The sequence below is a fragment of the Aeromonas sp. 600479 genome (genome assembly GCF_049175515.1).
In the GTDB taxonomy this organism is placed as follows: Bacteria; Pseudomonadota; Gammaproteobacteria; order Enterobacterales; family Aeromonadaceae; genus Aeromonas; species Aeromonas veronii_A.
In genome coordinates, this window is the sequence record NZ_JAAKVF010000014.1 from 1 (window position 1) to 113323 (window position 113323).

The 113323-nt window shown below is 58.5% G+C and carries 113 protein-coding genes and 1 tRNA gene (1 of these 114 cut by a window edge); 80 read left to right on the plus strand and 34 right to left on the minus strand.

What is annotated here, in order from left to right; translation table 11 throughout:
- Positions 1–399: 399 nt before the first annotated feature.
- Together G5149_RS14610 and arfB are read right to left on the minus strand one after the other, a co-directional pair.
- Positions 400–891 (minus strand): methylated-DNA--[protein]-cysteine S-methyltransferase, encoded by a 492-nt coding sequence (locus tag G5149_RS14610; protein ID WP_319919514.1) that lies wholly within the window; start codon positions 889–891, stop codon positions 400–402.
- A 25-nt stretch (positions 892–916) separates the two neighbouring features.
- Positions 917–1333, minus strand: coding sequence for an alternative ribosome rescue aminoacyl-tRNA hydrolase ArfB (gene arfB, locus G5149_RS14615; protein WP_139430011.1), 417 nt, complete (start codon positions 1331–1333; stop codon positions 917–919).
- A 201-nt stretch (positions 1334–1534) separates the two neighbouring features.
- Here arfB and glnK point away from each other — a divergent pair, with 201 nt between their 5' ends.
- From glnK to G5149_RS14640, 5 genes are all read left to right on the plus strand, one after another.
- The gene (gene glnK, locus G5149_RS14620; protein WP_005341406.1) at positions 1535–1873 is read left to right on the plus strand and encodes a P-II family nitrogen regulator; all 339 of its coding nucleotides are present in this window, start codon (positions 1535–1537) and stop codon (positions 1871–1873) included.
- A gap of 258 nt (positions 1874–2131) precedes the next feature.
- The gene (locus G5149_RS14625) at positions 2132–3139 is read left to right on the plus strand and encodes a Fe(3+) ABC transporter substrate-binding protein (RefSeq protein WP_021230948.1); all 1008 of its coding nucleotides are present in this window, start codon (positions 2132–2134) and stop codon (positions 3137–3139) included.
- Positions 3140–3178: 39 nt separating this feature from the next.
- Positions 3179–4804, plus strand: a complete 1626-nt coding sequence (locus G5149_RS14630; RefSeq protein WP_236376005.1) for an ABC transporter permease — start codon at positions 3179–3181, stop codon at positions 4802–4804.
- A 79-nt stretch (positions 4805–4883) separates the two neighbouring features.
- Positions 4884–5918 (plus strand): ABC transporter ATP-binding protein, encoded by a 1035-nt coding sequence (locus G5149_RS14635; RefSeq protein ID WP_421212779.1) that lies wholly within the window; start codon positions 4884–4886, stop codon positions 5916–5918.
- Between the two features lie 103 nt (positions 5919–6021).
- On the plus strand, positions 6022–6927 hold the full coding sequence (locus tag G5149_RS14640) for a Dyp-type peroxidase (protein ID WP_421212781.1): 906 nt from the start codon (positions 6022–6024) through the stop codon (positions 6925–6927).
- A gap of 90 nt (positions 6928–7017) precedes the next feature.
- Here G5149_RS14640 and argR read toward each other — a convergent pair whose 3' ends face one another.
- Positions 7018–7488 carry a transcriptional regulator ArgR gene (argR, locus tag G5149_RS14645; RefSeq protein WP_005340378.1) on the minus strand — a complete coding sequence of 157 codons (471 nt, stop codon included), beginning with the start codon at positions 7486–7488 and terminating at the stop codon, positions 7018–7020.
- A gap of 201 nt (positions 7489–7689) precedes the next feature.
- Here argR and G5149_RS14650 point away from each other — a divergent pair, with 201 nt between their 5' ends.
- From G5149_RS14650 to G5149_RS14675, 6 genes are all read left to right on the plus strand, one after another.
- A complete protein-coding gene (locus G5149_RS14650; RefSeq protein WP_005357971.1) occupies positions 7690–8430 on the plus strand; it encodes an ATP-binding cassette domain-containing protein in 741 nt (246 codons plus the stop codon).
- A 24-nt stretch (positions 8431–8454) separates the two neighbouring features.
- Positions 8455–9192, plus strand: a complete 738-nt coding sequence (locus G5149_RS14655; protein WP_421212783.1) for a transporter substrate-binding domain-containing protein — start codon at positions 8455–8457, stop codon at positions 9190–9192.
- 3 nt (positions 9193–9195) lie between these two features.
- Positions 9196–9846: an arginine ABC transporter permease ArtQ gene (gene artQ, locus G5149_RS14660; protein WP_033114055.1), complete on the plus strand. Its 651-nt coding sequence runs from the start codon at positions 9196–9198 to the stop codon at positions 9844–9846.
- Positions 9847–9849: 3 nt separating this feature from the next.
- On the plus strand, positions 9850–10512 hold the full coding sequence (artM, locus tag G5149_RS14665) for an arginine ABC transporter permease ArtM (protein ID WP_421212785.1): 663 nt from the start codon (positions 9850–9852) through the stop codon (positions 10510–10512).
- Positions 10513–10733: 221 nt separating this feature from the next.
- Positions 10734–11669, plus strand: coding sequence for a malate dehydrogenase (gene mdh / locus G5149_RS14670; RefSeq protein ID WP_005340384.1), 936 nt, complete (start codon positions 10734–10736; stop codon positions 11667–11669).
- A gap of 395 nt (positions 11670–12064) precedes the next feature.
- The gene (locus tag G5149_RS14675; protein ID WP_421212839.1) at positions 12065–12649 is read left to right on the plus strand and encodes a tetratricopeptide repeat protein; all 585 of its coding nucleotides are present in this window, start codon (positions 12065–12067) and stop codon (positions 12647–12649) included.
- Positions 12650–12748: 99 nt separating this feature from the next.
- On the opposite strand, the gene hmpA is transcribed toward G5149_RS14675, so the two are convergent.
- Complete coding sequence (gene hmpA / locus G5149_RS14680) at positions 12749–13942, minus strand: NO-inducible flavohemoprotein (RefSeq protein ID WP_421212787.1); 1194 nt, start codon at positions 13940–13942, stop codon at positions 12749–12751.
- Positions 13943–14053: 111 nt separating this feature from the next.
- On the opposite strand from hmpA, the gene G5149_RS14685 reads away from it, so the two are divergent.
- Positions 14054–14524, plus strand: coding sequence for an Rrf2 family transcriptional regulator (locus G5149_RS14685; RefSeq protein ID WP_005340388.1), 471 nt, complete (start codon positions 14054–14056; stop codon positions 14522–14524).
- 40 nt (positions 14525–14564) lie between these two features.
- On the opposite strand, the gene G5149_RS14690 is transcribed toward G5149_RS14685, so the two are convergent.
- Positions 14565–15845 carry an HlyC/CorC family transporter gene (locus G5149_RS14690; protein WP_005348906.1) on the minus strand — a complete coding sequence of 427 codons (1281 nt, stop codon included), beginning with the start codon at positions 15843–15845 and terminating at the stop codon, positions 14565–14567.
- Positions 15846–15887: 42 nt separating this feature from the next.
- Positions 15888–16679 (minus strand): cytochrome C assembly family protein, encoded by a 792-nt coding sequence (locus G5149_RS14695; RefSeq protein ID WP_041233962.1) that lies wholly within the window; start codon positions 16677–16679, stop codon positions 15888–15890.
- A 205-nt stretch (positions 16680–16884) separates the two neighbouring features.
- Between G5149_RS14695 and ffh the strand changes: the two genes are divergently transcribed.
- From ffh to rplS, 5 genes are all read left to right on the plus strand, one after another.
- On the plus strand, positions 16885–18261 hold the full coding sequence (gene ffh, locus G5149_RS14700) for a signal recognition particle protein (RefSeq protein ID WP_216980077.1): 1377 nt from the start codon (positions 16885–16887) through the stop codon (positions 18259–18261).
- 182 nt (positions 18262–18443) lie between these two features.
- The gene (rpsP, locus tag G5149_RS14705) at positions 18444–18692 is read left to right on the plus strand and encodes a 30S ribosomal protein S16 (RefSeq protein WP_005308695.1); all 249 of its coding nucleotides are present in this window, start codon (positions 18444–18446) and stop codon (positions 18690–18692) included.
- A 24-nt stretch (positions 18693–18716) separates the two neighbouring features.
- A complete protein-coding gene (gene rimM, locus G5149_RS14710) occupies positions 18717–19238 on the plus strand; it encodes a ribosome maturation factor RimM (RefSeq protein WP_005308697.1) in 522 nt (173 codons plus the stop codon).
- 34 nt (positions 19239–19272) lie between these two features.
- Complete coding sequence (trmD, locus tag G5149_RS14715; RefSeq protein ID WP_005308699.1) at positions 19273–20022, plus strand: tRNA (guanosine(37)-N1)-methyltransferase TrmD; 750 nt, start codon at positions 19273–19275, stop codon at positions 20020–20022.
- Positions 20023–20054: 32 nt separating this feature from the next.
- A complete protein-coding gene (rplS, locus tag G5149_RS14720) occupies positions 20055–20402 on the plus strand; it encodes a 50S ribosomal protein L19 (protein WP_005308701.1) in 348 nt (115 codons plus the stop codon).
- A 103-nt stretch (positions 20403–20505) separates the two neighbouring features.
- Here the strand turns inward: rplS and G5149_RS14725 are convergent, their stop codons facing one another.
- Positions 20506–20835 (minus strand): isoamylase early set domain-containing protein, encoded by a 330-nt coding sequence (locus G5149_RS14725; RefSeq protein ID WP_005308703.1) that lies wholly within the window; start codon positions 20833–20835, stop codon positions 20506–20508.
- A gap of 81 nt (positions 20836–20916) precedes the next feature.
- The gene (gene mutH / locus G5149_RS14730; RefSeq protein WP_201892539.1) at positions 20917–21591 is read right to left on the minus strand and encodes a DNA mismatch repair endonuclease MutH; all 675 of its coding nucleotides are present in this window, start codon (positions 21589–21591) and stop codon (positions 20917–20919) included.
- 733 nt (positions 21592–22324) lie between these two features.
- On the opposite strand from mutH, the gene rppH reads away from it, so the two are divergent.
- The 8 genes from rppH (at position 22325) to G5149_RS14770 (ending at position 29923) form a co-directional block, all read left to right on the plus strand.
- Entirely contained in the window at positions 22325–22852 is a 528-nt protein-coding gene (gene rppH / locus G5149_RS14735; protein ID WP_005341374.1) for an RNA pyrophosphohydrolase, read from the plus strand.
- A 14-nt stretch (positions 22853–22866) separates the two neighbouring features.
- Positions 22867–25146: a phosphoenolpyruvate--protein phosphotransferase gene (ptsP, locus tag G5149_RS14740; RefSeq protein ID WP_337073209.1), complete on the plus strand. Its 2280-nt coding sequence runs from the start codon at positions 22867–22869 to the stop codon at positions 25144–25146.
- A 67-nt stretch (positions 25147–25213) separates the two neighbouring features.
- A complete protein-coding gene (lgt, locus tag G5149_RS14745) occupies positions 25214–26038 on the plus strand; it encodes a prolipoprotein diacylglyceryl transferase (protein WP_069529608.1) in 825 nt (274 codons plus the stop codon).
- Positions 26038–26832, plus strand: coding sequence for a thymidylate synthase (gene thyA, locus G5149_RS14750; RefSeq protein WP_005340427.1), 795 nt, complete (start codon positions 26038–26040; stop codon positions 26830–26832). Before lgt ends, thyA begins: the two co-directional genes overlap by 1 nt.
- Positions 26833–27055: 223 nt before the next feature.
- On the plus strand, positions 27056–28246 hold the full coding sequence (nhaA, locus tag G5149_RS14755) for a Na+/H+ antiporter NhaA (RefSeq protein WP_157161451.1): 1191 nt from the start codon (positions 27056–27058) through the stop codon (positions 28244–28246).
- The gene (locus tag G5149_RS14760; protein ID WP_005348920.1) at positions 28243–28650 is read left to right on the plus strand and encodes a hypothetical protein; all 408 of its coding nucleotides are present in this window, start codon (positions 28243–28245) and stop codon (positions 28648–28650) included. Before nhaA ends, G5149_RS14760 begins: the two co-directional genes overlap by 4 nt.
- The gene (nhaR, locus tag G5149_RS14765; RefSeq protein ID WP_421212791.1) at positions 28637–29569 is read left to right on the plus strand and encodes a transcriptional activator NhaR; all 933 of its coding nucleotides are present in this window, start codon (positions 28637–28639) and stop codon (positions 29567–29569) included. The genes G5149_RS14760 and nhaR overlap by 14 nt, the downstream gene beginning before the upstream one ends.
- A gap of 51 nt (positions 29570–29620) precedes the next feature.
- Entirely contained in the window at positions 29621–29923 is a 303-nt protein-coding gene (locus tag G5149_RS14770) for an ArsR/SmtB family transcription factor (RefSeq protein ID WP_163128873.1), read from the plus strand.
- Positions 29924–29972: 49 nt separating this feature from the next.
- On the opposite strand, the gene rpsT is transcribed toward G5149_RS14770, so the two are convergent.
- Positions 29973–30236, minus strand: coding sequence for a 30S ribosomal protein S20 (gene rpsT, locus G5149_RS14775; RefSeq protein WP_005308808.1), 264 nt, complete (start codon positions 30234–30236; stop codon positions 29973–29975).
- 191 nt (positions 30237–30427) lie between these two features.
- Between rpsT and murJ the strand changes: the two genes are divergently transcribed.
- The 12 genes from murJ (at position 30428) to tppA (ending at position 44384) form a co-directional block, all read left to right on the plus strand.
- On the plus strand, positions 30428–31990 hold the full coding sequence (gene murJ, locus G5149_RS14780; protein ID WP_219594741.1) for a murein biosynthesis integral membrane protein MurJ: 1563 nt from the start codon (positions 30428–30430) through the stop codon (positions 31988–31990).
- A gap of 154 nt (positions 31991–32144) precedes the next feature.
- On the plus strand, positions 32145–33119 hold the full coding sequence (gene ribF, locus G5149_RS14785; protein ID WP_111901026.1) for a bifunctional riboflavin kinase/FAD synthetase: 975 nt from the start codon (positions 32145–32147) through the stop codon (positions 33117–33119).
- Positions 33119–35980 (plus strand): isoleucine--tRNA ligase, encoded by a 2862-nt coding sequence (gene ileS, locus G5149_RS14790; protein WP_421212793.1) that lies wholly within the window; start codon positions 33119–33121, stop codon positions 35978–35980. The genes ribF and ileS overlap by 1 nt, the downstream gene beginning before the upstream one ends.
- Positions 35980–36477, plus strand: a complete 498-nt coding sequence (gene lspA / locus G5149_RS14795) for a signal peptidase II (protein WP_005340447.1) — start codon at positions 35980–35982, stop codon at positions 36475–36477. The genes ileS and lspA overlap by 1 nt, the downstream gene beginning before the upstream one ends.
- The gene (fkpB, locus tag G5149_RS14800) at positions 36474–36926 is read left to right on the plus strand and encodes an FKBP-type peptidyl-prolyl cis-trans isomerase (RefSeq protein WP_421212795.1); all 453 of its coding nucleotides are present in this window, start codon (positions 36474–36476) and stop codon (positions 36924–36926) included. The genes lspA and fkpB overlap by 4 nt, the downstream gene beginning before the upstream one ends.
- The gene (ispH, locus tag G5149_RS14805) at positions 36926–37861 is read left to right on the plus strand and encodes a 4-hydroxy-3-methylbut-2-enyl diphosphate reductase (RefSeq protein WP_216980083.1); all 936 of its coding nucleotides are present in this window, start codon (positions 36926–36928) and stop codon (positions 37859–37861) included. Before fkpB ends, ispH begins: the two co-directional genes overlap by 1 nt.
- 250 nt (positions 37862–38111) lie before the next feature.
- Entirely contained in the window at positions 38112–38615 is a 504-nt protein-coding gene (tppE, locus tag G5149_RS14810) for a type IVa pilus pseudopilin TppE (protein ID WP_216980084.1), read from the plus strand.
- Positions 38612–39025 carry a type IV pilus modification protein PilV gene (pilV, locus tag G5149_RS14815; RefSeq protein WP_216980085.1) on the plus strand — a complete coding sequence of 138 codons (414 nt, stop codon included), beginning with the start codon at positions 38612–38614 and terminating at the stop codon, positions 39023–39025. The genes tppE and pilV overlap by 4 nt, the downstream gene beginning before the upstream one ends.
- Entirely contained in the window at positions 39022–40122 is a 1101-nt protein-coding gene (locus G5149_RS14820; protein WP_216980086.1) for a PilW family protein, read from the plus strand. Before pilV ends, G5149_RS14820 begins: the two co-directional genes overlap by 4 nt.
- A gap of 11 nt (positions 40123–40133) precedes the next feature.
- Positions 40134–40610 (plus strand): pilus assembly PilX family protein, encoded by a 477-nt coding sequence (locus G5149_RS14825; RefSeq protein ID WP_123173790.1) that lies wholly within the window; start codon positions 40134–40136, stop codon positions 40608–40610.
- Positions 40611–40620: 10 nt separating this feature from the next.
- The gene (locus G5149_RS14830) at positions 40621–43974 is read left to right on the plus strand and encodes a pilus assembly protein (protein WP_216980087.1); all 3354 of its coding nucleotides are present in this window, start codon (positions 40621–40623) and stop codon (positions 43972–43974) included.
- Positions 43975–43982: 8 nt separating this feature from the next.
- Positions 43983–44384: a type IVa pilus pseudopilin TppA gene (gene tppA / locus G5149_RS14835; protein WP_216980088.1), complete on the plus strand. Its 402-nt coding sequence runs from the start codon at positions 43983–43985 to the stop codon at positions 44382–44384.
- A gap of 3 nt (positions 44385–44387) precedes the next feature.
- Here tppA and G5149_RS14840 read toward each other — a convergent pair whose 3' ends face one another.
- Complete coding sequence (locus G5149_RS14840) at positions 44388–44777, minus strand: type IV pilin protein (protein ID WP_216980089.1); 390 nt, start codon at positions 44775–44777, stop codon at positions 44388–44390.
- A gap of 95 nt (positions 44778–44872) precedes the next feature.
- On the opposite strand from G5149_RS14840, the gene G5149_RS14845 reads away from it, so the two are divergent.
- The 8 genes from G5149_RS14845 (at position 44873) to luxS (ending at position 52488) form a co-directional block, all read left to right on the plus strand.
- Positions 44873–45424, plus strand: coding sequence for a GspH/FimT family pseudopilin (locus tag G5149_RS14845; RefSeq protein WP_216980090.1), 552 nt, complete (start codon positions 44873–44875; stop codon positions 45422–45424).
- Positions 45425–45444: 20 nt separating this feature from the next.
- On the plus strand, positions 45445–46032 hold the full coding sequence (locus G5149_RS14850) for a PilW family protein (RefSeq protein ID WP_216980263.1): 588 nt from the start codon (positions 45445–45447) through the stop codon (positions 46030–46032).
- Positions 46033–46036: 4 nt separating this feature from the next.
- Positions 46037–47143 (plus strand): PilX N-terminal domain-containing pilus assembly protein, encoded by a 1107-nt coding sequence (locus G5149_RS14855; protein ID WP_337073215.1) that lies wholly within the window; start codon positions 46037–46039, stop codon positions 47141–47143.
- A gap of 8 nt (positions 47144–47151) precedes the next feature.
- On the plus strand, positions 47152–49263 hold the full coding sequence (locus G5149_RS14860) for a type IV pilus modification PilV family protein (protein WP_337073216.1): 2112 nt from the start codon (positions 47152–47154) through the stop codon (positions 49261–49263).
- Between the two features lie 73 nt (positions 49264–49336).
- On the plus strand, positions 49337–50959 hold the full coding sequence (locus tag G5149_RS14865) for an NAD+ synthase (RefSeq protein WP_421212799.1): 1623 nt from the start codon (positions 49337–49339) through the stop codon (positions 50957–50959).
- Positions 50960–50968: 9 nt separating this feature from the next.
- Positions 50969–51307: a nitrogen regulatory protein P-II gene (glnB, locus tag G5149_RS14870; protein ID WP_005308848.1), complete on the plus strand. Its 339-nt coding sequence runs from the start codon at positions 50969–50971 to the stop codon at positions 51305–51307.
- Positions 51308–51357: 50 nt separating this feature from the next.
- On the plus strand, positions 51358–51960 hold the full coding sequence (locus G5149_RS14875; protein WP_421212800.1) for a transglycosylase SLT domain-containing protein: 603 nt from the start codon (positions 51358–51360) through the stop codon (positions 51958–51960).
- A gap of 18 nt (positions 51961–51978) precedes the next feature.
- Positions 51979–52488 (plus strand): S-ribosylhomocysteine lyase, encoded by a 510-nt coding sequence (gene luxS / locus G5149_RS14880; RefSeq protein ID WP_421212801.1) that lies wholly within the window; start codon positions 51979–51981, stop codon positions 52486–52488.
- A gap of 326 nt (positions 52489–52814) precedes the next feature.
- Here luxS and G5149_RS14885 read toward each other — a convergent pair whose 3' ends face one another.
- Positions 52815–53456 carry a type II secretion system protein gene (locus G5149_RS14885; protein ID WP_337073220.1) on the minus strand — a complete coding sequence of 214 codons (642 nt, stop codon included), beginning with the start codon at positions 53454–53456 and terminating at the stop codon, positions 52815–52817.
- A 41-nt stretch (positions 53457–53497) separates the two neighbouring features.
- On the opposite strand from G5149_RS14885, the gene G5149_RS14890 reads away from it, so the two are divergent.
- The 7 genes from G5149_RS14890 (at position 53498) to deoD (ending at position 60719) form a co-directional block, all read left to right on the plus strand.
- Entirely contained in the window at positions 53498–54277 is a 780-nt protein-coding gene (locus G5149_RS14890; RefSeq protein WP_216980097.1) for a TatD family hydrolase, read from the plus strand.
- Between the two features lie 216 nt (positions 54278–54493).
- A complete protein-coding gene (locus tag G5149_RS14895) occupies positions 54494–55768 on the plus strand; it encodes a NupC/NupG family nucleoside CNT transporter (RefSeq protein ID WP_005341329.1) in 1275 nt (424 codons plus the stop codon).
- A gap of 125 nt (positions 55769–55893) precedes the next feature.
- Complete coding sequence (locus G5149_RS14900) at positions 55894–56064, plus strand: XapX domain-containing protein (protein ID WP_005340467.1); 171 nt, start codon at positions 55894–55896, stop codon at positions 56062–56064.
- Positions 56065–56489: 425 nt separating this feature from the next.
- Positions 56490–57263 carry a deoxyribose-phosphate aldolase gene (gene deoC, locus G5149_RS14905; protein WP_216980098.1) on the plus strand — a complete coding sequence of 258 codons (774 nt, stop codon included), beginning with the start codon at positions 56490–56492 and terminating at the stop codon, positions 57261–57263.
- 108 nt (positions 57264–57371) lie between these two features.
- A complete protein-coding gene (gene deoA, locus G5149_RS14910) occupies positions 57372–58703 on the plus strand; it encodes a thymidine phosphorylase (protein ID WP_421212804.1) in 1332 nt (443 codons plus the stop codon).
- Between the two features lie 14 nt (positions 58704–58717).
- Positions 58718–59926, plus strand: coding sequence for a phosphopentomutase (locus G5149_RS14915; protein ID WP_337073222.1), 1209 nt, complete (start codon positions 58718–58720; stop codon positions 59924–59926).
- A gap of 76 nt (positions 59927–60002) precedes the next feature.
- Positions 60003–60719 (plus strand): purine-nucleoside phosphorylase, encoded by a 717-nt coding sequence (deoD, locus tag G5149_RS14920; protein ID WP_005340471.1) that lies wholly within the window; start codon positions 60003–60005, stop codon positions 60717–60719.
- A 67-nt stretch (positions 60720–60786) separates the two neighbouring features.
- Here the strand turns inward: deoD and G5149_RS14925 are convergent, their stop codons facing one another.
- Positions 60787–61407, minus strand: coding sequence for a YtjB family periplasmic protein (locus G5149_RS14925; RefSeq protein ID WP_005348965.1), 621 nt, complete (start codon positions 61405–61407; stop codon positions 60787–60789).
- A gap of 120 nt (positions 61408–61527) precedes the next feature.
- Between G5149_RS14925 and serB the strand changes: the two genes are divergently transcribed.
- Together serB and G5149_RS14935 are read left to right on the plus strand one after the other, a co-directional pair.
- Complete coding sequence (gene serB / locus G5149_RS14930; protein WP_421212805.1) at positions 61528–62538, plus strand: phosphoserine phosphatase SerB; 1011 nt, start codon at positions 61528–61530, stop codon at positions 62536–62538.
- Between the two features lie 28 nt (positions 62539–62566).
- The gene (locus G5149_RS14935) at positions 62567–63472 is read left to right on the plus strand and encodes an alpha/beta fold hydrolase (RefSeq protein WP_279465296.1); all 906 of its coding nucleotides are present in this window, start codon (positions 62567–62569) and stop codon (positions 63470–63472) included.
- Positions 63473–63526: 54 nt separating this feature from the next.
- Here G5149_RS14935 and G5149_RS14940 read toward each other — a convergent pair whose 3' ends face one another.
- Positions 63527–65908 (minus strand): PilZ domain-containing protein, encoded by a 2382-nt coding sequence (locus G5149_RS14940; protein WP_337073224.1) that lies wholly within the window; start codon positions 65906–65908, stop codon positions 63527–63529.
- A gap of 100 nt (positions 65909–66008) precedes the next feature.
- Here G5149_RS14940 and radA point away from each other — a divergent pair, with 100 nt between their 5' ends.
- Positions 66009–67376 (plus strand): DNA repair protein RadA, encoded by a 1368-nt coding sequence (gene radA / locus G5149_RS14945; RefSeq protein WP_005341318.1) that lies wholly within the window; start codon positions 66009–66011, stop codon positions 67374–67376.
- Positions 67377–67457: 81 nt separating this feature from the next.
- On the opposite strand, the gene G5149_RS14950 is transcribed toward radA, so the two are convergent.
- Both G5149_RS14950 and rsd read right to left on the minus strand, forming a co-directional pair.
- On the minus strand, positions 67458–67838 hold the full coding sequence (locus G5149_RS14950) for a PilZ domain-containing protein (RefSeq protein WP_216980102.1): 381 nt from the start codon (positions 67836–67838) through the stop codon (positions 67458–67460).
- A 101-nt stretch (positions 67839–67939) separates the two neighbouring features.
- On the minus strand, positions 67940–68422 hold the full coding sequence (gene rsd, locus G5149_RS14955; protein WP_216980103.1) for a sigma D regulator: 483 nt from the start codon (positions 68420–68422) through the stop codon (positions 67940–67942).
- A gap of 330 nt (positions 68423–68752) precedes the next feature.
- Here rsd and hupA point away from each other — a divergent pair, with 330 nt between their 5' ends.
- Positions 68753–69025, plus strand: a complete 273-nt coding sequence (gene hupA, locus G5149_RS14960) for a nucleoid-associated protein HU-alpha (RefSeq protein ID WP_216980104.1) — start codon at positions 68753–68755, stop codon at positions 69023–69025.
- Between the two features lie 141 nt (positions 69026–69166).
- Here the strand turns inward: hupA and G5149_RS14965 are convergent, their stop codons facing one another.
- From G5149_RS14965 to G5149_RS14975, 3 genes are all read right to left on the minus strand, one after another.
- The gene (locus G5149_RS14965) at positions 69167–69610 is read right to left on the minus strand and encodes a PACE efflux transporter (RefSeq protein WP_337073225.1); all 444 of its coding nucleotides are present in this window, start codon (positions 69608–69610) and stop codon (positions 69167–69169) included.
- 164 nt (positions 69611–69774) lie between these two features.
- On the minus strand, positions 69775–70632 hold the full coding sequence (locus tag G5149_RS14970) for a hypothetical protein (RefSeq protein ID WP_337073226.1): 858 nt from the start codon (positions 70630–70632) through the stop codon (positions 69775–69777).
- A 108-nt stretch (positions 70633–70740) separates the two neighbouring features.
- Positions 70741–71964 carry an Nramp family divalent metal transporter gene (locus G5149_RS14975; protein WP_337073227.1) on the minus strand — a complete coding sequence of 408 codons (1224 nt, stop codon included), beginning with the start codon at positions 71962–71964 and terminating at the stop codon, positions 70741–70743.
- A 237-nt stretch (positions 71965–72201) separates the two neighbouring features.
- Between G5149_RS14975 and rpsF the strand changes: the two genes are divergently transcribed.
- From rpsF to G5149_RS14995, 4 genes are all read left to right on the plus strand, one after another.
- Complete coding sequence (gene rpsF / locus G5149_RS14980; RefSeq protein WP_005308887.1) at positions 72202–72588, plus strand: 30S ribosomal protein S6; 387 nt, start codon at positions 72202–72204, stop codon at positions 72586–72588.
- Positions 72589–72618: 30 nt separating this feature from the next.
- A complete protein-coding gene (rpsR, locus tag G5149_RS14985; protein ID WP_005308890.1) occupies positions 72619–72849 on the plus strand; it encodes a 30S ribosomal protein S18 in 231 nt (76 codons plus the stop codon).
- A gap of 52 nt (positions 72850–72901) precedes the next feature.
- Entirely contained in the window at positions 72902–73348 is a 447-nt protein-coding gene (gene rplI / locus G5149_RS14990) for a 50S ribosomal protein L9 (RefSeq protein WP_005340490.1), read from the plus strand.
- A gap of 101 nt (positions 73349–73449) precedes the next feature.
- Complete coding sequence (locus G5149_RS14995; RefSeq protein WP_421212809.1) at positions 73450–74190, plus strand: ferredoxin--NADP reductase; 741 nt, start codon at positions 73450–73452, stop codon at positions 74188–74190.
- 51 nt (positions 74191–74241) lie between these two features.
- Here the strand turns inward: G5149_RS14995 and G5149_RS15000 are convergent, their stop codons facing one another.
- Positions 74242–74592, minus strand: a complete 351-nt coding sequence (locus G5149_RS15000; RefSeq protein WP_042053367.1) for a hypothetical protein — start codon at positions 74590–74592, stop codon at positions 74242–74244.
- 19 nt (positions 74593–74611) lie between these two features.
- Positions 74612–74908, minus strand: a complete 297-nt coding sequence (locus G5149_RS15005) for a hypothetical protein (RefSeq protein WP_216980107.1) — start codon at positions 74906–74908, stop codon at positions 74612–74614.
- Between the two features lie 255 nt (positions 74909–75163).
- Between G5149_RS15005 and G5149_RS15010 the strand changes: the two genes are divergently transcribed.
- Positions 75164–76174 (plus strand): Preprotein translocase subunit SecY, encoded by a 1011-nt coding sequence (locus G5149_RS15010; protein ID WP_139408451.1) that lies wholly within the window; start codon positions 75164–75166, stop codon positions 76172–76174.
- 54 nt (positions 76175–76228) lie between these two features.
- On the opposite strand, the gene G5149_RS15015 is transcribed toward G5149_RS15010, so the two are convergent.
- Positions 76229–76396 carry a hypothetical protein gene (locus tag G5149_RS15015; RefSeq protein WP_005308905.1) on the minus strand — a complete coding sequence of 56 codons (168 nt, stop codon included), beginning with the start codon at positions 76394–76396 and terminating at the stop codon, positions 76229–76231.
- 56 nt (positions 76397–76452) lie between these two features.
- Between G5149_RS15015 and G5149_RS15020 the strand changes: the two genes are divergently transcribed.
- The 4 genes from G5149_RS15020 (at position 76453) to gshA (ending at position 82450) form a co-directional block, all read left to right on the plus strand.
- Complete coding sequence (locus G5149_RS15020) at positions 76453–77430, plus strand: NADP-dependent oxidoreductase (protein WP_421212811.1); 978 nt, start codon at positions 76453–76455, stop codon at positions 77428–77430.
- Between the two features lie 81 nt (positions 77431–77511).
- Positions 77512–77949, plus strand: a complete 438-nt coding sequence (locus G5149_RS15025) for a YqaA family protein (protein ID WP_101531118.1) — start codon at positions 77512–77514, stop codon at positions 77947–77949.
- 27 nt (positions 77950–77976) lie between these two features.
- Positions 77977–80790 carry a M16 family metallopeptidase gene (locus G5149_RS15030; RefSeq protein ID WP_421212813.1) on the plus strand — a complete coding sequence of 938 codons (2814 nt, stop codon included), beginning with the start codon at positions 77977–77979 and terminating at the stop codon, positions 80788–80790.
- A 61-nt stretch (positions 80791–80851) separates the two neighbouring features.
- Positions 80852–82450, plus strand: coding sequence for a glutamate--cysteine ligase (gene gshA, locus G5149_RS15035; protein ID WP_337073230.1), 1599 nt, complete (start codon positions 80852–80854; stop codon positions 82448–82450).
- An 81-nt stretch (positions 82451–82531) separates the two neighbouring features.
- On the opposite strand, the gene G5149_RS15040 is transcribed toward gshA, so the two are convergent.
- Positions 82532–84322 carry a long-chain fatty acid--CoA ligase gene (locus G5149_RS15040; RefSeq protein WP_337073231.1) on the minus strand — a complete coding sequence of 597 codons (1791 nt, stop codon included), beginning with the start codon at positions 84320–84322 and terminating at the stop codon, positions 82532–82534.
- Between the two features lie 227 nt (positions 84323–84549).
- On the opposite strand from G5149_RS15040, the gene G5149_RS15045 reads away from it, so the two are divergent.
- Complete coding sequence (locus tag G5149_RS15045) at positions 84550–85053, plus strand: hypothetical protein (protein WP_371155262.1); 504 nt, start codon at positions 84550–84552, stop codon at positions 85051–85053.
- Positions 85054–85091: 38 nt separating this feature from the next.
- On the opposite strand, the gene rimI is transcribed toward G5149_RS15045, so the two are convergent.
- Positions 85092–85541, minus strand: coding sequence for a ribosomal protein S18-alanine N-acetyltransferase (rimI, locus tag G5149_RS15050; protein ID WP_337073233.1), 450 nt, complete (start codon positions 85539–85541; stop codon positions 85092–85094).
- Positions 85542–85652: 111 nt separating this feature from the next.
- On the minus strand, positions 85653–86078 hold the full coding sequence (locus G5149_RS15055; RefSeq protein WP_216980114.1) for a DNA polymerase III subunit psi: 426 nt from the start codon (positions 86076–86078) through the stop codon (positions 85653–85655).
- A gap of 313 nt (positions 86079–86391) precedes the next feature.
- On the opposite strand from G5149_RS15055, the gene G5149_RS15060 reads away from it, so the two are divergent.
- The 5 genes from G5149_RS15060 to G5149_RS15080 all read left to right on the plus strand — a co-directional run bounded on the left by G5149_RS15060 (position 86392) and on the right by G5149_RS15080 (position 93860).
- Complete coding sequence (locus tag G5149_RS15060) at positions 86392–88005, plus strand: ATPase RavA domain-containing protein (protein WP_236347561.1); 1614 nt, start codon at positions 86392–86394, stop codon at positions 88003–88005.
- A 9-nt stretch (positions 88006–88014) separates the two neighbouring features.
- The gene (viaA, locus tag G5149_RS15065; protein ID WP_421212817.1) at positions 88015–89469 is read left to right on the plus strand and encodes an ATPase RavA stimulator ViaA; all 1455 of its coding nucleotides are present in this window, start codon (positions 88015–88017) and stop codon (positions 89467–89469) included.
- Between the two features lie 204 nt (positions 89470–89673).
- Positions 89674–91521: a diguanylate cyclase gene (locus tag G5149_RS15070; protein ID WP_421212819.1), complete on the plus strand. Its 1848-nt coding sequence runs from the start codon at positions 89674–89676 to the stop codon at positions 91519–91521.
- 219 nt (positions 91522–91740) lie between these two features.
- Complete coding sequence (gene prfC, locus G5149_RS15075; RefSeq protein WP_005341267.1) at positions 91741–93327, plus strand: peptide chain release factor 3; 1587 nt, start codon at positions 91741–91743, stop codon at positions 93325–93327.
- Between the two features lie 56 nt (positions 93328–93383).
- Complete coding sequence (locus tag G5149_RS15080; protein ID WP_421212821.1) at positions 93384–93860, plus strand: ASCH domain-containing protein; 477 nt, start codon at positions 93384–93386, stop codon at positions 93858–93860.
- Between the two features lie 43 nt (positions 93861–93903).
- Here the strand turns inward: G5149_RS15080 and G5149_RS15085 are convergent, their stop codons facing one another.
- Together G5149_RS15085 and mdtH are read right to left on the minus strand one after the other, a co-directional pair.
- On the minus strand, positions 93904–94818 hold the full coding sequence (locus G5149_RS15085) for a bifunctional helix-turn-helix transcriptional regulator/GNAT family N-acetyltransferase (RefSeq protein ID WP_421212823.1): 915 nt from the start codon (positions 94816–94818) through the stop codon (positions 93904–93906).
- 135 nt (positions 94819–94953) lie between these two features.
- On the minus strand, positions 94954–96150 hold the full coding sequence (gene mdtH, locus G5149_RS15090; RefSeq protein ID WP_421212825.1) for a multidrug efflux MFS transporter MdtH: 1197 nt from the start codon (positions 96148–96150) through the stop codon (positions 94954–94956).
- Between the two features lie 92 nt (positions 96151–96242).
- On the opposite strand from mdtH, the gene G5149_RS15095 reads away from it, so the two are divergent.
- Positions 96243–97136, plus strand: coding sequence for a LysR family transcriptional regulator (locus G5149_RS15095; RefSeq protein WP_005340524.1), 894 nt, complete (start codon positions 96243–96245; stop codon positions 97134–97136).
- A 32-nt stretch (positions 97137–97168) separates the two neighbouring features.
- Here G5149_RS15095 and G5149_RS15100 read toward each other — a convergent pair whose 3' ends face one another.
- Positions 97169–98944 carry a M4 family metallopeptidase gene (locus tag G5149_RS15100; protein WP_421212826.1) on the minus strand — a complete coding sequence of 592 codons (1776 nt, stop codon included), beginning with the start codon at positions 98942–98944 and terminating at the stop codon, positions 97169–97171.
- 346 nt (positions 98945–99290) lie between these two features.
- On the opposite strand from G5149_RS15100, the gene G5149_RS15105 reads away from it, so the two are divergent.
- Positions 99291–99845, plus strand: coding sequence for a GNAT family N-acetyltransferase (locus G5149_RS15105; RefSeq protein WP_005340529.1), 555 nt, complete (start codon positions 99291–99293; stop codon positions 99843–99845).
- Positions 99845–100396, plus strand: a complete 552-nt coding sequence (rimJ, locus tag G5149_RS15110; protein ID WP_421212828.1) for a ribosomal protein S5-alanine N-acetyltransferase — start codon at positions 99845–99847, stop codon at positions 100394–100396. Before G5149_RS15105 ends, rimJ begins: the two co-directional genes overlap by 1 nt.
- Before the next feature lie 62 nt (positions 100397–100458).
- Here rimJ and G5149_RS15115 read toward each other — a convergent pair whose 3' ends face one another.
- The 3 genes from G5149_RS15115 to G5149_RS15125 form a co-directional block, all read right to left on the minus strand.
- The gene (locus G5149_RS15115) at positions 100459–100704 is read right to left on the minus strand and encodes a hypothetical protein (RefSeq protein ID WP_193860654.1); all 246 of its coding nucleotides are present in this window, start codon (positions 100702–100704) and stop codon (positions 100459–100461) included.
- 309 nt (positions 100705–101013) lie between these two features.
- Positions 101014–102063 carry an oxidoreductase gene (locus G5149_RS15120; RefSeq protein ID WP_421212830.1) on the minus strand — a complete coding sequence of 350 codons (1050 nt, stop codon included), beginning with the start codon at positions 102061–102063 and terminating at the stop codon, positions 101014–101016.
- A 135-nt stretch (positions 102064–102198) separates the two neighbouring features.
- Positions 102199–103362 (minus strand): multidrug effflux MFS transporter, encoded by a 1164-nt coding sequence (locus tag G5149_RS15125; RefSeq protein ID WP_005340537.1) that lies wholly within the window; start codon positions 103360–103362, stop codon positions 102199–102201.
- A 238-nt stretch (positions 103363–103600) separates the two neighbouring features.
- On the opposite strand from G5149_RS15125, the gene rdgB reads away from it, so the two are divergent.
- Together rdgB and hemW are read left to right on the plus strand one after the other, a co-directional pair.
- The gene (gene rdgB / locus G5149_RS15130; protein WP_005340539.1) at positions 103601–104197 is read left to right on the plus strand and encodes an RdgB/HAM1 family non-canonical purine NTP pyrophosphatase; all 597 of its coding nucleotides are present in this window, start codon (positions 103601–103603) and stop codon (positions 104195–104197) included.
- 90 nt (positions 104198–104287) lie between these two features.
- On the plus strand, positions 104288–105433 hold the full coding sequence (gene hemW, locus G5149_RS15135; protein WP_421212832.1) for a radical SAM family heme chaperone HemW: 1146 nt from the start codon (positions 104288–104290) through the stop codon (positions 105431–105433).
- 215 nt (positions 105434–105648) lie between these two features.
- Here the strand turns inward: hemW and G5149_RS15140 are convergent, their stop codons facing one another.
- Both G5149_RS15140 and zntR read right to left on the minus strand, forming a co-directional pair.
- Positions 105649–105888 carry an alternative ribosome-rescue factor A gene (locus tag G5149_RS15140; RefSeq protein ID WP_279465279.1) on the minus strand — a complete coding sequence of 80 codons (240 nt, stop codon included), beginning with the start codon at positions 105886–105888 and terminating at the stop codon, positions 105649–105651.
- A gap of 214 nt (positions 105889–106102) precedes the next feature.
- Positions 106103–106558 (minus strand): Zn(2+)-responsive transcriptional regulator, encoded by a 456-nt coding sequence (gene zntR / locus G5149_RS15145; RefSeq protein ID WP_005341244.1) that lies wholly within the window; start codon positions 106556–106558, stop codon positions 106103–106105.
- Positions 106559–106973: 415 nt separating this feature from the next.
- Here zntR and purH point away from each other — a divergent pair, with 415 nt between their 5' ends.
- From purH to G5149_RS15165, 4 genes are all read left to right on the plus strand, one after another.
- On the plus strand, positions 106974–108566 hold the full coding sequence (purH, locus tag G5149_RS15150; protein WP_216980124.1) for a bifunctional phosphoribosylaminoimidazolecarboxamide formyltransferase/IMP cyclohydrolase: 1593 nt from the start codon (positions 106974–106976) through the stop codon (positions 108564–108566).
- A gap of 109 nt (positions 108567–108675) precedes the next feature.
- Positions 108676–109968: a phosphoribosylamine--glycine ligase gene (gene purD, locus G5149_RS15155; RefSeq protein WP_216980125.1), complete on the plus strand. Its 1293-nt coding sequence runs from the start codon at positions 108676–108678 to the stop codon at positions 109966–109968.
- Positions 109969–110215: 247 nt separating this feature from the next.
- Positions 110216–110590 (plus strand): cytochrome b562, encoded by a 375-nt coding sequence (locus G5149_RS15160; protein ID WP_216980126.1) that lies wholly within the window; start codon positions 110216–110218, stop codon positions 110588–110590.
- Positions 110571–111128: a cytochrome b/b6 domain-containing protein gene (locus G5149_RS15165; RefSeq protein WP_216980127.1), complete on the plus strand. Its 558-nt coding sequence runs from the start codon at positions 110571–110573 to the stop codon at positions 111126–111128. The genes G5149_RS15160 and G5149_RS15165 overlap by 20 nt, the downstream gene beginning before the upstream one ends.
- Before the next feature lie 164 nt (positions 111129–111292).
- On the opposite strand, the gene G5149_RS15170 is transcribed toward G5149_RS15165, so the two are convergent.
- A tRNA-Ile gene (locus G5149_RS15170) sits at positions 111293–111369 on the minus strand.
- Between the two features lie 187 nt (positions 111370–111556).
- On the minus strand, positions 111557–113323 hold the 3' portion of the coding sequence (gene rpoD, locus G5149_RS15175; protein ID WP_288728916.1) for an RNA polymerase sigma factor RpoD. It continues 129 nt past the right edge of the window; 1767 of the gene's 1896 nt are visible here — the last part of the coding sequence; the start codon falls outside the window, past its right edge; it ends in the stop codon at positions 111557–111559.

Sequence of the window (113323 nt, forward strand, 5' to 3'; positions counted from 1 at the left end):
GTAGGTGAGCTCGCCTTTTTCAATCTGCTCGACCAGCGCCAGTTTAAAAGTCAGCGAGTAATCGCGCTGTGTCCGTTGCACACCTTGTCCCATCCGGTTCTCCATTTATTGGGAGGAAAGGTGTAAACCATATTCAGGACGGGACAGTCGGCACAAAAAAAGCGCCTCAGAGGAGGCGCGGGGAAAAGACAGATTGGAAGCGTCACATGGGTGCTACTTGAATCAGCGAATGAGCCGTGCCATTCAAGTATGGACCCATCATGCCAAGCTCAATCTGAAGTAGTTCTGAGGCGATTCTTCATTTTCTGTTCATCTTGTCAGCAAAGCGAGGCTACTGGCTGAAAGCCTTTTCATTTTGGCCACGATATTGTCCCGTTCCTCTCCGGGGCGGTCATCGTCTCATGGGGCCAACTCGAATGCTGTGCCTGCCTGTTCCAGTGCCAGCAACCAGCGCTTGATGGGAATGCCGCCAGCATAGCCGGTCAGCTCCCCGCTGCGACCGATCACCCGATGGCAGGGCACTATGATGCTCAGCGGATTGCGCCCATTGGCAGCGCCCACAGCCCGCACCGCCTTGGGATTGCCTATCGCCTGGGCAATCTCGAGATAGCTCACGGTCTCGCCATAGGGGATATCGCACAAAGCGTTCCATACCGTTTGCTGAAACGGGGTGCCCTTCGCTGCCATGGGCAGATCGAACTGCTGCAACTTTCCGGTGAAATAGGCGGTGAACTGGGCAAGATAGGGCGCCAGCGCCTTGTCATCCCGTTGCCAGTCAGCTTGCGGCATGACTGGTCGCTCCCCGTGCATGAACTCCACGTGGCGCAGACCATCCTGATCGATGGCGACCAGCAGGGGGCCGCGGGCGCTGTCGCAAAAACTGTATCTCATCGGCTGACATCCTTTGGGGGCTGGCTCAGTCCAGAACCGGTTTGCCGCGGGCGGATTTGATATCCCCCTTGCGCTTTTTGGCATCGACCCGTTTGCGCTGGGAGCTGCGGGTCGGCTTGGTGGCATGGCGAGCCTTGGGGCGCCAGGCTGCTTTCTTCAGCAACTCCACCAGACGGTTCATCGCCTCCTTGCGGTTCATGTCCTGGCTGCGATGGCTCTCGACCCGGATCAGGATAAAGCCATCGTGTACCCGGCTGTCGCTCAGCTTGTCGAGACCCTCCTTGTAGAGGGGCGTCAGGCTGGGAGAGTTGCGGTAATCGAAGCGCAGCCAGACGGCGGAGTCGGTCTTGTTGACGTGCTGTCCACCGTTGCCCTGTGCCCGCATGGTCTGAAATTGCAGCTCATGCCAGGGAATCGTGACGCTGTTGGAGATAACTAACATGCTGTTTTGCTCTTGTTTGGTGCATACCCGCTGACCGCTGCAGCATGGTGCCTCATTATGGGGCGTGCTGGCCGGTTATGGGGATGAGCCTGACGAATGGCGCCGGCATTAAACTCTATCTACATGAAATATAACAATAAAAATACTTGGCATAAGAATTGAAACCCGATTCATGACACACCATGGATTGGGAGCAACCAGATGAAGCTGATTAGTGCGATTATCAAACCGTTCAAGTTGGACGATGTCCGCGAGGCTATTGCCAACCTGGGGGTGGAAGGGCTGACCGTGTCCGAGGTCAAGGGATTTGGCCGCCAAAAGGGACACACCGAATTATACCGGGGAGCCGAGTATCAGGTCGACTTCCTGCCCAAGGTGAAGCTGGAGATTGCTACCGCCGATGATAACGTGGAAGGGGTGATCGAGGCGATCTGCAAGGCGGCCTATACCGGCAAGATCGGCGACGGCAAGATTTTTGTCTACGACTTGCTGCAAGCGGTGCGCATCCGCACCGGCGAGAGTGACGACGAGGCGCTGTGATGAACCGCATCCGTGACGTACAGATCTGTTGACCTCCCGACCTCGGGGCATCCCGATGGCGTGAGCGCTTATTGAAGCCTGATCAACATAACGTTTTGCTCAGGAGAGGCCGAATGGGATTCCATCCGGCCCTTTTCATTTATGGGCGATTAAATATGTGATGTGGCGACGGCGAGCTTTCTTGATCCGCTTATAAGATGTATGCAGAATGCAAACGGAAATCGTTATCACTATGTATAGCTAATCAAGGAATGGATGATGAAAATGAAGATGTTGGCACTGGCTTTCTCTGCGTTGGCAGCTCAGTCGGCATTGGCGGCCGGGGAAGTGAATGTCTACTCCAACCGGCAGGATGAGCTGATCAAGCCCATCATCCAGCAGTTCGAGAAGGAATCTGGCATCAAGGTGAACGTGGTGTTCGCCAAAGAGGGATTGAATGAGCGTCTGGAGCGGGAAGGCAAGCTCTCTCCGGCCGACCTGATGCTGACCGTCGATATCAGCCGTCTGACCGATCTGGTGGACAAGGGGCTGGTGCAGCCGGTAGACAGCAAGATCCTGCAGGAGAACATCCCCGCCATCTATCGTGATCCGGAGAATCGCTGGTTCGCCCTGACCACCCGGGTTCGCGCCATCTACTCCAGCAAGGATCGCCTCGGCAAGCTCGAGACCATCAGCTACGAAGACTTGGCCAAGCCTGAATTCAAAGGAAAAATCTGCACCCGCAGCGGCAAGCATGAGTACAATGTGGCGCTGGTCTCCTCCATGATTGCCCATCACGGCATGGCCGAGACCAAAACCTGGCTGGAAGGGGTCAAGGCCAACCTGGCGCGCAAGCCGCAGGGCAACGACCGGGATCAGGTCAAGGCGATCAAGGATGGTATCTGTGACGTGTCACTCGGCAACAGCTACTATCTGGGCGCCATGTTGAAAGATCCGGCGCAGAAGTCCTGGGCGGATGCGGTCTATATCAACTTCCCGAACCAGGCTGACCGCGGTGCCCACGTCAACGTGAGCGGCGTGGCCATGACCAAGTATGCCAAGAACAAGGCCGAGGCCCAGAAGCTGATGGAGTTTCTGGCTGGCGACACCGCCCAGCACATGTATGCGGACGTGAACGCCGAATATCCGGTCAAGGCCGGAGTCGAGCCTTCCGCCATGGTCAAGTCCTGGGGCAGTTTCAAGTCTGACGCACTACCGGTCAGCGATTACGCCAAGCACCGCAAGGACGCCTTGCAGTTGCTGGATGAAGTGAAGTTCGACTTGTAATCAGATGGGGCCAACGGCCCCATCAACATCTGTGGTCTCATGAAAAATTTTGGATGGATGACCGGCAGCTGGGCCATCGCCCTGCTGCTGGGTTTACCGGTTATAGCCCTGCTTTTCTCTGCCTTCTCGGCTGAGGGAGAGCTGTTTCGCCACCTCGCCGATACCGTGCTGCTCGATTATCTGGGCAATACCCTGGGGCTGGTGGTCGGCGTAGTATTGCTAAGCCTGCTATTTGGCGTGCCCACCGCCTGGCTGGTGGCCATGTGTCAGGTGCCGGGGCGCCGTGCCCTGCAATGGGCCTTGATGCTGCCGATGGCGATGCCCTCCTATATCGTCGCCTACGTCTATACCGACTTGCTCGACTACTCGGGCCCGCTACAGGCCGGGTTGCGAGCACTCTTTGGCTGGAACAGTCCTGCCGATTACTGGTTTCCGGCCATTCGCTCCCTTGGCGGCGCCGCCTGGGTGCTGGCGCTGGTGCTGTTCCCCTATGTCTATTTGCTGACCCGCGCCTCTTTTCTCGAGCAGTCAGTCAGCCTGATCCACTCCAGCCGCCTGCTCGGCTGTACCCCGTGGCAGAGCTTTCGCCGCCTCAGTCTGCCGCTGGCGCGCCCCGCCATCATGGTGGCGGTATCGCTGGTGGCGATGGAGACCTTGGCCGACTTTGCCACCGTCCACTTTTTTGCCATCAACACCCTGACCACGGCGGTCTACGACACCTGGCTTGGCTATGGCAGTCTGGCCACCGCGGCCAAACTCTCCTGCCTGATGCTGCTGGCTGTGGTGCTGCTGATCGCGCTGGAGCGCCGCTCGCGCAGTCGGCAGCAGGTGTTCCAGAAGTCCATGGGCCATGAGCAGCCGCTGCGCTATCCGCTCAAGGGGATTGGCCGTTGGTTGGCCTGTCTCTGGTGCTGGGGGCTGGTGCTGGCCGGTTTTGGTCTGCCATTCGTCATCCTGCTCGATTACGGCGTGCGTTACTTCGAGTTGTCGTGGACGCCGGAGTTCGTCCGCTTCGCCGGCAACAGCTTGGCTATCTCGGCGCTGACAGCTCTGCTGGCGATGGGGATTGCCCTGTTGCTAGGCTTCTTCCGCCGCCTCGATGGCGGGATAAAGAGTCTGTTGCCCCTGCGCATCGCCGCCATGGGCTACGCCATGCCGGGTACTGTGCTGGCCATCGGGGTGCTGGTGCCGCTCACCGCCCTCGATTTTGCCATCAACGATCTCGCCGAGTGGTTGGGGCGTCAGGGGCCGGGGCTACTGCTGACCGGCACCATCACCGCTATCGTGTTCGGCTATCTGGTGCGCTTCGTGGCCATCGCCATCGGCTCGGTGGAGAGCAGCATGGGCAAGATCTCCCCCAGTCTCGACATGGCTGCCCGCTCCCTGGGACAGGGGGATGGCGGCATGCTGCGCCGGGTCCATCTGCCGCTGGTGCGCCGTGGTCTGTTTGCCGGTGCCATGCTGGTATTCATCGAATCCATGAAGGAGCTGCCCGCCGCTTTGCTGCTGCGGCCGTTCAACTTCGATACTCTGGCGACCCACGTCTACCAGTTCGTCTCGGATGAGATGCTGGAGCGCGGCGCGCTGGGGGCCATCGTTATCGTGCTGGTGGGACTGTTGCCGCTGATCTGGGTCAACCGCAGTCTGGACAGTCCGGGTCACTGAGTCGCCGCGTCGGCCAATGAAATTGCATGCGGTGCGCTGAAAAAGGCCGCGCACCGCCAGAAACGAGAGGAAGTCAGCCTTGTCCTGTTTGCAGGTTGAAAATGTCAGCTGCCGTTACAACGGCCGCAATGTGCTGGAACAGCTCTCCCTGACGGTGGCAGACAACGAGATCGTCTGCCTGCTGGGAGCCAGTGGCTGCGGCAAAACCACGTTGCTCAAGGCTATCGCCGGCTTGCTGCCGTTGGCAGAGGGCTCGATTCGCCTCGGTGATACCCTGCTCGACGGGCCGAGTGCCAGCATGCCGCCCGAGGCGCGTAACATCGGCATGATCTTTCAGGATTACGCCCTCTTTCCCCACCTGACGGTGGCCGACAATGTCGGCTTTGGCCTGACCAAACTCGATCGCCGCGCCCGCCAACAGCAGGTGGACGAGGCGCTGGCGCTGGTCAATCTGCAGGGACTGGGGGATCGCTATCCGCACCAGCTCTCCGGTGGTCAGCAGCAGCGGGTAGCCATCGCCCGGGCGCTGGTGTGCAAGCCGCGGCTGATGCTGCTGGATGAGCCCTTCTCCAACATCGACACCCAGGTGCGGATGAAGCTGATCCTCGAGATCCGCGCCCTGCTCAAGCAGCAAGGGATTGGCGCCATCTTCGTCAGCCACAGCAAGGAGGAGGCGTTTGCCTTCGCCGATCGGCTTGCGCTGTTTCGCGCCGGTCATATCGAGCAGGTAGGCCAGCCGGAGCAGCTCTATCGCCGCCCGCAAAACCGCTTCGTGGCGGAGTTTCTCGGCGGGGTCAACTATCTGGCTGCCGAGGTGGTGGACAGCCACTGCGTGCAGACGGCACTCGGGGTCATTTGTGGCAGCGAGCCTCATGGCCGCGCGGTGGGTGAGCAGTTGCAGCTGATGCTCCGCCCCCAGCAACTGCTGCTGGAGAGCGCCGCAGATGGGGAGCTCAAGGTGGTGGAGCAGCAGTTCCTCGGCCACCACTGCCGGGTGCTGTTCGAGTGTGGCGATCTGCAGCTTGAGGCGAGCATTGGCGAGCCTCTTGATGGGATGCGGGCACGAATCAAGGTTGCCCCCCATGGGCTGGTGTTGTTTGACCCTTTGCCCTGAACGCGTGATATCGTCGTGAAATCAAAGAACTGGATCCACTCTGGTTTATAATCGCGCAACGCAAATAGCCCGTAACGCTAACGCCTACTCAGGGGAGAGATATATGAAAGCCCAAGCCGGGATCTGCGCAGAGCCGAATCTGCACGCCCTCTATCTGATGTTCAATCGTACCGGTGATGCCGCCGAACTGGTCGGCCGTCTGGCCAAACTGCCCGCCCTGTGGCAGGCGGTCGCCGCCGATTTCCCCGATGCCGGTTTCAGCGGTCTGGTTGCCGTTGGCGCCGATGCCTGGGATGGTCTCTACCCTGCCGCCCGTCCGCCCCAGTTCCGCAGCTTTATGGCGCAATCCGCCAACCGTCAGGAAGCCCCCAACACCCCGTTTGATCTCTTTATTCAGCTGCGCGCCGATCGGGTGGATGTGCTGCACCACGCCGGTCACCGTGTGATGGCACTGCTGGCCGGACTGGTCGAGCTGGCCGAAGAGGTGCGCGGTTTCCGCAACCTGGATTGCCGTGACCTGACCGGTTTCGTTGATGGCACCGAGAACCCGCAGGATGAACACCGTGCCGAAGTGGCGCTGGTGGCCGATGGCGAGTTTGCCGGTGGCTCCTACATTCACGTCCAGCGCTGGGTACACGCCATGAGCGACTGGGAGAAGCTGGCGCAGAAAGAACAGGAAGACATTATCGGTCGCACCAAGCCCGACAACATCGAGTATGAGTCTGCTGCCAAGCCGCTGACCGCCCACATCAAGCGGGTCAACCTCAAGACGCCGAAAGGGGAGTCCATGGAGATCCTGCGCCAGAGCATGCCCTGGGGCACCATGACCGAGCAGGGGCTCTACTTCATCTCCTGCTGCCGCACTCCGCAGCACTTCAACGCCATGCTGGCCAGCATGTACAAGGGGGAGGGCAGCCACTTCGACCATCTGCTGCGCTTCACCAAGGCAGTGACCGGCGCGGCTTTCTTCGCCCCATCGGAAGGTTTTCTGATGGCGCAGGGCAAATAAGCCCGCCTGACGAAGACTCAGAAAACAAAAATCCCGGCCTTGGCCGGGATTTTTCGTTCTGGCGTGACCGCTATGATGCGGTAGCGGCCATTACGGCGTCTGTTCAAACAATTCGAGGGCGGAGAGGTAGAGCTCTTCGATATCGGTGTCGCTGGTCGGGGTGATGAAGATAGTGTCATCACCGGCGATGGTGCCGAGGATCCCCTCTGCCTTGCCGAGGGAGTCGAGCAGGCGGGCGATCAGCTGGGCTGCGCCCGGGCTGGTGTGGATCACCACCAGTGCGCCGTTGTGATCGACGTCCAGCACCAGATTCTTGAGCGGGCTGGAGGTGGTGGGCACGCCCAGTTCCACTGGCAGGCAGTAGACCATCTCCATCTTGGCATTGCGAGTGCGAACGGCGCCGAAGCGGCTCAGCATGCGCGATACCTTGGACTGGTTGATGTTCTCGAAGCCCAGCTCTTGCAGGGCGGTGACGATTTCTGCCTGGGAGCCAAAGCGCTCTTCTTTCAGCAAGGCTTTAAAGGCCTTGGCCAGTTTTTCTTGCTTGTCGTTGTGTTTCATCTTGGTCTCACGAATGAGGAGGTGTGGCGGCCTGTGCGATACAGGCGGCAGATACGAACAGCGGGGCCATTTTGCATTCATATGCCGTTTTTTGCAAGGAAGCGGCGCTTGTTCTGCATATTGATTCAAAAATGGCTTGCATCAACCTTTATTAGGGATAGAATCGGGATGAAATTTTGAAAACTTATTCAATTGGGCTGTATGGGTATTGAATTAATAGGTATCGAGAAGTCCTGGCACAAGGTGCCGGTTCTGCAACAGGTCAGCTTTCGGACATCTCCCGGTGAAACCTTGGTGTTGCTGGGCCCGAGCGGTGCTGGCAAGAGTTCTCTGCTACGGATGATGAACCTGCTGGATACCCCGGATGCGGGTGTTCTGCGGATTGGTGAAAGTGAATTTTCTTTCCCGAACTCCCTCTCTGCTGCCGAATTCAACCGCCAGTCCCAACTGCTGCGTCGCAAGGTGGGGATGGTGTTCCAGCAGTACAATCTCTGGCCACATCTCACTGTGATGGAGAATCTGATTGAAGCGCCGGTCAAGGTGCTCGGCATGAGCAAGGAGGCCGCCATCGAGAAGGGGGCCTATCTGCTGGCCCAGTTGCAGCTGGCCGACAAGCGCGATGCCTGGCCTGCCCGTCTCTCCGGCGGTCAGCAGCAGCGGGTGGCCATTGCCCGTACCCTGATGATGGACCCGGAAGTGCTGCTGTTTGACGAGCCGACCGCCGCGCTGGATCCCGAGATCACCAAAGAGGTGGCCGAGATCATCCGCAACCTGAGCCAGACCGGCATTACCCAGGTGGTGGTGACCCACGAGGTCGACTTTGCCCGCAAGGTGGCCAGCCAGGTGATTTATCTGGAGAAGGGGCGGATCATCGAATCCGGCACCGCCGCCATTTTCCAATCCCCGCAAACCAGCCGGTTTGCCGAATTCTTGATGCATTGATATTGAATCGATAAGGAAGCTGTCATGAAAAAGAGTCTGTTGTTGGTTGCTGCCATGGGCCTATTGAGTACCTCCGTCATGGCCAAAGAGATCAAGTTCGTCACCGAGGCCACCTACGCACCGTTCGAATACCTGGATGACAAGAACGAGTTTCAGGGTTTTGACATCGATCTGGCGCGCGCCATCTGCGAGCAGGCCAAGCTGGAGTGCAGCTTCCACAACCAGGCCTTTGACAGCCTGATCCCCAGCCTCAAATTCCGTCGCTACGATGCCGCCATCGCCGCCATGGACGTGACCCCTGAGCGGGCCGCTCAGGTCGATTTCTCTGACATCTACTACGAGAACTCGGCCGTATTCGTCGCCAAGAAAGGGGCCTTCAAGGGGCCGGAAGAGATGGTCGACAAGACAGTCGGCGTGCAGAACGGTACCTCTCACCAGTCCTATCTGGTTGATAACTGGGTGAGCAAGGGTCTGCTGACCGTGCCGTACGCCAGCTACCAGAGCGCCTTCCTCGACATGATGAATGGCCGTACCGACGGTGTCTTTGCCGATACCGCCGTTGCTGCCGACTGGCTGAAGCAGCACAAGGAGTATGCGGTGGTGGGTGCGCCGGTGACGGATGCCAAGTACTTCGGTACCGGCTTTGGCATCGCGGTCGCCAAGGGCAATCAGGAGCTGCTGACCCAGCTGAACAAGGGGCTGGCCGAAATCAAGGCCAACGGCACCTATCAGAAAATCTTCGACAAATACTTCGCGCAGTAAGCCATGTTGAGCCTGTTGTTGGATGCAGCCTGGATGACCCTCGGGCTGGCCTTGGCATCACTGGTCGGGGGCATGGTATTGGCACTGGCGTTCAGTGCCGCCGAGCTCAGCAAGCAGCGTGCATTGGTGTGGCCAGTGGCCACCCTGACCACGCTGATCCGTGGCCTGCCCGAGTTGCTGGTGGTGCTGTTCATCTACTTCGGCTCGACCCAGGTGTTGTTCCTCATCACTGGCGAGTATGTGGAGTTCAGCCCGTTCGCCTGTGGCGTGCTGGCGCTCTCCCTGCTGTTCGCCAGCTATGCGACCCAGACCCTGCGGGCGGCGCTCAATGCGGTGCCTTCAGGTCAACGGTTGGCGGCGCTGGCGTTGGGGCTTGGCAAGAGCCACATCTTCTTTCGCATCGTGTTGCCGCAGGCGTGGCGTCATGCCTTGCCGGGCCTCGGCAACCAGTGGCTGGTATTGCTGAAAGATACCGCGCTGGTGTCGCTTATCGGGGTGAACGAGATGATGCGTCAGGCGCAGATGGCCTCGGCCAGTACCTATGAGCCGTTCACCTGGTATGCCGCCGCCGCCCTCATCTATCTGGCCATCAGTCTGGTGAGTGAATATGGCCTCGGGCTGGCTGCCCGCTACACCCGCCGCTACGGAGGCTAACTGATGCAAGAGTATCTCGTTACGTTGCTGGGCGGTCTGGTCACCACGCTGGAGCTGACCCTGTTCAGCCTGCTGCTGGGGATTGTGCTGGCGGCCCTGATGACCTGGGTGCTGGAGTTGCGCCTGCCGGTAGCGACCCAGCTGGTGCAGCTGTGGGTGCTGCTCTTTACCGGTACGCCGCTGCTCATTCAGATCTTCCTGATTTACTACGGGCCGGGCCAGTTCGAGTGGCTGAAAGCCAGCCTGCTCTGGCCGCTGCTCAAGCAGCCCTGGTTCTGCGCCGTGCTGGCGCTGGGTCTCAATACGGCGGCCTACTCCACCCGGTTGTTCAAGGGGGCGCTCGATGCCATCCCGGCCGGTGAGGTGGAGGCGTGTCGTGCGCTTGGCTTTAACGGCCGCCAGACCTTGTGGATGAAGGTGCGCCACGCCGCCCGTCATCTGGTGCCTGCCTACTCCAACGAGGTGATCCTGGTGCTCAAGGGGAGCTCCCTCGCCAGTACCATCACCATCATGGACATCATGGGGCTGGCGCAGGGGTTGAACGCCCAGACCTACGATACCCTGGCGGTGTTCGGGGTGGCTGGCGGGCTTTATCTGGCGATGAACGGATTGTTAACAATTGGTTTTCGCTGGTGTGAAAAACGGGCGCTGGCATTCCAATCCTGAGACCCTCAGATCTACCTCTTTATGGTAAGGAGAAGTGCAGAAAAACTGTGCTTCTCCTCCAACTTTTTGTATTTCCCTCCAATTTTTGCTCCCGCATGTTTCGTGGCTCACAGAACCCGTGACTGCAACTGTTATCAGATTGTTTTTTATGGGGGGATCCATTAAGGTTGGGCGCACAACAACAAACAACCTTAAACCTACGCTTAAACATGGAGTTGATCATGAAAGTTGCCGTTCTGGGTGCCGCTGGTGGCATCGGTCAAGCCCTCGCTCTGCTGTTGAAAAACCGTCTGCCGGCTGGCTCCGAGCTGAGCCTGTATGACATCGCCCCGGTTACTCCGGGTGTGGCCGTTGACCTCAGTCATATTCCTACCGACGTCGCCATCAAGGGCTTCTGCGGTGAAGATCCGACTCCTGCGCTGGTTGGGGCCGATGTGGTGCTGATCTCCGCCGGTGTGGCACGCAAGCCGGGGATGGATCGCTCCGACCTGTTCAATATCAACGCCGGTATCGTCAAGAATCTGGTCGAGAAGTGCGCGGCCACTTGCCCGAAAGCACTGATCGGCATCATCACCAACCCGGTCAACACCACCGTTGCCATCGCCGCCGAAGTGCTGAAGAAAGCCGGTGTCTATGACAAGCGTCGCCTGTTCGGTGTCACCACCCTGGACGTGATCCGCGCCGAGACCTTCGTGGCCGCTGCCAAAGGGTTGAACATCGACAAGGTACGCGTCAACGTGATCGGTGGTCACAGTGGCGTCACCATCCTGCCGCTGCTCTCCCAGATTGAAGGCGCTTCCTTCACCGCTGAAGAAGTGGCAGCCATGACCAAGCGCATCCAGAATGCCGGTACCGAAGTGGTGGAAGCCAAAGCCGGTGGCGGTTCTGCGACCCTCTCCATGGGTCAGGCGGCTTGCCGTTTCGGTCTCTCCCTCATCAAGGGTCTGCAGGGCGAAGCCAACGTTGTTGAGTGCGCCTACGTTGAAGGCAACGGCGAGCACGCCACCTTCTTCGCACAGCCGGTACTGCTGGGCAAGAATGGCGTCGAAACCGTACTGGATTACGGCAAGCTGAGCGCGTTCGAGCAGGAAGCGATGGAAGGCATGCTGGCTACCCTGAAAGCCGATATCCAGCTGGGTGTCGATTTCGTCAAGTAAGCGGGTCAACCGTGCCAACAAGGGAGCTTCGGCTCCCTTTTGTATTGATGAGATCCGCCCGGCAGGCTAAGGGGATGGGGCTTGGTGCCGATAACAGAGTGCAGCAGGAGATCCTTATGATGAAACCCCTTACCCTTCTCATTCTTGTCGGTACATTCACCGCGCCCCTCTATGGTGCCGAGGCGGTATCGGCTGCCGTATCGAGCGATGTGCCTGCAGCAAGTGCATCGGCACCGACAGCAAGCAGTGCTGCGGTGTCAACGGCCCCTGTCTCTGCTGCTACGCCAGCGCCCTCTGAGGCAGTCCCCGTCTTGCTCCCGGCCGAGCCGGTCACCCCCGTTGCCAGCAGTGGCGAGGGGGCCGCGCCGCTGCCAAAACCGGTGGAACCTGCTGCTGTGGTGGCGCCTCCCGCACCTCTGGCCGCTGGCGAGTTGCAGGCGGTGCCACTCTATCGTCAGGACGAGTTGCTCAACTGGATTGAGCAGGGGCGTCACCTCACTCAGGTGAAGCAGGATCGCTGTCAGCTGACTCAGGATATCGAAGCGCGCGCCTCGGTGATGAAGATCCCGGCCTATCAATTCCTCTGGGGGGATATGCTGGCGTGGGGTGTCTGTACCAAATCCAATGCCGAACTCGGGGTGCAATATATGTGGGAGGCGGCCAATCAGGGGTTGGCGCCAGCGCTGGAGCAGCTGGGGCGCTACTACTGGAAAGGAACTTTGGTGCAGAAGGATTTGGTGCGAGCCGAAACTCTGATGCGCGAGGCGGCCAGCCTCGGTTTTCTGCGGGCTCGCATCGAGTGGGTCGAGATGCTGTTGCAGGGGATGGGCAGTCCGCTTGATTATGAGGACGCCTATCGCTGGCTCCATGGCTCCGTCATAGGTGACAAGGCGCAGCACCAGAAGGCGGCGAGTCTGCTCAGCCGTCTTGGCAACCGGATGCCGGCCAACGTGGTGGCCCGCGCCAAGGCGATGCACTGATCCAAAAAAATGACCCACAGATCTGCACCTGTGGGTCCGGTTCCAGCCGCCGTGCCATGACAAGCCGGAACCTCCCTCTGTTATATGGCTGCCTGCGCCTTAGAGATCTTGGTGGGGGCCAAAAACTTCGTAATGGAGCTGCCCGGCTGACACCCCAGCCGCCAGCAGCTGCCGCTTGATCTCTTGCATGAAGCCGACAGGGCCACAGAAGTAGTAGTGGGCCTGCGGCGTGATGCGCTCTTTCACGGCAGTCAGATCCATGGTGCCGGCCAGGTCATAATCTTCACCCTGTACATCGCTGGCCTCCGGCTCCCGATACCAGACCCGGCTCAGCAAGTTGGGATGCTGGCGGGATTTTTGCTGAATATCCTCCCGGAAGGCGTGTACAGCGCCCTGTTCGCAGGCGTGCAGCCAGGTGATCTCGGCCTGATGAGCACTCTCCAGCAGCTGGTTGAGCATGCTCATCATCGGCGTCACGCCGACACCGGCTGAGAGCAGTACCACCGGGGTCTGGCTGTCGGCTTTCAGGTAGAAATCGCCGGTAGGAGGCATCACCTCGATCTTGTCACCCGCCTGCAGGTGATCGTGCAGCAGGTTGGAGACCTGACCCTGCGGCTCACGCTTGACGCTGATGCGGTAATCCTGCCCGTTGGGGGCATCGGAGAGGGAGTACTGGCGGATCTCCTGATATTCCAGCTCGGGGTGAACCAGCTTGATGCTGAGGTATTGGCCCGGTTTGAAGGTCAGTACCGGCTTGCCATCTTCCGGTGCCAGCAGGAAGGAGGTGATGAGGTCGCTCTCGGCTCGCTTCTCCTTGATGATGAAGGTGCGGGTACCTTGCCAGCCGCCATCCTGATTGGCCTTCTCCTGATAGATCTCCCGCTCGCGGCCGATGAAGATGTCTGCCAGCACGCCATACGCCTTGCCCCATGCCTCCAGCACCTCGTCGGTGACCGCACTTCCGCCCAATTCTTTGAGCGTGGCCAAGAGATGACTACCTACAATGTGATATTGTTCTGGCTGGATCAGGAATCCGGTATGTTTGTGCGCAATCCGCTCGACCGCACCGGCGAGCGCTCCCAGATTGTCGATATTCTTTGCATACGCGGCGACTGCATTGAACAGGGCCAGCGGCTGGCCGCCACTGCGTTGGTGGGCCAGGTTGAAGATATCTTTCAGCTCCGGGTTATGGCTGAACATCCGTTGGTAGAAGTGCTGGGTGAGGGCAGGACCTGCCGATTCGAGCAGCGGAATGGTGCTTTTGATGACGGCAACGGTGGTTTGATCTAGCATAGGGGCCTCGTTCTAATTGAACATATAAAATGTCATTTAATAAGTGGCATCCTAGATGTTTATTTGATTTGAATCAATACTCCACTTTTCGCATCGCGCTAATCAGGTTTTATGAGACTAACCAGTTATACAGATTTCGGATTGAGAGCCCTGCTCTATCTTGCCACCCTGCCGGAAGGGGAGTTGTCGAGCGTTGCCAAGGTATCAGCCCTGTATGGTGTTTCCCGCAACCACATGGTGAAGGTGGTCAATCAGCTGGTGAAGCTGGGCTATCTGCAATCCCAGCGGGGCAAGAATGGCGGTATTCGCATGGCTTGCGATCCCGCTACCATCAATATCGGGCAGGTGATAAGGGCGCTGGAAGGCAATCTGGACGGCATTGACTGCGGCTCGCCCGCTTGCCACATCGTCTCTGTCTGTCTGCTCAAGAGTGCGCTGAAAGAGGCGATGGATGCGTTTCTGGCGGTGATGGACAGCTATACGCTGCAAGACCTGCTGGCCAACCGTGACGAGCTGCAACGGGTCTTCGGCGAGTTGATCCCGACGCTGGTGCTGGAGCCGGATGATGAAGATGAACAGTGACGATGAGCAATAGAAAAGGGCTGCCACTGGCAGCCCTTTTTCAATCTTGCGAATCCGATTCCGCCCGGTACGATGCCGGCATAATCCGCGCCATCTTGACCATGTTGTTCTCCACATCGAGGATCTCGATAGGATAACCGGCCAGCCGGATCCCGATGTTGGGCTGGGGGATCTCCTCCAGATATTCGAGGATCAGGCCGTTGAGGGTACGCGGGCCGTCGATGGGCAGATGCCAGTTCATCTCCTTGTTCAGCTCACGAATATTGGCTGAGCCTTCGACCAGATAAGAACCATCTGACTGGGGGTGGATCTCGTCGCTCGGCGCTGGCGTCATGGAGGTGGTAAAGTCGCCCACGATCTCTTCCAGAATATCGTCCAGAGTGATTAGCCCCTGAATGTCGCCGTATTCGTCGACGATCAGGCCAATTCGCTCCTTGTTGCGCTGGAATTTGGCCAGCTGCACGTTGAGCGGCGTTCCTTCCGGAATGAAGTAGATCTCGTCCACTTCCCGCAACAGGCTCGATTTGTTGAACTGGTCCCTGGCTACCAGCCGCAGGGCATCGCGTGCGTGTAAAAATCCGACAACGTCGTCGATATTGTCGCGATAGAGCAGGATTTTGGTGTGAGCGCAGTGGGCCAGCTGGCGCTGGATGCTCTTCCAGTCATCGTTGATGTCGATGGCGTAGATATCGCTGCGTGGCACCATGATGTCCTCGACCAGCATCTTGTCGAGATCCAGAATGCTCAACAGCATCTCCTGATGACGCTGGGGGATCAGGTTACCCGCCTCATTGACTATGGTGCGCAGCTCCTCGGTGTTGAGGGAGTCATCCTTGTTGGGATTGATCTTCAGCATCTTGAGCAGGCCGCTGGTGATGCCGTTGATCAGCCAGACCAGCGGTGAGAGCGGCACCATCAGCCCCTTGAGGATCCAGGAGGCGGGATAGGCGATCTTCTCCGGAAACATGGCGGCCAGGGTCTTGGGGGTCACTTCACCGAATACCAGTACCACCAGGGTCAGCCCGAAGGTGGCGATGGCGACCCCGAGATCACCAAACAGCCGGATACAGACGATGGTGGCGATGGCGGAGGCGAGGATATTGACCAGATTATTGCCGATCAGGATCAGTCCCAGCAGGCGATCGGGGCGGGCGAGCAGTTGCTCGACGCGACGTGCGGCTTTGTGTTTGGTCTGTGCCAAGTGCCGCAGCTTGTAGCGGTTGATGGACATCAGGCCGGTTTCGGCACTGGAGAAAAAGGCGGAAAGAAGGATCAAGATAACGAGAACAATCAGTAATGTACTCGTTGAGATGCTGTCCAAAAAGGGCTCCTGTTGGATGGTATGGCTAAAAGAGTATAGGTGTCAGCTCAACAGCACTTCTTTGACGAAGCGACTGCCAAAATAGGCAAGAGTCAGGATGAAGCTGCCGATCAGACTCAGCGTGATGACTTTGCGACCGCGCCAGCCATAGGTGTGGTGACCCCACAAGAGCAGAACATATACACACCAGGCCAGAATGGAGAGTACCGCCTTGTGTGATTTGCCTTGGGCGAACATATCTTCGAGAAAAAAGAGGCCGGAGGCGATGGAGAGGGTCAGCAGCAGCACCCCCGCAGAGATAAGCTGGAACAGCCGCTTCTCTACCGTCATCAGTGGCGGCATCGCTGGCAGGTTACTGATTTTTCTAGATTTAAGCTGCTTGTCCAGACAGGCAAGCTGCAACGCAAACAGGCAGGCGATCATTAATACCGCATAGGCCATCAGGGCGAGGCCAATGTGCAGCAGCAGCTGGGGATGGGCCTCCAGATGGGTTATGTAGCGACCCGGGATCAGGGCACTGGCAGCCAGCAGTAGGGCCGAGAAGCTGTACACTACCGGCAGCAGGATCCAGCCGTTGAAGCGACGAGTGACGCAGGTCATGAAGCAGCTGATGATGAGACTCACCAGCGAGGCGACGTTGAGCATGCTCAGGTTTTGACCTGAATGGGTCACCATTACTTCACTGGCAACAGACGCACCATGGGCGACCAGCGCCAGTCCTACGCAAGCAAACAGGGGGGCGTGCCCGACTTGTTTGGCATTGAGCAGCAGGTGCAGTGAGGCGATGATGGCCAGCAGATAAAACGCCAGGGCCAGAACAGAGATCACGATCATAACCAGGTCGTTGTTACACAAGCATTTAGGGATACAAGAGGAGCAGTATACCTTGCACAAGATGTGCTCGCCAGTTGTGCAATGGCCGATCTGCCCATATATAGGGACGAAGCATCGATGAGTGGCTCCGCGGTGAATAATCGTCCTCGCGGCTGCTCTGGGTTATAATGCCCTCCATTTACAACGCCAAGAACCGGAATGCGTCATGTTTGAGAATTTGACTGAACGACTCTCGCGCACCTTGCGCAATGTCAGTGGCCGCGGCCGTCTGACCGAAGAGAACATCAAGGAAACCCTGCGCGAAGTCCGCATGGCGCTGCTCGAAGCGGATGTCGCCCTGCCGGTGGTGCGTGATTTCGTAGCTCGCGTCAAGGAGCGTGCCGTCGGCCAGGAAGTGGCCAAATCCCTGAGCCCGGGCCAGGCATTCATCAAGATTGTGCACGGCGAACTGGTCACTGTAATGGGTGAGGCCAACGAGCAGCTCAATCTGGCTGCCCAGCCGCCCGCCATTATCCTGATGGCCGGTCTGCAGGGTGCCGGTAAAACCACCACGGTCGGCAAACTGGCCAAGCTGCTCAAAGAGCGCAACAAGAAGAAGGTGCTGGTGGTCAGTGCTGACGTTTATCGCCCAGCAGCGATCAAGCAGCTGGAGACCCTGGCGGGTGACATCGGCGTCGACTTCTTCCCGAGTGACGCCAGCCAGAAGCCGGTCGACATCGCCACCGCCGCCATCGATCAGGCGCGCAAGAAATTCTATGACGTGGTGATCGTCGATACCGCCGGCCGTCTGCACGTCGATAGCGAGATGATGGCCGAGATCCAGGATCTGCACGCCACCATCAAGCCGGTCGAGACCCTGTTCGTGGTGGATGCCATGACTGGTCAGGATGCTGCCAATACCGCCAAGGCATTTAATGAAGCACTGCCCCTTACCGGTGTGATCCTCACCAAGGCGGACGGTGACGCCCGTGGCGGTGCCGCGCTGTCGGTACGCCATATCACCGGCAAGCCGGTCAAGTTTATCGGTATGGGCGAGAAGACCGATGCACTGGAGCCGTTCCACCCTGATCGCCTCGCCTCTCGTATCCTCGGCATGGGCGATGTGTTGTCGCTGATCGAGGAAGTCGAGCGTAACGTCGATAAAGAGAAGGCCGCCAAGCTGGCCAGCAAGGTCAAGAGTGGCAAAGGCTTCGATCTCGAGGACTTCCGCGAGCAGTTGGCCCAGATGCGCAACATGGGCGGCATGATGGGCATGCTCGACAAGCTGCCCGGCATGTCCGGCTTGCCGGACAACATCAAGGATCAGATGGATGACAAACTCACCGTGCGGATGGAGGCCATCATCAGCTCCATGACGCCGAAAGAGCGTGCCCATCCCGACCTCATCAAGGGCTCTCGCAAGCGTCGTATCGCTGCTGGTTCCGGCATGCAGGTGCAGGACGTGAACAAGCTGCTCAAGCAGTTCACAGAGATGCAGCGCATGATGAAGAAGATGTCCGGCAAGGGCGGCATGCGCAAAATGATGAGCCAGATGAAGAACATGCTGCCACCGGGATTTGGTGGCGGTCGCGGTCCGTTCTGATTATCCGGAGTTAGGTATTGAGCGAGGGTCTGCCAGCGGCAGGCCCTTTTCATTGCGGCTCTGCGCAAAAAATGGCTGGCTTGGTTGCAATTATTACGAATCCAAGTAGAATTATGCGGCTTATTTTAAGCTAGGGTCCGCGTGTTTGCGGGCCTTGTTCATTAGATGTTAATGAGGACGATATGGTAACCATTCGTTTACAACGTGGTGGCGCGAAAAAGCGTCCGTTCTACCAGGTAGTAGTTGCTGACAGCCGTAACGCCCGCGACGGTCGTTTCATCGAGCGCGTTGGTTTCTTCAACCCGGTTGCTTCTGGTAACGCTGAAAAGCTGAACCTGGACCTGGCTCGTATCGAGCATTGGGTTGCTACTGGTGCCGCTGTTTCTGACCGCGTTGCCAAGCTGATCAAAGACGCTGCCAAAGCTGCTTAATCAGCCAAACGGTAAGGAGTTAAGGTGGAAAAACCTGTAGTTCTGGGCACCCTGGGTACCGTTTACGGCATCAAGGGCTGGCTTAAAGTGAACTCCTTCACCGATGTTGCCGAAGCGATTTTCGATTACAACCCCTGGCTGATCAATCAGAACGGGGTGTGGCGTGAAATTCAGGTTTCATCCTGGAAGCGTCACAACAAGGGTCTGATCTGCAAACTCGATGGTATCGACGTGCGCGAGGATGCCCTGGCATTGACCAATGTCGAGATTGGCGTAGCCGCCGATCTGTTGCCTGCGTTGCCTGAGGGCGAGTTCTACTGGCGTGACCTGATTGGTTGCTCGGTAGTGACCACCAAGGGATACGACATGGGCAAGGTGACCGAATTGATGGAAACCGGCTCCAACGATGTGTTGGTGGTTGAGGCCAATGTAAAAGATGCCTTTGGTGCAAAGGAGCGGTTGATTCCGTTCCTGGAAGAGCAGGTGATCAAGAATATTGATCTGACTGCTCGAACAATCGAAGTTGATTGGGATCCTGGTTTCTAGTTTCCCGCGGTAACACGAGTGCCGGAGGTTTCTTATGTGGATTGGGGTGATTAGCCTCTTCCCTGAAATGTTCCGAGCCATTACCGAGCACGGGGTAACGGGTCGGGCCGTCAAGAGTGGCCTGCTGCAGATTGAGTGCTGGAACCCCCGGGACTTTACCCACGACAAACACCGTACGGTCGATGATCGTCCTTATGGTGGTGGGCCCGGCATGCTAATGATGGTTCAGCCGCTGCGTGACGCGATTCATGCAGCCAAGCAAGCGGCGGGAGACGGGGCTAAAGTCATCTATCTCTCTCCTCAGGGGCGCAAGCTGACTCAAGCGGGCGTAACCGAGTTGGCGACGAATCAGAAACTGATTCTGGTAGCCGGTCGATACGAAGGTATCGATGAACGCGTGATACAAACCGAAGTCGACGAAGAGTGGTCTATCGGGGATTACGTGTTAAGTGGTGGCGAGTTGCCTGCCATGACCCTGATCGATGCGGTTTCGCGTCTGGTCCCAGGGGTTTTGGGCGATCAGGCCAGTGCCGAGCAGGACTCCTTCACGGACGGTCTGCTGGATCATCCCCACTATACTCGGCCGGAGGTGTTGGATGGGCTGGCGGTGCCCGAGGCGCTGACAAGCGGCAATCACGAAGTGATTCGACGCTGGCGTCTCAAGCAGTCGCTCGGACGAACCTGGCAAAGAAGGCCGGAACTTATTAACAACCTAGCTCTGACTGACGAGCAAGAATCACTTCTTGCCGAGTATGTCCGCGAAGTGCGTGACAGCGTTAAGTAGAGTTTTCAGTTTATCCTAGGTAAGGAAAGACAATGAGCAAGATTATTCAGCAGCTTGAACAAGAGCAAATGCGTACCGACATCCCGGCTTTTGCCCAGGGCGACACCGTACGTGTTCAAGTTCGTGTTAAAGAAGGTGGTAAAGAGCGTCTGCAGGCTTTCGAAGGCATCGTGATTGCCAAGCGTAACCGCGGTCTGCACTCTGCTTTCACCGTTCGCAAGATCTCCAACGGCGAAGGTGTTGAGCGTGTATTCCAGACTCACTCTCCGCTGATCCACAGTGTAGAACTGAAGCGTCGTGGTGATGTTCGCCGCGCCAAACTGTACTACCTGCGCAACCTGTCCGGTAAAGCTGCTCGTATCAAAGAGAAGCTCAACTAATTCGATTCGAATTGGTGTCGATATGTCGGCGAAATGCTCGACAGGTAGTGAAAAGGCTCGCCAATGGCGAGCCTTTTTTGTATCCACTTTCGGGTGTGCCGGCTCAACCTGGCTGGCTGACCCGCACCACAGAGTTGTCTCGCCCGAAGGGGCCGGGTACGTAGTCATCCGCCGCCCAGTCGTTGTCGTAGCGGGTCTCCCCGTTCGGCTGAACCAGCTGATAGCAGTATTCGAAATGGCTGGGGCCATCGGTCGGCAGGTTGAGGGTGGTCTTGAACTCACCGCTCTTCATCCGCTTGAGCTCGATGGGTTGCCACTGGCTGAACTCTCCCAGCAACAACACCTGCTCGGCCTCTCCCGCGGCCTCTCTTTCCACGGCAAAGGTCACCTTGACCTCGGGGCGAGACTTGAGAAATTGCTTGTTGATCGGCATGACGCCTCCTTGTCCTGATTGCGAAAAATAGCGGCTGTCTATTTTTATATCACTTTATGACAAGGATGTTGATAACAGAGATCAAGCGGGCAGGGCAAAGTAGCGCTGCAGCAGGCCGTGGGTGAAACCTATCTTGAGGTAAAAGCCGCGGGGCAGGGTCAGGATCGGCTGGCCATTGCGACCGATGGCCCGAGTCAGCGCCTTGTTGTTGGCCGCCTTGGGACGCAGTTGCAGCACCTGGCCGTGGCGGGCACTGATCTGCTCCACCTCTCCCAGCACTATCATGTCCATCAGCTCTTCCCAGTCCTGGCGCAGCAGCATCTCCTCCTCTTCATTCGGGCTCCACAGCAGCGGCATGCCGATCCGGCGCTCGCCGATGGGGATCTCTCGGCTGCCCTCCACCGGGATCCAGAGCACGCGGGAGAGCTTGTTGCGCACGTTGGACTCCTCCCAGCGCTGGCCGCTGACACCGATCAGCGGTGCCACGCAGACGAAGGTGGTTTCCAGCGGCTTGCCCTGAGGATCGATGGGGATCGTCTTGAGCTCGATGCCGAGATCCGGGAAGTCCTGCTCCGGCTTGCTGCCGGCGCTCGCTCCCAGCTGCCACTCGATCAGCTGGCCGACCCAGCCCTTGTCCCGACGCAGATCCGCCGGCACGGCGATGTTGGCGTCGGCGGCCAGCTGGGCCAGGGTGAAGCCGGCCATGGCGTAGGCGCGGGCCAGCAGTTCCTGTTCGGAGCGGGGGTTGGCGGGCATGAGTGACTCCTGCAAAGAGGGATTATTCTAGCAACTCTGATCCTCCCTGAGGATCGCTGTTTTTATAACCGATCCTGGCAGGGGTATGCACAGGGGGGGCAGTTTTGTGTGTAAGTGTTTATCGTAATGATTTTAAAGGGATTTGTCTCCAATTTATCGATGGGCGTCGCACTGGATCCTGCCTTGAAATAGTTGTCCAAGGGTTTGTTCGCGCTGTTTCACACAGTTATCCACAGAAATCTTGGATAACTGCTTAAAAGTAGGAATAGTCACCCTGTTGTTACAAAAAAATGTGAAACGGCACCGATTTTTGCGGCGATATCGGGGCAGATAGTGTGCCACTCCTGTGGATAAAATAGCCGTGGTGGATCTTTGAACAGTCGAACTTGTTCACAATCCGGATCATGGATCTGGCGCGTGGAGTGACATGGATCTAGATCCAGTTGTCATGTCCTAACACAATGTAAAATAATAGTTTTTTATATGTCATGTTGCATGTTGATGCGGAGAGTCACTTTTCGCGTACAGTTAAAAAGTACTGTATATACCCGTTTGCTAACAGCTTTATACACAGTCTGGGTGGGCAACTTGGGGGAGCGGATCCTTGGATTTGTTTATAAGTATGTTTGAAATTGAAAGTTATTCATGAAACAGGGGATTCACTCCTTGTTTGCTGCCACGGGGTGAATGTGGAACAATCTCCTTATAGATTCAGCCTTTATAAGGTGATCACGTGATTGATGGCGACGGATTTCGTCCCAATGTCGGTATCGTGATCTGTAACCGTGAAGGACAAGTGTTGTGGGCTAAACGCTATGGGCAGCACTCCTGGCAGTTTCCGCAGGGGGGGGTTGATGATGGTGAAACGCCAGAGCAGGCCATGTATCGAGAGCTGTATGAGGAGATTGGCCTCAAGCCCGAAGATGTGACCATCATGGCCACCAGTCGTAACTGGCTAAAGTACCGTTTACCCAAACGTCTTGTCCGCTGGGACAGTTCACCGGTCTGTATTGGCCAAAAACAAAAATGGTTCCTGTTACAGCTGAATCCGGGCAAGGAGTCGCAGATCCAGTTCGGCTGTCATGGCCATCCCGAATTTGACGACTGGCGTTGGGTCAGCTTCTGGTACCCGGTGCGTCAGGTCGTTTCGTTCAAGCGGGAGGTTTACCGCCGGGTCATGAAAGAGTTTGCCCCGCTGGCGATGCCAGTGCCGGTAGTGCAGGTCAACAAGAAGGATGGGCGGCGCAACCGCGCCCGTTAAGGAGCACAGACTAGTTGTTAACGGAACTGAGACGTATCGTCGAGAGCATGGCCGAGGCCAATACCCTCGAGCAGGCCTTGCAAGCATTGGTGAGCCAGACCCGGCACGCCATGGCAGTGGACTGCTGCTCCGTCTATGTCTCGGAACCCGAGGGGCGCCGCTATCGCTTGGCGGCTACCGACGGCTTAGCCCCGTCCGCGGTCGGCAAGGTCACTCTGCCCTACGAGCAGGGCATCGTCGGTCTGGTGGGTCAGCGGGAAGAGTTGATCAACCTGGCTGATGCTCCCGCGCATCCCAGTTTCAAATTCCTGCCCGATGTGGCCGAAGAGGCGTTCCGCTCCTTCCTTGGTGCCCCCATCATGCATCAGCGTCAGGTGGTCGGCATTCTGGTCGTGCAGCAGAAGGAGAGCCGCCGCTTCGATGAGGGGGAAGAGTCCTTCATGGTCACCCTGGCGGCCCAGCTGGCTGCGCGGATCGCCCAGGCGCAGGCCAAGGGGTGGCTGCAGAAGACCGACTGGAGCAAGCCGTTACGCGGTATTGCCGGTGCCAGCGGCATCGCCATGGCCAAGGCCTGGGTGTGGCGGCCCCGCAAGGCGCTCTCGTCCATTACCCCGCGCAAGGATGAAGACCATGCCAGCCAGCTGGCGCGGCTGGAGCTGGCGGTTGAGGAGGTGCGGCACGACTTGGAGAGTCTGGCGCTGCGTTTTCGTGAGAGCTACAGCCAGGATTCGGTGGCGATCTTCGACATCTACCTCCATCTGCTGAACGATCCTGGCTACATCAAGCCCATTCGCAACAAGGTGAGCAAGGAGCACTGGACTGCGGTATCTGCGGTCAAGCTCATCAGCGATCGCTTGATCGAGCAGTTCAAGGGGATGAAGGATCCCTACCTGCAAGAGCGCTCCACCGATGTGAAAGATATCGCCCAGCGGCTGATCAGCCGACTGGTGCAGAACGAGCCGGAGCATATCTCGATCGGTGAGCCTGTGGTGCTGGTCGCCGACGAGGTGACGGCCACCATTCTGGCGGAAGTGCCCCGCGAGTATCTGACCGGGGTGGTCTCGCTCAAGGGGGGGACCAACTCCCACGCGGCCATTCTGGCCCGTGCCATGGGTGTTGCCGCCATCATGGGGGTCGATCTGCCCCTTGGTGACATTGGTGGTCGCATGCTGGTGGTCGATGGCTATAGCGGTGATCTCTTCATCGAGCCCAATCAGGTGATCCTGACCGAGTATCGTCAGCTGCTGAGCGAAGAGCGGGCGCTCGATACCCTGGTGCGCAGCGTCGACAACCTGCCATCCGAAACCGCCGATGGCACCAAGGTCTCCCTACTGCTCAACGCAGGTCTCAGTGCCGATACCGAGATCTCCCTCAACCAGCTGGCGGACGGGGTGGGCCTCTATCGCACCGAGATCCCGTTCATGCTGCAGGAGAGCTTCCCCTCAGAGTGGGAACAGACTGCCCGCTATCGCGGCATTCTGGAGACCTACCGCAACCGGCCGGTCTGCATGCGGACGCTGGATGTGGGCGGCGACAAGCCGCTACCCTATTTCCCCATCGTCGAGGAAAACCCCTTCCTTGGCTGGCGGGGGATCCGGATCACGCTGGATCACCCCGAACTGTTTCTGGTGCAGCTCAAGGCGATGCTGCGGGCCAGCGAAGGACTCGACAATCTGGCCATCATGCTGCCGATGATCAGCAGCGTTAGCGAAATCAAAGCCTCCCGTCGTCTGCTGGATCAGGCGTGGCGGGAGGTGTCGGAAGAGGCGGCGAGCCGCGATGCAGTGATCCGCTACCCCAGTCTCGGGGTGATGATCGAGGTGCCCTCAGCCCTCTTTATCTTGCCGGAGATGGCGCCGCTCGTCGACTTCTGGTCGGTGGGCAGCAATGACCTGACCCAGTACCTGCTGGCAGTGGATCGCAACAACTCTAGGGTTGCCAACATTTACGACGCCTTCCATCCTGCGGTGATCCGTGCCCTGCAACAGCTGGTTGATGCTTCCCACCGCTACCAGAAGCCGGTGTCGGTGTGTGGCGAACTGGCCGGTGATCCGGTCGGTGTATTGCTGCTGCTGGCCATGGGCTATCGCCGCTTCAGTATGAACACCCACAACATCGCCCGGATCAAGTACGTGCTGCGTCAATCCACCCTGAGCGAGTTGACCGAACTGATGGCCGATGGCCTCAAACATGACAACCCCCACGTACTGCGCGGCCTGTTTGCCCGCTATCTGGAGGATCATGGTTTGGGCGGTTTGCTACGAGCCGGTCATAAATCGAAACAGAGTGATTGATAATCATGCCTTGTCCCTGCTGACGAATGATCGGAAAATGCGGCTTTTATTTTGACTGGGGCCGCATATGCAGCACGATGGATATTGGGTTTTCTCGCAGATTGATCCCGTAGCATTCAGTTTGGGACCACTATCGGTACGCTGGTATGGTCTCATGTACCTGTTCGGTTTCGCTTTTGCCATGTGGCTTGCCGGCCGTCGCGCCGATGCACCGAACAGCGGTTGGACCCGCAACGAGGTGTCGGATCTGCTGTTCTACGGTTTCCTCGGGGTGATCCTCGGTGGCCGTGTCGGTTACGTGCTGTTCTACAACTTCGATCTCTTCCTCGCGGATCCCACTTACTTGTTCAAGATCTGGACCGGCGGTATGTCGTTCCACGGTGGTCTGATCGGGGTGATCACCGCGATGATCTGGTTTGCCCACAAGACCAAGCGCCACTTCTTCACCGTGGCCGACTTTGTGGCACCGCTCATTCCGTTTGGTCTCGGTGTTGGCCGGATCGGCAACTTCCTCAACGGCGAACTGTGGGGCCGGGTCACCGATGTGCCCTGGGCCATCATCTTCCCGGAAGCCGGCCCCGAGCCGCGTCATCCCTCCCAGCTCTACCAGTTCGCGCTGGAAGGGGTGGTGCTGTTCATCATCCTCAACCTGTTCTGGCGCAAGAACCCGCCGCGCGGCGCCATCTCCGGCATGTTCCTGCTGTTTTACGGCCTGTTCCGCTTCCTGGTGGAGTTTGTGCGCCAGCCGGACAGCCAGCTCGGTCTCTACTTCCAGGAGATCAGCATGGGCCAGATCCTCTCCACCCCGATGATTATCGCCGGTGCCCTGATGATCTGGGCCGCCTACAAGCGTCCGCAGTTGTTCGGTAATGCCGTGAAGGAGGTGAAATAATGCGAGCTTATCTCGACCTGATGCAGAAAATCCTCGATGAGGGCACCGTCAAGTCAGACCGTACCGGCACCGGTACTGTCTCCCTGTTCGGCCATCAGATGCGCTTCAATCTGGCGGAAGGTTTCCCGCTGGTGACCACCAAGAAGTGCCACCTGCGCTCCATCATTCACGAGCTGCTCTGGTTCCTCAATGGCGATACCAATACCGCCTATCTGAAGGAAAATGGCGTCAGCATCTGGGATGAGTGGGCCGATGAGAATGGCGATCTGGGGCCGGTTTACGGCGCTCAGTGGCGCTCCTGGCCTGCGGCTGACGGGTCTGTCATCGACCAGATCCAGAAGGCGGTGGATGACATCAAGCACAACCCGGATTCGCGCCGTATCATCGTATCCGCCTGGAACGTGGGCGAATTGGACAAGATGGCGCTGGCTCCCTGCCACGCCTTCTTCCAGTTCTATGTGGCGGACGGCAAGCTATCCTGCCAGCTCTACCAGCGCAGTTGCGATGTGTTCCTCGGCCTGCCGTTCAACATCGCCAGCTACGCCCTGCTGACCCACATGATGGCCCAGCAGTGCAATCTGGAAGTGGGTGACTTTGTCTGGACTGGCGGTGATGTGCATCTCTACTCCAACCACATGGAGCAGACAGCTCTGCAGCTCTCCCGCGAGCCGCGCCCGCTGCCGACCCTGGTGATCAAGCGTAAACCTGACTCCATCTTCGATTACAAGTTCGAGGATTTCGAGATCGAGGGTTATGATCCCCACCCGGGCATCAAGGCGCCCGTCGCCATCTGACAGAAAGGCGCCATGAGGCGCCTTTTTTTATATATCAAAACACTTAAAAATCTCATTATTGGCTAACTTAGTTGTGAATATGACGCAGGCAAAACCTGTTCTAGGTAGGCCAGTTCTATTTTGCTTTCGATTTTTCCGAGGTTTTTGGCAGCAAGAAACGATTTTCCATTGGTTGTTGCAGGCTATAGACTTAAATTCAAGTAATTTTGTGGAAAAATTAACCATGAGTGACGTAATCAAAAAGTTCCTGAAGCTGGAGGCCGCCTCCGGAATTATTCTGATCATGGCTGCCATGCTGGCAATGATTTTAGCCAATACCGCGCTGGCTGGCGGGTATCAGGCGTTTCTCGACACACCGGTGCAGGTGCGCATCGCGGCTCTCGACATCAACAAGCCGCTGCTGCTCTGGATCAACGATGGCTTTATGGCGATCTTCTTCCTGCTGGTTGGCCTGGAAGTGAAACGAGAGATGCTGGAAGGGGCGCTCTCGACCCGGGTTCAGGCGACCTTCCCGGCTATTGCGGCGGTTGGCGGCATGCTGGCTCCGGCCTTGATCTACGCCTTTTTCAACTATTCGGATGAAGTGGCGCGTGCTGGCTGGGCAATTCCGGCTGCGACCGATATCGCCTTTGCCCTCGGGGTGATGGCGCTGCTCGGCAAGCGGGTGCCGGTGAGCCTCAAGGTATTCCTGTTGGCGCTGGCTATCATGGATGACCTCGGCGTCATCATTATCATCGCGCTCTTCTATACCCAGCAGTTGTCGCTGGAGGCGCTGGCCGTCGGTATTCTGGCAACCCTCACCCTGCTTTGGATGAATCGCCGTGGTGAGGATCGGATCAGCCTCTACATGCTGGTCGGTCTGGTGCTCTGGGTGGCGGTGCTCAAGTCTGGTGTCCATGCGACGTTGGCCGGTGTGGTGGTGGGCTTTATGGTTCCGCTTAACGGCAAGCGTTACGCCTCGCCGCTCAAGTATCTGGAGCATCAACTGCACCCCTGGAGTGCCTATCTGATCCTGCCGTTGTTTGCCTTTGCCAACGCAGGGGTATCGCTGGAGGGGATTGGTCTCTCCTCCCTGCTGAGTCCGGTACCCATGGGGATCATGCTGGGGCTGTTTATCGGCAAGCCGCTCGGGGTGTTCACCATCAGCTGGCTGTCGGTCAAGCTGGGCATCGCCCAGTTGCCGCCCGGGGTCAACTTCAAGCAGATTTTTGCGGTCAGCATCCTCTGTGGCATCGGGTTCACCATGTCGATGTTTATCGCGTCGCTCGCCTTCGAGCACGGTGGGCTGGATTACGGCAGCTACTCTCGCCTCGGGATCCTGGTGGGCTCTACAATGGCGGCGGTAGTCGGCTATCTGGCCTTGCGCATGGCCCTTCCCAAGGGTGAAGGGGAACAGAGTACGGAGGGACTATGAAGCTGCATACAGGGTTGTTGATGCTGTTGTTGAGCCCCGCGGCATGGGCCGGCGGGCTGGAGGATTGCAAGCAGGACGCCACTTCGGCGAACTGCTCTGCCTATCTGAACGGAGTGGTAGACAGCGCCCTGCTGCTGGGGGACAAGCAGGCCAAGGCGCGCTTTGGCGAGACCTTCTCCGAGCGGGCGCTGAGCAGCCGGGCTGGCGAGATGGTCAAACGCTCCAACAAGCGTTATTGCGCTGACCGGATGCCGGACAAAGCACGCCTCAAGGCCAGTCTGATGGAGCAGTTTGGCGCGAACAAGGTTGACTCGGTTAGCGACATGTATGACATTCTGGCGGTTGAACTCAGCTGCTACCGGAGTCCGCGTCAAGCGGGAACCCCATCGGATGTCACACCTTAACTACAACCATCTCTACTATTTCTGGATGACTCAGAAGAAGGGCTCCGTTACCCAGGCAGCGGAAGCCCTTTTTTTGACCCCGCAAACCGTCACCGGTCAGATCAAGCTGCTGGAGCAGCGCTTCGGGGGCAAGCTGCTCAAACGCAAGGGGCGCTCTCTTGAGGCGACTGAGCTGGGCCAGCTGGTGTTTCGTTATGCCGACAAGATGTTCAGCCTCTCCTACGAGATGCTCGATATCGTCAACTACCGCAAGGAGAGCCAGATCCTGTTCGACGTCGGCATCGCCGATGCCCTCTCCAAGCGCCTTGCCAGCCGCGTGCTGCTCTCTGTCATCCCCAATGATGGTTCCATCCATCTGCGCTGTTTTGAATCGACCCACGAACTACTGCTGGAGCAGCTGAGCGAGCACAAGCTCGACATGATCCTCTCCGACTGTCCGGTGGACTCCAGCCAGCATGCGGGGCTGCTCTCCAAACGGCTGGGCGGCTGTGGCGTCAGCTTCTTCTGCAAGGCGCCGCTGCCTGAGAAGCCCTTTCCTGCCTGTCTGGAGGAGCGCAAGCTGCTGATCCCCGGTCGCCGTACCGCCATGGGGCGTCAGCTGACCCAGTGGTTCGAGCAGCAGGGTGTCTCCCCCAGCATTCTTGGCGAGTTTGATGATGCCGCCTTGATGAAGGCGTTTGGCTTCTTCAATCAGGGCATCTTCATGGCCCCCACCATCTATCGGGAGGAGATCCTCGAGGGGGAGGGGGTGATGCTGATCGGGGAAACCCAGGATCTGATGGAGGAGTATTACGTCATCTTCGCCGAGCGGATGATCCAGCATCCGGCGGTGAAGCGGGTTTGCGAGAGCGATTTTACCTTTCTCTTTTCCGGGCAGGAGAACCTCTCCGCCATCCAGCCGGCCACCCTGTCGTTTTAAAACGACCCGTCACCACGTATCATCTGCGATGAGTGGTAGAGGAGAGATGTGATGCAACTTGAAGAGATGGAAGCCAATGCGAGTAAAGCAGTGGCCTTGCTCAAGGCGCTGGCCAACGAGCGGCGGCTGTTTATTCTGTGCCAGTTGCTAGAGCGCGAACTGTCAGTGGGGGAGCTCAACGAGCGATTGGGATTGAGTCAGTCGGCCTTGTCACAGCATCTGGCGCTGCTGCGGCGGGATGAGCTGGTGACGACGCGCAAAGAGGCCCAGACGGTCTACTATTCGCTGCGCAGCCATGAGGTGCGTGAAATGATCAGCTTGCTGCATCGACTTTATTGCAACGCAGATAAATAAAAAACCGGCACTAAGGCCGGTTTTTTCAGCTTTGATCAGCAGACGCTGATTAAGCCATAGCTTTGATCTGGGCAGACAGGCGGCTCTTGTGACGAGCAGCTTTGTTCTTGTGGATCAGGCCTTTGGTCGCCATACGATCCATGATCGGCTGAGCAACAGCGAAAGCGGCAGTCGCAGCAGCTTTGTCGCCAGAGGCGATAGCAGCGATGACTTTCTTCAGGTAGGTACGGGTCATGGAACGACGGCTGGCGTTGTGCTGACGGCGTTTTTCTGACTGAAGAGCGCGCTTCTTAGCAGATTTGATGTTAGCCAAGGTAAAACTCCTAAAACTGTCTTAGCGAGTGTATTGAAAAGGCCCGGAAATATGCCCTTCCAACCACATATTGTCAAATGATTTGTGCAAATAAACACCGCCTCCCGGTGGTGTGTCAGTAGGGAGACGGTTAAACTGTCGGCCGATTCTAGCAGCATTCTTTTCATTCTGACAGTTCCAGAGGCCTCGTCTTGAGTAAGAAATTGATCAAATCCGGCATGATAGTGTCCGGAATGACGCTGGCATCCCGTGTAATGGGCTTGGTTCGCGATGTGGTCATCGCAAATCTGCTCGGTGCCGGGGTGGCCGCCGACGTCTTCTTCTTTGCCAATCGCATTCCCAACTTTCTGCGTCGCCTGTTCGCCGAAGGTGCCTTCAACCAGGCCTTTGTTCCCGTGATGACGGAGTACAAGAAAAATGGCGACGAGAGGGAAGTGCGTGAATTGCTGGCGGCGGTTGCGGGCACGCTGGGGGGCATAGTGACTGTGGTCACCCTGCTCGGTGTGCTGGGGTCGGGTGTGCTGACCGCGCTGTTTGGCTGGGGCTGGTTCTGGGACTGGCTGCATGGCGGCCCTGCGGCCGAGAAGTTCGAGCTCGCCAGTCTGATGCTCAAAATCACCTTCCCTTACCTCTGGTTCATCACCTTTACCGCCATGGCGGGGGCCATCCTCAACACCTTCGGCCGCTTTGCGGTCTCGTCGTTTACGCCGGTGTTTCTCAACATCACCATGATTGCGGCGGCCTGGTGGATTGCACCGCTGATGGACAAACCTGAGATCTCGCTGGCGATTGGTGTCTTTTTGGGCGGTTTGGTGCAGTTTTTGTTCCAGTACCCCTTTTTGCGCCAAATCAACATGCTGGTATGGCCCAAATGGGGATGGCATCACCCCGGGGTGGTGAAGATCCGCACCCTGATGATCCCTGCCCTGTTCGGGGTCTCGGTCAGCCAGATCAACCTGCTGGTCAACACCATGCTGGCTTCGTTCCTGGCGACCGGTGCCATCAGTTACCTCTACTACTCTGATCGCCTGCTGGAGTTCCCCCTCGGTCTGTTTGCAGTGGCCATCAGTACCGTGATCCTGCCTGCGCTGGCGAAGAAGCATGTGGATGCCGATCCGGCGGACTTCTCCCGCACCATGGATTGGGGGGTGCGGATGGTGATGCTGCTCGGCCTGCCCGCCATGATAGGCATTGCGGTGATGCGCGAGCCCATTTTGCGGGTGCTGTTCATGCGCGGCGAGTTCGGCCTGCATGAAGTGAGCATGTCGAGCGCCAGCCTGCTGGCCTCCACTACCGGTCTGCTCTCCCTGATGCTGATCAAGGTGCTGGCGCCCGGTTACTACGCCCGTCAGGACACCAAAACGCCGGTGCGGATCGGGGTGATGTCGATGATTGCGAACATGGTCTGCAACCTCATCTTCATCTACCCGCTCGGTTACGTGGGGTTGGCGCTCTCGACCGCCTGCTCGGGTACTCTGAATGCGGCTTTGCTGTTCAAGGGGTTGTACCAGCAGAGCGTCTATCGTCCCTCCCGCCATACCGGCGTGTTCTGCCTCAAGCTGCTGGTCGCCAGCGTGCTGATGGGGGGCGTGCTCGCCTATCTGTCGCCGGATCTGGCTCAGTGGGGTGCATGGAGCATGGGTAAGGCCAGTTTGCAGCTGACCATGCTGCTGTCGCTGGGGGCAGCGGTCTATGCCGTGGTGTTGCTGCTGCTGGGCATTCGGCCGCGTCACCTTAAATCGGGGCAGCAGTAGCCGTGATCCTGCGGCGCCATGGGGATAGTGCCTCATGGCGCCGCGGGGGGGCGTGATGGGCCCGTATAGTTGAAATCAGGCTATGAGAGCTGACCATGTCTGCTGCCTGATATATAATCCGCCGATTTCCATGGCAGCAACGCACAAGGCACTGATGGAGCTTATTCGCGGCATTCACAATCTCAAGCCCCGTCACCGGGGATGTGTATTAACCATTGGCAACTTTGATGGGGTTCATCAGGGTCACCATGCGGTATTGGCACGTCTCAAGGAGAAAGCGGCCCAGCTGGGATTGCCCGCCTGCGTCATGCTGTTTGAACCGCAGCCGCTGGAGCTGTTTGCCGGCACGGCGGCGCCCGCCCGGCTGAGCCGGTTGCGGGAAAAGTACGAAGCGCTGCAGGGGCTGGATATCGATCGCATGCTCTGCGTGCGCTTCAGCCACCGCTTCGCCGAGCAGGCGGCTTCGACCTTCATCGAGCAGTTGCTGGTGGAGAAGCTCGGGGTGCGCTATCTGGTGGTCGGCGATGATTTTCGCTTCGGCAAGGGGCGGGAAGGGGATTTCCACCTGCTGGAGGAGGCGGGCCATCGCTTCGGTTTCGAGGTGATCAGCACCCAGAGCTTCCAGCTCGAACGGCAGCGGGTCAGCAGCACCCTGGTGCGTGAAGCCCTTAAGGCGGGCCGGATGGCGGAGGTGGAGCTGATGCTTGGCCGCCCCTACACCATCAGCGGCCGGGTGGCCCACGGCGACAAGCTAGGGCGCACCATAGGTTTTCCCACTGCCAATCTGGCCCTCAAGCGTCAGGTGATCCCGGTCGGTGGCGTGTTTGCGGTGGAAGTGATATGTTCCGGCAAGACCTTCCCCGGTGTAGCCAATGTGGGTGTACGGCCGACCTTGAGCGGTACACAAGCCAGATTGGAAGTACATCTATTTGATTTTTCTGGTGATCTATATGGTCAGCAGGTCAAGGTGCTGCTTCGCCACAAGCTGCGCGAAGAGCAGAAGTTTGCCTCTTTCACTGCCTTGAAAGAGCAGATCGAACGAGATGCCCTGGCGGCCCGAGCCTGGTTCGGGCTGCCACAATTCAATTTACCCAGCACTCTTTTAGAAAAGAAGGGAACCCAGGACTGATGAGCGACTATAAACACACCCTGAATCTTCCGGAAACCGAGTTTCCGATGCGTGGCGATCTGGCCAAGCGCGAACCCAACATGCTGAAACGTTGGTACGATCAGGATCTCTACGGCGCTATTCGCCGCGCCAAAGCGGGCAAGCCTTCTTTCATTCTGCATGATGGCCCCCCCTATGCGAACGGCAATATTCACATCGGTCACTCGGTCAACAAGATCCTCAAAGACATCATCATCAAGTCCAAGGGTCTCTCCGGTTTTGATTCCCCCTATGTGCCGGGTTGGGATTGCCACGGTCTGCCTATCGAACTGAAAGTGGAAGGCATGGTCGGCAAGCCGGGCGAGAAGGTATCCGCTGCCGAATTCCGCACCGAGTGCCGCAAATACGCCAAGACCCAGATCGAAGCGCAGAAGACCGACTTCATCCGTCTGGGTGTGCTGGGCGACTGGGAACACCCCTACCTGACCATGGATTTTGGCACCGAAGCCAACATCATCCGCTCCATGGCCAAGATCGTTGAAAACGGCCACCTGCACAAAGGCTCCAAGCCGGTGCACTGGTGTACCGATTGCGGCTCCGCGCTGGCTGAAGCCGAAGTGGAGTACTACGACAAAAACTCCCCCTCCATCGATGTGCGCTTCAAGGCCGTTGATGAGGCGACCGTTGCCGCCAAGTTTGACTGCGCCGAAGGCCACACCGGCAAGGGACCGATCTCTGCGGTGATCTGGACCACCACTCCGTGGACCCTGCCGGCCAACCGCGCTATCGCCATGCATGCCGACCTCGACTATGCGCTGGTGCAGGTTGAAGGTGAGCACCCCGAGCGTCTGATCCTGGCCGCCGAGCTGGTCAAGGATGTGATGGATCGCGCCGGTATCGAGAAGTTCCACAATCTGGGTTACGCCAAGGGCGCCGCGCTTGAGCTGCTGCGCTTCAACCACCCCTTCTACAGCTTCGACGTGCCTGTGGTACTGGGTGATCACGTCACCCTGGATGCCGGTACCGGTGCCGTACACACTGCCCCTGGCCACGGTCAGGAAGACTTCGTGGTCGGTCAGAAGTACGGTCTGGAAGTGGCCAACCCGGTTGGCAGCAACGGTGTTTACCTGCCGGATACCGAACTGTTTGCCGGTCAGCATGTGTTCAAGGCCAATGCCTCCGTGATCGAAGTGCTGACCGAGCGCGGCGCCCTGCTGCATCACAAGGTGTTCAACCACTCCTATCCGCACTGCTGGCGTCACAAGACCCCGATCATCTTCCGTGCTACTCCACAGTGGTTCATCAGCATGGAGCAGAAGGGTCTGCGCAAGCGCGCACTGGAAGAGATCGAGCGCATCGAGAAGGACGGCATTGCCCAGCAAGGCCAGAGCGGCTGGGTACCGGCCTGGGGTAAAAACCGCATTCAGGCGATGGTCGAGAACCGTCCTGACTGGTGTATCTCCCGTCAGCGCACCTGGGGTGTGCCCATCTCCCTGTTCGTCCACAAAGAGACCCAGGAACTGCATCCGGAATCCGTGCGCCTGATGCATGAAGTAGCCAAGCGTGTCGAGCAGTCCGGCATTCAGGCATGGTGGGATCTGGACAAGGCCGAGCTGCTGGGTGCCGATGCCGACAACTACGAGAAAGTACCTGATACCCTCGACGTCTGGTTTGACTCCGGTTCTACCCATGCCTCCGTGGTTGATGCCCGTCCCGAGTTCAACGGCAAGCCAGCCGACATGTATCTGGAAGGCTCTGACCAGCACCGCGGCTGGTTCATGTCCTCCCTGATGATCGGCGTGGCCATGAAAGACAAGGCCCCGTACAACCAGGTGCTGACTCACGGTTTCACTGTTGATGGTCAGGGTCGCAAGATGTCCAAATCCATCGGCAACGTGGTCAGCCCGCAGGACGTGATGAACAAGCTGGGTGCCGACATCCTGCGTCTGTGGGTAGCGAGCACTGACTACACCGGCGAGATGACTGTCTCCGACGAGATCCTCAAGCGCTCTGCCGATGCTTATCGTCGTATTCGCAACACTGCCCGCTTCCTGCTGGCCAACCTGAACGGCTTCAATCCGGCGACCGACATGGTGGCACCTGCCGACATGGTAGTGGTGGATCGCTGGGCTGTGGGTCGTGCCAAAGCGGTACAGGCCGAGATCATGGCTGCATTCGACGAGTACAACTTCCACGGTGTAACCCAGAAGCTGATGCAGTTCTGCTCCATCGAGATGGGCTCCTTCTATCTGGATGTCATCAAGGATCGCCAGTACACCGCCAAGGCCGACAGCCTGGCCCGTCGCTCCTGCCAGACCGCCCTCTATCACATCGCCGAGGCCATGGTGCGCTGGATGGCGCCGATTATGAGCTTCACCGCTGATGAAATCTGGGCCCTGCTGCCGGGTGAGCGCGGCGAGTTCGTCTTCACCGAAGAGTGGTACGACGGCCTGTTCGGGCTGGAAGCGGGTGAAACCCTCAACGACGATTTCTGGGCCGAGATCCTCACCGTGCGTGGTGAAGTGAACAAGGCGCTGGAAGTGGCTCGTGGCGAGAAGCGCATCGGCGGCTCCCTGCAGGCCGAGCTGACCCTGTTCGCCAAGCCGGAGCTGGCTGCACGCCTGAATGCCCTGGCCGATGAGCTGCGCTTCGTGCTGCTCACCTCCAAAGCCAAGGTTGTTGAGGCTGACACTGCGCCGGAAGGCTCTGTGGCGACCGAGCGTGATGACCTGTGGCTGAGCGTGGCCCAGTCTGCTGCCGCCAAGTGCGACCGCTGCTGGCACCATGTAGAAGATGTGGGCACCATCGCGGGTCACGAAGAGATCTGTGGTCGCTGTGTGACCAACGTTGAGGGTGACGGCGAAACTCGTCAATTTGCCTGATGAACATGACTCAACATAAAAGCGGCCTGCGTTGGCTGTGGCTGGCAGTGCTGGCCTTTGTACTGGACCAGGCGAGCAAGCTCGCCGTGGTCAAGTTGCTGCCATTTGGTTACCCGGGGGTGGAGATCACCCCCTTCTTCAACCTGGTTCACGTCTACAACAAGGGCGCCGCATTCAGCTTTCTGGCTGATCAGGGGGGCTGGCAGCGCTGGTTCTTCGCGGTGCTGGCTTTTGCCATCTGTGGATTGCTGATCCACTGGCTGCGCAAGCAGTCGGTGACCCAGCGTTGGAGCGGTATCGCCTATTCACTCATCATCGGCGGCGCCCTCGGCAACGTCTTTGATCGACTGGTGTTGGGCCATGTGGTCGATTTCCTCGACTTCTACTGGCAGCGTGCGCACTGGCCGGCATTCAATCTGGCCGACAGCTTTATCTTTATCGGGGCCGCCATGATCGTGCTGGACGGTTTCCGTGGTGAGAAAAAGGAGCAGGCATGAGCCAGCAGATCACCGCTAACAGCAGCGTGCTGTTCCACTTCTCCATCAAGCTGGAAGATGGCTCGGTTGCCGACAGCACGGCGCTGCACGGCAAACCTGCCCGCCTGCGGATGGGCGATGGCAGCCTGACCCCCACCTTCGAGCAGTGCCTGCTGGGGCTGCGCGAAGGGGAGAGCAAGAGCTTCACGCTGGCGCCGGAGCAGGCCTTTGGCCTCTCCAATCCCGACAACATCTACCATCTCGACCGTGCCAAGTTTGGCGCTGATGTGGAGCCAAAAGTTGGCACCATCATCCTGTTCGATCAGCCCAATGGCAGCGAGTTGCCGGGCATCATCCGGGCAGTTGCCGGGATGTCGGTGACGGTCGATTTCAACCATCCGCTGGCCAGTCATACCGTCACCTTCGAGGTGGAGATCCTGGGCGTTGATGATGAGGAGAAGGTGCATTAATGGATATTCTGCTGGCTAACCCCCGTGGCTTCTGCGCCGGTGTCGATCGCGCCATCAGCATTGTCGAGAGCGCGCTGGAGAAGTTTGGGGCCCCCATCTATGTCCGTCACGAAGTGGTGCATAACCGCTATGTGGTGAACAAGCTGAAAGAGGCGGGCGCTGTCTTCGTCGAGGAGCTGGACGAGGTGCCGGACGACAGCATCGTCATCTTCTCTGCTCACGGCGTGGCCAAGACAGTGCGCGAGATGGCCAAGTCCCGCTCCCTCAAGGTATTCGATGCCACCTGTCCGCTGGTGACCAAGGTGCACATGGAGGTTCATCGCGCCAGCCGCAAGGGCTCCGAGGCTGTGCTCATCGGCCACGCCGGTCACCCCGAGGTGATCGGGACCATGGGGCAGTACGAGAATCGCGAAGGCGGAATGTATCTGGTAGAAACACCGGAAGATGTGGCCAAGCTCAAGGTAAAGAATCCGGATGACCTCTGCTTCGTCACCCAGACCACCCTGAGCGTGGATGAGACCTCTGACGTCATCGATGCGCTGCGCAAGCACTTTCCCAAGATCCAGGGGCCGCGCAAGGACGATATCTGCTACGCCACCCAAAACCGTCAGGATGCGGTGCGGGAGATGGCGGGGCTGGTGGACGCCATGCTGGTGGTGGGGTCTCGCAACTCTTCCAACTCCAACCGTCTGCGCGAGCTGGCCGAGAAGGTGGGTGCCAGAGCCTATCTTATCGACGATGCGTCGATGATCGAGGCGAGCTGGCTGGAAGGCGTGAAAGCGATCGGCGTCACTGCAGGTGCATCCGCCCCCGAGGTGCTGGTGCAGTCTGTGATTGCACGCCTGCGGGAGTTGGGTGGCAAGGTCGTCGCCGAGCACCCCGGTCGCGAAGAGAACGTGGTGTTTGAGGTACCACCCGAGCTGCGGATCCTCTGATCCCTGTCATCTTGCTAGATGTCGGTTTATTGCCAGAGCCACCTCGTTGAGGTGGCTTTTTTGGTCCCAACGAGTCCTTTTTGCATGTTCGCAACCAGATCGCAGCAAAAATTGATGATGTAGCTCGAACTTTTGCATTGCCGGGATTGAAACCCCAAGTGCCCGGCATAGACTTGCCAGCAAGCCCTTATTCTGGCTTAGCACACATGGAGTGTGTCTGTCCTCCTGGAACAAATCAGAGCGAAACAGGATGTTTTTGCGTTCAGGTTTTAGCCTTATCGAGCTTATGGTGACCATAGCGCTCGTCTCTTTGTTACTCACGTTAGGGGTTCCTTCCTTCAGCGCTTTGTTGCGCACCATTTCTCTCAATACTCAGGCCAACAACTTTGTTGCAGCTATCAACCTTGCCCGCTCGGAAGCCATTCGTCGCAACACGGTAGTGATCCTCTCCGCTGCTGCCGATAACCTGACCCAGCATCACTGGGAGGCCGGTTGGCAGATCTGGGTTGATGGCAACGGCAACGGCATACTGGATAATGGTGAGTTGTTGCGAGACTTTCCCGATATGGGGAGTGGAGTCCTGAGCAGCAATACTTCCCTGCTGCGTTTCAATAGCGAGGGTTTTCTTGATGGTCGTACTCCCTTGGCCCGGGTATTTTCTCTGCGTCCCGATGAGTGCAGAAATGAGGCCTCCCGTGATATCAACATCACAGTCGCTGGTCGCCCCTCCATTACCGAGGCTAGTTGCCCATGATGCGAGAACGGGGTTTGTCACTGCTTGAAATCATGATCTCGGTACTGGTGCTCTCCATCGGTATTCTGGGGATGGCTACTCTGCAACTGCAGGCTCTCAAGAGTAACCAGTCGGCGCTGACGCGTACCGAGGCGACCCAGTATGCATACATGATCAACGATATGATGCGGGCTAATCGCAGCGCGGCTCTGAACGGGCAATACAATATCGACTTGGGCGAAACTGTCTCGGGTAGCTCTATGGCGGTTCAGGATCTGCTGCACTGGAAGCGGGTCGTGGCCGAGCTACCAGGTGGCGATGGCGCCGTATCGGTCAGTGCCGGAAGGGCCACTATTACTATTCAGTGGGATAGCAGTCGGCTGTCGACTGATCCAGCGTCGCGCAGCATGATCCTGAGGACGGACCTATGAGCAGGAGCGGTTTGCCGCTACACCAGCACGGGATCGGCTTGGTCGAGGTGATGATCGCCCTGGTGCTCTCGCTGATAACGGTGGGGGTCATGATTCAGGTGTTTCTCGGCAATCACAAAACCTATCTCACTGGCGAGGCCATTGCCCGGGTGCGGGAAGATAGCGGATTTGCCACCAATCTGCTGCAAAAAGAGCTGCGTATGGTGGGCTATCAGGGGTGTCTCAGCAAGCAGGGGGTCAATATCACCAATACCCTCAATAACAGTACGGCACTGCCCTACAACTTCACCACCTTTTTGCGTGGTTACGACAATGTGACGTCCACTTTGCCAGCCGAGCTGTCTGCTCTGTTCAGCGGTTCCGAGCCCAGACCCATGCCGGGTAGCGATATCCTGTTGGTTCAGGGGCCGGTTGGGGTTGGGGTGCCGCTCAGTCGTGATAATCATAACAGTGCCGCCCAGCTGTTTGTGCAGCAGCTATCCAGCAAGGCCGACTATTGTGGTTCCGGCGCACAGGGTTATAGCGATCTGTGCGAGGGAGATATCGTCATGGTCTCCGACTGTCAGAAGGCCAGAATATTTCAGGTCACCAAAGTACAGGGCGTGGCAGGGGGGCGTGAGGTCAATATCGTCCACTCCAATGACAACAAATATACGCCAGGCAATGCCAGCAGTTCCTGGGGGGGGGCCAGCAGCCCACCCGAGGAGCGATTCGGTCTTGGCTCGGTCGTGAACAGGGTGGAAACCCGTCTCTACTATATCGCCCGCCCCTCTGCCAGCAGCCCCTACGCGCTTTATCGCAAGAACGGGGTGGCTGCAGGTATGCCCCTTATCGAAGGGGTTGCCAATATGCAACTTACATTCGGCGAGGATCAGAACCGGGATCGTGCGGCAGATCGCTACGTGAGCGCCGCAGGTAATCCAAACTGGGACAATGTACTGGGGATTGGAGTGCAACTTTTGATGCGCAGCAACCAGGGTAATGTGGTGTCGTCTCCGCAGGCCCTTAGCTTTGCCGGAGCCACCTTCCGGGCGACCGATCGCAACTGGTACTGGGTCGCCGAAACCACAGTTGCGCTGCGCAATCGGCTACCTTGAGGAGCCCAGTCATGATGGATCGACAGCAGGGGATGGCGCTGGTGATCAGCCTGATTTTTCTGGTCATGGTGAGCCTGCTGGGTATGGCCAGCATGCGTGGGGCGCAGTTGCAAGAGAAGATGGCGGGTAACCAGAAAGAGGCTCTGCAGGCATTGCAGGCGGCAGAAGCGGGCCTGCGCGCTGCCGAGCGCTATATCGAGGCTGGCAACTCGGGTCCCTATGACAACAGCGCGGGCCTGTATGAATTTATCGACACCGCGGTGGATCCTGCCTCCCCTTCGACCGCCTGGCGTACCTATACCAACAGTGGTCTGGCGGGGCGCGCTCCCGAATACTTTATCGAACGGTTGCCCTATACCCAGGGGGGGAGCGAGGATCTGGCAGTCGATGAGCCCATCAGTGAGCGTCGTCTATATCGTATTACTGCAAGGGGATTTGGTCTCTCTGACGAGAGCCGGGTGCTGTTGCAATCGACCTATAGTCGCTAGGAGGCGGTGTATGGGCAAACTTGGTTTTGGCCTTTCAGTGATGCTCTGCTGTGCTTCGGCACAGGCGGCGCTCGATATTGCCCAGGTTCCCCTCTATCTCGGCACCCGGGCCGATCCCAATATCATGTTTACCCTGGATGATTCGGGCTCGATGCATTTCGAGTTGATGCCGGAGGGGTTGATTGAGAACAGCGCTCGCTACGTCTACCCCAGAGCCGACAATGTCTATGGCAGCGAGGATTATGACAACCGGACCGTGACTTTCACCAGCAATAACGACCGCAATGCCTATACCCGCTCAAGCAACAACAACAAACTCTACTACAACCCGCAGCAGAGCTATCGGCCTTGGGCCAAGGCGGATGGTACCCCGATGGCGAATGCCAGCATCAGCTGTGCACCGCACAACCCCTTCAATACCGCCGCCGGCTGTCGTGATCTGACCAAGAACAACCGCTCCAAGTCCCTGCGTTACTACACCGGATTCTCTTCCACCGATTACAAAGATGACGAGACCTTCTGGCCAGCCGTCTACTTTGCCTACAAGGGCAGTGGTGACGTGAAGAAAGTGAGCAGTTATACCCGGGTCGAGATAAAGTCCGGCAGCACCTATGGCGGGCGGCCCAATCGCAGTGATTGTAAGAGCGCCCCCGTTTGTACTTATGACGAGGAGATCCAGAACTTTGCCAACTGGTATACCTACTACCGCTCACGGATCCTAGCGGCTCGTGCCGGGGTCGGCCGTGCCTTTGCCAGCCAAGGGCAGGCCCTCCGGGTGGGGTTTGCCACCATCAATGCTAGCGGCAGTGTGATCCGCGGGGTGGCGCCTTTCTCCGGAACCGATCGCAGCGCCTTTTTCAGCGACCTTTACAGCCGCGATATTCCGGCCGCCGGCACGCCGCTGCGCACCAGTCTGAAGGACGTGGGGGAGTACTTCTCCCGCACTGACAAAAACGGCCCCTGGGCGGCCAGTGCCGGCAGCACCTTGCCCCACCTCACCTGCCGGCAGAGCTACAACATCCTGATGACTGATGGCTACTGGAACGGAAATTCTCCCTGGGTCGGCGATCAGGACAAAGATAGCATCGAGAATACGCTGGCCGATGTGGCCTACCAGTACTGGAAGACCGATCTGCGCCCCGATCTCGCCAACAAGGTGCCGACCAGCACGGCGGATCCGGCCAATTGGCAGCATCTGGTCAACTTTACCGTCGGGCTTGGCGTCAACGGTTCCCTCAATCCTGCCAACGGTATCCCGAGCCGTTGGCCCAATCCCCATGATCCGGATGACAAGGAGTACAAGAATGCGACCTACATTCCGGAGTACAAGATTGATGACCTGTGGCACGCGGCACTCAACAGCAAGGGGAGCTTTTTCAGCGCGGCGGATCCGGATACCTTCGCCGCAGCCCTGAGCAGCACCCTGGCCCAGATCGCGGCCCGCAACAGCTCCGCCAGCTCGGTGACTGCCAACGCAACCCGGCTGGACAGCAATACCCACATCTACCAAGCCCGCTATAACAGCGGCGACTGGTCGGGGCAACTGGTCTCGATCCCGCTGAACAGCGATGGCACCCTTGGGGAGATCGCCTGGGATGCTGCTACCTTGATCCCCGAGCCTTCAGCACGCAATATTTTCACCCGGCAAGACGGTGTCGGCATCCCCTTCCGTTGGGATACGCTGAATGTGGCCAACCGGGCTCTATTCAATGTTGCTGGTGACAACCAGGGAGAAAGCCGCGTCGCCTATCTGCGCGGTGAGCGCAGTGGCGAGCAGCGCAATGGCGGTGCGTTTCGCAATCGTAGCGATCTGCTTGGAGACATCATTAATTCAGATCCCGTCTATGTGGGCAAGCGTGATTACGGTTACAGCAGTGCAGTCGGTCTGACCCAGCCAGAGCGGGAGGGTTACCAGGCTTTTCTAGACTCAACGGCGATTACCCGCCGCACCCCCATGCTCTATGTCGGTGCCAATGACGGTATGCTGCACGGATTTCGAGTCTCCGACGGTGTCGAGCGGCTGGCCTATATCCCGTCCAGCCTGCTGGGCGAGCTGACTCAGTTGACCAGACCGAATTACAGCCATCGCTACTATGTGGATGGGACGCCCAAGGTGGGCGATGCCTATCTGGGCAGTCGCTGGAAGAGCATCTTGCTGGGATCCACTGGTGCCGGTGGCAAGGCGGTATTTGCCATCGATGTGACGGCCCCGGATAACTTCACCGCAGATAAGATGCTGTGGGAGTTCACCAATAGCGAAATGGGGGTTGCACTGGCGGCACCCACTTTGGTCCGGGTCAAAGCCGACAACAAATGGGTTGCTCTGGTTGCCAATGGTTACAACAGCACCAGCCAGACTGCGAGGCTATTTGTGCTGGATCTGGCAACTGGCGCCATTATCAAGGAGATCGATACCCAGGTGGGGTCGGCCAGCGAGCCCAATGGTTTATCTTCCCCCTTACCGGTAGATCAAGACGGGGACAGGATTGTCGACTATGTCTATGCCGGTGACCTGCACGGCAATCTGTGGAAATTCGATCTGACCGGCAACAACAGTGCCCAGTGGGGAAGTGCATTGAAAACGGGCAGCAAGCCCACGCCGATGTTTCAGGCCTGTAATGGTAGTTGCAGTGCCAGTACGCGTCAGCCGATTACCATGCGCCCTTTGGCTATTCGTCACCCTAAGGGGGGGGTTATGGTAATGATGGGGACTGGCAGTTATTTTACCAATGATGACAAACTGGTTCCCGCCACGCCGAGGCTGGAAGCGGTGTACGGTATCTGGGATACGGGGGCTACCGTGCTCAGTAGTCAGCTGTTGCAGCAGAGCATCACCCATGAGTTTGTGGCCAACGGCACCACTATCAAGTTCAACGTGAGGGTTGTCTCCAACCGGAATGTCAATTACACCAGCCAAAAGGGTTGGTATCTGCTATTGAAATCGCCAAGCTTGAGCAAGGGGGTAGGGGAACGGGCTGTCTCCGAGATGCTCTATCGGCATAAGCGTTTAATTTTCAACACATTGATTCCGTCAGCGGATGCCTGTGATTTTGGTGGCCGCTCCTGGCTGATGGAGCTGGATCCCATCTCGGGTGCCAGACTAACCTACTCGGTGTTTGACGTTAACGGCGACGGGGCTGTTAACGATGATGATTATGTCGCGATCAAGGATGATGCTGGTAATGATATCAAGGTACCTGTCAGCGGGAAACAGTTTGATGAGCTCACCACGACGCCAAGCGTGGTGGAGGATGCCGAGATGGAGCGCAAATATATCAGCGGCTCCAGTGGTAATATCTCGGTCACGCTGGAAGAGGGGGCAGGCGATCTGGGTGGCCGTCAGTCCTGGTTGCAACTGGAGTAGAGGTTGGCATGGAACGTGGTTTTACCCTGATTGAGTTGATGATAGTGGTCGCAGTGGTCGCCATTCTGGCCGCGATAGCATATCCCAGTTACAACAACTACATGGCGGCAGCCAAGCGAGCCGAAGCTAAGGCCGTATTGCTGGAAGCTGCACAATATCTGGAGCGGGAGTTTACCGCCAGCGGCAATTATGACGCAGGTAACCTGACCTCTGCCGGCCTGGCGACCCTACCGAGGGATGGTGGTGCTGCTTATTACAATGTGGCGCTCAATGCCAGTGGGGCACGTTATACCCTGACCGCTATTCCGACCGGTGTGATGAATGGCGATCCCTGTGGATTGTTGACCCTCGATCAGAGCGGACTGCAGGGGGTATCACGAGCCACCATGACAGCCACCGAATGCTGGTAGCGTTCAGTTCCAGCACTCGGCAGGGTGCTTGATGTCGGCCTTGTTGATAGTCAGGGTATCACAGGCCGTGCTGCCAGCCTTGTCACCGACCTGGGCCCCCTTGCTGGTGGCTACCAGTGTGTAGGCGGTGGCGGTGGCGCCAGAAATGCTAAAGGTGTAGTAGTCGCTGGTTGGGTTGCCCACACTGGCTATCGCACTGCTGTAACTGGCATTGGAGATGCGAAATTCTTCCTGTTTGAGCTGCATGGTCAACAAGCCCTTGATGGCATCGGCTCGACGAGATTTACGCAGACCGTCGGTAAAGCTCGGGTAGGCGACAGCAGCAATAATGGCAACAATGGCAACGACCACCATCAATTCCAGCAGGGTGATTCCAGATTGTTTGATTCTCATGGGCGCGGCAGGGTTCGTTAAACAGGTAGATACTATAGGATAGTACTGACCTCATACTCTACTGGCATGAGCGAAAAGAAAGGAGTATTTAGCCAATGGAATTCACAGAGGGGCGCTCAGCCGGTTTTACCATGATTGAATTGATGATCGCCATGGCTCTGGTCGCCCTGCTACTAACCGTGGCTATTCCCAGTTACCAGTCATTGCGCCAGGAACAGATGGTCAAGGCGGCTACCCAAGCTGTTTACACGGATATCATGCTGCTCAAGTCTGAGGCTATCAAACGTAATAAACCGATTATCTTCAAGATATTTAATGCGGGGCAGGCCAATTGGTGCTATCGCATAGCTCTTGATTCTACATGTAATAGCTGCATGGATTCATGTTCTGCTATTGAAGGTCGCAAGGGCGTCGATGCCAGCGAGTTTAAGGGTATTACTCTGACTACAAACTATGAGTTATCCGGTTCTGAACATGCTCTTGAAATCAATAATCGCAGAGGCTCATTCAAAGATCTTCACGGCAGTGGCGGTTTGGGCAATGGTTCTATTTGTCTGAAGAACGGTGCCTCTGAGCACAGGGTTATTATTGCCACGAATGGCCGAGTGAGAACCGAGCCTGTAACGGGGAGCTCTCCATGCGATTAGGTCTGGCACGAGGCTTTAACATAGTCGAGTTAATGGTGGCCATGGTCGCAGGTTTGTTTTTGGTCGCGGCAGTAACATCCTTGTTCGCCACTATTCTCAAGGCCAATCAAACATCGATGCAGGTGAGTCGTCTAAATCAGGAACTGCAAAGTATCACCGATATGATTGCCCGCGATGTACAGCGAACCGGTTACGACCAGGCTGCGACTGCATTCCTCGGTGCTGCATCGGGTGTCAAATCGCCATTTTATTTTGATACCACCAGCGATTTGAGGAGTGAAACGATCAGTGGCTCCAAGATTTATCGCTGTATCAGGCTGAAATACGATGATGATAACAATGGAATACTTGGTACCAATGAAACCTTTATTTACAGCTACGACAGTGCTGACAAAGGGGTACAACTTGGTTCCAGTTGCAGCACAGGTAATTTACTTAGCACCGATGACACTATTGAGGTGACTGACCTGACTTTTTCGCTCCTTGGAAGCAGTGCCTCGGCTGGCGCGAGAACGGTACGTTTGAGCATATCGGGTCAGTTAAAGGCGAATCCCGCACTTAAACTCACCCTGCAGCGTGATATCAAGCTGCGTAACGACGGGTATTGATGCCATGAAACGTCATCTTGGCTTTACCACATTCACTATTACGCTATTGCTTATTGTGATCCTGCTTGGCATTTCATTGCTGGCGGGCAAACTGATGGTAGCAGACCGTCGTGTCAGTCTTAATGAAGTACAGTATCGCCAGGCACTTGCACTGGCCGAGCTGGGCCTCTCGGATGGGGTTGGACGGCTCACGCAAGATGCTGCTTGGCGTACCCCTAGTAGCGGTATATCTATCACTGTTTCAGCTGGAAATTATACCCTGCAGGCACAGGACGAACCGGCAGTGGTTGTCGGTGGGGCGAATGTAGTTCCTGTTAGAGTGCGCGCTATGGCGAGCTTGGTGGACAGTACTGCCAATGCCGAGGTTGAAGTTAAGGCCATCAAGATAAGCGTATTGGCGGGCACACCGGCGGCCCCTCTGACGATTGCTGGTGGCATGGCAGTATCCGGCAACTTTACAGTGGTGGCTAACCCCAACGGTGGAGGACCGGGCGTCCCGCTATCAGTCTGGACAAATGGCAATGTGGATTTGACCAATGGTTCTGGCCAGACCTGCCATCAGGGGGACTACAGCGGCGGGTGCAGTGCTTACATTAGTCAGAAGGGCGATAAACAGTCGGACATAAAAGACAATGATACTGCATTCCCCACTGATCTGGTCTGGTATCTGTTCAATGAAAATGACGACGCTACAGGGTGGGCCAATCTGGAGTCGCGAGCAGTACAACTACTGAAAAATTGTGATTCGCTTTCGACGGCATCGAGCGGCCTGATTATTGTCGATGGAGACTGTAAACCGGGTGGATCAATTGGGTCTACATCTGCGCCTGTAGTACTCATCGTGCGCAATGGCAATCTGACAGTAAATGGGAGCGCCACCCTCTATGGACTGGTGTTTGCCTATTCATCCACACCTGCAACTACGACTACCGATATCAGCTTGAAAGGGGGGGCCATCGTCAATGGTGCTGTAGTGGCCAACTATCAACTGGGCAAAACGGCTAACGGTACCTTTGATGCCAAGTATGATCAGGCGGTGTTGAGCAATATCGAAAATGGGGCGGCGTTTCAGAGCATCAATCTGGTGCCTGGTAGCTGGCGCGATTGGTAGGAGCATGTATGAAACCGCACAAGGGATTTGGGCTGTTAGAGATTTTGATCACTCTGGTTCTGCTGGGGGTGGGGGTTGCTGGACTGGTGGCTATGTCTCGTTCATTGCTCAATACCTCTCAGGATAGTCGCCGCTATGAAGTAGCCATGCGGCTGGCGGAGTCAAAGCTGGATGCATTTCGTACCTTCAATGGGGTGGTGAGTGCGGTTTCTCCGCTCACTGCCTATAACAGTATCGCGGCCGGTTCCAGCTCGGCCACTCCTCCCGATGGTGGTGGGACTTATGCTCTTACTTGGTCTGTCAGTAACCAGTACTGGAATGGTTCTGCTTGGCAAACGGCTATCCCGGCGGGTTACTTGCGTGCCTACCCTGGCCGAAAGGTGGTTAATGTAACCGTCAGCTGGAGTGACAGCGTCGGGCAGTCTCATTCCTTGCTGCTTTCTGGCGCTGTATCGCCGGTGGAGTCGTTAACCCAGAATCAGTTTAACGGGGGGCTGGATACCAGTCGCGAACCGCCCCATGTGGTTTATACCCCCGGGGTTGCGCCTGATGTCATTTCCATCCAGATTGACCAGGAAGGGCGCAAACAAGAGACCAGCAAGCCATTGCCCACCGTGACCTCCAAGGACGGTACTGTCGGCAAATTGGTGCAATTCGAGACAGTTACCTATAAGCCAGACAATGGTGGCAATACCCAACAGGTGCTGCAGGATCTGGCATCGGTTTCCTGTTCCTGCAGCTATGGCTCGAGCGTTAATGCCTACTTGCCAGGTAAGGCCATTTTGACCAGCAGCAATCTGTTGTACTGGAACGTGGGCTCTCAGGTTACCAAGCAGACCGGGGTACTTAATAGCAGTGTCAGAGATCAACCGAGTCTCTGCACCAGCTGCTGCAAGGATCATTTCGATGGTAGCGGCAGCAGTTTCGAGCAGTTTTACGCTCCACTCAATACCAGCCGACTGCGCTACAACAGTGGCCTCTCATCGGTCAATAGCGGCGATTATGTGGATGCCTGCCGCTTTGTCAGGCTTGATGGCTACTATCGTCCCCTGCCGGACTGGAACCTGATCAAAGTTATCGTGACCAGCGCTGATTTTCTTGCCAAGCCCGCAAACCAGACTAGCTATCAGAACTACATCAAGTACGTAGTTACTACCTACATCACCTGGCAGAAGAACATTCTCAACTGGACCGCAAACCCCACGGCTACGGCGCCGACGATCACCGAGTTTGCGGATTGGTTGCCTGCCAATGCTGCGACAGGAGGAGATACCAGCACCAAGATCACCATGAATACGGGGACCGCCCAGTTGATTGCCAGAGGTATCTACGTGGATCTGCTCTCGCCAGACAGTCTCGCGAAGCTCGATCTGACTTCTCAGGATCTGTTGGCCAAGGTCCCGTTTCAGGATATCAATCTGACCATGCTGGCGGAGTGGAGTCTGGTGCCATTGAGTGGCCAGTTGACTGGCAGTGCCTCTGACTATGTCGGTGTGACCAACGAGCCGGTCAAGACTGTCGTTGATCTTGGCAGCTATTATTTTGGTAGCTATAGCCGTGGCTATCTGTCCGCCAAGAAGAGCACCAAGGATGCATCCAACGTGTTGCAAAGTGCATCGATCAAGGTGACTGCCTATCAGGGTAACTCGGGGATCACCGCTTCGCTTATCTCACCGGTAGACCGAAATGAGGCCAAGGTCGCCATCATGCCTATCTCGGTCGATACCAGCTCCCAGACGGTGCCAACCCTCACGGTATCAGGGCGGATCGAGTGCCTAGAAAAAGTCAGTAACAAGGATTCATCGCCTACGGCGTGCAATAAGAATACCTTTAACGGGCTGAATCCGCCCACTACGACTACTAGTGGTGCCACTTGCCGCATTGATAAACCCCAAGCTAACAACCAGCCGGCCACCTATGTCTGTACTGCTCCGCAAAACAGTACTCTGGTGATAAGTTTTTCTTATAGTGCCCAGGGCAATACAGCCTATTTGCTGAAGCCCGCTTCTCTGAGCATTGCCATGACACCGCCTGCCAACGGTCAGGTGATTAGCGGTCCTTGTGCCCTGCTGGTGGACAATGGTGTAACCAACGCAACCAATCTAAGTTGCACCCCTTGAATCCGGGGCGCTGGCACAGCCAGCGCCTTTTCTTTATCATTCCCCATCATTTTCGAATACAAGATGCATCGCCATGGCAAAAGCCCTCTCTCTGATGCTTGCCCAGTTGAATCTGACGGTAGGCGCCATCGAAGATAACACTGACAAAGTGCTCGCTGCGGCGGCTCAGGCCGAGCGGCAAGGTGCCGATCTGCTGGTCTGCTCCGAGCTGGCCCTGACCGGCTATCCTCCGGAAGATCTGCTACTGCGCGCCGACCTGATGGTCCGGGTGGAAGCCGCGCTGACCCGAATCGCGGCATGGCAAGGTGCTTGCGCCATTCTGGTGGGCCATCCCTGGCGTGAAGGGGAGGCGCTCTATAACGCCGCCTCCCTCTATGAGCAAGGCAAGCTGATTGCCCGTTACTTCAAGCAGGACTTGCCCAACTACGGGGTATTCGACGAGAAGCGCTACTTCACCGCCGCGACCGAGACTTGTGTGGTGCCGTTCCGTGGTCACCAGCTGGGGCTGCTCATTTGCGAAGATTTATGGCAGCCGGGTCCGGCGCTGGCCGCCAAGGCCGCGGGGGCAGAGCTGCTGCTCACTATCAATGCCTCGCCCTATGATCAGGAGAAACCCTGGATCCGCCGCGAGCTGATGGCCGAGCGCTGCGATCAGACCGGTCTGCCACTGGTTTACCTCAATCAGGTATGCGGTCAGGATGAGCTGATTTTCGACGGCTGCTCCAAGGTGTTCAGCAGCCAGGGCGAGTTGACCCACAAGCTGGCCCCGTTTGCCGAAGAGCTGGCGCTGGTACGTTTTGCTGATGGTCAGCCGGTGAAGGAGCGGGAACCCGCTGCGCCGCTCGAGCCGTTGGCCGAGACCTATCAGGCGCTGGTGCTGGCAGTGCGCGACTACGTTACCAAGAACGGCTTCCACGGCGCTGTGCTGGGCCTATCTGGCGGCATCGACTCGGCGCTGACGCTGGCCATTGCGGCCGATGCCATCGGGGCCGACAAGGTGCAGGCAGTGATGATGCCGTTCCGCTACACCGCCCAGATGAGCGTGGAGGATGCCAAGGAGCAGGCTGAGCGGATGGGGGTGGAGTTCAATATCATCTCCATCGAGCCCATGTTCGAGGGCTTTATGGCCCAGCTGGCACCGCTGTTTGAAGGGACTGCCCGCGACACCACCGAGGAGAACTTGCAGGCGCGCTGCCGTGGCGTGCTGTTGATGGCGCTCTCCAACAAGCGTCGCCGTATCGTGCTGACCACCGGCAACAAGAGCGAGATGGCTGTCGGCTATGCGACTCTTTATGGCGACATGGCCGGTGGCTTCGATGTGCTGAAAGATGTGCCCAAGACGCTGGTGTTCAAGTTGTGCGAGTATCGCAACTCGGTCGACTACGTGATCCCGCAGCGGGTTATCGACCGCCCCCCTTCGGCAGAATTGGCGCCGGATCAGGTGGATCAGGACAGTCTGCCCCCCTACGACATCCTCGATGCGATCCTCAAACGCTATGTGGAAGAGGATGCCTCGGTCGCCGACATGGTGGCAGAAGGGTTCGAGGAAGCGGTGGTACGCAAGGTGATCCGGTTGGTGGATCTCAACGAATACAAGCGCCGTCAGGCGGCGGTCGGGCCCCGCATCACGGCTCGCAACTTTGGTAAGGATCGCCGTTACCCCATTACTTCCGGGTTCGGTAAACAGAACTGGTAAGGAGTCACCATGAAGAAGATTGAAGCCATCATCAAACCGTTCAAGCTGGACGATGTGCGCGAAGCCCTGGCCGAGATCGGCATCAACGGCATGACCGTCTCCGAAGTCAAAGGCTTCGGTCGCCAGAAGGGTCACACCGAGCTCTATCGCGGTGCCGAATATATGGTCGACTTTCTGCCCAAAGTGAAAGTGGAGCTGGTGGTACAGGACGAGGATCTCGATGCCTGTCTGGAAGCGATCCAGAATACCGCCCGCACCGGCAAGATTGGTGACGGCAAGATCTTCGTCTGCGAGGTGGAGCGCGTCATTCGTATCCGTACCGGCGAAGAGAACGAAGACGCTATCTGATGTCGTTTTTGCCTCGTTATGTTCAGGAGAGCAAAACAAGTTCTGCTCTGATGTCCCGAAAGCGCATAGTGGCGGTGGCCGGCCTGCTGGCAGTACTCACTGCGTGCAGTACCCGCCCGCCGGCCCAGCCGGAAAATCTGTGCCAGATCTTTCGCGAGAAGCCGGAGTGGCACAAGGCCGCGCTCAAGATGAACGAGAAGTGGGGGACGCCGATCCATGTGGTGATGGCCATGATGTATCAGGAATCCTCCTTCGTGCACGATGCCCAGCCGCCGATGCAGTATTTCCTCTTCATCCCGACCGGGCGGGCCAGTTCGGCCTACGGCTATGCCCAGGTCAAAGATGAAACCTGGGCCGACTACCAGCGGGAAACCGGCAACGGCTGGAGCGATCGCGACGACTTTGCCGACGCCATCGACTTCATGGGCTGGTACACTCACAAGGCCCAGCGGCTGAACGGCACCTCCAAGTGGGATGCGTATGGCCAGTATCTCAACTATCACGAAGGGTGGGGTGGCTATCGGCGTGGCAGCTACCGCAGCAAGGGATGGCTTATGAAGACATCCCGCAAGGTGGAGGCCCGCGCCCAGCGCTACGGCGCCCAGTATCGACAATGCAAGGATCAGCTCTCCAGCGGGGGCTGGTTCTGGTAACCAAATCAGGAGTCAGAAATGCCGTTATTGGACAGTTTTACCGTTGACCACACCCGCATGGCTGCGCCGGCGGTGCGTGTTGCCAAGACCATGCAGACCCCGAACAAGGACACCATTACCGTGTTCGACCTGCGTTTCTGCGTGCCGAACCAGGAGATCCTCTCCGAGCGCGGCATCCACACCCTCGAGCACCTGTTTGCCGGTTTCATGCGTGATCACCTGAACGGCAATGGGGTGGAGATCATCGACATCTCCCCCATGGGTTGCCGTACCGGCTTCTACATGAGCCTGATCGGTGCACCGGACGAAGCCCGGGTTGGCGCCGCCTGGCAGGCCGCCATGAGCGACGTGCTGACCGTGCAGGAGCAGGGCAAGATCCCCGAGCTGAACGAGTATCAGTGCGGCACCTACAGCATGCACTCGTTGGAAGAGGCGCACGCCATCGCCCGTCATGTGCTGAAGCGCGGTATCGGCGTCAACCACAACGACGAGCTGGCCCTGCCGGAAGAGAAACTGAAGAGCCTGTGAGGCGGATGAGCTGTCGCTCATCGGGCAATCTCTTCGGGGAATGTTAAAAGAGCCAGTCAGCTATGCTGACCGGCTCTTTTTTTATTTCGCCCGATCGCGGTCGTGGGGATGACTTGCTCCCCTTGCCGACTCTGATTAGGATGGTTTTTGACCTGAATCTGTTGGCGGAGGTGTGACGATGAAGGGGGTATTGCTGCGTTGGTTGGCCCGTTACGATGCGTGGTGTGAGGAGTGGGGCCTCACCCAGGAGAACCGGCGCTGCTGTACGCCGGTTCGTTATGATGATGATTCAAGCCAAGAGCGAGCTGGCGCAGAAGAGGCTGAGCTCAATCAAAATTGCGGGTCACGGCGCCGGTAACGCTGTTGTACTCGAAGCCGAGGCCATTTAGATAATCCGAGCTGGTTTGGAAGCGGTTGATTGAGTCGCGCAGGATATAGCGGCAGTTGAAGTGTTTCTCGTTGCCTTCATCCTCATCTTGATGGCCTGAACCGACTTGTGTGGATAGATAATCAAACCCTTCTGGGATATTCACAGCGTTGGGAGCTATGGGGGTGACCGTTTGGTCTCCATCAAGCAGGTCATTGAATAGCAATTCACAGTCATCATCATTGTTGACCGATATATGGTTACCTGAGCCCGGCTGATATGGTTTATCGCTTCCCGCACTCCCTTGATCTTCCTTCGAGCCCGTTGGCCAACCATATCGATTGATATCCAATTTGCCTTTACCAAAGCTGCTCAGATTGTAGAGCGCGATTGCTTGTCCCTGCATTTTCACCGCCCATCCAGCATGAGCCAGCTGAACTGCACTGGCAAAGCTGCCTGCGGTCGCCGAGACCGTGCTTTTCAGGGCATCATCCTTGATATTGATAAAGCGGGGCAGGGCGGTGACGGCCAGGATCCCCAGCACTATGATCACCAGCACCAGTTCAATCAGGGTAAAGCCGTTGTTTCTGTTGTTCATCATGTTCAATGACCCATTAAATACCGCAAACAGGTGTGAGTGATATGCAGCTGATAGATACCCATTGCCATCTCGACTTTCCGGTGTTCGACCAGGACAGGGAGGCGCTGCTGGCCCGTTGTCGGGCATTAGGGGTGACGGAGTATATCATTCCTGCCATCGCAGAGGATAACTGGACTCGTGTGATGGCACTGGCAGAGCAACATGACGGCCTCTTTTATGGTCTGGGCATTCATCCCTGGTATGCCGGTGAACAGCGTGAGGGGGTGATGGAACGGCTGCGAACGCTGGTGATGAGCCAGCCTGCCGGGCTGGTGGCCATTGGCGAGTGCGGGCTGGACCTCCGTTCTCACGTGCCGCAGGAGGGGCAGCGTGCGCTGTTTGAGGCTCAGATCCGGCTGGCTGCCGATGTCGGGCTTCCCCTGATGATCCACTCGGTGCGTGCCAATGACACTGTGGCCAAGCTGTTGCGCCGTTTCAAGCCGCCTCGTGGCGGGGTGATCCATGCTTTCAGCGGTTCGTTGCAGCAGGCGGAGGCCTTCTGGCAACTAGGCTTTCGACTCGGGGTGGGCGGGGTAATCAGTTTTGAGCGGGCGAACAAGACGCGAGAGGTATTTCGGGCTATGCCGCTCGAGGCTTTGGTGCTGGAAACCGATTCGCCCGATATGCCGTTACAAGGTGATCAAGGCACCCGGAATACCCCGGAAGCGCTGCCGAAAATAGCAGAAATATTGATGACATTGCGGGAGGAATCATCGGTAGATGTTGCCAAGGTGTTATTTGAAACTGCCCGGCATCTTTTCCATCACGACCTATTGTCATGAAACAAATTTGCAACACCTGATTTAGTTGTCAGGAAAAAAAATGAGCGTAAAAATCGTTTGCTGTCTAATTTTGTGACACTTGGGCATTTTGATAACGATAAAATGTGACCAGCATTCTATTTTATCGGACTTTAATTAGTATAATGCGCTCCCCTTGATTAGTTGGGTTTAATAACAACTCACTAACAAGCCAGGTGCTACTAGAGGAAGATAATAATGAATTTGTTCATGGGTCTGGTAGGGATGGCGACGCTCGTCCTTATCGCGGTGCTGTTCTCCAGCAATCGCAAGGCAATCAACGTACGTACCGTTGTCGGTGCGTTCGCAATTCAAGCCGGTCTGGGGGCGTTTGTACTCTATGTTCCGGTTGGTCGCGATATCCTGGTCGGCGTGTCCGATGCGGTATCCAGCGTGATCAGCTACGGCCAGAACGGGATCGACTTCCTGTTCGGCGGTCTGGTCAGCAACAAGATGTTTGAAGTATTCGGTGGCGGCGGCTTTATCTTTGCCTTCCGTGTTCTGCCGGTCATCATCTTCTTCTCTTCCCTGATTGCCGTGCTCTACTACCTGGGCATCATGCAGATGGTCATCAAGTTGCTGGGCGGCGGCCTGCAGAAAGTGCTGGGCACTTCCCGCACCGAATCCCTCTCTGCAACTGCCAACATCTTCGTCGGTCAGACTGAAGCGCCGCTGGTGGTTCGTCCTTACATCTCCAAGATGACTGACTCCGAGCTGTTCGCCGTCATGTGTGGTGGTCTGGCTTCCGTTGCCGGTTCCGTACTGGCCGGTTATGCCTCCATGGGCGTGAAGATGGAGTACCTGATTGCTGCCTCCTTCATGGCTGCACCGGGTGGTCTGCTGTTCGCCAAGCTGCTGGTTCCCGAGACCGAGACCCCGAACTACGACGAAAGCTCTGCCGATGCCGAGCTGGATGACAAGCCTGCCAACGTCATTGACGCTGCTGCTGCTGGCGCCTCTGCCGGTATGCAACTGGCCCTGAACGTCGGCGCCATGCTGCTGGCATTTATCGGTCTGATCGCCATGATCAACGGCATCTTCTCCGGTGTGGGTGGCTGGTTCGGTTATCCGCAACTCTCTCTGGAACTGCTGCTGGGCTGGATCTTCTCCCCGCTGGCGTTCCTGATCGGTGTGCCCTGGAATGAAGCAGTGGTTGCCGGTTCCTTCATCGGTCAGAAGCTGGTAGTGAACGAGTTCGTGGCTTACCTGAACTTCGCTCCGTACCTGAAAGACGAAGTACTGATCAACGGTGTGGCCATGTCCGATCACACCAAGGCGATCATCTCCTTCGCACTGTGTGGTTTTGCCAACCTCTCCTCTGTTGCCATCCTGCTGGGTGGTCTGGGGTCCATGGCGCCGAACCGCCGCGGCACCATTGCACGCTTTGGTCTGAAAGCCGTACTGGCTGGCTCTCTGTCCAACCTGATGTCTGCCACTATCGCTGGCTTCTTCCTGGCACTGTCCGGCATGTAATCGTCGCCTGACTGACAGGGTATAAACACGAACGCCACGGCACCTGCCGTGGCGTTCGCGTATGGAGCGGTGACAACCGTTTTCCTATCTAAACTAATAATAAAATGAGTCAAATCGGAGGTTATATGAATGAAGTGCTACTGGCGATGGTGGCCGGCTTTATAGTTGGTTTGTTGTTTTCTTTCCTCAAATTGCCGATCCCGGCACCTCCCGTTTTGTCCGGGGTAATGGGGATCGTCGGGGTCTATCTGGGGGGATTGGCCTACTCTTGGATCCTGACTCGTTTCTTTTCGTAAGGCTTTTTTAGACCTGGATTTGCCAGATGTGAGGTACCTCTGAAATTGGCAAATCCGGCTTGCAAACAGGGGGTATCTCGGCTGAAATAGGCGTTGCCAGCAGGGTGCTGGCAATGACTAATACTCGATCAAATCGGGTGTTGGCGGTCAAATGGAATTGATTGGGAAGTCGGGTCAGATGTTGTCTGCCTTTCTCAAGTCTTCATGGAACCAAGTCCGCACTTTTGTAAGAAAGTGACAGGGCTCTTGCCTTATTTACAGTCGCAGTGCCTGCAGGGTGTTTTGAATAGCATCCCGATAGTGCCGGTGCCTTCGCACTGTAATTCCATTCCCGTATAGCTGGGGGATTACTGCCTGTGCATCCATCGCTGGATGGTATGGCGGTGCCCGGTTATCTGGATTAAATCGAGACTTTGGAGAACAGAATGACTGATCTGAAAGTGGCCGCTCAGCGCGCCCTGAACCTGATGGACCTGACCACCCTGAACGATGACGACACCGATCAGAAGGTGATCGACCTGTGCCATAAGGCCAAGTCACCGGCTGGCCTGACTGCCGCCGTCTGCATCTATCCCCGTTTTATCCCTATCGCTCGCAAGACCCTGCGTGAGATCGGCGCTGCCGACGTACGCATTGCGACCGTGACCAACTTCCCGCACGGCAACGACGACATCGAGATCGCCGTGGCCGAGACCCGTGCCGCTGTCGCCTACGGTGCTGATGAAGTGGACGTGGTGTTCCCGTACCGTGCCTTCATGGCCGGCAATGAACAGATCGGTTTTGATCTGGTCAAAGCCTGTAAAGAGGCCTGTGGTGCCAAGGTGCTGCTGAAAGTGATCATCGAAACCGGCGAGCTGAAAGAAGAGGCGCTGATCCGTCGCGCTTCCGAGATCTGTATCGATGCCGGTGCCGACTTCATCAAGACCTCCACCGGTAAGGTGCCGGTCAATGCGACTCCGGAAGCGGCGCGCATCATGATGGAAGTGATCAAGGCCAAGAATCCGAAAGTTGGCTTCAAGCCTGCTGGTGGCGTGAAAGACGCAGCCGTTGCCGGTCAGTATCTGGCCATGGCCGAAGAGATCCTCGGCAAGGACTGGGTATCCGCCCGTACCTTCCGCTTTGGTGCATCCAGCCTGCTGGCCAGTCTGCTGGCCACTCTGGGGCATGGCGACAAGCCGGCCAACACCAGCGGTTACTAATAGGTTGATGAGGGGGCGGACCTGGTCCGCCCTGTTAGCCCCCACCATGCGGTGTGCGGGCAAGGATTCAGGCTTGTGTAACGCCAGCAATGGCGGAGGGAATGAAAGATGTTTTTGCCTCAAGAAATTATTCGCAAGAAGCGCAACGGTGAAGCGCTCAGTACCCAAGAAATTCAATTCTTCGTTCAGGGCATTACCAACAACACCATCGGTGAGGGGCAGATTGCCGCGCTGGCGATGGCAGTCTACTTCAAAGACATGACCATGGATGAGCGGGTTGCTCTGACCTGCGCCATGCGCGACTCCGGCATGGTTCTGACCTGGGATCACCTCAATCTGGGTGGCCCGATTGTCGACAAACACTCCACCGGCGGTGTGGGTGATGTGGTCTCGCTGATGCTTGGCCCGATGGTGGCCGCCTGCGGCGGTTTTGTGCCGATGATCTCCGGCCGTGGCTTGGGCCACACCGGCGGCACCCTCGACAAGCTGGATGCCATTCCCGGCTACCAGACCTCGGTCGACAACGACCGTTTCCTGAAAGTGGTGAAAGAGGCAGGTGTCGCCATCATCGGCCAGACCGGCGATCTCGCCCCGGCTGACAAGCGTATCTATGCAGTACGGGACATTACCGCTACCGTCGAATCCATCGCCATGATCACCGGCTCCATCCTCTCCAAAAAGCTCGCCTCCGGGCTCGAAGCGCTGGTGATGGATGTGAAAGTGGGCTCAGGTGCCTTTATGCCGACCTTCGAAGCCTCCGAAGAGCTGGCCAAGAGCATTGTGGCCGTGGCCAACGGTGCCGGTTGCCGCACCTCTGCGCTCTTGACCGATATGAACCAGGTGCTGGCCTCCAGCGCCGGTAACGGGGTAGAGGTGCGTGAAGCGGTGCGCTACCTTACCGGTGAATACCGTAACCCGCGGATCCACGAAGTGACCATGGCGCTGTGCGCCGAGATGCTGATCTCCGCCGGTCTTGCCAGCGACGAGCGCGATGCCCGCACCAAGCTGCAGGCGGTGCTGGATAATGGCAAGGCGGCCGAGATCTTCGGTCGCATGGTGACTGGTCTCGGTGGCCCGGCCGATTTTATGGAGCGTTACGACGCTTACCTGCCCAAAGCCGCCATCGTGCGCCCGGTCTTCGCGGCCAACAGCGGTTTCGTGACCGCCATGGATACCCGCGAGCTGGGTCTGGCCGTGGTCGCCATGGGCGGTGGTCGCCGCGCTGCCGGTGACAAACTTGATTATGCGGTCGGTCTGACCGATTTTATCCGCCTGGGTCAAAGCGTCGATGCTGACAAGCCGATCGCGATGATCCACGCTCAGACTGAAGAGCAATATGCTCAGGCTGCCAGCATGGTGCAGGCGGCTGTCCGGATTGGTGGCGAGCGGCCGGAGGCACTGCCTGAAGTGTACCGCCGTATCACCCTGGCCGATTTGTAACAAGGGGAAGACCCATGAAACGTACCTTTATTCTGATGATGGACTCTTTCGGTATTGGCGCTGCTGCCGACGCCGACAAGTTCGGAGATGTGGGCGCTAACACCCTCGGCCATATCGCCAAGGCGTGTGCGGCAGGTGAAATTGAAGGCCGTGGTGCCCTCAATCTGCCCAACCTCAACAAGCTGGGTCTGGGCCACGCCTGCGAGCAGGCTTCCGGCTACTTCCCGGAAGGGCTGAAGAAAGATATCGAGGTGGTCGGTGCCTACGGCTTTGCTCAGGAGCTCTCCTCCGGCAAGGACACCCCGTCCGGTCACTGGGAGATCGCCGGCGTGCCCGTGCTGTTCGAGTGGGGCTACTTCAAGGATCACCACAACAGCTTCCCGCAGGAGCTGCTGGACGCCATCGTCGAGAAGGCTGGTCTGCCGGGCTATCTCGGTAACTGCCACGCTTCCGGTACCCAGGTGCTGGACGATCTGGGCGAAGAGCACATGAAGACCGGCAAGCCGATCCTCTACACCTCTGCCGACTCCGTGTTCCAGATTGCCTGCCACGAAGAGACCTACGGCCTCGAGAAGCTCTATGAGCTTTGCCACATCGTGCGCGAGCTGCTGGAGCCTTACAACATCGGCCGCGTGATTGCGCGTCCGTTCGTAGGCACTGGCAAGGGTAACTTCAAGCGTACCGGTAACCGTCACGACTACTCAGTGCTGCCGCCGGCGCCGACCGTGCTGGATTACATGAAAGATGCGGGCGGTCAGGTAGTCTCCATCGGCAAGATCGCCGACATCTATGCCCAGCAGGGCATCACCAAGCAGGTGAAAGGGACCGGTCTGACCGAGTTGTGGGATCTCACGCTGGAAGAGGTGAAAGCGGCCGGTGACAACACCATCGTCTTCACCAACTTCGTCGACTTCGACTCCTCCTACGGCCACCGCCGTGACGTTGCCGGTTATGCCGGTGCGCTGGAGTATTTCGATTCCCGCCTGCCGGAGCTGTTTGATCTGCTGCAGGATGGCGACGTGGTGGTGCTGACTGCCGACCACGGTTGTGACCCGACCTGGGGTGGTACCGACCACACCCGCGAATACATTCCGGTGCTGTTCTTCGGCAAGCCGGTCAAGGCCGGCTCCGTTGGTCGTCGCGAGACCTTTGCCGATATCGGCCAGAGCATCGCGGCTTACCACGGCCTGCCGAAACTGGCGTACGGTACCAGCTTCCTGTAATTTACCCGCCCGCCACTTCGGTGGCGGGCAATTTATAAAACAATAAAACTCAACCTAGTGTGAAGGAATCAAGAGAATGGCAACTCCTCATATCAATGCGAAAGATGGCGCCTTTGCTGATACCGTGCTGATGCCGGGCGACCCCCTGCGCGCCAAGTACATCGCTGAAACTTTCCTGGAGAACGTCGAGCAGATCTGCGACGTGCGCAACATGTTCGGTTTCACCGGTACCTACAAGGGCCGTCGTATCTCTGTCATGGGTCACGGCATGGGTATCCCGTCCTGCTCCATCTACGCAAAAGAGCTGATCACCGATTACGGTGTGAAGACCCTGATCCGCGTGGGCTCCTGTGGCGCCGTGCGTGAAGACGTGAAACTGCGTGACGTGGTGATCGGTATGGGTGCCTGCACCGATTCCAAAGTAAACCGTCTGCGCTTCAAAGATCACGACTTCGCTGCCATCGCCGACTTCGACCTGGTTGCCAATGCCGTACAGGCCGCCAAGAACAAGGGCGTTGCCGTGCGCGTCGGTAACATCTTCTCCGCCGACCTGTTCTACACTCCGGACCCCTCCATGTTCGACGTCATGGAAAAATACGGCATCCTGGGTGTCGAGATGGAAGCCGCCGGTATCTACGGCGTGGCCGCAGAGTACGGTGCCAAGGCACTGACCATCTGCACCGTCTCCGACCATATCCGTACCGGTGAGCAGACCACCTCTGAAGAGCGTCAGCTGACCTTCAACGACATGATCGAAATCGCACTGGATTCCGTCCTGCTGGGCGACAAGTAATTCCCTCGCGAATAAGAAACGGCGGCCTTCTGGCCGCCGTTTTTGTATCCGCTCTCTGGTCGTGCCATCAGTTTTCCGGAGGTGGCGCGGGGGGCGTACTCTTTTTCTTGTGCTTGCGCACCCGCATGTAGTTACGGCGCACGCCGTAGGAGATGAGCACCCCGGCCAGCAGGGCGACCAGCAGCATCAGTCGCTGTTTCTCCTGCACCACCTTGAGCCGGGTGTCCTTGTCTGCCAGCATCTGCTGCTCTTCCAGGGTGATGCGCAGGAAGCCGATGGTCTGCTCGCCATCCCGGATCTCCTGCACGAACTGGATCCGCCCCTTGCCCTGCTCCGGCAGTGACTTGTTATCGCTGCCGATGGGCAGCAGGCTCTCCAGCGGCACCGCCTGCTCAGACTGGGCGAGGGGAATGCCGCGTCCGTCGTAGAGGGTGGCATCGAGGATCTCCGGCTCCGCCGCCAGATCCCGCGCCAGCCGCTCCAGCTCGCTGCTTTTCTCCTCCTTGATCCAGCGCTTCATGTCGCGGGCGGCATAGGCGACCAGCGCCTGTGCCCGGTTGCGCGCTTCGCTGTGCAGCGAGGCCTGGCTTTCACCCTGCATATGGATGAGCACACCGAGCACCCAGCATCCGAGCAGGATACCGGCACCCAGGCTGAGAACACGTTTGATGGGAAGATGACGCTGCAAGCGCGAGACCTCATGGTAACAAGGAGTGGCGGGATCTTGGCGCTTGCCTGTACAAAAAGCAATACGCTACTCTGGGCCAGCACTGTTAACCCCCTGATCACCAAGGAAGGCGTATCCCTTATGTTGTTGTCCCGGCTCCCCCCTCTGTTATCCGATTGGCCCGCGTTGTTGTCCGGCTCACCCTGTTGGCAGCTCAACGCAGATGCGTTGCAACCGACAGAGACTCCGCAGGCGGGCGGCTGGCTGGTGCTGTTTGGCAAGGGGCTGGGCGCCTCCCATCTGGCGCGTCTGTCGCCTTTGTTGGCAGCGCAGGGGTTGGCGGCTACCTTCTATCCTCCCACCGAGGTGGCGGGCGTGCCGTTGCTGCTGCTGGGCTGCGATCGCTTCTCTGCCGAGCTGGTGGCCGAGCTCAAGAGCGGTGAGTGGGAGATCGATCTCTGCCATCTGCCCGCCCTGCCGACCCTGAACGATCCCGGCCTGCTGGTGATGGACATGGATTCCACCGCGATCCGCATCGAGTGTATAGACGAGATTGCCCGACTTGCCGGGGTTGGCGAGCAGGTGGCGGCAGTGACGGCCGCAGCCATGCAGGGGAAGCTGGAGTTTGCCGACAGCCTGCGCAATCGGGTGGCCCTGCTGGCAGGGGCGCCCGTCGCCATCCTCGACGAGGTGGCGGCATGGATGCCCTGGATGCCTGGCTTGCAGCTGATGGTCGATACCCTCAAAGGGGCGGGTTGGAAGGTGGCCATCGCCTCCGGCGGTTTTACCCGTTTTGCTGGCCAGTTGCAGCGCGAGCTGGGGCTCGATGCCATCTTCGCCAACGAGCTGGCGGTGGAGGGGGGCCAGCTGACCGGCAAGGTGAGCGGGCGCATCGTTGATGCCAGCGTCAAGGCCGAGGTGTTGCAGCAGCTTGCTCAGGAGTACGGCATTGCTGCCGCCCAGACCGTGGCCATCGGCGATGGTGCCAACGATCTCAAGATGATGGGGGTCGCGGGTCTTGGCATTGCCATTCACGCCAAACCACTGGTGCGGGCGCAGGCGGCGGCCACCCTCAATCATCACGATCTGGAGGGGGTGATTTGCCTGCTGGCGGCGCGGGCCTGCAGCGAGCAACGTTGGGACAAGCGCTAACAGTGTTTCAAGGAGGAAACCAATAAAAATGGAATTGTTGCAGCAGTCTCTGTTTATCCCCTGTGGCGCCCATCAATTGCATGTGCGCCACATCAAACCCCGGGTCGCCGTGCATGGCGAGCCGATCCTGATGGTGCATGGCGCCATCGAGAACGGGCGGATCTTCTATACCGAATCGGGCAAGGGGTTGGCCTGCTTTCTGGCCCGCCACGGTTATCAGGTCTATGTGGCTGATTTGCGGGGGCGGGGGCTCAGCACTCCGGCCATCGCCGAGCAGGCGGAGCACGGTCAGCATGAGCTGATCACCGAGGATCTGCCCGCCCTGCACCGCTGGATTGCCGAGCGCCATCACGGCTTCAAGGTGCACTGGGTGGCTCACTCCTGGGGTGGTGTCATCATGGCCTCGACTCTGGTGCGCTTCCCCGAGCTGGCGGAACAGGTGGCCAGTCTGCTGTTTTTTGGCACCAAGCGCGGCGTGTCGGTGCACAATCCCGAGCGCTGGCTGAAGGTGGATCTGATCTGGAATCGGCTGGCCCCCTGGCTGGCTCGCCGCCGTGGTTTTCTGGCGGCTCGCACTCTGAAGATCGGTGCTGACGACGAGCCGCTGCGCTATCTGCAGGAGACCATCCCCTGGGTCAAGTGCGGCCCCTGGCAGGATCCTCACGACGGTTTTGCCTATGACGAGGCGGCGGCACGGGTCAACTGGCCACCGCTCTGGATGATTTCGGCCAAAGCGGACAAGGTGCTGGGTCACCCGACCGATGTGCGCCGTTTCAGCGACGAGATGGGTTCGGCCACTCGTCACACCCGATTGGGGCGGGACAACGGCAACCGCCTCGATTATGACCACATCAATATGCTGACCGCCCCGCAGGCGCAGGAGGATCACTTCCCCCAGATCCTCGACTGGCTGCTTAACCCGCAGGCGGCATGACAAAAAACAGGGCGCCTCGAGCGCCCTGTTTCATTTCTGTCTGTTTCCGGATCATCAGTTCAGTGGCGGCGTGATGCCAAAGCGGAACAGGGTGGCCTGGGTGGTATCGGTCAGTTCTCCTACCCCCACCACGCTCCAGAGCTCCTCTTCCAGCTTGCGCGCCTTGTGGATGGCGAACTTGGCGATGTAGTCCAGCTCGTTGGCGATGAAGTTGGTGTCGGGCCGTCCGGTACGGGAGATGCCGACCAGCACCGAGTAGAACTCCCCCTGCTGCAGTGCTTGCTCGATGAACAGGCGTTTCTCCTTTAGGCTGCCAAAGCTGCTGGCAAGGCGACTGGTGCAGATGGGCAGGCCCGCCTTGGTCTGGATGCTGGCAATGTATACCTCATCTTCTCGCGGTTTATCCTCACGCTCAATGGCTCGCAACGGATTCATCAGTAGCTCCTTGAGCAGCTCCCCCTGAAACAGTGGGTAGAGGTTCTCCTGCTCAGGTTGTTCGGCACAGGCGGTGAGTATCCGTTGAAGGCTGCGCGGAGTGAGCGATTTGCCAATGGCTGCGAGCTTGGGAGCCCCCTTCAGCTTGTTGATATAGATCGGTGAGTTGAACAGATGGTGGGTGTAGATATTGCGCAGTGCTCGCGCCAGTCCGCGATAGCGGCGCTGTTCCTGCGCCGCCTTGAGCTTGCTCTGGTTGCTCTCGATCAGCAGGCTGAAGAACTGACGACCTGTATGGCGATCAGAATCCCCATCGATACAGAGGTGCAGCACGGTGCGAGTCATGTTGAGACTAACCAGCCGGTAGGAGAGATGCTGCAGATCCATGCTCTTGGATAACTCCTGCAGACGGGGCAGGGCGATGGTCACCACATCGTTTTTATCACCGGCAAACGCCTCTTCCAGCTCGATCTGCAAGCCATGGGCCGAGATATCTCGGGTCCAGCCAAGCCATGACTTGCCGTTGTGATGGATAGCAACGGCTGTCTTGTGGATATAGCGCAGTTCCTTGCGCAACTGCACATAGTGCAGGGATTCAATCTCGAAGGGGGCAACGCCCAGCTCGTGACCAAAACGTTGTAGTTCATTGGCATTGTTGCCGAGCTCGCCCTCCGGGCGGAACTCCTCCCGTTGGGACTCCAGATTGATCTCCTGCAGCAGGCCGCAATACCCAATCAGTTTGAGACGTTCGAGTAACAGAATATCCTGCAGTTGCGAATTTTCGACCCCCTGCAACTGCCCTACATCTGCCTCCAGCGATTCACACGCCTCCAGTGAAAACTTGTAGACACGCCAGCTGGGACGCCGGGAGCCCACCTGGAAGAAGAGGGCGGTGAGGCCACTCTGGCGAAGCTCTTCAGCAGTGGCAGAGAAGAAATAGATATGGCTGCGTACCGTGTGGGTAAAGCAGTAGATGAGGGTCTCGGTCGTGGTGCCGGGGGCAGGGCAGAGTCGTTTCATCCGTTTTGCTGAGAAGAGTCCCGCCAGGGCATCGCGGTTCTTCTCGTCGCGCCAATACTCCAGCAGGTGCTGGTTGTTCTCGGTGCGCAGGGCTATCTCGAGTGAGGGACTGTCTCCTGTGCTGAAGAAAAGCGGCATGCCGGTCATCCGTGGCAGGTAGAACTGCTCATATCCCTTGATGATGGCGGCGGAGAGCAGATAGTCGACGCTGACCCGATAGCGGATTTTGTTGGCCTCGATGAAGTCGCTAAGGAAGGCATCGAATGCAGGCTGATCGCCAGAGCGCACCAGCCTCAGCCAATATTTCCCCTCCTTGCTCTCTTCACCGAGGATCTGATAACCGACCGGTTGATGCAGCACCGGATTGGGGTGGTCCCGCTCCATTCCTGTGAAGAAGACTTCCACCTGAGCGCCGGTCTGGTAATTGGGCAAATAGGGGACAGAGACTCTCATGCCGCCGAGGGAAAGATCGGAACTTTTGGCGAATAACTTTTCCCCGTCATGAAGTTTGATGAGCAAGGGCGAGCTGAAGTGCATCCGCTCCTGCCGTCGTCCATAGTAACTGGCAAAGACGATGGTGTTGACGTCGTATTGTCGGAAGGGACTGACAGGGGGTTGCAGCAGACCATCTACCCGGGCGTGGTGATGGTTCTTTTGCCATTGCTGCAGTGCTTCGTAAACGCCAAGGGTATAGGCGTCACGGTAGAGATAACACTGGGACTGAAACAGTCCGATGGCCTCGGTCGGCATAAAGTGGGTGATACCGTCGAACTCGTGCACCAGGCACTCGTCCTCCAGCTCATCGCGCATGTCGATAACCCTGCGGCAGGGAGAGCATTTGCGATTTAGCTCCATCTTGATCAGAAAACGGCCGTTGCTGTTTTCGTCCTGAGTCAGACGGTTGAAGATCTCTTCGAAATCTTTCTCCCGCAGCAGGGGTACAAGTTGTTCAATCAGATGTTGTTGGTGTACTGAATCCATGTGTTCCTGCCACGGAAAGTCACTTTTCCGATTCTGGGTTTGATCTGTCGGTCGCAAACAAGTATATCAAGCAGGAATTCATCCTGTCCCCGAGTTATCAATGGCTAAAAATAAAACTGCTTATGTTTGTTCCGAATGTGGTGCCGACTTCACACGCTGGCAAGGTCAATGCAGCGAGTGCAAGGAGTGGAATACCATCACCGAGGTACGCCTTGGCTCCGTCACTCCCGCTGGCAAGAGTGCCCGTTACACCGGTTATGCCGGCGCGGTCGGTAGTCAGGTACAGACATTGGCAGAGATTGCCACCACCGAAATCCCCCGTTTTACTTCCGGTTTCAAGGAGTTGGATCGGGTGCTCGGTGGCGGAGTGGTGCCTGGCTCGGCGATTCTGATCGGTGGTAACCCGGGGGCTGGTAAATCAACCCTGCTGCTGCAGACCATGTGTGGTCTGGCAGAGCGGATGAAGACTCTCTATGTCACCGGTGAGGAGTCGCTCCAGCAGGTGGCAATGCGGGCCAACCGCCTTGGTTTGCCTACCGATAAGCTGCGGATGCTCTCCGAGACCAGCGTTGAGCAAATCTGTTTGATTGCCCAGCAGGAGCAGCCGCAGATCATGGTGATCGACTCCATTCAGGTGATGCATGTGGCGGATGTCCAATCTTCCCCCGGTTCGGTCTCACAGGTGCGTGAGGCGGCTGCGTTACTGACCCGTTACGCCAAGCAGAACCATGTGGCCATCTTCATGGTGGGTCATGTGACCAAGGATGGCAGTCTGGCTGGTCCCAAGGTGCTCGAACATTGCATCGACTGCTCGGTACTGCTCGACGGTGGTCACGATTCCCGCTTTCGAACCCTGCGTTCTCACAAAAACCGCTTCGGGGCGGTCAATGAGCTGGGGGTGTTTGCCATGACTGAACAGGGAATGCGTGAGGTGAGCAACCCATCTGCCATCTTCCTCAGTCGCGGTCAGGAGCAGGCGCCCGGCTCCATCGTCATGGTGATCTGGGAGGGTACCCGACCTCTACTGGTTGAGTTGCAGGCGCTGGTTGACTACTCCCAGCTCTCCAACCCTCGCCGGGTGGCGGTGGGGATGGATCACAACCGACTCGCCATGTTGCTGGCTGTGCTGCACCGTCACGGTGGGCTGCAGATGGCGGATCAGGATGTCTTCATCAACGTGGTTGGCGGGGTCAAGGTCGAGGAAACCAGTGCGGATTTGGCGCTGTTGCTGGCGATGGTCTCCAGCTTCCGGGATCAGGCGTTGCCCAAGGATCTGGTGGTGTTCGGCGAAGTGGGGCTCTCAGGGGAGATCCGTCCTGTCCCCTCTGGTCAGGAGCGGCTGCAGGAGGCGGCCAAGCATGGTTTCCGCCGTGCCATCGTGCCGCACGCCAATGCCCCCAAGCATCCTATCGAAGGGATGGAAGTGGTGCCGGTCAAGAAGCTGTCTGAGGCACTCGAGGCACTGTAATTCTCTTGCATTCCAGTCAAGACAACAGAACAACAAAAAAGAGCACCTCGGCGCTCTTTTTTGTTGTTCTGGAGCTAGCCATCAGGGCTGGCTATGTTCCAGATGCTCGCTCAGCAATTGTTCCAGCTCGCGGTGGAGCAGCTCTTCGTCGCCGACGTTGAGCTCGATCATCCGCTTGAGGTGGGTGGCGCTGTCGATATCGATGTGGTGGCAGTAGAACCCCAGCTTCTTGCTGGCTTCATGGGTCAGCTCGACCTGCATCTTGATCTCGATATCGCTGCCACTCAGGACAAAACTGAGCTGGTACTCCTTGTTGTCACGGCTCTCCCAGTCGTCTGGGCGGATCAGCAGGGCTCCCTGCAAGGAGATGTCGACAAGCTGAGTTTGCCACTTGTGCTCCCCCTGGGTGAGGTCGGCCGTGGTCAAATAGAGGATCCGTGCAAAACGGCGGCGCTCAGACATGATCATCTCCTAGTTTGCAATCTGCTGGACACAAGGAATCATTGCACTGAGTGTAATGCACCTTGGCTGCCAGTAGCTTGAACTTGCTCCAAAAATAGCGATCAGGCTTGCTGGGCACTGAGAAACTCCACCACATGGAGTGCCTTTACCAGACGATCTTCCTGTTTGAAGCGATCTTCCAGTACCGGGCCCAATTCGTTGAGGTCATCATCAAGCAGTAGCAGTTGGGCCTCATCGGCATCGCTGTATTTGTCATTGAATTCGAGGGCAAACTCGGTAGTAGCACGAATATGGGGGTAAATCCGTTTGGCGAGTTCCAGTGTTTCACCACTGGCCTGTTCGAAAGCGGTGACGACGTGGTGGTAGATCTCGAAATGGCCCGCGCTGACATAGTCGACCAAGCGGTCGCAGAAGTGCTGCAACTCTTCCTGTTTGGGCAGGCTGCGCTGTTTGGTTCGAGCCGGGGTGAGGCCCGCCAGTCGCATATATTCAACCAGCAACGCCTGTCGGGCGTCCAGCCAGTCATCGATTGCCTTATGCTTGCCTGCCAGCGCCTGCTTGGTCTGTTCCAGTTTTGTCAACATAATCCCTCCATGGGGCAAAGGCTTGGCGTTTGATAGGGCTTCCGAGCCGTTTGAGCGGTGACACTACCTATAACTATGGAAAATCTGACCAAGCGTCAATAGGCTTGCCGGGATATTGTTAAGCGGGGAAGAAATAAGCGGACGGTGGAGCTTGCCGCAAGCAGGTTTCGGGCCCGCTCGCTATTCTGCTGGCACGGAATGTGATTATTTCCGCAGATCTTGATGAAAACCCCAGCGTTTAACCCGTATGCCTCGATAAAGGCTTTGCCTGTGCGTTTTTTTTTGCATAGAGTGACCCAGCGCTAAATGCCCGATCATAAAGGAAATGTTATGAACAAAGCTCAACTTGTCGATGCGATTGCCGCCAAAGCAGATCTGAGCAAAGCTCAGGCCAAAGTGGCTCTGGAAGAGATCATCAATGGTATTACCCAGAGCTTGAAAGAAGGCGATGCTGTGCAACTGGTCGGTTTTGGCACCTTCAAGGTCACCCACCGTGCAGCCCGCACCGGTCGTAACCCGCAAACTGGTAAAGAGATCCAGATTGCTGCTGCCAACGTGCCTTCATTTGTGGCTGGCAAGGCACTGAAAGACGCCGTCAAGTAAGTCCGAAAGTCTGTTTTGTCCAATGCCAGTCAGCTTGCTGACTGGCATTGTTTTTATGGGGTTTTCCCATCCTTCCGGTTAGCGCTCCCTTGCTTTTCCTGTTGTACCAGTTCCTTTGTCAACCTTGTTGAGTCTGAGGCCTTATGCCGTCTGCGGAGTGGATGGCAGCGGCCAGATCCGCTCATAGGCCCAGGTAAAGAGCATGATGTAGACGAGATAGAAGGCGACGAAGCCGAGATCCAGCATCAGGGCGTCCCATACATCCAAATCGAGCCAGAACATGACGCAGGGTAGGGAGAGCATCATAAAGCTCGCCTCATAGCCAAACGCGTGCAGGAAGCGGTCCAGTGGTTGCTTGTTGGTGCGCCCGCAAAGTTTGATCAACCCCTTGTCGAACAACAGGTTCCAGCCATAGGTCCAGGCGGTGGCGACGATGGAGAAGAAGATGGCCAGCGAACCGACCTCGGCGACGCCCTGACCGAACAGCTGGCTGATCAGGGGGGCGACCAGTGCCAGCCCGATGCCTTCGTAGAGCACCAGATAGCGAAGTCGATCAGGGGTGGTGCGTAGTTGGGTACTACTCATGGGTGATGTGCCTCCTGTGGGAGGCGCATTCTAATCAGGGAGTGGTTAAAAGATAAGCATCGGCCCGTCATGACTGATGTTGAGGGGCATGATTATGCCCCCTCATTTGCGATACTTCTCTATTGCCAATTTGGGCGTTAGCCCTGAGTGGTCAAGTCTGCGACTCAGGCGTCGGTTGGCGTGACCCAGGTCAGCATGGCAAAGCCCTCTTCCACTTGGGTGAGCTGTACCTTGACCTCTCCCAACTCGGCGAGCGAGGCAACATGGGTGCCACCACAGGGAATGGTCACCTCATGGCCTTCCAGCATGCAGTGCCAGTAACGGGAATCGATGATCGCCTCGCCAGCACGGCTGCGGCGGATTTCTCCTCCGGCTGCAATCCAGTCGGCCAGCTGCTGGTTGACCTTCTCTTCAATCAGCGCCAGATCTGCTAGCAGAGCCTCGCTGTTGACCCCTTTCTTGCGCAGGCTCTTGCCGATTCGGTACTGCTCTCGCGAACCGCAAGGCTCGACCCGCGAGCTTTGAATAGCAAGACGATCGAAGTCAGGCTGGCCCAGTGCATCGCGCTCGCTTACCTCCTTGCGCCAGTAGGAGATGAGTACCCGGTTGAGGGCCATCGCGGCCAGATGGCAGCCGCTATGGCCCAGACTCAGGGCGTGGCGGGCCGCTCTATCGACCTGCAACTCGACCCGACTGCCGACAGGCAAGTTGTGCTCGCCCGCCAAGGGGTGTACCACCACGAACTGCCATCCCTCTGCCCCCCGTTTTACCGGAATATCGGCGTCGACGAACAGCTCGCCATCCGGGCTGATAGCCCCCATCCGGCAAGGGCCAATGGCGGCTTCGCCCCCTTCCCAGCGAGCATGGCCCACGTCCCCCGGCTGATCGGGCCAGAGGTGGCTCTGTGGATGAAAGGGGGTGAGGTCGGTGACCAGCAGCGTGGTTTCACCGCGCTGGCAGCAGACCACGCTGGCCTGCTCCTGATGATGGCCCAGCACGAAGCTGACTCGGGTATGTTCCATGGCAAGGCTCCCGCAACGATAGATGAGAAGAGAAAGCGGCAGCATACGCCAAAGTGCGAAGAGGCTCATTAACCAGTGTTAATGAGCCTCCTGTTTGGTGACTGGTTGCTAGATCATGGCAACCAGCAGATAGGCGTTGAGGCCAATCACCAACGCAACGATAAGGCGGCCGATGGCTTGTGTGACCGGATGGTTGCGATGTTGCCCCATCAGCGCCCGATCGCCGGTCAGCATCAACAGCGGGATCAGGGCCAGCGCGATGCCAAAGCTCAGGATCACCTGACTCAACACCAGAATTTCGGTGGTGTTGAGCCCCATGGCGATTACCACGAAGGCGGGAGCCATGGTGATGGCGCGACGCAGCCAGAGTGGGATGGTAAAGCGGACAAAGCCCTGCATAACCACTTGCCCGGCCAGGGTGCCCACCACGGTAGAGCTGATGCCGGAGGCGACCAGCGAGAGGCCAAACAGGGTGGCTGCTGCCTGACCCAGCAGCGGAGTGAGGGTCTGATAAGCGGATTCCAGCTCCGCTACCTGCTGGTGGCCCGAGCTGTGGAACGCGGCGGCCGCCATCGCCATCATCGCCAGATTGACGAAGCCGGCGATAGTCATGGCAATCGCCACATCGACCCGGGTGGTGTGCAGCCGCTGGCTGACCGAGCCCTGATCCTGGGTGTGCTGGGTCAGCGCCGAGTGCAGGTAGATAACATGGGGCATCACGGTGGCACCGAGCACACCGGCGGCCAGATAGACGGCATCGCTGTTGGGCAGACCGGGGAAGAGGGCGCCCTCCAGCAGGCTGGGCAGATGGGGGCGGGAGAAGATCAGCTCGACGATGTAGGCCGCCGCGACGAACAGCAACAGACTACCGACCACGAACTCCAGTGGTTTCTGACCACGGGATTGCAACATCAGGATCCCCCAGGTCACCACGGCGGTGATACAGGCTCCTTCAAGCAAGGTCACGCCAAGCAGCAGCTTGAAGCCGACGGCGGCGCCGATAAATTCGGCCAGATCGGTGGCCATGGCGATGATCTCTGCCTGCACCCAGTAGGCCCAGACCGCCGGTTTTGGCAGTCGGTCACGGATATGTTCCGCCAGATTCTTGCCGGTGACGATGCCGAGCTTGGCCGAGAGGGTCTGCACCACCATGGCCATCAGGTTGGCCCATACCACCACCCAGAGCAACTGGTAGCCAAAGGTAGAGCCCGCCTGAATATTGGTGGCGAAGTTGCCCGGGTCGATATAGCCGATGGCGGCGATAAAGGCTGGCCCGAGCAGGGTTAGTTTGAATTTGCGGGCTGGAATCGTAGTTGTCAGTGCGGGTTGCATGGCATCACCCTCCATAAGGATATGGAGAGAGAATAGATCTAAATGATAATCATTATCAATTGTTGTTTCTGATGATTTCCATCGGGAAAAACATTTAAGGCAGTCAGTTGCAGTGAGGGATGTGATTTCGTACAATACGCCGCCCTAGAAAAGCAGCGACTAAACACCTTTATGTTCCTTGCCTCCGAGGTCTGGCTGCACCTGGGCGGAGGCTGAATTAATCCGTAAGGAGCTAAAATGCGTCATTACGAAATCGTCTTCATGGTTCATCCGGACCAGAGCGAGCAAGTTCCCGGCATGATCGAGCGTTACACCGGCGCCATCACCACCTCCGGTGGTACCATTCATCGCCTGGAAGATTGGGGCCGTCGTCAGCTGGCTTACCCGATCGACAAACTGCACAAAGCCCACTACGTTCTGATGAACGTAGAAGCAGAGCAAGCCGTTATCGATGAGCTGGAAACCAACTTCCGCTTCAACGATGCCGTTATCCGCAACATGATCATGCGCACCAAGCACGCCGTGACTGAAGTTTCTCCGATGGCCAAGGCCAAAGAAGAGCGCTTCACCCGTCGTGACGACGAGCGCCGCGAAGAAGCTACTGAAGCTGCTTCCGAAGAGTAATTCTGGATCACTGACTAGAGGATAAAGGCCATGGCACGTTATTTCCGTCGTCGTAAGTTCTGCCGCTTCACCGCCGAGAACGTTACCGAGATCGACTACAAAGATATCGTTACTCTGAAAAACTACATCACTGAATCTGGCAAGATCGTACCGAGCCGTATCACCGGTACCCGCGCCAAGTATCAGCGTCAGCTGGCACGCGCCATCAAGCGTGCTCGTTACCTGGCTCTGCTGCCGTACACCGATCTGCACAACAAGTAAGAATCGGCCCGGCACTTAAGCCTAACTCAACGAAATTTATAGAGGAAAGGTAATGCAAGTTATCCTGCTCGACAAAATCGCCAAACTGGGCGGTCTGGGTGACCAAGTTTCCGTGAAATCTGGTTATGCCCGTAACTACCTGATCCCGCAAGGCAAAGCTGTTATGGCCACCAAGGCCAACATCGAAGCTTTCGGTGCTCGTCGCGCTGAGCTGGAAGCCAAACTGGCTGCCAACAAAGCTGCTGCTGAAGAGCGTGCTGCCAAGCTGGCCGAACTGGCTACCGTGGTTATCGCTTCCAAGTCTGGCGACGAAGGCAAGCTGTTCGGTTCCATCGGTACCCGTGACGTGGCTGAAGCCATCACTGCTGCCGGCGTAGCCGTTGCCAAGAGCGAAGTCCGCATGGGCAACGTTCTGCGTAACACCGGTGACTACGAAGTTGCTGTTCAGCTGCACGCTGACGTTAAAGCAACCGTACAGATCCAGGTTGTTGCCCTGTAATAGCGATTCGCTTTTGCAGAGAAAACCCGCGCACTTGCGCGGGTTTTTTATTTTCAGGCCCGGGGGTAGAGTGAAGCTCTGTTCCTCTGGAGGAGATCTCTATGGCCTGGGTCGAAGGTCGCGTCATCGAGCGCATCGAATGGACACCCACTCTGTTCTCCCTGCGGGTAGCGGCCGATCTGGCCCCCTACAAGGCAGGTCAATTCACCAAGCTGGCCCTTGAGCAGGGCGAGCGGCGCATTCAGCGCGCCTACTCCTTCGTCAATCCTCCCTCTGCGCCATACCACGAGTTCTATCTGGTCGAGATCCCGAGCGGTGAGCTGACCCCTTCCCTCGGCTCGCTGCAAGCGGGCGATACCCTGCTGGTGCAGTCTCTGGCCACCGGCTTTCTGACACTGGATGAGGTACCGGCTGGACGCGATCTCTGGCTGCTCTCGACCGGTACTGCTATCGGCCCCTTCCTCTCCATGCTGGCCGATGGGGAAGCCTTCAACCGCTTCGACAATCTGGTGCTGGTGCACGGGGTACGTAAAGGCGAGGAGCTGAGTTATCAGGATTTGATTGCGAGCTTTGCCGAGCAATATGGCGAGCGCTTCCGCTATGTCCCCTTTGTCAGTCGCGAGCCCTGGCCCGATGCAATGGCAGGGCGGATCCCGGCGGCGATTGCCAATGGTCAGCTGCAGGATCGAGTGGGGTTGGAGTTCTCACCCGAGCTGAGTCAGGTGCTGATCTGCGGCAATCCGGAGATGGTGAAAGAGACCCAGCAGACCTTGCTGGCGCAGGGGTTGGCCAAGAATCTGCGGCGGGCGCCTGGCAATATCAGTGCGGAGAATTATTGGTAAAACAATCAGCACAGGGGCGCAAGGCCCCTGCTGCATAAGCAAAGGCGGCAGTCAGTTTTTCTTGCCGTTACCCTTGTTTTTATCCTTCTGTTTGTCGTGACCTTGTCCCGGGTTATTGCCGCTGTGGATGCTGCGGTTGTAGTGATCCCGGTACTTGCCATCCATCTTGTCGCAGTTGAGTTTGATCCGGCTGTCGCCAATGCCAAGATCCAGACAGTTGTCCTGCCACCAGTCGTACTCCTTGTCATCCCAGTCGAGATTGATCTTGATGTCATCACCGGAGATCTTGATGCCATCGCTATTTTTGCTTGGCGGTGCCGCAACCGCGATGCCGTGCGCCATGAGCAGGGAAAGCAGCAGGGCGCCGCGCCGGATAACGGGGTTGTGTTTAGCTTGGGTCATCGCAAGGGTACTCCTGTTGTTACTGGTCGCTCTGCGAGTTGGCTGGGAGCTGGTTGGTTTTCGGTGGCTGGTTGCGATTCTCTTCATCTTCCAGATTGAATTTGACCGCCTTGCAGTCGACGGAGGAGGTCTCCCCGATATCCAGAGTGAGGCAGTCGTTCTGGGTCCAGCCGAACTGTTTGTCATCCCAGTCCAGATTGAATTTAAGCTCATCGACGGAAAATTCGGTGCCACCGCTCTCTGGATATTGCTGTGTCGCAGCGGCGCCGCCGGTAACCAGAAGAAGGGAGAGTAGCAAGGTGGTCGTACTGTTCATGATGGCCTCGGATAATTGCAACGGTGGATGAGTGTACGGATCTGGGCTGAACCCGAGCGGAATCGCACCTCATCTCACCAGATGATCAAGTCAGGGAGGAATTGTATCGCTTTTCTGCTGCCGATTTGTCCGTTTTGGTCGCACTCTGGGCAGCTGGTTGCCAATCTGAAGGAATTCAGTCATTTGCCCTTCTCTGTGCGAGTCTGGCGACTATAATCGGCAGCCAACTTTTCCTGCACAGCACCCCCCTTCATCATGACCACACAGGACTCCTCCACATTGCGCTACCCCAAGGGGTGGTTTGCTCTGACGACGGTATACAGTTTCACCGGGTTGGCTATTCTGGCCTCCATTATCTTCTCCCTGCTGCTGTTCCTCTCCATCGATGACAACCCGCTGATGAAGTGGCTGTTCGGCGGCTTGGCCATCATCTTCGAGCTGGGCAAGTTTTATGTCTGGTACGAGTACGGCGAGCGCAAGGCGCGGCGGGATCTGAGTGGCGCTTTCTGGTCGCTGTTGTTCTACAGCGTGCTGGCGGCCATCTCCATCGGCGGCAGTATTGGTGGCATCAACAGCGCCACCAATACGGTACTGAGCCAGCAGGCGCGCCACGAACGGGAACTGGCCCGTTTCGACGAGCAGATCGCCAGCATCGAGCGGCAGATCCAGCTCAACGAGGAGGCGGCCCGCAAATATATCGAGCTGGAGCGGATCTCCAGTGGCGTCTCCTCGTTGCAGCACGCCAATACCAAGCTGCGCTTGCAGCAGGATGAGCTGCGTCAGCAGCGCGATGCCAAGCCGGTCAACGAACAATCCTCCATGTTGGGGCTGATGAGCAGTCTGGCGGACGGGGTGGGGATGAGCATCAGTCAGGTGCAGTTCCTGCTGGTCTGCTTCCTCTCGGTGTTGCTCGACGTGTTCGGCGCCTTTTTCGTCAGTCTGATCGGCGAGGAAAACCGCTTTCGCCGGATGTGGCGCTGGCAGCAGGAGCAAGCTCGCAGAGAGGCGCAGGCAGCGTTGGCGATGGCTGCCCAGCCCGAGCCCATCATGCCCCCCGAGCCCGCCCCCGAGGTGTTGGCGCAGGTGCGCGGTGCGCTGGTGAGCGGTGAGCTCAAGTGCAGCAAGCGCTCGGTGGCACAGGCGTTGTCACTCTCGCTGGAGGAGGTGGATCGGGTGTTCCACCATCTGCTGTCGCAAGGGGTGTTGGGGCAGGGGAGCAATCGCCACTACTACCTCAATCCGGCGCTGGAGCAGCAAGCCGGATAGTGAGAAGGCCACCGAAACTCGGTGGCCTTTTTCGTTATCGAGTGGCTGTGGCACTCAGTGAGTCAGCACCATCATCAGGCTGAGGAAGGCGGCCAGTCCGCCACCGATGCCGATGATCCAGTAAAACCCCTTGGCCCCCTGTTTGAGCGGGATGCGGAAGTAGAGCAGAAATGCCCACCACCCCAGTGCCAGCAACAGAGGAATAAGAAACATTCGAGCCATGGTGTCCTCGCTGTTATTCTGTTGACCCTTGATCAATCAACAGGATGGATTGTGCAATGACGCAACTACAGATTACCGCATTCGGTGACCCCTCGGTACTCAAGCTCAACCCTTCCCTCGATAAGGTGCCAGCCGATGGCGAAGTGCGGGTGCGCATCTGCTTTGCGGGGGTGAACCCCATCGATGCCAAAACTCGCGCCGGTCTTGGCTGGGCGGCGGCCCAGAACAAGGACAAGCTGCCCTGGACACCGGGTTATGACGTCTCCGGCGTGGTAGAGAAGGTGGGCCCCGGCGTGACCTCGCTGGTCGAGGGGGATCGGGTGTGCGGCATGGTCGGTTTTCCCCTTACCGCAGGTGGCTACGGGGAGTCTGTGGTGGCAAGCGAGAGCGAGCTGGTCAAGCTCGACGGGGTGAGCCTGCAGCAGGGGGCGGTGCTGCCGTTGGCCGGTCTCACCGCCTGGCAGGGGCTGCTTGAGCACGGCGGCCTCCAGAGCGGTCAGCGGGTCTTGATCCTTGCCGGTGCCGGTGGTGTCGGCCATCTGGCGGTGCAGTTTGCCAGCGCCTATGGCGCCGAGGTGGTGGCTACCGCCAGCCCCGACAACCATGGCTTCCTGCACGCTCTGGGGGCGCGCTGGATGGTGGATTACCACGACGCAAACTGGCCAGCAGCTGTGGTGGCAGAGGCCGGCCAGGTCGATCTGGTGCTGGATCTGGTAGGCGGCGAGAGCGGCAAGGCGGCGTTGGCCTGTGTCAAGCTGGGTGGCCGCTTGGTGACTGTGCCCACCATTACCGCCCAGCAGATCAAGGATGCTGGGGCTGCGGCGGGTATCGAGGTGGTCGGCATGCTGGTTCACCCCGACCAGAAGCAGCTGGGTCAGATGTTGATGCTGCTGCGTCAGGGGGAGGTGAAGGTCACCCTCGCCGGTGAATTCCCCCTGGCCGAGGGGGCGCTGGCCCATCAGGCCATCGAAGGGGGCCATGTACGCGGCAAGCTGCTGCTGCGGATGCCTGCGGCCGACGGCTATCCCGGATGAGCGAGATGATGGAGATGGCACATGGTGTGGCTGTTATTGAGCGCCTCGCGTCCTTGCCTGGGGGGGGGGGGGACGCGCATCATGAATGAGTTAATGGAGATGGGGCTGGGGTGGCTCTTTTTGAGCGCCTTTACCTCAGCCACTCTGTTGCCCGGCAGCTCGGAAGTGCTGCTGGGGGCCATGGCGGCGAAAGGGGAGTGGAGCATGGCGAGCCTGCTGCTGTGGGCGACGCTCGGCAACACCCTCGGCTCCATGACCACCTGGTGGCTTGGCTGGCTCGCCACCTTCAAGAAAAAACCGGAAGATTTTCAAGGCCGTGGGGAACAAAAAGCCTTAGGCTGGCTCAAACAACATGGTCACTGGTGTCTGCTGCTTGCCTGGACGCCGGTGGTCGGTGATGGTCTCTGTCTGTTGGCCGGTTGGCTGCGCCTCTCCTTCTGGCGCTCTCTCATTTTGATCGGGCTCGGCAAATTGTTCCGTTATGCCCTGGTTTTTCTGCTGGCCAGTCACATTTTCTAGCCTGTTTTTGTCACTCACGAGGTCACTGTGAACAAAGTCATACCTTTAACGATTCTGCTGGGCTTCACCCTGCCGGTGCTGGCGGCACCGACCCTGATCGCCGAACAGGGCAAGGAGGAGGGCAAGCTCGCCATCCCCTATCAGATGTACAAGCTGGACAACGGCCTGACTGTGATCCTGGCCCCCGACCGCTCCGATCCGCTGGTGCACCTCGATGTGACTTATCACGTCGGCTCATCCCGCGAGACGGTCGGCAAGTCCGGTTTTGCCCACTTCTTCGAACACATGATGTTCCAGGGCTCGAAACACGTTGGTGATCAGGAGCATATGCGGATCATCAACGAAGCCGGTGGCGACATGAACGGCACCACCAACAAGGATCGCACCAACTACTACGAGACCGTGCCTGCCAACCAGCTGGAAAAAGTGCTCTGGCTGGAGGCGGACCGGATGGGCTTCCTGCTCGATGCGGTGAGCCAGAAGAAGTTCGAGATCCAGCGCGCCACCGTCAAGAACGAGCGGGCCCAGCGGGTCGATAACCAGCCGTACGGGCTGGTGAGCGAGAAGGTGGGGGAGGCGCTCTATCCGCGTACTCACCCCTACTCCTGGCAGCCTATCGGTTACGTGGAAGATCTCGACCGGGTCGATGTGAACGACCTCAAGCAGTTCTTCCTGCGTTGGTATGGTCCCAACAACGCCACCCTGACTCTGGGCGGCGACTTTGACAGCAAGCAGGCTCTCGAGTGGATCGAGAAGTACTTCGGCTCCATCCCGCGCGGCCCGGACGTGGCCGAGCCGACGCCAAAGCCGGTGACCCTGCCCGAGACCCGCTACGTGACGCTACAGGACAAGGTACACCTGCCGCTGCTCTATATCAGCTACCCCACCGTCTCTCTTGGCGATCCGCAGGAGCCGGCACTCGACATGTTTGCCGACGTACTCGGCGGTTCCGCCAGCTCCATGCTCTACCAGTCGCTGGTGAAAACCGGCAAGGCGATCGATGTGGGGGCGTCCCACTATTGCGAAGAGCTGGCCTGTACCCTGACCGTCTACGCCTATCCCAACCCGTCGCAGGATGGCAGCCTCAAGACCCTCAAGGGGGAGGTGGACAAGGTGATCGGCGAGTTCGCCCAGCGCGGCCTCAAGCCGGAAGATCTGGAGAAGGCGATCGCCAAGTACCGCGCCTCCGCCATCTGGGGTCTGGACAGCGTCTCCGGCAAGGTGAGCCAGCTCGCCATGGGTCAGGTGTTTGCCCAGGATCCCAACTATGTGTTCAAGACTCTCGATGCCATCGGCAAGGTGACACCTGAGCAGGTGAAGGCCGCCTACGACAAGTTCATCGCCGGCAAGCCGGCGGTGGTGCTGAGCGTGGTGCCCAAGGGCAAGACCGAGTGGCAGGTTGCCACCCCGAACTTTACCCCCGCCAAGCGCGAGCTGCCGGATTACAGCAAGCATGACGAGGCGCTGGCCGAACGACCGGTAAAAGACAATTTCGATCGCAGCGTGCAACCCAAGGCGAGCGAGGCGGTGAGCGTCAAGGTGCCCGCCATCTGGCACGGCAAGCTCGACAAGAACATCGAGATCATCGGCACCAAGAGTGACGAGATCCCCGCCGTCTCCATCATGATTGCCCTGCCGGGCGGCATTCGTGCCGAAGATAAGGGGCAACTTGGGCTGGCCAATCTGACTGCCGCCATGATGGGGCAGGGCACGGTGCGCCTGACCGAGGCTCAGCTGAGCGACGAGCTGCAAAAGCTGGGCTCAAGCATTGATGTCTCCAGCGCCCAGTACAACAACCTCATCACCGTCAGCTCGCTGGCGGACAAGTTGCCCCAGACCATGGCGCTGGTGCGCGAGGTGCTGGAGCGCCCGGGCATGCGGGAGGCGGACTTCGAGCGGGTCAAGGCGCAGCTGCTGCAAGGGATGCAACAGGCCCAGCAGCAGCCCGAGTGGCTGGCCGGGCAGGCGTTCCGCGAACTGGTCTACGGCAAGCAGAACCGCCTCGGGCAACCTACCGACGGGGTACCGGCCGATGTGGCCAAGCTGACCCTGGCGGACGTGAAGCACTTCTATCAGGCCTACTACAACCCCACCAACGCCAAAGTGGTTGTGGTCGGTGATGTGGACCAGAAGCAGATCGAGGAGCAACTTGGCTTCCTGACCGAGTGGAAGGGGGCTAAGCCAACCCTGGGAGATCTCAAGCTCAAGGGTGAGCAGGCCAAGCCGGGCATCTATCTGGTCGACAAGCCGGGGGCGCCCCAGTCGGTGATCCGCATCGGCCGTCGCGCCATGCCGTTTGATACCACGGGGGATTACTTCACCGCCGGGCTGATGAACTTCAACCTGGGTGGCAACTTCAACAGCCGCATCAACCTCAACCTGCGGGAAGACAAGGGTTACACCTATGGCGCCAGCTCGGGCTTCTCCGCCAACCGCGAGGTGGGCACCTTCGCCACAGGCGCCAATGTGCGGGCCGATGCGACTGTGGATGCCATCCGCCAGTTCCTCAAGGAGATGGACAACTACCGCAAGAGCGGCCCGACCCCGGTCGAGCTGGCCTATATGCGCAGCGCGGTTTCCCAGCAGGATGCCCTCTCTTACGAGACCTTGGGCCAGAAGGCGGGCTTCCTGCTGCAGATGGTGATGTATGACCTGAAACCGGACTATGTGCAGGCCCAGAACAACCTGATCAAAACGGTGTCGCCCGAGGCGCTGAAGGCCAGTGCCGCCCGTTGGCTCAATCCGGCCGACATGGTGATCGTGGTGGTGGGAGACAAGCAAAAGCTTGAAAAACCCCTGAAGGAGCTTCATCTTCCCATCTATCCGCTGCAGTTGCCGTAACTGACGCTTTATAAAAATCAAGAGCCGCCCCGGATGGGGCGGCCTCACATGAGCCGTGAATATGACTACAACAAGCTTGTCGCTCACCGAGTTGCTGAATGCGTTGGGATCACCGGAGCGCCTCACCGCGCTCAAGGGGATCCGGCGCGGGATCGAACGTGAATGCCTGCGCATCACGCCGGATGGCCGGCTCGCCCAGAGTGACCATCCCCGGGCGCTGGGCTCGGCCCTGACCCATCCCAATATCACCACCGACTACTCGGAGAGCCTGCTGGAGTTCATTACCCCGGCCACCGACTCCATCGACAGCCTGATGGAGCAGCTCGGCGACATCCATCACCATGTGATTCAGCATCTGGGTGACGAGCGGATTTGGCCGCTCTCCATGCCCTGCTTCGTCGGCGGGGAAGAGAGCATCCGGCTGGCCCAGTACGGCAGCTCCAATATCGGCAAGATGAAGACCCTCTACCGTCAGGGTTTGAAGAACCGCTACGGCAGCCTGATGCAGGTGATCGCCGGGGTGCACTTCAACTTCTCCATGCCCGACAGCTTCTGGAGCGAGTGGCAGGACCTGGTGTGCGAAGGGTGCTGCAGCCAGCGCTTTATCTCCGACAAGTACATGGGGCTTATTCGCAACGTCTACCGCTTCGGCTGGCTGGTGCCCTATCTGTTTGGCGCCTCCCCGGCCATCTGCGAATCCTTCCTCAAAGGGCGCAAGAGCAACCTGCCGTTCGAGAAGACCGGCAAGGGCACCCTCTATCTGCCTTACGCCACCGCGCTGCGTCTCTCCGATCTTGGCTATACCAACAGCGCCCAGGCTGGGCTCAAGATCAGCCACGACAATCTGCCGGCCTATGTCAGCAGCCTGCGCCGCGCCATCAACACCCACAATCCCGACTTTGCCAAGATCGGGGTCAAGGTGGATGGGGAGTATCGTCAGCTTAACGACAACGTGTTGCAGCTGGAGAACGAGCTCTACGCCCCGATCCGCCCCAAGCGCACCCCGCGCAGCGGCGAGAAGCCCTCGGATGCGCTGGATCAGCGCGGCATCGAATACATCGAGCTGCGTACCGTGGACGTCAACCCCTTCACCCCGCTCGGCATCGATGCGGATCAGATCCGCTTCTTCGATCTGTTCCTGGTCTGGTGCCTGCTGCGCCCCTCTCCGGTGCTGAGTGACGAGGAGATTGCCCGCAACCGCCGCAACCAGAACAAGGTGGTGCTGGAAGGGCGTCGTCCCGGCCTGACGCTGGAAGATGAGCAGGGCAATGTCATTGGCCTCAAAGAGTACGGCCTCAAACTGTTTGACGAGCTGGCTCAGGTAGCCGATCTGCTGGATCGCTGCTGCGGCCGCAACCGCTATCGTGAGACGCTGGCGATGCACCGCGAGAAGCTGCTCAACCCCGAGCTTACCTACTCCGCTCGCATGCTCAAGGAGCTGCTGGAGAGTGGCAAGGACAACGGCTGCTATGGCGACAAGCTGGCGACCCGCTATCGCGAGGAGCTGCTGGCAGGGGAGCTGCAGTACTGGGATGAGGCCTACTTTGCCGGTGAGGCGAAGGATTCGCTGGCCAAGCAGCGCGAACGCGAGCGCAGCGACAGCCTGTCGTTCGATGACTTCCTGGCCGACTACTTCGGGACCAGTAAGACCCCGGCCTGAAGGCGGGTTCGTACCAACCAAAGTGCCAACAAAAAGCCGCTCGAGTGAGCGGCTTTTTTATTCCTCTGAACCTGAGCGATATCAGACGTGGTTATACATGGCCTCGATTTCGCTCTGGTACTTGGCCTCAATGATCTTGCGGCGCAGCTTCATGGTGGGGGTCAGTTCACCCAGCTCCATGGAGAAGGCGCTCGGCAGCAGGGTGAACTTCTTCACCTGCTCGAACTTGGCCAGCTCTTTTTGCAGATCGGCGATGCGGGCTTCGAAGAACTCCATCACCCGGGAGTGGCGCAGCAGCTCGGTCTTGCACTGGTATTGCAGGTTGATGGAGCGGGCGTACTCCTCCAGCGACTCGAAGCAGGGCACGATCAGCGCCGAGACGAAGTGGCGGGCATCGGCGACGATGGCGATCTGCTCGATAAAGCGATCCTTGCCGATGGTCCCTTCCACCAGTTGCGGGGCCACGTACTTGCCGTTGGAGGTCTTCATCAGCTCCTTGAGGCGTTCGGTGAAGTAGATATTGCCCTGGCTGTCGAGCTCACCGGCATCGCCGGTACGCAGGAAGCCATCCTCGGTCATCACCTCGGCGGTCGCCTCCGGCTTGTTGTAGTAGCCGCGCATTACTGTGGGGGAGCGCACCAGCAGTTCGTTGTTCTCACCCAGCTTCACCTCGATGCCGTTCAGTGCCGTGCCAATGGAGCCGAGCTTGAACTGGCTGTCTTCGTAGCAGCAGACGGTGGCGGTGGTCTCGGTCATGCCGTAGCCGTACTTGAGGTTGAGTCCCATCGCCTGGAAGAAGAGGTTCACATCGTCAGCCAGACGGGCGCCTGCCACCGGCAGGAAGCGGGTGCGGCCGCCAAAGCGGGCGCGCAGCTTGCGAAACACCAGCCGCTCGGCGAGCCAGAGCTGGCCGTAGAGCAGCGGGGAGGCGGACTTGTCCGCCTGACGGGTGGCAACCATCTGCTTGCCGACCTTGGTCGCCCAGCCAAACAGGGCGCGGCGCAGAGCCGGAGCCTGAGCAACTTTGGCCTGGATCATGGCGTAGGCCTTCTCGTAAAGGCGCGGTACGGCGCACATTACGGTCGGCTGCACCTCGCCAATCACATCCATCACCTTCTGCGGATCGCGGATATAGACGTTCTCGGCACCGCAGTAGAGCACGTAGTAGCTCCAGGCGCGCTCGAACACGTGGCTGAGCGGCAGCATGCAGAGCGACACATCCTGCTGATTGAGGTCGAGGCGGCTGTTGTGCATCTCGAAACAGGCGGCGATGTTGGCAAAATCGAGCATGACCCCCTTGGGCTCGCCTGTGGTGCCGGAGGTGTAGATCAGGGTCAGCAAATCATCCATCCGGTACTGGCTTTCCCGTACTCGCAGCTCTTGCTCGCTGGGCTGATGGTTGCCGGAGACCAGAAATGTCTGGAAGTGGCTCGCCTGCTCGCAGCCGCGCAGATTGACGTTGCCATCGAGAGCGATGAGCTGGCGGATCTCGCCGCTTTCAATCAGTTGCAGCGCCTGATCGAACTGGGGTTGTTCGCCAACGAACAGCACCTTGATGCCGGCATCTTTGACGATGTAGCGCAGCTGATCGAGCGTGCTGGTGGGGTAGATAGGGACGCTGACGCCGCGGGCGGCCAAGATGCCGAGATCGGCCTGGGTCCATTCCGGCATGTTGCGGGCATAGATGCCGACCATCTCGGTGGGCTGGTGGCCGGCACGGATCAGCGCCTGTGCGCAGTAGTCCATGGCCTGGCCCAGAGTACGCCAGCCGATGGCGCGCCACTGGCCATCTTGCTGAACCCGCAGGGCAGCCTTGTTGCCAAGCTGGGCAATACGTTCACGCATCAGTCGAACCAGATGAAGCTTCGGCATCAGTTAAACATCCTTTAATTACAGTTGTACGCCCGCGAGGGCACTAAAAATCGGGCTAGAGTTTAAACTCCAACATTACAGCTTACAAGTGTTCGCCGTTTGTCTTGGATCACAAAGAGCGCAAATAGCTCTCCCTTTGCGCAGACTGGCCGATACTGCTAGGAGGCAGAGAGAGGGTTAACGATATGAATCTGTGGGTGAAAGGGGCGTTGGCCGCGGTCGGGCTGATGGTGGTGGGGGGCGCTGCGTTTTGGTTCTTTGCCGGAACGTCATCACAGGGGCCCGCCAATCCCTGGTATCAGGGGGCCGAGGGGTATCAGCAAGCGCAGCAACAGGCGCTGGCGTTGGGCTATCCGCTGCTCTATGTGCTGGAGACCCCCAAGTGCCGCCGCTGCGGCGATCTGGAGAAGAAATTCTGGCAGAGCAAGGAGATGGCTGGCCCGCTTGCCCGGCTGGTGAAGGTGCGGCTCAACCCGGGCAAGGGGGATGGCAGCGAGCAGATCCTGCGCCGCTTTCCCAAAGTCGCCACACCGCCCGGCATCTATATCCAGCAGCCGGGGCAGCCCCTCAGGCCCATCAAGATAGTGGTGGATATCGACCAGATCTGGATGCCGGGAAAAACCTGGCAGCGTGGCTTCTATATGCCGCTCTCCGGGGCCGGATTCGAGGCGGTGGTACATACCACCCTGGCCTTGCAGGATCCCGCGCTGGACAACGCCCCCCTCGATTGAGGGGGGACAAAAGGCTTGGGCGCGACGAACAGGCTGGATCAGCCGAAATCGAACAGTCGCGACATCAGCACCGCATCTTCCCTGTCGTTGCCGGTGCCGTAGTAGTCGGCGCGGCGGCAATACTCGGCAAAACCGGCGCTCTCGTAGAGGTTGATGGCGGTCTGGTTACCGGCCCGTACCTCGAGAAACCAGGCCTCTGCCCCAGCTTGCTTGCTGCGCGCCAGATAGGTCTGCAACAGCGCTCGTCCCAACCCCTTGCCCTGAAACGCCGGATGCACGCAGATGTTCATCAGCGAGCTGTCACCGGCCACCAGATCCGAGATATAGAAGCCCGCCGGGCGACCATCGACCAGCATCAAGCCGTTGAGATAGCGAGGGCCGAAGCAGGAGAGCAGGTTGGCCTCACTCCACGGCTCCTTGTGGGCAGCCTGCTCAATGGGGTAAACAAGGTCGAAATCGGCTTCGAGCAGGGGGCGAAACTCAGGCATGGTGACTCCGGGTAGCTGAATAGGGGATGTCTCGGGGTTGTCAGACACAACTTTTGTAAAATCAGGTAAATAGAGCTGCTTCAGTGAGGATGTTGAAGGCAGGATGCAGGATCATGCCGTGGAACTTGCCATATGTCGGCGCAGTTGTTGCCACAAGGCTCGCTTTTGCGCGGCGCTGGGGTCTAGCGGACAGATCAGCGCATCGGGTCGTTCCGGGTTGGCCTCCGTCAGCCAGAGTAGCGGCGAGGCGCCCGCCGTTTGCAGATCGGCAGGCGGCAGCTCGCTGAGCAGTGAGACCTCCTCGGGTGTCATGCCGAGCAACTGGCAGATATCCGCCAGCAGCGTGGTGGCAGGCAGCTGAGGTGCCAGCAACCAGAGTTTGCCGCTGGGCAGCGGGGCGCTGGTGGCGGGGGCTGTCTGGCTGGTATGTTGCTCAAGCTCTCGAGCGGGGTCTGCGCCCAGCAATGCCGGACGACGCAGTTGCCAGCTTTGAATGCCCATGCGGGCCAACATGCTCTGACGAACGGGATCTTGCATTTGAGGCGACTCACTCTTGATCTGCATTGGGGAAAAATGTGTTGCGCAGGGTACACTCGAACCGCTTTTGCTGCACCCTTTGCAACGCATCATCTGGCGCATGCTGGCATGGTGCCATCAGGACACTGGCTATGCATGGGCGCAGCACGCTGCCGATACGGTATCGCACTGCCTTTGCGTTTTTTCCTGCCAGAGGCGGGTATTGTGCGGCAAGAGATACCAGAATAAACATCATAACAAGACAAAACCCAAGGTCGAGCAAATGGATATCACGCCTTGGGGTCATCATTATCCCAGCTTCGGAACCGTCTCTATGTCGCCTTTAGCTCAAGCCAAGAACCCTGCGCGTCTTATTCCTATCCAGGAGCGCCTGCCCCGATTGCTGGCCGCCCTCGGTGAGGGACTCTACGAACGGCAGGATGCCCTGCGCCTCGGTCTGCTGGCGGCCCTCAGTGGCGAGAGTGTCTTCTTGCTGGGGCCACCCGGTATCGCCAAGAGCCTGATCGCACGCCGCCTCAAGCTGGCCTTTCACGACGCCCGCCACTTTGAATACCTGATGACCCGTTTCAGTACGCCGGAGGAGGTGTTCGGCCCCCTCTCCATTCAGGCGTTGAAAGAGGATGGCAAATACCTGCGCCTCACCGCTGGTTATCTGCCAGAGGCCGAGGTGGTGTTTCTCGACGAGATCTGGAAGGCGGGCCCCGCCATCCTCAACACCCTGCTTACCGCCATCAACGAGCGACAGTTTCGCAACGGCGACAGCCAGCACCCCATCCCGATGCGGTTGCTGGTGACCGCATCCAACGAACTACCGGCGCCGGATAGCGGGCTGGAAGCGCTTTACGACCGGATGCTGGTGCGGATCTGGATGGATCGGGTGCAGGAGAAAGCCAACTTTCAATCCATGTTGGCCAGCGATGGTCACGCCCACCAGAACTTGCCGGAATCCCTGCAGATCCGGGGTGATGAGTACGAGCAGTGGCAGAGCCAGATTGAACAGGTGCGCTTGCCGGATGCCTGTTTCGAACTCATCTATCAGCTGCGCCAGCAGCTCGACAGCCAGTTGGCCCACCGCTGCTATGTGTCGGATCGTCGCTGGAAGAAGGCGGTACGGCTTATCAAGGCGAGCGCCTTCTTCAACGGTCGTGACGAGGTCGCGCCGGTAGATCTGCTGCTGTTCAAGGACTGTCTATGGCATGACGAGGAGTCTCGTACCGCCCTGCTGGAGATGATGACCGAGTTTTCCCGCCTCTATGGTTATCAGCAACTGGCGATGACCCGCCAGCTGCTGGCGCTGCGGGATCAATTCAAACAGCTCAAGCAGGGCGTGTCCCAGCGTCTCTGCTGCAAGGCACGCAAGCGTAAACAGTGGTTTGGCCGTCGGGCGAGGGGGATCGAGATCCCCCTCGCCAATGCCAGACCCTTTGGTAAACAGGTACACTTCCATCTGCTCACCCCGGCCCCGCTGGATGGCAGCGATCCCGAGCGTCTTACCAGCACCCTGGTGTTCGATCGTACCCTGCTCTCCCATTGGCATCCGACCGGTGAGGCGCTGGTGGGCTATGAGTTCGGCAACCCGAAAGAGGGGCATTACGAGCTGGTGCTGGACGATGAGCTGCGCCTGCAGGTGCTCGATATCCAGCGCCAGCAGATCCCGCTGGTATTGATGGAGCGCAACGCCATCCCCGAGGTGGTGCTGGCGCCCTGGCTGCAAGCGCTCGACGAGCAACTGGTCCAGGTCGGCAAGGTGATGCAGGAGCTTAAACAGCAGCGCACTCTGTTCGAGCGTCATCGGCAGCACCTATTTATTGCCCAGCGCTGGCTGCAACAGGTGGAGGACAGTTTCTTCGTGCTGAACCGGGATCTTGAACTGCTGCGTGGCGAGTTGGTGCATTGGCGTGAGCGGTTGCCAAGACTGGACGAGTAAGGAGCGCTCATGCTTGAGATTGGCATGCTGGATCTGGGGCTCCTGATCGGTGAAGGGGAGCTTGCAGGGGAGGTGGCACTTTTGCTTGCTGCGTCGCCCAAGATCTCCGAATTTATCAAACGCTCCCCACTGCAGGGCAAGCTGCTGAAAAAGCGCCTGCAGAGCTGGGGTGAGCAGCTTGGCGAGGAGATCCGTCACAAGCCGGTGCCGGTGGCGCTGGAGCAGGAGTACTTGCTCTATCAGGCGCACCGGCAGTTGCCGATGACCGAACTGATAGGTCGTTTGCCCACTCTGCTGGAGTCGCTGGATCACTACAGCCCCTTCGCCGGTGAGGCACGTTCCTTGGTGCGCCAGCTGATGGCCCATCCTACCGAGGGGCTGCGCCAGCTCTTTATCGACAAGTGGCGTGCCAGTCTGGTGGGTAGCCTGCTGCAACTGCAGCAGCAGATCGCCGAGGCGGAGCGGGAGAAGCAGCGTCAGGAGATTGAAGATCAGCTGCTGGCGAGTCGCACCCTGGCTGATGCCCTTGATCCTAATCAGATTTCCGCGGGCGGCCTTTGGGATCTGGCGCAGGGGCACTGGCACAAGCGCAGCCTGGTGCTGATCAAGCAGTATGCCCGTATGTTGCAGCGCGAGCCATTGCTGGCTGAGATTGCCGGTCTGCTGGGGCGCAGCGAGCGGGATCGGCGGGCACAGGAACAGCCGGTGCCGCCGGTCGAGGTGCTGGAGCTGGAACCGGCACCCAGCGATGATGTGCCCGACGATCTGGTGGGCATTCATCAGGCGAGCGACCTGATGCGGCTGCTGCCCAGCGAGGCAGTAATGCTGGGGCTGCCTGAGCTGGAGCTGGAGTTTTACCGTCGCTATCTGGAGCGGCGTCTGCTCAGCTATCAGTCGCGGGGTACCCTGCCGCGCCAGCGCATCATGCTGCGTACCCCGGAGCAGGGGGGCAAACAGCTGCAGCAGCGCGGTCCCTTTATCGTCTGTGTCGATACCTCCGGTTCCATGGGGGGCTACCCCGAGGAGTGTGCCAAGGCACTGTTTCTGGCGCTGCTCAAGGTGGCGATGGATGAGAAACGCGGCTGCTACCTTATGCTCTTCTCTACCGAGGTGGCGACCCTGGAGATCACCGCCGATACCGGACTGGACAAGGCAGAACGCTTCCTTTCCATGAGCTTTCACGGTGGTACTGATCTGGTGCCCTGTCTCGAGAAGGCGCTGGTCAAACTCGATGAGCCCGCTTTTGCCAAGGCGGATGTGCTGGTCATTTCCGACTTTATCGCCCAGAGCCTGCCCCACGCCTTGCTCGATCAGATGAACCGCTATCGTCAACGCCAGACCCGTTTTCACGCTGTTGCCATGTCCCGTCACGCCAAACCGGCACTGCTGCGGGTTTTCGACAACAGCTGGTTGCTCGATTGTGGTCTGCTCGGTCGGCTGCTTCGGCGATGGCAGCATCATTAGTCACCGGGATGGGGCAGCTCATCTCTTTTCTCCCTGCATCCCCATCTTATTCCAACATTATGATATCCCTGTGAAATGTGACCAGGTAGCCATTCGAAATATCTCTCCTTGCGGTAGCCTATATAGCCATTGTTACAGGGGACAAGAGAGTGATTTTCCAGTATCGGCTTGCCCGGTGCTCTTTCCCATTGATCCGGAGTGTGTATGAGCCGACTTGCCTTGCTGCTGTTGTTGGCGGTATTCGGGCTTGCAGCCAACCCCTTGTCACCCGAGCAGTTGGAAAATGAACTGGAGGGTATGGAGCGTGCCCACCAACCGATAGCGTTGTTGCGGGAGCGTGTAACTCGCTTGCTACAAGATGACAGCGCCTATCCGCCGTCACAGCTAATGCGGATCCGCCGTCTGGCTTGCTGGACGCAATCTGCCGATGACATTCTGGCATCTCGCCGTGCGATTGCGTATGCCGACAGACAACTGGTGCTGGCTCAAAAACAGGAAGATGACGCAGCCATTGCAGAGTTGCTCATCTGTCGTGGCTGGTTCAATCAGCTACTCGGCGAGGTGGCACAGGCTCGTCGTGATTACGATGAGGGGCTGCGGGTGGCTGGGGAGGCTGCCCTACCCAAGCTGGAGGCGCTAGCGCTGTCCCACCGGGGAGCCATGTTGTCGTTTCAGGGGGCATCCGGAAAAGGATTGGTGGATCTCTCCAGGGCGCACGACATCTACGAACAGTTGGGATTGACCACCTGGTACAACCGTACGCAGCTCGAGATTGCCGCCGCGTTTCGTCGCATGGGCCTCTATGCCGAGGCGTTTACCACCCTGAATCGATTGCATGATCACTTTGCTCACAGCCATGACGAGTTCGGTCTGGTGAGGATGAGAGAGCAGTTGGCTCTGGTTTATCTGGAGACGGGACGCTATCAGGAAGCACAAAATGAGCTTGAACATAGTCTCGCTTTCTTGCATCAGCCCGAGTACCGGATTGAACATGCGGATCGTCAGGTGATGCTGGCGGAGGCTCTGCTCGGTCTGGCACATACGAAGGAGGCCAAGCGCTTGCTGGTGCAGGCTGCTGGCGTGCTCACTCCTGACGTAGACCCTATCCTCTACGCCCATCTCGAGCTGGTGATGGCTAAATTACAGGTGAAAATACGGGAGCCTGCCCCGGCCCTGAGCGCGCTGGAGAAGATTGAACCGATCCTGGAAGCTGAGGGGCACACTCGTTACTTGATGGACCTCTATGCCGTCCGAAGTGGTGCATTCGAGTTGCAAGGGGACTATCCGGCGGCATTGGCGGCGCTCCGAGAGCATCTGGCACAGGAACAGCGTCTCGACCAGATGCAACGAGAGCAGAGTACCGCCTGGGTGCGCGGCCAGTTTGAACTGACCCGCCAGGCGGAGGAGAACAAGCGGTTGCGGGTCGAGCAGCAGTTGCAACAGCAGGAGCTGGCGCGGATCAAGGAGCGTCGCTTTTGGTTGCTGGTGGTGATGGTGCTCTGCGGGGGCGTGGTTTTGCTGACGATGAGATGGTTGCTTGAGCGCAATCGGCGAATGCATCGGTTGGCCTTTACCGATGAGCTGACCGGTATCGATAACCGGCGTCGGGTGCTGGTGGATGGTCGTGAACATTTTGAGCTGGCCCGCAGACAGCAAATGCCCTTTTCACTGTTGCTTTTTGATATCGACCACTTCAAGCGGATCAACGATTTGCTGGGGCATCATCAGGGAGACCGGGTACTGCAGTGGGTATCCCGAATGGTGGCAAGAGAGTTGCGGCAGCAGGATCTGTTGGGCCGCACCGGCGGAGAGGAGTTTTTGGCGCTGCTGCCGGAGACGGGGCTGGAGGAGGCGTCTCGTGTGGCGGAACGGATCTGCTCCAGGATCGGTCAACGGGCGTTGCCCGGTTTGTCTCATCCGGTGACCATCAGCATCGGGTGTGCTTGCCTGCGCGATGATGATCAGGATCTGGCCGCGTTGATCCGTCGTGCAGATGCTGCTCTCTACCGCGCCAAGGGGGCTGGGCGCAACCGGGTGGAAACAGACAACTGACGGACTGGGTATTTTTCACCCGTACGGGTATAATGCCGCGCAATTTTGCTTTGACTCAGGCGAGAAGACCCATGTAACGCAACCCTCCTCCCTCTCTCCACCAGGTTGGCAACACGCCAGCTGGCGTGGCTTTCGTTGCGTATACATGTGCCGTGAGCGGCATTCCGGATTTATTCCCACGGTGGCTGATGCCACCGCTCAATAGAAGAACGTTGAATTATGTCAGCTGAATTTCTGAGTGAAGTCTCCAAGAGACGCACTTTTGCGATCATTTCGCACCCGGATGCGGGTAAAACCACCATCACCGAGAAAGTCCTGCTGTTCGGACAGGCCATTCAGCGCGCCGGTACCGTCAAGGGCCGTGGCTCGGGCCAGCACGCCAAATCCGACTGGATGGAGATGGAGAAGCAGCGTGGTATCTCCATCACCACCTCGGTGATGCAGTTCCCCTATGCCGACTGTCTGGTCAACCTGCTTGACACCCCGGGTCACGAGGACTTCTCCGAAGATACCTACCGTACCCTGACCGCGGTCGACTGCTGCCTGATGGTCATCGATGCCGCCAAGGGTGTTGAAGACCGGACCCGCAAGCTGATGGAAGTCACCCGTCTGCGTGATACCCCCATCCTCACCTTCATGAACAAGCTGGACCGCGAAGTGCGCGATCCGATGGAAGTGATGGACGAGGTGGAGCGCGAGCTGAAGATCATGTGTGCCCCCATCACCTGGCCGATCGGTTGTGGCAAGTCCTTCAAGGGGGTCTATCACCTCTACAAGGATGAGACCTATCTGTATCAGAGCGGTCAGGGCCACACCATCCAGGAGAAGCGGGTGGTCAAGGGGCTGAACAACCCGGAGCTGGATGCCGCCGTCGGCGAAGATCTGGCCCAGCAACTGCGCGACGAGCTGGAGCTGGTGCAGGGCGCCTCTCCCGAGTTCGATCACGATGCCTTTATCGCTGGCGAGATGACCCCGGTCTTCTTCGGTACTGCGCTGGGTAACTTCGGTGTCGATCACATGCTGGATGGCCTGACCGACTGGGCGCCGGCACCCATGCCGCGCAAGGCCGAGAGCCGCGAAGTGGTAGCGACCGAGGAGAAGTTCTCCGGCTTCGTGTTCAAGATCCAGGCAAACATGGATCCGAAGCACCGCGACCGCATCGCCTTTATGCGTATCGTATCAGGCACTTACAGCAAGGGCATGAAGATGCGCCACGTGCGTATCGGCAAGGATGTGAACATCTCCGACGCCGTGACCTTCATGGCCGGTGACCGGGAGCAGGCGGAAGACGCCTTCGCCGGCGACATCATCGGTCTGCACAACCACGGTACTATCCAGATCGGCGACACCTTCACCCAGGGTGAAGATCTCAAGTTCACCGGTATCCCGAACTTTGCACCGGAACTGTTCCGCCGCATCCGCCTGCGCGATCCGCTCAAGCAGAAGCAGTTGCTCAAGGGGCTGGTCCAGCTCTCCGAAGAGGGGGCGGTACAGGTGTTCCGTCCGCTGATCAGCAACGATCTCATCGTTGGTGCGGTCGGTGTGCTGCAGTTTGACGTGGTGGTTTCGCGCCTCAAGAGCGAGTACAACGTCGAGGCCATCTACGAGGCGGTCAACGTCTCCACCGCCCGCTGGGTGGAAGGGACCGACGTCAAGAAGTTCGAGGAGTTCAAGCGCAAGAACGAGGTCAACCTGGCCCTCGATGGCGGTGACAACCTCACCTATATCGCGCCGACCATGGTCAACCTGCGCCTGGCCCAGGAGCGCCACCCGGACGTGGAGTTCCGCCAGACTCGCGAGCATTGATACTGCTTACCGAATCCCGCCAGATGGCGGGATTTTTTATCTATCAAGGAGAGATGATGGCTGAATCGATGAATCCCGCCTGCTCGGCTCTGGTTGAGCGTTATCTGTTATCCCTACCCGTTGAAGCACGAGTACGCCATGTGTCTGCTGACTACTTTTGTGCTGATGAACACAATGCCAATCTTTGTGCCGAGCTGGTGGCAGCAGGGCGCAAGCGAGCGACCTGTAGCCTCGCTTACTGGTATCTGGAGAAGGGCGAGCGGATGCCGGAACAGGGGGACCTACTGGTGGTAACCGACTGGAGTGGTCAGCCCAAGGCGCTGGTTGAAATAGTCTCGGTCACCTTGTGCCGATTCGATGAGATTGATGCTGCGTTTGCCGCCGAGGAGGGGGAGGGAGATGGCTCTCTGGCTTGGTGGCGCGAGGCGCACAAGGCATTCTTCGAGCGCGAGATGAAGGCGGAAGGGGGCGAATTTGATGAGCACGCCACGCTGGTGCTGGAGCGATTCCGGGTAGTGGCGCTGCCGCAGTAAACGAAGCGGCAAGCAGGGAAGACTCCTGCTTGCCGCTATCACTTTAGAGCGCCAGGTCTAACACCATGCAGATCTCGCAATCCCCGTGGCCGGTGCAGCCAAGGGGGCCGGGCAGGTGTTCAAAGCCCAGTGATTCATAGAGGCTGGTGGCTTCGCGCAAGACCTCGGTCGTTTCCAGATAGCAGCGCTGATAACCAAGCGCACGCGCCTCGTCCAGTGCCTGCAACACCAGCCGCTTGCCAAGACCCAGTCCGCGCAGGGCGGGCATAAAGTACATCTTCTGCAGCTCGCAGACTCCCTCTTCTCCCGCCAATGGTGCGATACCGCCACCGCCGAGGATGGAACCGTCCGGCCCTTCGATAACCCAATAGCGGCTCTTTTCCCCCTGATAGCTCTGGGAGAGGGTGTCGAGATTGGGATCCGAGACGCCATATCCCTTGTCGGCGGTGAGCCCATATTCAGCCGAGACGGTGCGGATAACGGTCGCGATGTGAGGGTTGTCTGCTTCTGTGATAGGGCGAATATGGTAGCCCTGCTGGCGGCGAGCGCGGGAGAGGGCGCTGCGGTAGAGCAGCATGCCGCTCCACAGCTGTTCGCGCTCGGATTGGCTCAGCTGCGCCAGCATCTCTTCCATCGCCCCGTCCATCTCCCGATGCAGCGTCAGCAACATCGCCTGCCCCTCGGCAGTGAGGCGGGCCTCCTTGCTGCGCCCGTCGGATGGGTGCGGGTGCCAGCTGATAAGCTCCCGCTCGGCGAGGCGGGCCAGCGGACGGCTGGCGTTGGATTTGTCAATGTGCAGCTTTTCTGCCAGCTGCTGGTTGGTGGCCGGGGCATTCTCCAGCTCGATCAGCAGGTGAGCCTCGATGGGTGTGAGGGCCAGGTTGCCGCACTGCTGGGAGAGCATGCCGAGTTCGCGAACCAGATCGCGCGACAGGGCGCGCAGGGGACGGGGATCCATATCGGGATTTCCTGTTTAGTTGTGTATGACAACTAAAATAGCTTAAAAGTTGTAATTCGCAACCTTTTGCTGTGATGACTTGCAGAATATGGGGTGAGCGGCAGCTCCGTTGATTGGGCTGCCGCAGGGGGGTCGTCAGGCGGCGGCTCTGATGGCCAGCTCCGGGCGGCGGGAGAAGCAGCGGGCGAGCAGCAGCATGGTGACGACGCCTATGGTGCCCAGCACCAGCCAGGGGAGGGCCGGTTGTCCCTGTTGCAGCGAGAAGTCATAGAGGGAGCCGCCGCCTACATAGCCGGTCATGCCTCCCAGCGCCAGCCCGAGGCGGCTGAAGCCCATGTAGCTGCCGCGGGCTGTGGGGTTGGCAAGCCGGGTCATCAGGGTCTCCCGGGCCGGTTCACTGATGATTATCCCGAGATAGAAGCATGCCAGCAGCACAAAGAGGCCGGAGAGGGTGCTGACGAAAGCGACCAGACCTATCCCCACCGTCATCATCAGAATGCCTGCCAGCAGGCGATTCTCGAGGCGATAACGCTGTTCGCTGAAGCGGGCGATGGGGTAGAGCAGCGCCAGTGACAGCGCCGTTTCCAGGCTGTACATCCAGCCTACCGCCGTGGTGGTGCCGGAGAGCTGCTTGACCAGAATGGGGAAAATCAGCATCACCTGTACCCACAGCATGTAGTAGCCGCTTAAGATCAGCACCAGTCGGCAGAAGGCGCGATCCGCCAGCACCTGCTCCAATCCTTCCCGCATCGGAGTCGCTTTGACCGAGAGGCGGTAGGCGGGCAGCAGGGTCCAGTTGCATAGAGCCGCCAGGGTGAAGAGTCCGGCGCCCAGCAGGCAGACGTAGGTGAAGTCAAAGCGCAGCAGCCAGCTGCCGAGCAGGGCACCGGTGACGGCTCCCGCGCTCTCCAGCATCATCAGCAGGGAGATAAAGCGGCCCCGCTCATGGGGACGGGTAAATTTGATCACCAGTGCCGCCCGTGGCGGGTCGAACAGGCAACCGCCCAGTCCAGAGAGGAAGCAGGAGAAAATCAGCATGGCGCCGCTGTCGGCCCAGGCCAGGGTGGCAAAGCCGACGGCGCGCAACAGCATGCCGGTGACGATGAGCGGGCGGGCGCCAAAGCGGTCAGCGAGTGAGCCGCCGAAGATCCCCAGACCCTGCTGGGTCAGCTGGCGCAGGCCGAGGGCCAGCCCCACCAGACCGGCGGCCCAGCCGAGCTGGTCGACGAAGCGCAGGCTGATCATCGGCATCACCACAAAGAAACCCAGGATCACCAGTGTGGTATCCAGCGCCAGAAACCAGCGTCCCCAAAACCTCGCCCTATCGACCATAACGCCCTCTCATTCACAGATACCTTCATTCTGGAGAGGGTTTAGATATAGTGGTAGACGACAACTACCTATATTTCATATCAGGATTATTTATGTCTATGGATCTGGACGATCTGCAATTGCTGCTGGATGTGGCCGAGCTGGGCAGTTTTAGTCAGGCGGCGGCCATTCGTGGCTGGTCACAGCCGCTGGTGAGCCAGCGGATTGCCCAGCTGGAGGAGAGCCTCGGGGCGCCGCTGTTTCAGCGCCATCGGCGTGGGGTGACGCCGACCCGCGCCTGCGAGGAGTTTCTCCCTGCCGCCCGCTCGGCGCTGGCCACTCTGAGTGAAGGACGGTTGGCACTGCAGGGGGCGCCTGCGCTGCCTTGTATCCGTCTCTCCAGCCTGCCATCCCTCACTTCGGTGGTGTTTGGCTCGCTATTGATGGAGCTGGTGGACGAGCCGTTTGAGATCCGCTGCACCACGGATCACTCCGGCGAGATCATGCAGTCGCTGCTGACCGGCGAGGCCGATATCGGCTTTGTGCTCAAGCGCCCGCCGGTTGCGGGCCTGCAGATGGAGCTGCTCTGTTGCTCCCCCATTATCGCTATCGCCTCGCCATTGCATCCGCTGGCCGGTTGTCACGGCCTCACGCTGGAGGATATTGCCGACCAGCGGCTGGCACCTCAGGTGTGGGGGCCGGGGTGTGACGTCTTTATCCAGCAGTTGCGGCGGCTGCGGCGGGCCGCCAGCCCCCTGCATGCGGTGCAGCCCGCCAGTGCGGCGCGGGATCTGGCGCTGGAACACGGGTTCATCACCCTGATGCCGGAACTGGCCATCAAGCGGGATCTGGAGGTGGGGCGGCTGGTCAGGCTAGATGTGCGCAATCTGCCGCAAGAGCATTGGGATGTGATGATGGCGTGGCGCGGTGGCAAGCGGCCCAATCCGGCCCGGGAAACCGTGTTGGCCACCGCCCGCACGCTGGCGAAACGGTGGCGCAATGAGTAGAGCGATGCGGGACAAGGCCCGCACCGGGTGGATCAGTAGCTGGCCTTGAGGGTCACGCCACTGAACGCGGAAAACCCTGACAGCTGCACATGCCAGGTGCCCGCCTTGGGATTGGTGAACGAGCAGCTTTCGTTATTGCCCCCCTTGTAGGGGCGGCAGTCGTAACTGCTGCTGGTGGGGGCGCTGCCAAAGCGGACGTAGAGGTCGGCATCTCCGGTGCCGCCGCTGCTGCTGATCTGCAGCGACCTGGTGCCCGCCGGCACGTTCAGGGTGTAGTTGAGCTTGCCACCCTTGCTGGCGGCGAGGTTGCTCACCGGCACGCCGTTTCGTAGCACGTTGTCGCTCGGTGGCGGCGTGCTGCCGCAGCTGGCATCGACCCCGACGGTCTGGAAGGCCCGTGCCACATCCGCCTGACTGTAACCCAGATCGGCGGTTGCCCGGCTGACGCCGCAGGCCCCTTGCTGGTAGTTGGTGTTGGCACCCCAGTAGAGGCGGTTGGCCAGCAAGAAGACTTCAAATGCCTTGCGGGTGTTCCAGCCACTGCTGGTTGCGAGCAGGTAGAAGGCGCGGTTATAGACCCCTGAGCTGTGGTGTACATCCATCCCCTCCTGATAATCCGCCGCATGGCCGATGGATCTGCCATCCCGGGTCGGATCCTCGAAGTAGCGCAGGGAGCCGTTGCCCTTGAAGATCTGGGCGCCAACCAGCCAGTCGTTGCTCCCCTTCATGTAGAACTCGGCCGCTTCACCCGCCATATCGGAAAAGGCCTCGTTGATACCGCCGGATTGTCCTGAATAGATCAGCCCCGAGTTCTGCTCGGTGAAGCCGTGGCTCACCTCGTGGGCCGCCACATCAAGGCTCACCAGCGGGTGGAAGGTGGTGGCGCCGTCACCGAAGGTCATCTGGCTGCCATCCCAGAAGGCGTTCTCGTAATTCTTGCTGTAGTGAACCCGCATCTTCAGTTTGAAGGTGAGGGGCGCCGTGTTGTACCAGTTGCGGTACATGTCGAACACCACGTTGCCGAAGTAGTGGGCGTCGTTGAGGGGCGAGTAAGCGCCGTTGATCTCCTTGACCCGGTTCTCCGGGCAGGTGAACTGGTGGATGGCACCGCCAGAGGTGGCGTGGTTGAGGTTGATGGTATCGACGTTGGGGCTGGTCATCCGGCAGTTGTCATCGACGATGAGTGGGCCAAAATCGGTGCCGTAGAAATATTTGCCGGTCTTGATGTTGCCCCCCGGGCCGGTGGCGTCCTTGTGGTTGATCCCCTCCCAGCGTTTGAGCTCCTCACCGCTCTGGGCATCAAGTATGACGAAGGGGCGGCTTGGCTTGTCACCTTCGGCGATGAAGGAGACCTGATAAACCAGCCGGGCCAGCCCGTTCTCATCCTGCATCACGTAGAGTTTGACCTGCTCGTTGCTCCCCTTGCTGCCCGCCTTGGCCTTGCTGGCGGCATCCTGTGGCGAGAGGGTGGCGGCCGGGCTTGCCACATCCTGATCGATCTGGCGCAGCATGCGTCCACTGGCCTGTTGCAGCTGGCCGTTCAGGCTCTTGTCAGCCACCACCACCTGACCCATTACCGGGATGCCGTTCCAGACCTGCTCGTAGCGGATCCGCTGCTGGCCGTTGGGCAGCTTGACCACCCGTACCTGACGAAACTCGCCATCTTCCAGCTGCAAGGTACCACTCGCGGCACTGAGGCCTGTCATGGCCCGGATGCCGTTTGCCGTTACGTTGATCTCTACCTCTTGCGCCGCCAGTGCGGCGCTTCCCCAGCAGGCCAGCGCAACGGCCAGATAAATTTTATTCATCTCTTCTTTCCTTAAATCGATGAGGTTGATAAACCGACCGAAGGTCGGGCGTTTTGAAGCTAGTGCCGGTGGGGGAAAGTGCCCCCTGTCAAAAGTGACAGCGCAGCACAAAGGGGTAGCAGGATCTGCCAAAGTGCCGTTTTGGGGCATTCATCGGCGCCATGTGGAGAGCATTATCCGGTTTCAGACACCCACCCTCCTCTTTTGAGGGAGGAGAGAACGCACGCTGTCACCCTCTGCGAGACCTGCCGGAGGGGAGGCGTAAAAGTGGCTGGCGCGGCCAGTGGCGATTGGCTACATTGGGTGCTGGTTCGCGATTTGAGCACTGATTTGAAAGGAGAATCCCATGTTTTCATGGCAGTTGGACGACGAGCTTGCGCTGCTCTTCTTGCAGCCCGATATGGCGAGCGAACTGTTTGCCCTCTGCAATGACAACCGGGAGTACCTCTCCCAGTGGCTACCCTGGCCGCCACTGATCCAGCGCCCCGTCGACAGCGCCCTCTTCATTCGCAGTGCCATCGAGAAGTTCGCCCGGGGTGAGGGGCTCACCACTGCCATCGAGTATCAGGGGGAGGTGGTGGGGGTCATAGGTTACAACAGCATCGATCATGACCTTGGCAAGGTGGTCATCGGTTACTGGCTGGCGGAGCGCTGGCAGGGTAACGGCATCATCACCCGGGCCTGTCAGGCCCTGATCCACCACGCCTTCGAGGAGATGGGGATGGAGAAGGTGGAGATCAGCGCCGCCACCGATAACGAGCCCAGCAGGGCTGTTTGTGAGCGGCTCGGGATGCAGCTGGAGGGGGTGACCCGGCGCGCAGAGCGGCTGGGCAACCGGATTGTGGACCACGCCCACTACAGCCTGCTGCGCGATGAGTGGCTAAGACAGAGGGAGTCCTGATGACGCTGCCACATATCAAGACGGCTCGTACCCACCTGACCATACTGTCGCCGGATCAGGCACCCATGATGCTCGACTTCTACCGGCGCAACCGCGCCCATCTCGCCCCCTGGGAGCCGCTGCGGGACGAGCACTTTTACACACTCTCTTACTGGCATGCCCGGCTGCAGGACAGCTACAGCCAGTTCTTCAACGGCACTGGCGTCAATCTGGTGGCCCTCGATCCGGCTGGCGAGCGGGTGATCGCCACCTGCAACTTCAGCAATATCCTGATGGGGGTCTTCAAGGCGTGTCATCTGGGCTATGCCATCGACCAGCAGCATCAGGGGCAGGGGGTGATGAGAGAGGTGCTGTCAGCCGCCATTGACTACCTGTTTCGCGAGCACGATCTGCATCGCATCATGGCTTGCTATATGCCTGCCAATCAGCGCAGTGGCGCCTTGCTGGAGCGGCTCGGTTTCGAGCGGGAGGGATTCGCGCGGGCATATCTGATGATCAATGGCCGCTGGGAGGATCACATCCTCACCTCGCTGATTAATCCGGCCTCCTGAACGACAGATAAAAAAACGGGCCCGAAGTTGCCTTCGGACCCGTCTTCGAATGAGGTGCAGGCTTAGTTGGCCTTGGCATCGCTCACTGCAGCTTCAACCTTGGTAGCCGCTTCGGTAGCAGCTTTTTCTACGGTTGCAGTCGCTTCGGAGGTGGCCTTTTCTACGGTAGAGGTGGCTTCGCTAGCGGCTTTTTCTACAGTGGCAGCAACTTCGGCGGCCGGAGCAGCAGGAGCGGCAGCTTTTTCTTCTTTCTGACCGCAAGCAGTCAACATCAGACCCAGGATACCGGCTACCAGTACTTTGTTCATGTGCATTCCCTCAAATAAATATGGAGAGATGGTCTGTGCAACCATCACAGCGCCCACCGTTGCCCGGTATTGAAACAAGAAGCCGGGAGGCAGCAGGCGGGCGCAATATAGCCCCATTAGTTACCGATGAAAACGGATATCACAATGACATTTTTTCGTGCCGTTGATAAAAAGCTCCACTGCAACGACTGATATCAATACAAGATGCCGTTAAATAGTGCTGATTGCACAATAAAACACCGCTTTGCTGCCATCTTGTGGCGGTTTAACAAGGTCAAGGTTGCTCAAGCGCGGCCGATGGCCCACACCTTAGTCAGACAGCTTCTGACAGGGCAGCCGTTTTCCCTCAAGGTGGCTCTGGCGGGCCAGATCCAGCAGCGCCATCACCGCCAGCGCTTCACTTGCTGGCACCGGGTTGCTCCCTTCGCCCTTGATGGCGGCGCAGACACCGCGATAGTAGGCGCCATAATCCCCCGCCTCACCCACCACGCTCTGCTGCTGTAACTGACCATCGACAATGCGGCTGAGCTGACCGGGTTCGCTATCCATGCCCCAATCCGCCGCCGGGGGCCGCAAGCCCTGCTTGAGCTGATCTTCCTGCACATCCATACCGAATTTCACGAACGAACCCTGGCTGCCGTGAACGATGAAACGCGGCATGGTGGCCGAGACCAGACAGCTGCCATGCAGAATGACCCGCAGAGCACCGTAACCCAGCACCACATGGAAGTAGTCGTCCGCCAGTGCGCCGGGGCGCTGCCCGGCAAGGTCTGCTTGCAGCCAGTCCGGTTGGCCGAACAGCTGTAGCGCCTGATCCAGTACATGGGGGCCGAGATCGAACCAGAGGCCGGAACCCGGGCCACCCGCTTCGCGCCAGCGCTGGCGCACTTCGGGGCGATAGCGATCGAAGTGGGATTCGAACTGGGCTATCTGCCCCAGACTCCCTTCTACCAGCAGACGGCGCACGGTAAGGAAATCCCCGTCCCAACGGCGGTTGTGGAAGATGCTGAGCAGTCGCTGCTGCTTTTCGGCCAGTTCGACCAGTGCTTGCGCCTCGGCCAGATCCAGTGCAAAGGGCTTGTCGATCACCACATGTTTGCCTGCCAGTAGCGCCTGGCGGGCGAGGGGGGCATGGGTGTCGTTGGGGGTGGCGATCACCACCAGATCGACGGTCTCATCGCTTAGCACCTCCTCCAGTGAACCGACCCGGCAGTCGGGCAGATCGGCCTGCACCTTGGCGGCATCGCGACTCACCACCCAACTCAGGGACAAGCCCGGCGTGGTGGAGAGGAAGGGGGCGTGAAAGGTCTTGCCTGCAAAGCCATAGCCCACCAGGGCTGCGTTGAGAGTGTGGCTCATCGGGAGTTCTCCGCTGACATCGAGTGAGTGGGGGTGCCATCGCAGGCTCTCTGCCGGATGGCCATTCGTTGTAAAGGCGATACAAACGAGAAGGGGGCCGATGGCCCCCTGAGTGTGCCCATCAGAGCACAGGATTTATTGCAAACACAAGCGGCGACCGCGTCGGGTCATCAGCATCACCAAGGGCGGCAGCAGCAGCCACATATGCAGCGCCAGCTGGCTCAGCGGGTCGTGCATCAGGGCGCCGGTCAGGCCAACCAACGCGCCGGATCCGCTCATCTGGAACAGGCCGAGCAGGGCAGCGGCGGTACCGGCGCAGTGGCCGAACGGTGCCAGCGCCATCCCGGCTGCCGAGCCCAGAATCATGGCAAAGCCGATGCTGGAGAGGAATACCGGCCCCATCATCGCCAGCGGATGTTCGATGTGCATGGCCAGAGTCAGGGTGATGGCCGAGAGCATCAACACCAGCAGGCCGATGCGCAGAGTGCGTCTTGGCCCCACCTTGGCGATAAAGCGTGGTGCCATGAAGCAGGCCAGAATGTTGAGCGCGGCGTTGGCGGTAAACCAGTAGCTAAAGCCGCTCATATCGAGCCCCAGTTTCACCATCAGTTGTACCGGCGCGGCGGTGACATAGGCGAGGATCACAGCCATCGCCAGCATGCACAGCGCCGCGTTGAACAGGAAGCTGGGGGAGCGCAGCACCGGGCTGTAGCGGGACCAGCTGATGAGGGCTCCTTCGCTGCGGGTCTCCTCCGGGCGGGTCTCCGGCATCCGCCACATCAGCCAGCTGCCGACGATAAGCGCATAACCGGCCATAAACCAGAAGTTGGCAGACCAGCCCGCCTTGGCGGTGAGCCAGCCACCGAGCAGGGGCGCCAGCGCAGGAATAAAGCAGATGGCGCCATTGAGATAGGAGATCATCTGGCCGCTCTTTTTCGGGCCATAGCTGTCACGCACTACCGAGAAGGCGGCGACCGAAGTAGCGCAGGCGCCGAAGCCCTGCAGCACCCGGGCCAGCATCAATTCGCCGAGGCTCGCGGCAAAACCGGCCCCCAGCGCGCTCAGGCCATAGAGCAGCACGCCGCCCAGCGCGATGGGCTTGCGACCGTAGCGATCGGCCAGCGGGCCAACAAGCAGTTGCCCCAGCCCCATGCTGAACAGGAACCAGGTGATGGTGCCCTGCATCAGTGTTACTTCGGCGCCCAGCTGCTCGGCCATCTGCGGAATGGCGGGCAGGTAGATGTCGATAGCCAGCGGACTGAACAGCACCAGTAGTACGAGCAAAAGTATCAATGGCATCTGTCACCTCTTTAGTCAGCCAGGTTAATGAATTGGGGCGCGAGTCTACTGACTCACAGTAATGAATAGAAATGGTATTTAATCACTTTGGTTATTCCATTATGGAAACATGTATTAAAAAGCTGGTTATTCGATGGCGGCAAATCCCCCGTAACCCCATCACAGCGGGTGTAATTGACGCTTTTACTAAACGCTTGCGCCGCATAGAATGCGCAGATTATTTTTGCGGAGGTGCTCGATGAACAAGCTTGTCCTGGCAACAGGTAACCAGAAAAAGGTGAAGGAATTGGCCGCCATGCTGGCCGATATGAAGATCCAGGTGATCCCACAGAGCGAGTTTGCGGTCTCCGATGCCGATGAGACCGGTACCACCTTCGTCGAGAATGCCATCATCAAGGCCCGCCACGCCGCCCGCATTACCGGTCTGCCCGCCGTGGCCGATGACTCCGGACTGGAAGTGGATCTGCTGCAAGGGCGCCCCGGCGTTTACTCCGCCCGCTTTGCCGGTGTGGGTGCCGGTGACAAGGCCAACATAGAGAAGCTGCTCGGCGAGCTGCAAGGTGCCCCCGAGTACCTGAAGAGCGCCCGCTTCTGGTGTGTGCTGGTCTATATGCGCCACGCCGACGATCCCACCCCCATCATCTGTCAGGCGAGCTGGGAAGGGATGATCATCGATGAGCCGCGCGGTCAGCACGGTTTCGGCTATGACCCCGTCTTCTTCGTGCCGGATCACGACTGCACCGCCGCCCAGATGCCTGCCGAGCTGAAAAACCAGCTGAGCCATCGCGGTCAGGCGCTGGCCAAGCTCAAAGCGGCGCTGGCTGCGGCGCATTGAGTCACTTCGCCACCTTGTCGGTTACACACGGTCAATCACACATAGTCATCTACAATGGGGGCCTTGAGCCCCCGTTTTATTGGAAGCCCCATGCTGCAACTGCCGCCGCTCTCTCTCTATATTCATGTGCCCTGGTGCGTCCAGAAGTGCCCTTACTGTGACTTCAACTCCCATGCCCAGAAGGGGGAGTTGCCTCACCTCGAATATGTCGCCGCCCTGCTGGAGGATCTGGATCAGGATCTGAAGTGGGCACAGGGGCGGCCGCTCTCCTCGATCTTTATCGGTGGCGGCACCCCCAGCCTGTTGACGGTGGAGGCGATGCAAGCCTTGCTGGACGGGGTGCGGGCCCGTATTCCGCTCGCCGCAGATTGCGAGATCACCATGGAGGCCAATCCGGGCACGGTAGAGGCGGACAAGTTTGCCGGTTTCCAGCGCGCCGGCATCAACCGCATCTCCATCGGTGTGCAGAGCTTCCAGCAGGAGAAGCTGAGCCGCCTCGGCCGCATTCACGGCCCGGAAGAGGCGCGCAAGGCGGCGGCACTGGCCCATGCCATCAAGTTGCCCACCTTCAATCTGGATCTGATGCACGGTCTGCCGGATCAGAGTCTGGATGACGCCCTTTATGACCTGCAGCAGGCGATCGACTGCGCCCCGCCGCACCTCTCCTGGTATCAGCTCACCATAGAGCCGAACACGGCGTTTGCCTCCAAGCCGCCCAAACTGCCGGAAGATGACACCCTATGGGACATCTACGAGCAGGGCCACGCCATGCTCACCGCCAGCGGTTATCGCCAGTACGAGATCTCGGCTTATGCCAAAGAGGGCTACCAGTGCCATCACAACCTCAACTACTGGCGTTTCGGCGACTATCTGGGGATTGGCTGTGGTGCTCACGGCAAGGTGACCGATCTCGTGAATCAGCAGATCCTGCGCACCGCCAAGGCGAAGCATCCGAAAGGGTATCTGGACAAGAGTCGCCCCTATCTGGACGAGCAGTGGCAGGTGACGGCAGACGATCTGCCGCTCGAATACTTTATGAACCGCTTCCGCCTGTTTGAACCGGCCCCCAAGGCGGAGTTCGAGGCCTATACCGGCTTGCCGCTGGAGCGGGTGGAGACGGTGCTCGCCATCGCCCAAAGCAAGGAGCTGATCGAGGATTTGGGGGATAGCTGGCAGCTCACTTCTCTCGGCCACCGTTATCTCAACGTGTTGCTCGAACTGTTTATGGATGAGTGAAAACGGGTTCACGATCTGGCTGCGAGGCCGAGATCAAGGTTCATGTACTGCTCGGAAGCCTCACGTATCTCTATACGCTCCGGTTCCTGCGCTGCTCTTCACCTTGCTGACAGCTTCTCGCGACAGGTCGTGAGCCAGTTTTGGCGAACCGTGTTTTGAGATAACAATCAGGGCGCCAATGGCGCCCTGATTGTTTATGGTCGGTAGAAACCCGCTCAGCAGCAGACGCGGATCATCTGCTGTTGGCCGGGCTCCCACCGCTTGCCGAATTTGGCTTTGCGCTGGTAACTCCCCTTGCCCTTCTTGTTGCGCTCGACCCGGCTGCGAAACAGGGGATCGGAGAGCAGGGCATGCAGATGGTTATCCTTTATCTCGCCGCGCTGATGGGCATAGTGGTCCCCTTGCGCATCTTCCTCACGGGGGAGGGCGGGTTGGTCGACCCGAATTTTGGCCATGATGGCTCCTCTTCTTTTCTCTTGGTGTGTTGATGCTTGTGTCTGGATGGCGGTTTTCGCTGCGAGCGCCTGTTCAGGCTAGCGCCCGGCAACCGGATGCACTGGCACCGGTTAAAAACGCGGCGATTTTGTCACCAAATCGCCGCCGGAGCAATGCATCGGGCGTGCCGAGTCAGTCACACTGAGCCAGGCACGCTCAGTCAGGCATACCATGTCAGCCGTGAACCGGGTCATGCTGGTCGTGGCTGTGATGCTCGTGATGGGCCGGGGCGCCAGATTCCAGCGTCTCGAGGATGGCGCAGTGCTCCGCCGAGCGCGGCCCGCCGCAGCAGATATTGGAGAGCTCTCGCAGGTTGTCGCGAAAGCGGGTCAGTTCGATGATCTTCTGCTCCACCTGGGCCAGCTTGGTGTCGGCCACTGCTTTCACCTCCTGACAGGTGACTTTGGCCTTGTTGGTATCGAGGTCGAGCAGCTCGCCGATATCTGCAAGGGAGAAGCCCACCGACTTGGCGCGAATGATGAACTCCAGCCGCCGCTTGTCCTGTTCACTGTAGAGGCGGTAGCCGGATTCGTTGCGGATCCCCGGTGAGATAAGCCCGTTCTTCTCGTAAAAACGCAGGGTATCTGCCTTGACCCCGCACGCCTTGGCCAGTTCACCGATCCGATACATGCTCTCTCTCCCCTTGAATGTATGCCGCCACAAAAACCGGAATCCACTATCACCCCTTTGCCCATGGATTGCCAGCCAAGGGCATAAAAGGGGCAGATAAACATCTCCTGGCGACCCTTTTTCCCATAAAACACTGAAAGTGCAAACGTTTCGAGAAAATCAATTGGAAAACGTTTAACGCCGCGCCAAATAAGGCTTTGCTGTTTCAAAAAATCCACCACAGGTCACATTTTTTGTGTAGAATACGCGCCCATAACAGAGCGCCGCACCAAGCGGGCATTTCCTAAAACGCTTTTGCCGGATGTCGGGGCGAGAGTGGTTTGCGAAATCCCCCACTTCCATTTATTTGGGGACTCTCTGTGTTGAGCCTCGCCTCCCATGGAACGGTCCCCGTTATGTTGAGGACGATAGTGTGATGGAACAAGCTCGACCCATTCGCCGTGCACTGCTGAGTGTGTCTGACAAAACTGGCATTCTGGAATTTGCCAAGGCACTCAACGAGCGTGGTGTTGCCCTGCTCTCCACGGGCGGTACCGCCAAGCTGCTTGGCGAGGCGGGTCTGCCGGTGACCGAGGTCTCCGACTACACGGGTTTCCCTGAAATGATGGATGGCCGGGTCAAGACCCTGCATCCCAAGGTTCATGGCGGCATCCTCGGCCGTCGGGATCAGGATGACGCCATCATGGCCCAGCACGCTATCTCCCCCATCGACATGGTTGTCGTCAACCTCTACCCGTTTGCTGCCACCGTGGCCAAAGCGGGCTGCACCCTGGCCGATGCGGTCGAGAACATCGACATCGGCGGCCCGACCATGGTGCGTTCTGCCGCCAAAAACCATAAAGATGTCGCTATCGTCGTCAAAGCTGCCGACTATGATCGGGTTATTCGCGAAATGGATGCCAACGGCAACAGTCTGAAACTGGCGACCCGTTTCGATCTGGCGATCAAAGCCTTCGAGCACACCGCTGCCTACGACGGTATGATCGCTAACTACTTCGGCACCATGGTGCCCTCTTATGGCGACAACAAGGAGGGTGATGAGGAGTCCCGCTTCCCGCGCACCTTCAACAGCCAGTTCATCAAGAAGCAGGACATGCGCTACGGCGAAAACAGCCATCAGGCTGCCGCTTTCTACGCCGAAGAGCATGCCGCGCCGGGTTCTGTCTCCAGCGCGACCCAGTTGCAGGGCAAGGCGCTCTCCTACAACAACATCGCCGACACTGACGCGGCGCTGGAGTGCGTGAAGGAGTTCGACGAGCCGGCCTGCGTTATCGTCAAGCATGCCAACCCGTGTGGCGTGGCCATCGGTAACGACCTGCTGAGTGCCTACGATCGCGCTTACCAGACCGACCCCACCTCTGCTTTCGGCGGCATCATAGCCTTCAACCGTGAGCTGGATGGCGCCACCGCCAAGGCCATCGTCGAGCGTCAGTTTGTTGAGGTGATCATTGCCCCAACCGTCAGCCAGGAGGCCCGCGACGCGGTCGCCGCCAAGCAGAACGTGCGTCTGCTCGAATGCGGTCAGTGGACGGCCCCGGCGCAAGGGTTTGACCTCAAGCGCGTCAACGGCGGTTTGCTGGTGCAGGAGCGGGACCTCGGCATGGTGACGCTGGGTGACCTGACCGTGGTCAGCAAGCGCCAGCCGACTGAGGCCGAGCTGCAAGATTTGTTGTTCTGCTGGAAAGTTGCCAAGTTCGTCAAATCCAACGCCATTGTCTACGCCAAAGATGGCCAGACCATCGGTGTCGGCGCCGGCCAGATGAGCCGCGTCTACTCCGCTAAAATCGCCGGTATCAAGGCGGCTGATGAAGGGTTGACCGTGGCGGGCTCCGTGATGGCCTCCGATGCCTTCTTCCCGTTCCGCGACGGTATTGATGCTGCCGCGCAGGCCGGTATCTCTTGCGTGATCCAGCCGGGTGGCTCGATGCGCGATCAGGAGGTGATCGACGCCGCCAACGAACACGGTATGTGCATGGTCTTCACCAACATGCGCCACTTCCGTCACTGATGGATCAGGGCCGCCATGGGCGGCCCTTTTGTTGTCTCTTTTCCACTGACTATTGCGACCGGCTTCCCTCTGGCGGAAGCCTGTGACCCACATAGAAGCGAGCGATACGATGAAAGTACTGATCATTGGCAATGGTGGCCGCGAACACGCCCTGGCCTGGAAGGCCAAGCAATCCCCTCTGGTGACCCGGGTCTTCGTCGCCCCCGGCAATGCTGGCACCGCGCACGAAGGGAGTATCGAGAACGTGGCTATCGCAGCTACCGATATTCCAGCTCTGCTGGCGTTTGCCAAGGAGCAGCGCATCGGTCTGACCATCGTTGGCCCGGAAGCGCCGCTGGTGAAAGGGGTGGTCGATGCCTTCCGTGCCGAGGGGCTGGCCATCTTCGGTCCGACCGCGGCTTCTGCTCAGCTGGAGGGCTCCAAGGCCTTTGCCAAGGATTTCCTGGCCCGTCACGCCATCCCGACTGCCGAGTACCAGAACTTCACCGAGGTGGAGCCCGCGCTGGCCTATCTGCGCGAGAAGGGAGCGCCCATCGTCATCAAGGCCGATGGTCTGGCCGCAGGTAAGGGGGTTATCGTGGCGATGACCCTGACCGAGGCCGAAGAGGCCGTGCGCGATATGCTCTCCGGCAATGCCTTTGGCGACGCCGGTGCCCGGGTGGTGATCGAGGAGTTTCTGGAAGGGGAAGAGGCGAGCTTCATCGTCATGGTCGATGGCGAGCATGTGCTGCCGATGGCCACCAGTCAGGATCACAAGCGGGTGGGGGATGGCGATACCGGCCTCAATACTGGCGGGATGGGCGCCTATTCGCCGGCGCCTGTGGTGACTGATGAAGTGCACCGCAAGGTGATGGAGCAGGTGATTATGCCGACCGTGCGCGGTATGGCGGCTGAGGGCAACGTCTACACCGGTTTCCTCTACGCTGGCCTGATGATCGACGGTGCAGGCAATCCCAAGGTGATCGAGTTCAACTGCCGCTTTGGTGATCCCGAGACCCAGCCCATCATGCTGCGGATGCGCTCCGATCTTGTGGAGCTCTGTCTGGCCGCCTGTGCCGGCAAGCTGGATCAGGTGGAAGCGAATTATGACCCCCGCGTAGCCATTGGTGTGGTGCTGGCTGCTGGCGGTTATCCCGGCGACTACCAGCAGGGCAAGGCCATTAGCGGTCTGCCGGTGGAAGAGGCGAGCGGCGAGAAGGTATTCCACGCGGGTACCCGCCTTGAGGGCGATACCGTAGTGACCGCCGGTGGCCGCGTGCTGTGCGCGACTGCGCTGGGCCATACAGTGGCTGAAGCGCAGCAGCGTGCCTATCAGCTGGCTGCCCGTATCCAGTGGGACGGTGTCTTCTATCGCAATGACATCGGCTGGCGCGCCATCGAGCGTGAACAGCAGGCAGGCTGATAGCCGATACCCGCAGTGACAAGCCCCGCCAATGGCGGGGTTTTTTATGCCGAAAAGTGCCTGATTGTCGATGCATTCATGTTGCTGTGGTTAACAAGCGAGGCACTCTTGTCACCATTTGCCACAAAAAACATCATTTTTCACAAACGCTTCACCATGAGTCATGGCATTATGCTGGTGATGAATTCCTGTTTGGATTCATAGGTGACCCTAATAATTTGAGCATGTTGTTATATAAGGAAATCCCATGTTGAAAACTGTTCGCCCCCTGCTGCTGCCTCTGATGTTCGGTCTGATCGCGTTGCCTGCCATGGCTGGCGATCTGGAACAGCCGATGAAGAAGATTGGCTTCAACTACAAGCAGGCGGTCAAGGCTGATGATCCGGCTACCATGGAGAAGCACATCAACGAGATGAAGGCCCAGCTGGATGTGGCCAAGCAGAAGAACATGCCTGCCGCCAAGAAGGAGAAGTTCCTCGAAGGCATGAATGAGGTACAGACCGAGCTGGATGCCAGCCTGGCTGCGCTCAAGGCCGGTGACGAAGCCAAGGCGCGCGAGCACCTGGCCAAGGTCAACGACCTGAAGAAGGAGTATCACAAGTATGCCAAGCAAAAAGGGTGATCCCTTTCGCTGGGATGCTGTGGTTCGCCTGACCCATTGGGGTGTGGCGGCGATCTGTATCGGCAACCTCTGGGTTAACGAAGCGGGGGAGGAGTGGCACGAGTGGCTGGGTTACGGCGCCATTGGGCTGGTCTCCTTGCGTCTGCTCTGGGGGCTCACTTTCGCCCGTGGCTACGCTCGCCTTAGTGCCTTAATCCCCAGCGGTGAGGATTTTCGCCAGCAAGCGCGCGAGATGCGTGAGCGGCAGCCTCCGGCACCGGGTCATCACGGCAGCGGCAAGCTGGCTGTGTGGGCGCTCTGGCTGGTCGTGCTGGCGACAGCAGGCAGCGGCTGGTTTCAGAATACCGAGACGGGATTTGAACTGGGGGCTGACGAGTGGCATGAGTGGTGCGTGGTGGCGCTGCAGGGACTGATTGGTCTGCATCTGCTGGCCATCGTCTTCACCTCCTGGCGCCAGCGCAGCAATCTGGTTACCCGGATGCTGCCTGCCATCGGGAGTCGCTCATCCATCCAGAGCGGCAGCAACGAGCAAACCTGAGGCTCAGCATTAGGCTACTTGTTTCTTAGTGAGGCGCCTGATCCAGACCCTGCCCAGACCCGCCCATGGCGGGTCTTTTCTATGGCCTCCTCGAGCTTATCACGGGACATTGCTCGATCCGCAGATGCAAAAAGGCCACTCATCATGAGCGGCCTTTTTCAATTTGGTGGCCCCTGGGGGACTTGAACCCACGACCAATCGATTATGAGTCGACTGCTCTGACCAACTGAGCTAAGGGGCCAAATTGTGCGTTTAGCGGCGTGGATTATAGGGGAAGAGGAAAGGGCAGTCTATAGGCATATCAACCACTTGGCGACTAATTGTCCAGCTTGATTGAGGGCGCAAAGAGGGTTGCAAGGGTAAATGCCAGACAAAACAAAGCCCCGCATGGCGGGGCTTTGGCAGATCACTTTGACACAGGGTCAGGACTATTCGTCCAGGAAGCTGCGCAGCACTTCCGAGCGACTCGGGTGGCGCAGTTTGCGCAGTGCCTTGGCTTCGATCTGACGAATACGCTCACGGGTTACGTCGAACTGCTTGCCCACTTCCTCGAGGGTGTGGTCAGTGTTCATGTCGATACCGAAACGCATCCGCAGTACCTTGGCTTCACGGGCGGTCAGGCCAGCCAGCACTTCGCGGGTGGCGTTGCGCAGGCTTTCGCTGGTCGCCGCATCCGCTGGCAGAGCCAGGGTGGTATCTTCGATAAAGTCGCCCAAGTGGGAATCTTCATCATCACCGATGGGCGTCTCCATGGAGATCGGCTCTTTGGCGATCTTCAGTACCTTGCGGATCTTGTCTTCCGGCATGCCCATGCGCATGGCCAGCTCTTCCGGGTTCGGTTCGCGCCCCATCTCCTGCAGCATCTGACGGGAGATACGGTTGAGCTTGTTGATGGTCTCGATCATGTGTACCGGGATACGGATGGTACGGGCCTGATCCGCGATGGAGCGGGTAATGGCCTGACGGATCCACCAAGTTGCATAGGTCGAGAACTTGTAGCCACGACGGTATTCAAACTTGTCTACCGCCTTCATCAGACCGATGTTGCCCTCCTGGATCAGATCCAGGAACTGCAGACCGCGGTTGGTGTACTTCTTGGCGATAGAGATAACCAGACGCAAGTTGGCCTCAACCATCTCTTTCTTCGCTCGGCGGGCTTTGGCCTCACCGATGCTCATGCGACGGTTGATATCCTTGATCTGGGCAATCGACAGGCCGGTCTCTTCTTCAATCTGCTGCAGCTTGCCGATGGCGCGCTGGATATCCTCGTCCATTTCAACCAGACGGGGAGACCAAGCTTTGCCAGCCTGCTTCTGGTATTCAAACCAGGCAGTTTCACACTCGTTGTTGGTGAAGGCCGCGACGAAGGTTTTCTTCGGCATCTTGGCCTGCTCAACGCAGAGCTTCATGATGATGCGTTCCTGCACGCGGACGCGCTCCATCATTTCACGCATGTTGTTGACCAGGCGATCGAACTGCTTGGGCATCAGGCGGAATTGACGGAATACATCGGCCAGCTGGGCGATGGCGGCCTGGGTATCTTCGTGTGCGCGACCATTCTTCTGAATGGAGAGGCGAGTCACTTCATACTGGGCACGCAGTTCGCCAAACTTCTCGCGAGCGACTTCCGGATCCGGACCACCATCACCGTCGTCGTCAGAGCTGTCGCCATCTTCGTCTTCGTCTTCTTCGTCTTCTTCATCTTCATCGGCCAGATCGTCTTCGCCCAGTTCGGAACCGATATGCGTGGCGGTAGGCGCCATATCTTCAGTTTCGTTCGGGTCAATAAAGCCAGAGATGATGTCAGAGAGACGCAGCTGTTCGGCTTCGTACTTGTCGTACTGTTCGAGCAGGTAAGTAATTGCTTCAGGATACTCGGCTACGGAGCTTTGTACCTGGTTGATACCGTCTTCGATCCGCTTGGCGATGTCGATTTCGCCTTCACGGGTCAGCAGTTCGACGGTACCCATTTCTCGCATGTACATGCGGACGGGATCGGTCGTGCGACCAATCTCGGATTCAACAGATGCCAGAGCCTGGGCCGCTGCTTCGGCAGCGTCCTCATCGGCGGTACCCCCTTCAGCCATGATCAAGTCATCGGCATCCGGAGCGTTTTCAACCACTTGAATGCCCATATCGTTGATCATCTGAATGATGTCTTCGATCTGGTCTGAATCGACAATATCTTGCGGGAG

Coding starts and splice junctions, on each gene's coding strand:
- hmpA (WP_421212787.1), bottom strand. CDS start 13,942: ATGCTAGATCAAACCACCGTTGCCGTCATCAAAAGCACCATTCCGCTG.
- G5149_RS14760 (WP_005348920.1), top strand. CDS start 28,243: ATGAAGCTGCATACAGGGTTGTTGATGCTGTTGTTGAGCCCCGCGGCA.
- G5149_RS14935 (WP_279465296.1), top strand. CDS start 62,567: ATGGAATTGTTGCAGCAGTCTCTGTTTATCCCCTGTGGCGCCCATCAA.
- G5149_RS14975 (WP_337073227.1), bottom strand. CDS start 71,964: ATGCAACCCGCACTGACAACTACGATTCCAGCCCGCAAATTCAAACTA.
- G5149_RS14655 (WP_421212783.1), top strand. CDS start 8,455: ATGAAAAAGAGTCTGTTGTTGGTTGCTGCCATGGGCCTATTGAGTACC.
- G5149_RS14885 (WP_337073220.1), bottom strand. CDS start 53,456: ATGATGAACAACAGAAACAACGGCTTTACCCTGATTGAACTGGTGCTG.
- lgt (WP_069529608.1), top strand. CDS start 25,214: ATGCAGCACGATGGATATTGGGTTTTCTCGCAGATTGATCCCGTAGCA.
- G5149_RS15020 (WP_421212811.1), top strand. CDS start 76,453: ATGACGCAACTACAGATTACCGCATTCGGTGACCCCTCGGTACTCAAG.
- rimJ (WP_421212828.1), top strand. CDS start 99,845: ATGACGCTGCCACATATCAAGACGGCTCGTACCCACCTGACCATACTG.
- G5149_RS14865 (WP_421212799.1), top strand. CDS start 49,337: ATGGCAAAAGCCCTCTCTCTGATGCTTGCCCAGTTGAATCTGACGGTA.
- nhaA (WP_157161451.1), top strand. CDS start 27,056: ATGAGTGACGTAATCAAAAAGTTCCTGAAGCTGGAGGCCGCCTCCGGA.
- ribF (WP_111901026.1), top strand. CDS start 32,145: ATGGAGCTTATTCGCGGCATTCACAATCTCAAGCCCCGTCACCGGGGA.
- G5149_RS14900 (WP_005340467.1), top strand. CDS start 55,894: ATGAATGAAGTGCTACTGGCGATGGTGGCCGGCTTTATAGTTGGTTTG.
- deoD (WP_005340471.1), top strand. CDS start 60,003: ATGGCAACTCCTCATATCAATGCGAAAGATGGCGCCTTTGCTGATACC.
- rsd (WP_216980103.1), bottom strand. CDS start 68,422: ATGTTGACAAAACTGGAACAGACCAAGCAGGCGCTGGCAGGCAAGCAT.
- G5149_RS14940 (WP_337073224.1), bottom strand. CDS start 65,908: ATGGATTCAGTACACCAACAACATCTGATTGAACAACTTGTACCCCTG.
- gshA (WP_337073230.1), top strand. CDS start 80,852: ATGACTACAACAAGCTTGTCGCTCACCGAGTTGCTGAATGCGTTGGGA.
- G5149_RS15160 (WP_216980126.1), top strand. CDS start 110,216: ATGTTGAAAACTGTTCGCCCCCTGCTGCTGCCTCTGATGTTCGGTCTG.
- artM (WP_421212785.1), top strand. CDS start 9,850: ATGCAAGAGTATCTCGTTACGTTGCTGGGCGGTCTGGTCACCACGCTG.
- G5149_RS14770 (WP_163128873.1), top strand. CDS start 29,621: ATGCAACTTGAAGAGATGGAAGCCAATGCGAGTAAAGCAGTGGCCTTG.
- mutH (WP_201892539.1), bottom strand. CDS start 21,591: ATGCCCGCCAACCCCCGCTCCGAACAGGAACTGCTGGCCCGCGCCTAC.
- ffh (WP_216980077.1), top strand. CDS start 16,885: ATGTTTGAGAATTTGACTGAACGACTCTCGCGCACCTTGCGCAATGTC.
- rpsF (WP_005308887.1), top strand. CDS start 72,202: ATGCGTCATTACGAAATCGTCTTCATGGTTCATCCGGACCAGAGCGAG.
- G5149_RS15115 (WP_193860654.1), bottom strand. CDS start 100,704: ATGAACAAAGTACTGGTAGCCGGTATCCTGGGTCTGATGTTGACTGCT.
- G5149_RS15040 (WP_337073231.1), bottom strand. CDS start 84,322: ATGCCGAAGCTTCATCTGGTTCGACTGATGCGTGAACGTATTGCCCAG.
- G5149_RS14890 (WP_216980097.1), top strand. CDS start 53,498: ATGCAGCTGATAGATACCCATTGCCATCTCGACTTTCCGGTGTTCGAC.
- G5149_RS15055 (WP_216980114.1), bottom strand. CDS start 86,078: ATGCAAGATCCCGTTCGTCAGAGCATGTTGGCCCGCATGGGCATTCAA.
- G5149_RS14725 (WP_005308703.1), bottom strand. CDS start 20,835: ATGCCGATCAACAAGCAATTTCTCAAGTCTCGCCCCGAGGTCAAGGTG.
- G5149_RS14860 (WP_337073216.1), top strand. CDS start 47,152: ATGAAACCGCACAAGGGATTTGGGCTGTTAGAGATTTTGATCACTCTG.
- G5149_RS15010 (WP_139408451.1), top strand. CDS start 75,164: ATGACCACACAGGACTCCTCCACATTGCGCTACCCCAAGGGGTGGTTT.
- G5149_RS14895 (WP_005341329.1), top strand. CDS start 54,494: ATGAATTTGTTCATGGGTCTGGTAGGGATGGCGACGCTCGTCCTTATC.
- ispH (WP_216980083.1), top strand. CDS start 36,926: ATGGATATTCTGCTGGCTAACCCCCGTGGCTTCTGCGCCGGTGTCGAT.
- G5149_RS15095 (WP_005340524.1), top strand. CDS start 96,243: ATGTCTATGGATCTGGACGATCTGCAATTGCTGCTGGATGTGGCCGAG.
- glnB (WP_005308848.1), top strand. CDS start 50,969: ATGAAGAAGATTGAAGCCATCATCAAACCGTTCAAGCTGGACGATGTG.
- G5149_RS14840 (WP_216980089.1), bottom strand. CDS start 44,777: ATGAGAATCAAACAATCTGGAATCACCCTGCTGGAATTGATGGTGGTC.
- G5149_RS15165 (WP_216980127.1), top strand. CDS start 110,571: ATGCCAAGCAAAAAGGGTGATCCCTTTCGCTGGGATGCTGTGGTTCGC.
- tppA (WP_216980088.1), top strand. CDS start 43,983: ATGGAACGTGGTTTTACCCTGATTGAGTTGATGATAGTGGTCGCAGTG.
- G5149_RS14825 (WP_123173790.1), top strand. CDS start 40,134: ATGATGGATCGACAGCAGGGGATGGCGCTGGTGATCAGCCTGATTTTT.
- argR (WP_005340378.1), bottom strand. CDS start 7,488: ATGAAACACAACGACAAGCAAGAAAAACTGGCCAAGGCCTTTAAAGCC.
- rplS (WP_005308701.1), top strand. CDS start 20,055: ATGAGCAAGATTATTCAGCAGCTTGAACAAGAGCAAATGCGTACCGAC.
- purH (WP_216980124.1), top strand. CDS start 106,974: ATGGAACAAGCTCGACCCATTCGCCGTGCACTGCTGAGTGTGTCTGAC.
- G5149_RS14845 (WP_216980090.1), top strand. CDS start 44,873: ATGGAATTCACAGAGGGGCGCTCAGCCGGTTTTACCATGATTGAATTG.
- G5149_RS14970 (WP_337073226.1), bottom strand. CDS start 70,632: ATGGAACATACCCGAGTCAGCTTCGTGCTGGGCCATCATCAGGAGCAG.
- G5149_RS14650 (WP_005357971.1), top strand. CDS start 7,690: ATGGGTATTGAATTAATAGGTATCGAGAAGTCCTGGCACAAGGTGCCG.
- zntR (WP_005341244.1), bottom strand. CDS start 106,558: ATGTATCGGATCGGTGAACTGGCCAAGGCGTGCGGGGTCAAGGCAGAT.
- G5149_RS15125 (WP_005340537.1), bottom strand. CDS start 103,362: ATGCCATTGATACTTTTGCTCGTACTACTGGTGCTGTTCAGTCCGCTG.
- G5149_RS14695 (WP_041233962.1), bottom strand. CDS start 16,679: ATGATCGTGATCTCTGTTCTGGCCCTGGCGTTTTATCTGCTGGCCATC.
- rpsR (WP_005308890.1), top strand. CDS start 72,619: ATGGCACGTTATTTCCGTCGTCGTAAGTTCTGCCGCTTCACCGCCGAG.
- G5149_RS15025 (WP_101531118.1), top strand. CDS start 77,512: ATGAATGAGTTAATGGAGATGGGGCTGGGGTGGCTCTTTTTGAGCGCC.
- serB (WP_421212805.1), top strand. CDS start 61,528: ATGTTGTTGTCCCGGCTCCCCCCTCTGTTATCCGATTGGCCCGCGTTG.
- G5149_RS15100 (WP_421212826.1), bottom strand. CDS start 98,944: ATGAATAAAATTTATCTGGCCGTTGCGCTGGCCTGCTGGGGAAGCGCC.
- G5149_RS14685 (WP_005340388.1), top strand. CDS start 14,054: ATGAGACTAACCAGTTATACAGATTTCGGATTGAGAGCCCTGCTCTAT.
- deoC (WP_216980098.1), top strand. CDS start 56,490: ATGACTGATCTGAAAGTGGCCGCTCAGCGCGCCCTGAACCTGATGGAC.
- G5149_RS14820 (WP_216980086.1), top strand. CDS start 39,022: ATGAGCAGGAGCGGTTTGCCGCTACACCAGCACGGGATCGGCTTGGTC.
- rdgB (WP_005340539.1), top strand. CDS start 103,601: ATGAACAAGCTTGTCCTGGCAACAGGTAACCAGAAAAAGGTGAAGGAA.
- tppE (WP_216980084.1), top strand. CDS start 38,112: ATGTTTTTGCGTTCAGGTTTTAGCCTTATCGAGCTTATGGTGACCATA.
- G5149_RS15120 (WP_421212830.1), bottom strand. CDS start 102,063: ATGAGCCACACTCTCAACGCAGCCCTGGTGGGCTATGGCTTTGCAGGC.
- arfB (WP_139430011.1), bottom strand. CDS start 1,333: ATGTTAGTTATCTCCAACAGCGTCACGATTCCCTGGCATGAGCTGCAA.
- prfC (WP_005341267.1), top strand. CDS start 91,741: ATGTCAGCTGAATTTCTGAGTGAAGTCTCCAAGAGACGCACTTTTGCG.
- G5149_RS14875 (WP_421212800.1), top strand. CDS start 51,358: ATGTCCCGAAAGCGCATAGTGGCGGTGGCCGGCCTGCTGGCAGTACTC.
- G5149_RS14630 (WP_236376005.1), top strand. CDS start 3,179: ATGAAAAATTTTGGATGGATGACCGGCAGCTGGGCCATCGCCCTGCTG.
- G5149_RS14995 (WP_421212809.1), top strand. CDS start 73,450: ATGGCCTGGGTCGAAGGTCGCGTCATCGAGCGCATCGAATGGACACCC.
- hupA (WP_216980104.1), top strand. CDS start 68,753: ATGAACAAAGCTCAACTTGTCGATGCGATTGCCGCCAAAGCAGATCTG.
- G5149_RS15140 (WP_279465279.1), bottom strand. CDS start 105,888: ATGGCCAAAATTCGGGTCGACCAACCCGCCCTCCCCCGTGAGGAAGAT.
- G5149_RS14640 (WP_421212781.1), top strand. CDS start 6,022: ATGAAAGCCCAAGCCGGGATCTGCGCAGAGCCGAATCTGCACGCCCTC.
- G5149_RS15000 (WP_042053367.1), bottom strand. CDS start 74,592: ATGACCCAAGCTAAACACAACCCCGTTATCCGGCGCGGCGCCCTGCTG.
- G5149_RS14610 (WP_319919514.1), bottom strand. CDS start 891: ATGAGATACAGTTTTTGCGACAGCGCCCGCGGCCCCCTGCTGGTCGCC.
- rimI (WP_337073233.1), bottom strand. CDS start 85,541: ATGCCTGAGTTTCGCCCCCTGCTCGAAGCCGATTTCGACCTTGTTTAC.
- G5149_RS14915 (WP_337073222.1), top strand. CDS start 58,718: ATGAAACGTACCTTTATTCTGATGATGGACTCTTTCGGTATTGGCGCT.
- viaA (WP_421212817.1), top strand. CDS start 88,015: ATGCTTGAGATTGGCATGCTGGATCTGGGGCTCCTGATCGGTGAAGGG.
- G5149_RS15045 (WP_371155262.1), top strand. CDS start 84,550: ATGGTGGTGGGGGGCGCTGCGTTTTGGTTCTTTGCCGGAACGTCATCA.
- G5149_RS14965 (WP_337073225.1), bottom strand. CDS start 69,610: ATGAGTAGTACCCAACTACGCACCACCCCTGATCGACTTCGCTATCTG.
- deoA (WP_421212804.1), top strand. CDS start 57,372: ATGTTTTTGCCTCAAGAAATTATTCGCAAGAAGCGCAACGGTGAAGCG.
- G5149_RS14625 (WP_021230948.1), top strand. CDS start 2,132: ATGAAAATGAAGATGTTGGCACTGGCTTTCTCTGCGTTGGCAGCTCAG.
- G5149_RS15005 (WP_216980107.1), bottom strand. CDS start 74,908: ATGAACAGTACGACCACCTTGCTACTCTCCCTTCTTCTGGTTACCGGC.
- artQ (WP_033114055.1), top strand. CDS start 9,196: ATGTTGAGCCTGTTGTTGGATGCAGCCTGGATGACCCTCGGGCTGGCC.
- G5149_RS15080 (WP_421212821.1), top strand. CDS start 93,384: ATGGCTGAATCGATGAATCCCGCCTGCTCGGCTCTGGTTGAGCGTTAT.
- mdtH (WP_421212825.1), bottom strand. CDS start 96,150: ATGGTCGATAGGGCGAGGTTTTGGGGACGCTGGTTTCTGGCGCTGGAT.
- G5149_RS15105 (WP_005340529.1), top strand. CDS start 99,291: ATGTTTTCATGGCAGTTGGACGACGAGCTTGCGCTGCTCTTCTTGCAG.
- G5149_RS15015 (WP_005308905.1), bottom strand. CDS start 76,396: ATGGCTCGAATGTTTCTTATTCCTCTGTTGCTGGCACTGGGGTGGTGG.
- luxS (WP_421212801.1), top strand. CDS start 51,979: ATGCCGTTATTGGACAGTTTTACCGTTGACCACACCCGCATGGCTGCG.
- purD (WP_216980125.1), top strand. CDS start 108,676: ATGAAAGTACTGATCATTGGCAATGGTGGCCGCGAACACGCCCTGGCC.
- G5149_RS14855 (WP_337073215.1), top strand. CDS start 46,037: ATGAAACGTCATCTTGGCTTTACCACATTCACTATTACGCTATTGCTT.
- nhaR (WP_421212791.1), top strand. CDS start 28,637: ATGTCACACCTTAACTACAACCATCTCTACTATTTCTGGATGACTCAG.
- hemW (WP_421212832.1), top strand. CDS start 104,288: ATGCTGCAACTGCCGCCGCTCTCTCTCTATATTCATGTGCCCTGGTGC.
- fkpB (WP_421212795.1), top strand. CDS start 36,474: ATGAGCCAGCAGATCACCGCTAACAGCAGCGTGCTGTTCCACTTCTCC.
- glnK (WP_005341406.1), top strand. CDS start 1,535: ATGAAGCTGATTAGTGCGATTATCAAACCGTTCAAGTTGGACGATGTC.
- thyA (WP_005340427.1), top strand. CDS start 26,038: ATGCGAGCTTATCTCGACCTGATGCAGAAAATCCTCGATGAGGGCACC.
- rpsP (WP_005308695.1), top strand. CDS start 18,444: ATGGTAACCATTCGTTTACAACGTGGTGGCGCGAAAAAGCGTCCGTTC.
- G5149_RS15070 (WP_421212819.1), top strand. CDS start 89,674: ATGAGCCGACTTGCCTTGCTGCTGTTGTTGGCGGTATTCGGGCTTGCA.
- pilV (WP_216980085.1), top strand. CDS start 38,612: ATGATGCGAGAACGGGGTTTGTCACTGCTTGAAATCATGATCTCGGTA.
- G5149_RS14950 (WP_216980102.1), bottom strand. CDS start 67,838: ATGTCTGAGCGCCGCCGTTTTGCACGGATCCTCTATTTGACCACGGCC.
- rplI (WP_005340490.1), top strand. CDS start 72,902: ATGCAAGTTATCCTGCTCGACAAAATCGCCAAACTGGGCGGTCTGGGT.
- ileS (WP_421212793.1), top strand. CDS start 33,119: ATGAGCGACTATAAACACACCCTGAATCTTCCGGAAACCGAGTTTCCG.
- G5149_RS15060 (WP_236347561.1), top strand. CDS start 86,392: ATGTCGCCTTTAGCTCAAGCCAAGAACCCTGCGCGTCTTATTCCTATC.
- G5149_RS14830 (WP_216980087.1), top strand. CDS start 40,621: ATGGGCAAACTTGGTTTTGGCCTTTCAGTGATGCTCTGCTGTGCTTCG.
- trmD (WP_005308699.1), top strand. CDS start 19,273: ATGTGGATTGGGGTGATTAGCCTCTTCCCTGAAATGTTCCGAGCCATT.
- lspA (WP_005340447.1), top strand. CDS start 35,980: ATGAACATGACTCAACATAAAAGCGGCCTGCGTTGGCTGTGGCTGGCA.
- G5149_RS15085 (WP_421212823.1), bottom strand. CDS start 94,818: ATGGATCCCCGTCCCCTGCGCGCCCTGTCGCGCGATCTGGTTCGCGAA.
- mdh (WP_005340384.1), top strand. CDS start 10,734: ATGAAAGTTGCCGTTCTGGGTGCCGCTGGTGGCATCGGTCAAGCCCTC.
- radA (WP_005341318.1), top strand. CDS start 66,009: ATGGCTAAAAATAAAACTGCTTATGTTTGTTCCGAATGTGGTGCCGAC.